We start from the raw sequence: 115,343 nt of genomic DNA, 5'->3' as shown, positions 1-115,343 counted from the left end.
AGATGACACGCCAAGTTGCTCCCTTGCAGAAGCATTGGAAAAACAAGATTTATATATCAATTCCACACTGGCACAAATGGGATGCTCTCTTTTATGGGGTTTGTTCCGTAACGGATTGACACAGTACAGAGGCTTTTTTCTCAATTTACAAGATTTTAAGTCGCAACCCATTCTAGTTAACTAAATCAACCCCGATAATTATCGGGGCGGACTGCAAAAAGACACTCCCTTTCGACGGTCGGGAAAGTCTTTTTGCAGTAAAAAAAGATGCAAGCACTTTGGCAAAATGTGAATCCTCCCATTTTACCAAAAAGCTTGCGGTATTTTTTCGTGAGGATATTCACTATTCTCCTTTTTCGTTTTGCCTGACTTCTTTTCTTTCCACATCAGCGACCAAAGAAAAGATTCTGTGTTATAAACCAAATATATTTTTTAAAAATGATAGAAATTTAATACTATCTCTTCTCTAATTCTCGCTATATATTATTTAAAAATAACAGTTGATGTTCTAATTCTTTATTACTATGTGAAATTGAGCATAAATTTATACATTTGCCAAATGAAAAATTTATCATTCATATTGGCTTTTATGGTGTTGATTCTATCAACAGCACCATCATGCTTAAGGGAAGATAGATGTATTAAACCTAGACAGCAAACAACACAAAACGACAAACAAGGAAAAGACGGTTGTACGAAATGTTGTTCGCCATTTATGAATTGTAATACCTGTATGGGGTTTGTAATGACCTTTTATCATTTTTCAATTATACATCCAGTCATAGAAACTGAAAAAAAAATAGCACTAAGTTTTATAAAACCTATTTCAGATTTCCCCTATTCTGTTTGGCATCCTCCACAACTTACTTAATGTGTAGCTCTTACAGCACAAATTAATTCGTAACGATGCTTCGCGTTGTTATCCTTATCTATTCACATTAAGTATCATCTTTACAATGAAAAAAATACTCATTGTGTCATTTCTTATGGCACTAAACCTTTGTGCATATGCACAAAACACATTAAATATTGTTGTCAAAAGCATTGAAACAAATGAACCATTAAATGGTGTAACAGCATCTATAAAAGGAACGTCAATCGCCGCGACGTCTGACGAAAATGGGCAAATCACATTAGCAAATATTCCTGACGGATTACAGGGAATCAAATTCAATTATATGGGCTTTAATGAACATATTGAAACCTTAGAATTTCCATTAAAGGACAAGAATGTTATTGAAATCTTACTTCAAGAAAGTTCAGAAGAATTGGATCAAGTAGTAATATCGTCTACAAGAAGTACAAGGAGCATACAAAATATTCCTACCCGGATTGAATTTATAGGAAGTGAAGAATTGGTGGAGAAGGGCAATATGAAACCTGGAGATATTCGTATGCTTTTAGCAGAAAGCACAGGTATTCATGTACAGACCACATCGCCAACAAGTGCGAATGCAAGTATTCGTATTCAAGGGCTTGACGGTAGATATACGCAAATCCTTAAGGACGGTTTTCCCATTTATTCTGGTGCATCAAGCGGATTGGGTCTTTTACAGATACCGCCACTTGACCTTAAACAGGTTGAGGTCATCAAAGGTTCGGCATCCACTCTATATGGTGGCGGAGCGATCGCTGGATTGGTAAACCTGATCTCTAAAACGCCAACTGAAGAAAGAGATTTACGTTTTCAAATCAACGGAACATCAGGCAGAGGTTTGGATATTAACGGTTTTTACGGGCAACGGTTCAATAAAATAGGAACTACTATATTTGCTTCGCACAATCGCAACGGAGCTTACGACCCTGCTCAAATTGGCTTTTCTGCCATTCCACAATTTGAACGCTACGTACTGAATCCTAAATTATTTGTTTATTTCAATGATAAAACGAAAATGAATTTTGGCATCAATACAACCATTGAAAACCGTTTAGGAGGAGATATGCTTTACATTAAAGGTAAGGGAGATAACCTCCATCAATATTTTGAGAAAAACAAAACACAACGCTATTCAACACAATTTGTATTAGACCATTTGATTACTCAAAACAGTTCTTTTCAAATCAAAAACAGTGTAAGTTATTTCAATAGAAATATAACCATTCCTGACTATGAGTTTGAGGGATCGCAAATAGCCACTTTTACCGAAGCCAATTATACCAGCAGTACAGAAAAATCGGAATGGGTAGCAGGAATTAATATATGGACAGATAATTTTAAGGAAAAAGAGTTCACTGCTTTTCCGTTAAGAGATTACAACCAAAGTACAATCGGAGCTTTTGTACAAAACTCATGGAAAGCTACAGATTGGCTTAATTTAGAAGCAGGTATCCGTACAGACTACGTTGTGGATTATGGGGCAGTATTCTTACCGAGAATTTCAGCTCTTTTCCAAATTGCCGAGGGTCTAACATCAAGAATTGGAGGCGGATTTGGCTACAAAACACCTACTATATTTACGGAAGAAAGCGAACGTATACAATATCAAAACGTATTGCCTATCGACGATAAAACCAATAAATTGGAAAAAAGCTACGGTGCAAATGCAGATATTAATTATCGCATTCGTATTGGAGAGGAATGGTCATTCAGCATAAACCAATTGTTCTTTTATACATACTTGGATAATCCTTTATTACTTGAAAATCCATCTACAAATCTGTATCAGTTCGTAAATTCACCGGGCTACATTCATACCAAAGGAACAGAAACTAATATTAAAATCGGTTATGATGACCTGAAATTGTTTTTAGGTTACACTTATACAGATGCCCGACTAAAGCAATACGGAACAAATACCGAAAGTCCGCTAACACCTAAACACCGCATTAATTCTGTACTGATGTATGAAATAGAAGATAAGTGGAAAGTTGGTTTGGAAGCCTATTATTTCAGTCCTCAAAAACTAAATGACGGGACTATGGGAAAGGATTATGTTATTTGCGGATTGATGGCTGAAAAGATTTGGGAGAGATTTTCTCTATATGCCAATTTTGAAAACTTCCTTGATACACGACAAACTCGCTTTGACAGTATCTATACCGGAACAATAAGCAATCCCGTTTTTAAAGACATCTATGCCCCATTGGACGGGTTTGTAGTTAACATAGGTATAAAATTAAAACTCTAAGCAGATGAATAAAACCATATTCAATATAACTAAAATGGATTGCCCTAGCGAGGAGCAATTGATTCGTATGAAATTGCAAAATTTAGATACGGTAAAATCATTGGAATTTGATATTCCCAATAGAAAACTGGACGTTTATCACAATGAAAACCCAGGAGCAATTTTATCCGCTTTGGAAGCACTGAACCTAAATACAACATTGATTTCTACTGAAGAAAGCCAAGCAGTCTTTGCAACAGATACAAACAATAAGCAACGGAAACTGCTTTGGACAGTACTGCTTATAAACTTCCTCTTTTTCGGATTCGAAATGTCGTTTGGTATTCTTTCTAATTCAATGGGATTGGTAGCGGATAGCTTGGATATGCTTGCCGATAGTATTGTTTATGCCCTGGCATTATTTGCCGTTGGTGGCACTATAGAAAGAAAAGGCAACATCGCCAAATTTGCGGGTTACTTTCAAATTCTATTAGCTGTTATAGGATTTATTGAAGTTATCAGACGTTTTATAGGAATAGAACAAATGCCCGATTTTAAAACAATGATTATCGTTTCTGTTCTGGCGTTGATAGCAAATGTATTATGTCTTTACCTATTACAAAAGAGCAAAAGCAAGGAAGCGCACATGCAGGCTTCCATGATTTTTACATCGAACGATGTTATTATTAATTCAGGTGTTATCATTGCAGCTATTTTAGTTAAGTTGCTAAATTCAAGTTATCCCGATCTTATTATTGGAGCGCTTGTATTCCTAATTGTGGCAAAAGGTGCGTATCGCATTCTAAAACTTGCAAAATAATAATGAAGGTTAACAGAATTGTTCGTGAGAAAGCATAACACTGCGGATGAATTTCTTATTGAGAATTCATCTTGTTTTGCATATTTATTATTGGGTAGCATATAAAACAGCTACCCTTTTTTCATTTTATTACATGGTTATTGTTTCTGTTGTAGTACTCTGATTGTGATAATTTGAGCAATAAGACGTATTTGATTTCCATAGGATATACGTTAGCTCCAGAAGCTTTCTTTGAATGGCAACAATTGCTTTCATTTTAATGCCATGCCTTGAAGCCAATCTTAAGAAAATACATTTGAAGTTTTCATCGGTTCTGATTGCAGCCAATGCGGGGAAGTGCATTACTTTCCTTAAATTCCGATTACCCCGCTTGGATATTCGGGGTTTAGATTTCACAGAAGTTCCAGATGTTTTTTCCCTTACATCCAATCCAGCATAGCTTACCAACTGTCTTTTATTTTTTATTAATTCAAATCCGTTGGTTTCAGCGATAATGGTGACAGCAGTCAGATTTCCTATTCCTGGTATAGAAGTTATTACTTTCATCTTTTTAGCTATAGCTTCATCTCCTTTGATAAGTGCAGCAATTTCCTCCATTATTTCCTTTTCCTGCTTATCAATCATGGCAATTCTTTTCTTGGTACGTTTTATTGATTTTTCGCTAGATGTTGCAGAAGTACGCTCAGCATGTAGCTGATTTTTTAACATAGTCCGTTCCTGTACCAGTTGTTCTCGTTCTCGACAAAGCTGTCTCAAATCATTGAATATTTTTAATGGAGGTTGCCATACTTCTAATTGCCTTTCCAAGCCAAATCTTGCAATGGCTTGTGAAGCACTCTTGTCTGTAATAGTTTTTATGTCAAGTGTCCTTACATAATTACTGATCTTGTTTGGTAAAACGATACTAACTTGTTTTTGATTAGTGCAAAGGTAATAAGCTAAGGATTCATGGTAAACTCCGGTAGCTTCCATCACATACCGTACCTCTGCATTAGTTAATGTTTGCTTATTTACCCATGATACAAGACTGGAAAATCCTTTTTGTGTGTTGGGAAATACTTTATAGGCATAAACTTCTATGCTTATCTGTTGATCCATTCGACCAAGCGATACAACTAATTCATTTTGTGCGACATCAATTCCTACTGTCTGTTTTAATAATACCTTCATCTTATCTGGTTTAGGTAAGTGATAACCTTTCTACATCTTTTCTCCTGAATGGATATACTGGCTATACAACCCAATGTTTGTGGGTGAATTCCTTACATTCTGTTCAGATTCTAAAAGGTAAAAGAAGAGGAGGCAGTTTCTTTTCTTGAATATACTATTAAGCTATTTAAAGCAAAATCTGCTCTCACTCTTCCTCACTTAGATTATATTATACAAACATAGGAGGTAAAAGAAGAAGAGGCAGTTTCTTCGCTTGAAAATACTATTAAGCTCTTTAAAGCAAAATCTATCTCACTTTTCCTCACTTAGATTATATTATACAAACATAGGAGAAGCAAAAGAACGCCGCTGTATTATTGATAACATTGTTCTTAAAACTTATATCAATTCATTAACTCTGTAATTTATCATGATTAGCAATACAAATCAGCGTAAAAAGACACTCCCTTCCGAAGGTCGGAAAAGTCTTTTTACTATAAAAAAAGAAGCAAGCACTTCGGCAAAATGTGAATGCTCTCATTTTATCAAAAAGCTTGCGGTATTATTGCGTTAGGATATTCGCTATCCTCCTTTTCGTTTTGCCTGACATAGTGTAACTTTACATCAATCTGGTATCCAATCAAAATTAGTCTGTGGTTCAAAAAGAAGAAAATTACGCAAGCAGTTCCAACTATAGATAAATAAGAGCTAATTTTACATACAATATCAAAAATATCTTTAACTTTTGGTTTTAAATTAAATGCCATGCTATTTTTTCTCTAAATTTTAACTGTAAAAACAAAAGAAAATATTAAGAAAAATATTAAAAATTTCAATAAATAACTTCATAAATTTGGGTCACACAAGCATATAATTACCATAAACATTTATAAAGAACTCATGAGGACATTAAATTTGGATGAATTGATAGAAAAAATTAATTCATACTCTAGTGACATAATTTATTCAGATAGAGCTTATGTGCAAGATAAGATTTCACATTTTTTTAGTTTTCTTAATAATCAACCTATTTCAAAAAGGATTTTAGATAGAATTATTGATGATTTTTCTATTTTAAAAAATGAATTACCACCGACTAGAAATAATGTAATACTTGACCCTAGGATAAAAAGATCAATCAAATTAAGTATTAAAAATAGAGAAGAACAAGGGGCTTTTGGCTTTTTCATAATACAAGAATTATCTGATCAAGAAACAAAGTTTGAAAATCATTATTTATATGCACCTGCAAATTGGTATGACGGTATAACTGGTGATTATAATAAAAGACTTGAATGCTTAATTGAAAATTTCTTTAAACCATTCATCGATTTATTAGAATGGTATATTTATGAAAGTCAATCCAAATCTGATAAAGATTATTATTCCAAAAACGAAATAACAATAATTATTGATAGACTTAATGAGATACAATTAAAACAAGATTTATCAAATGAGATAATCTTTAATGAAGTTGATGAATTAAAAGAATTGATTCTATTTTTAAATAAAAAGAATTGGAGTGAAATATTGAAAGGAAAATTTAGAGATTTAATTTTAGGCGAAGTAATAACTTCTGAAAATGCAAAAGCAGTATATAAATATCTTCTAGAAAACAATCCTTTACTTTTAAAATAAACTCGATATAGAAGAATTTATTCCTTGACCTTACAACATAAAAAATGTCTGAAACAACTATAGATATTACGAAAAATGTTCTTGTAAATTACAAGGACATAACAAATTGGTTTCTTCTAATTGTCATAATAGTCATTGGGGGTATTAACTATCGTAAAGATATTTTACTTTCAAAAAAAATTGAATCTTTTAAAGCTGATCTTACCAAAAGAGAAATAAAATTTACCAGGCATACAGAATTGCAAATCGAATGTTTAAAAGCACTGTATGACCAGATTGTTACTTTACATTTTAGTTTTACTAATTTTACTAATCCACCTTACAATACCCATGAACTGTTACAAAAACAGATTGAAACTTTTCACTTTGAATTTGATAAAACCTTAATTTTTACCCATCGCAATAAAATACTTTTGACCGATGAAATAACAAATAAAATGAAGGTTTTACATGAGAAATACAAAAGAATAAATGAAGTTAGTCGAGATGAAATTATCTTGTTAACTTCCATACTAGAATATCCTGATCCTAATAACACACAGTACCATTATATCACCACAGCAGGTGAAGAAAATTTTATCAAACAAAGAATTGAAAAGTTGAGAAAACTTCCAGATGTACAGACTTTTGAGAATGATATCAAAGAGTTAAGAGAAGAAATAGAAATTTACTTTAAAACACTAGTTTCATAAACTCAAACAAGCTTAACACTATTTTATACTAATTACAACTATTGGGTTACACATGTATATTATTACCAAAATTTATTGTAAATAGAAATTAAGAAAAAAGAATATTTGATAATTAACAACTAAAAGCAGAATACTACCAGTAGCAAGTTTTTGTATCAAGCAGGTTGAATTTCAAAATTCAACACACGTTCTTCTATTTATTAAGCCTGTAATTTATCCTGATTAATAATACAAATCAGAGTAAAAAAACAATCCCTCCTTTGGTCGGGAAAGTCTTTTTGCTGTAAAATAGGATACAAGCACTTTGATAAAATATGTATCCTCCTATTTTACCAAAAAGCTTGCGAGTTTTATATGAGGATATCCACTAATCCTCCTTTTTCGTTTTGTTATTTTAGATTTTGCATTTCAATTTGAACTTCCTTTTCTTTTTCTTTCTTTTGTCTTGAATAGCTCCAGTAAAACAAAAGTCCAAAAAGAATCAGGATATAGGCAATCCATTTTCCGGTACGTTCCAAAAAAGTAATGATAACCGATTTTTCATAACTCGAAAAACCTTCCGCTCCCAAAGAACTTCTTCTGTAAAACTTTCTTCTGTTAATCCAATAACGAAGAACAAGACCACTTAGCAAAGCTAGAATACTTAAAACCAATGCTGGATTCATAATTTATATTTTTATGTTTCTCTTTCAAATTTAAAAACGGAATTCAAAGCTAACTTATTGTTTTAAAACAGTTAAGAAATCAAAAACACTAAATACCAAGAGGCTATTTCATGATTTATAAAACAGCCTCTCCTACTCTTCTTAAACTTATTTTCTACTTCATCTTTTTTATAAGTTTTGCCCTTACCAAATCGGAATTTTTTATTTTCAGTATCTGATGCCTGCTTCCACCCTTTTCGTAGAATCCTATCAATAGTAACTTATCATCAGCAATAGTAAATTGATTCAGTAAAAAAATATTCCGTTCTGTCGTATTAGCCCTAATTTCATCCAGCGGTTTGTAGATTCGTAATGGAGTCAACATTCTTTCCTGTATCACGGTTCGTTTGGCGACTTTTTTATCCACCACTTTGAAAGTAACAAAATCAATCTGAAACGGCACATCAGTAAAATTACGAAGTACAGTATGAAAATAAAACTTGTTATCATGGATATAAATTCCTTTCAATTGGAACTGGATACCAAAACTCTTCGCTTCTAAATACTTTGTAAGCGATCGGTCTTTCTTATAAATTCTTCCCATTAAATTTTCAACTACAGAAGGCGTATTCTTTCCTAATTCCTCAAAAAGTACATCATGGGTATTGGCTCTGTTCATCCTCTTTTGCATTTCCAAAAGATTATAATTCATATTGGTAGGACAAGGATTGTACAACACGTTAAAATTGTAAAAATGACCGTCTTCAGTTATCACTGAAAAATTGGTTTCTTCTTCAAAATCACGAACAGCTGCTTTTACCCGTAATACATTTTCTGCATCTTCCGCCTTAGCAGCAACCAGATATTCACTTCCTAAATCCACATAACGAATAGCAGCCGGAAATATAAGGTGTGAAGTTTTATTATACGTTACTGTAATTTGATACGGCATTATCTTTCCCAAATTCAATTTAGTTGTATCTGGAGCTGTATGTTTACTTTGAGAATTAGTAGTGTAGCTTATCACTAAAACCATTACTACTAGTATGTTTTTAATTGTTGTTTTCATCTTTTACTTTATTAAATTTCACAAAATTGAATCATTATTTTTTTGAAATAAGGAACACCTGATGCCCTGCTTTCAATGTTACTTTTGGAGTTCGCATTTTTTTAGAAAAGTAACCCGAAACACCTTGTACCACACCCCGACTTAAATCGCCTGCTATTTGTTGTCCGGCTGATCTGGTCATCATGATACTAGTACCGGAAGTTTGGCTCATATTGGAAGCCATTTCAGTGAGGGCATTCATTTCAAGTGAATAAGGCACCAATAGACCTTCTTGTCCGTCCAATCCATAGACTGTAATAGCAACAGGAAAAATGCTACCTTTCAGTTCTACCGAAGTAATTTTCATTTGAAGTCGTCCCTGTTGAAACTTTGCATTGGCAGTCAATACCGTTCCCTGTGGAATAAGATGATTTGCTGTTTTTGCAGCTTGCAACAAACGCAAACGAACACTACCCTCTCCTATTAGCCGCTGTGTTTCATGAATTACAGCGCGGATACTATTTTGAGGTTGAATTTGCTGTTCGGTTTTCCCTACGGTATAAAATCCATGATTCCGATTTTCACTCCAATTGGCAAATATTGTACTATCTGTAGGTTCTCTATACAAAGCAGAAACAACTTTTTTAAGATTAGGTGTAACACCTATAAAAACTTCCTTTTGGGTTGATGAACTAGAAAATGGTGTTTTTTGTTCCTTTAACTGTTCAGTTGAAGCCATATTTGTCGGTAGGTATTTTGCAGCCATCTGATAGGATTTCTCCATTAATTCCAATTGGCTTTCTACAGGATCAACCGCTTCACTATCCTTTTTTACCAATTGTGCTTTTAATTCATCTAGTTGTTTACGTAGTTGAATTGTCTCCGAATTATCATTCTGATAAAAAGTCCCCAAAGTATTTTGGGCATTGCGATAACTGTCCAAAGAAGGATTCCTATTTCTTACTGCATTATTAGAAGTTTCATCCTCATATTCAGAAACCGTTGAACTTTGACTATCAATATCATCTTCTTTCCAATAGTCAGACAGAGATAACAATACATTTTGCTTTTCCTGATTCATTTGTTCCAGCATTTCCTGCTCATAGGCTTTTTGTTTATCAGACTGTAAATATGTATTAGTAGCTTGTGGAACAGAGTCATTAAAGCCCATGATTTCCGTTATTTTTTTATCTTCAGCTGGTTTGAATATTAAATACATACACCCCAGAAATACAACTCCCATCAGAAAAAAAATGATTGGCTTTTTCAGTTTTTCGAATTTGTTCTCTGTATTTTCCTGAAGCACGTCTGTAGCTTCTTTTGAACTACCATCCCAAACAAAGACCATATCCTTTTTATTTTTATCTTCTTTCATGTTTTTTATTTTTTATGATTTTTAACAATGAATCCTGCAATGTAATAGTGGATTCTTTTTTTCTGACAACAGGGTTTTCAATGTGTTCAATGGCTAGACTACGATTAGATTTTTCAAAGTCGTACCAAACTTTTAGAATAACAGCTATTGTAAGAACCAAATATCCCAAAAAGCAACACATAAGATATCTGTACTGTTGCTGCAAAGGAAGTTCTCGCCAACGGGTATCAAGGGCTTCAAACCAACTATTTATTTTTCCTCGTAGTTCTTTCATCTTAATCATTTTTTACCGTTCAACAACCTCTATATCTCTATTTTCTACTACCGCAAACTTTTCAATATTAAAGCCCTGAGGATTGTTGTCGGATCGAACAGAATTCACCAGATAACATTTTGTCACCAGATTACGTTTAGTGACATTACTGGAGCGAATAATAAATTGTCTAGCATAAGTTCTGACGGCATACGGATAATTATCGAAGTTGCAAACCACACTATCTATTTCAATACGTTGTTGCACATTGCCCGATATGATACGGTTGTAATATCCTTTTTCAGACAAATCTTTGTAATAATCAAATGCACTTTTGTCTGCAAGGTTGAACGCTCTTTTCATATTATTTTCTATAGCATTTTTATCCGGTGCCAGTGTAAAGAAAAGTTCATGAAAACGTCGAACATGCTCACGGGCTTCAACAGGACGATTGATAGAAGCATCCTGTGCAAGTGCCAGCATTAGCGATTTTCCGTTGTCCAACACATAGACCTTTTGACGTTGCAATTCTGCAAAACGGTACGATTGCCAGACACTATATCCTGTTACACCAATACATAATGTGGCAAATACAATGGCATACAATCTGATTTGCCTGAAACTGTTTTCAATATTTCTTAAGGTTTTAAATTCCATTTTACTGCTATTTAATATTATTACTTCATTAATCTGCCTCCAATATTGCCCGCAACTGCTCCTGTCCCGGCACCTAGAATGTTTCCAGTTTTGGTTGTGGTCTGATTTACATTACGCATAAAATTACCCGCTCCCCCAGCCTGAATTATCCAACCCGTTACCGTAGGAATTGTAAAATAGCCAATGATGCCTATAATCATAAAGATGATATACACCGTATTGGAGGAATCAGGAATAAAATTGGGATCAGACAAGCTTTCTATATCCTTTTGTAGAATTAAAGATTGTATCTTGGATAGCATTGCACTGAAAAGATCGGCAACAGGCAGCCAGAGATACACACTTATGTATCGGGTAAGCCATTGTGTGAGTGTGGACTGAAATCCATCCCAAACTGAAATTGCAAAAGCTATCGGTCCTAATATGGACAAGACTATCAAGAAGAAAGTGCGTATCGTATCTATGACAAGTGCAGCAGCCTGAAACAAGATTTCCAAAAACTCTCTAAAGCCATCACGAATTTCCTTTTTGACTCCGTACATTTCTCTTTCCATATACATGCCTGACATAGTGACTAAATCCGCTGGTGTCCACCCTAGTTCATCCAATTTCTTATCAAATTCTTCGTCCGAAACCAAATAGGCTGTTTCTGGATTACGAAGCATGGCTTCTCTTTCCAGTTGGTCTTTCTGCTGCTGTAGCACATTCAAATCCAAAACCTGATTTTCTAAGATACTATGTGTGCCGATAACCACCGGACTAAGCACCGCATTAAGCGTTCCTAATACCATAGTGGGAAAAAACATAATACAAATCCCTAATGCAAAAGGTCTCAAAAGTGGATACACATCTATGGGTTCTGCGCTACTCAGTGCCTGCCAAACTTTCAATGCTACATAAAACAAAGCACCTAATCCTGCCAGACTTTTGGCTACTGCTGCCATATCAGCTGATAGTGGCATCATTTCATCATAGAGCGAGCGTAATACTTCATGAAGATTACTGAATTCCATGATTACCAGTATTTTTGATTAGCCGTACCATAAAGATCCAATACTCTTTTACTATTATTGGCTTTTTTCGATCGCAGATAACTTACAGAAATATTTTTGTTGGTGAAATAGCGAACCAAATTATGGTACTCTTTGACCTCCTTATACACACCGTCAATAATATCCATCCGCTCTTTGTCATTCAGGGACAAAGTAGAAGCAGACACTATTTGCTTTAACTCTTTCAGAAGGTTAGTACTTTCATTTAACAAAATGGAATAACCATTGGCGATAGCCGTTAATTCTTGCTGATTGAAATTGGGATCATTCAACATTTTTCCAAAATTCTTTACATAGATCTCAGAAACATCACCCACAAGCAAAACGGTCTGTTGGACTTTACGAGCATCTTTAACCAGATTATTTACCGCTTTTAGCTTATCATAATATTCTTTCCCTTGATTATAGACTTTTTGAACTTCTTTAAAGTTGTTAATCATATTGGTAGCCGTAGTGGAAGTCTGTACAATCTGCCTGGCAGTATTGACGATACTTTGAGACAGATTGGATGGATCAGTTACCACCCACTGGGCTTTTACTTTCGATGTGACAGTAAATAGCATTACTACACACACTATTGAAATCATTTTTCTCATTTTTATCGAATTTTAAATTAATTACGAATTGTTTTCTTTTCTCTGAAGTGCTATCCGTTTGATAGCCTGTTCCACATTTCCATCGAGTTCTTCCGCAAGACGCATCACTTCCAACTTTTCAGTTTCTTCTGTGGTATAAGCCAAATATTCCTCAACACTGACTTCTGTGGCATAGACTGCTGAATGCGTCCCTCCTAAGCCAATCCAAACTTCTTTATACAGTCGTTTAGAGTCATTGTTCATATTGATGGAAAGCACCTGTGCTTTTTCTTTATCGGTGAGTCCAAGCATGGCTTGAATCTCATCAAATTTGTTCATGTATTTCCGCTGATCCAGCAGTATTTTACAATCCGAATTATTGATGATACTTTCCTTTACAATCGGTGATTGAATGATATCATCTACTTCCTGAGTTACAACAATAGCTTCTCCAAAAAACTTTCTAACTGTTTTAAAAAGGTATTTGATGTATTCCGCCATTCCTTCTTTTGCAATCGCTTTCCAGGCTTCTTCAATCAGGATTAGTTTCCGAACTCCTTTCAGGCGACGCATCTTATTGATAAAAACCTCCATGATGATGATGGTTACAATTGGAAAAAGAATTTTATGATCTTTGATAGCATCAATTTCAAATACAATAAATCGTTTAGAAAGTAAGTCGAGTTGTTTATCAGAATTGAGTAGATAATCGTATTCTCCTCCTTTGTAGTAAGGTTCTAATACGTTGAGAAAATTGGCAAGGTCAAAGTCTTTTTCCCGTACCTGCTTTTCATTCAACACCTTTTTATAGTCCACTCCTACAAATTCATAAAACCCATTAAAAGAAGGAAATTCGTCATTCTGCTTGATTCGTTCAATGTATCCACTCACTGCATTGGACAAGGCCACTTCTTCGGAACGGGTTGGCGGTTCATCATCCCTTTTCCATAAGGTTAATATCAAGGTCTTGATACTTTCTTTTTTCTCAATATCAAATACACCATCATCAGTATAAAAAGGATTAAAAGCGATTGGATTGTCTTCGGTATAGGTAAAATAAACACCGTCTTCTCCTTTGGTTTTATCTTTGATGAGTTCGCACAATCCCTGATAAGAATTACCGGTATCCACCAGCAACACATGTGCTCCTTGTTCATAATACTGACGAACCATGTGATTGGTAAAAAATGACTTTCCTGAACCTGATGGGCCTAGTATAAACTTGTTTCTATTGGTGATAATACCACGCTTCATCGGCAAATCGGAAATATCCAAATGAATGGATTTTCCAGTAAGTCTATCTGCCATTTTGATTCCGAACGGTGACGGCGAACTTTGATAGTTGGTTTCTTCCGTAAAAAAACACAAAGCAGGTTCTATGAAAGTGTAAAAACTTTCTTCACTTGGAAAATCTGCGGCATTGCCTGGCATTGCTGCCCAATAGAGCGTGGCTACATCTGTGGTATTATGTCTGGGTTTGCATTCCATCAGTGCCAAAGCACTCCCTGTATCGTTCTTCAACTGTTTTAGCTCAACCGGATTGTCTGACCAAGCCATTATATTGAAATGCGCCCGAATCGATGAATGTCCAAAAGAATGCGCTTCGTTCAGATAACGTTCTATCCATTCCTTATTAATCTGATTGGCTCTACTGTAACGAGCCAACGAGTGCATGTTCCTTGCTGATTTCTCAAACTTACGCAGGTTGTCTTCACTGTTATCCAGAAACAGATACTGATTGTAAATGTGGTTGCAACTCAACAGTAATCCAACCGGAGCTGCAAAGGACAATAAACAATCACTTCTATCTGTAGAAAGTTTTTCGTAACGGGTTTCAGCCGAAACAGTTCCGGGTAAATCATCCGTATCTGACAACGTATGTAAGCAGAGTCTTTTGTTACCAATACGAACTTCTTCAGCTCCCAGAGCAATATCCTGCATTGGAGTTCCTAATTCCCTTGAAAGCGTCAGGTATTGTTCCAGTAAGCCTTGTTTGTCATTTGTTCCAATGATATCCTCTTCAGTTAATCGTTCCAATTTCACAAAACCAGAATCATTTACTATTCGTTCAAACTGCGTTACAGCTTCCATAAAACGATGAATGGTTTCTTTATCCCTTATTTCTTTTGGAATAAGGATACCTTTGCAAAGCGAAGAGAAATTGCTCTGCATTCGCATACGCTCTTTAGTCGTTTTGGTTAGAAATAAATAGCAATAATGGTTCAGAAACGGGCGTTCATTAAAATGTTGCTGGTAGGATTTTGCTAAAAAGCTCAAATCTTCCTGAGCCATATCAGGAGCATAATTTTCCTTAATGTACCAATCCTGTTTGTGTACAACCGTATAATCGGGCAAAGTCTTGATTGCCTTATGCCATGCGGAATGAATGGCTTCATATTCAGCAGCAGCAACTGTAAAAAGCTCTGGAAGTTGTACCCGAAAACAAGCGGTAATATCCGCATCCTTTGAGATAATACAATTATTTTCTACCGCTAACAATGGAAATTTACTTTCCAGCGTAGTCGCTTTTGATTTATTTCTCATAAGTTTCTGGATTTTAATTTGAAATAGCGGTACACAGGCTTGCGACAGATGATGTATCGAGGGTGTCTTTTACGTGCGCCTATTTTCATCAAGCCGTGTTCTCCATACTTCTGATTAAGGGAAAAAGTTTGCCATATAATCAGAGAACTTCCACCAATCCCGATAAACAAGCAGATATAAGAATTAACTCCTGCCATGTACAATACCATTACTAGAATAAGAATGCCAAGCAATCCTCCTGCAAAAAGGAATAGGTATTGTGCTTTCAATCCTTTAAACTCTACTGTTCTCCCAATACCTTTGTTGATGTTATATGTATTCATCAGCCAAAAGATTAAAGGAAGAAGGAACGCAAGATGGTCGCTGATACGATCAAAAAGATACAAGCTCCAAACCAACTCGCCGCTGTTTTACTGGTATCGGGATCCCCGCTACTGAATTTATTGTACACTTTAACACCTCCTATTAAACCAACTACTGCTCCGATGGCATAAATAAGCTGGGTGGCAGGATCAAAATAAGAGGTTACCATTTGTGTCGCTTCGTTAATTCCTGCTGCACCATTACCCTGGGCAAACGCACTGTAAGCTGACAGCATACTTATGACCGACAGCATTACTTTTTTTCTTTGTTTTTCCATAATTGAATGAGTTAACTTGTTATGTATTCCTGCACTTTGCAAGATTTTGTGACAAAGGTGTTATGAAAGTTTGGGGGCAATAAGAAAGTGGCATTAAGAGAAATTGTTTGGCTTTAAGTGGCAATTATTACCCTCAAAAAATAGTATATTAGCTACTTTAAAATCTTTTTAACATAGAAAATATAAATAATGTCAAATGACTTAGTAGCATATTCAAGAGCGGGAGATGTATTTCACTACAGATGGGCAGCCAGACGTTGTTTAGGATTGGTGTATCCAAACGGTTTAATAGAATCGATTGTGATTGAAGGCTCAAAAGAAAATGAGAAGCAAGGAGAATATGTTGTAGATGTCGCTGAATATTACGATGAGATAATCAACAAAAAACAGATTAAATATTACCAATTAAAACACACAACAGTTCAGAAAGATTCTCCGTTTGTTTTGAGTGACTTGAAGGATACGATTGAGGGGTTTTCAAAAAGATATGGCCAACATTTAATAGAAAATAATCCTCCAGATTTTTCATTTACCATTGTTACTAATAGACCAATAGAAGATTCTTTCAAACAGAATATAATTTTGTTAGCAAATAATGAAACAGTTAATAAAAGGTTTACAAATACTATTGAAAAATATACAGGATTTTCTTCAGATGAACTGAGTAAGTTTTGTAAACTGTTAAACTTCGATGATGGCGAGGGCGATTATAATACTCAAAAAGATGAGCTGAGATTAGAAATAGCACAACTTATTGCTGGAGCTGTTGATAATGCTCAAATTGAAAGTATTGTTGCTCTTGTACAGGAAAGGGTTCTACCAGACTCTAATGGGATAATTTCCCGGCAAGATATTTTAAAACGTTTTGGTATTTCCTCTGAAAGAGATCTTTTTCCGGCTCCCGTTATATGGGAACAAGCAAACAATATTATTAACAGGGAACAACACGAAGAGCTTATAAAAAATATTTTAAGTGCTTCATATCCTGTCATTGTCTATGCGCCAGGCGGTGTTGGAAAATCTGTATTCTGTCGACAGCTAATACATAGATTACCCTCAGATTCAATAGGTATTGCTTATGATTGTTTTGGAGCGGGACGATATAGAAACCGTAGTGAGCCTCGACATAGACATCGTGATGCCTTGGTACAAATTATCAATGAAATTGCCGTAAAAGGTCTATGTGATCCTTTACTTGTACAGGATACATCTAATGATAATGATATTATGAAGAAGTTCTTATGGCGGATTGAAACCGTTGTAAAAACCTTAAAACAAACAAATAATTCTGCCAACTTATTTATTTTGATTGATGCGGCAGATAATGCAGAAATGGCTGCCCAAGAATATAATCATCCCTGTTTTGCTAATGAGTTGCTTCGTGAAAATATACCGGAGGGATGTAAGCTGGTTTTACTATGTAGAACAGAACGAATTGAGTTACTAAAACCTAGCTCTAAAATTGTTCAGTTTGAATTAAAAGAATTTTCAGAAACGGAATCGCTAATAAATTTACAGAAATGGTTCTCCGAAGCTGATGAAAACGATGGAACTGAATTTCATCGGTTAACTAGTGGCAACCCTCGTGTACAGGCAAACGCCTTGAGTGTCAAAGCATCGTCTGTTTCTGAATTATTAAGTAGATTAGGTCCTGCGGGAATGACGGTTGAAGAGCAAATTGAACTGCAATTAAATACAGCTATATCAGCAATAAAAGACTCCTTGTCGGATTCTTTTCAAGAGCAGATACAGGCAATATGTTTAGGACTGGCAAGCTTACCACCTCATATTCCAATAGAAATCTTAGCAAAAGCAGCAAGAGTAACAACCGATACGATTAAGAGCTTTGTAGCAGATATCGGTCGTTCATTGTGGTTGTCAGACGAATCAGTTCAATTCAGAGATGAGCCAACAGAAACTTGGTTCAGAAAGACTTTCTTAGCAAAAAAAGAAATTTTTGAGAACTATATAAACATATTAGAGCCTTTAGCTAAGGATTACACTTATGTGGCTGAGGTTTTACCTCACCTGTATCTTCAAGCAGAAAAATATGAAAACCTAATCGAGATTGCACTTTCTGATAATTATTTGCCAGAAGATAATCCTATTGATGCAAGAAATGTACGTGTTTATAGGTTACAGTTTGCTTTTCGTGCTGCATTGAGAGCAAAGCAATATAATGATGCCATTAAGATAGCTATGAGAGCTGGCGAGGAAGTAGCAGGAAATCAGAGGCAACTGGGGCTTTTTCTTAACAATATTGATTTACTTGTCAATTTACAGGATAAACAGAAGGTTCAGGATATTGCATTCAAGCGTTTATTGAGTGGAGCTTGGAATGGCTCTGAAAATGTATATACTGCTTCATTATTGTCAGGAATTAATGAATATAAGGGAGAAGCCAGAGGCTATTTAAGAGCAGCTGTAAATTGGCTAAAAATACACTTTGAAGAACTTAAAAAAAGTGATGAACGCCATCCACAAAATGAAGTTACAGAAGGTAATGTTGTAGAATTAGCATATGCATTTTTCAATATTTATGGAGTAGAAGATTGTATTAATTTTCTAAATCGATTCACATCCAAAGCATTTGTTTTTGGAATAATAAAAAATCTAATAAAAAGGCTTGTAGATGTTGGAAACTTTGAAGCTATTAATGATTTTTTAAAAACTTGCACCAGACAACAATACTATACAGTGGCTATTGTTAGCGAACTCATGAAAATTGGCATATTTCCGGAAAAACATCTCATAGATACTTGTTTAATGCTCTTAACAGGTTCAAAATCCAGAATTAAAAGACCGCAGCATTCCTATCATAATGACAATATTATACCCGCTATAGTCTCTTTTACAGAGGCTTGTTTACATAGAAACTTACCTTCCCGACAAATTCTAAGGGTATTGAGACACTATATACCTTCAAAAGCGTCACGTATGGTATACAGCGAACATCAATCTGAGGAACGGACCGTCTACCTAAAAACACTCGCTATCCGAAAGCTATTGGAAGATAAATCGGAAGTAGATATTGATGCTATTTTACCTGAAAATCTAGCAGAAAAAAAGAAAAAGAATGACAACGATAGAAATAATGAGATTAAAGAATTCAAAGAAGTAATCAATGGATTGTTTCCCTGGTATTTTCTAAGAGTTAGAATATTGAGCCAACAGGACTTCAATTTTGCAGATGAATTAAAAAATGCAAATGACAAATCAATAAATGCAAGAACCAATAGATATCGATCTTACGATACTTTACCTAATGAAATTGCTGCACTTCAATCATCTATTCTAATATTACATAACAAAGGAAATACTGAAGAAATAAACTGGTTTTATAATACCTACTTCAAAAACAATAAATCTTTGTGGATATCTGATGAACACAATATAGTAAGAGCGGCATTCAGATTATCGCATTTATCCTTGATAAAACAAGAACTTGAGCTAAGTGCTTATGAACGAATAAAAAGCACCACCGAAGATGGGCCGGAAGAAACAGCGGAAAGATATATTGGGCTTGCACGTGCTGTATTGAATACCGCTCCTGATGACGCAAGTGTATATTTTGAAGAAGCCGTAAATATTGTGTCTAAATTTGGCGATGAAATAGTTAGAAGATGGGAAGCAGTTGTATCGCTTGCAAAGCAATCATGCAATGGAGATAGTACCTCCGATGAATTAGCGTATCGATTTATACGCTGTGCTGAAGTAGTGGGAGAATACGTCTCACGCGAAAAGTATTGGAACAGAAGCGAAGCTATTGCAATTTGTGCGAGAATATCAAGCGGAGAAGGAATATCCGCACTAAGTCGATGGCGGGATAGAGACATAGGAAGGTTTGAATACCAATTAGAAGCATTACTGATTGAATTGATACAATCTAGTAAAATATCGTCTTCAACAGGATGGGCAATGTCTAGATTTTTTTCCTATCATCAACATGAAGAATTGCTTTCTCTCTGTCTGGAAAATGAAACTAATATTGGAATAAAGAAAAAGATACTTGCAGATGCCATTCATCTGCTTCAAATAGAAGGTTCTACTCCCGAATATTGGAAAAAGATGGAGTTAATAGCCTCCCGACAAAATATCCAGAATGAGGCATTAGATGGAATCTTAGTTTATAATCAAAAGAATAAAAAGACACTACCAGAGTATAAAAAAAATAAAACTGTTTCAAACACAAATCACACAGAAGATTATGTAAATTGGGAACATATTTTTGGAACTCTGAATATTCTAAATAATGAACAATTTGAAAAATGCATTCATAAATTTAATACAATATCCAAAAAGAGTTCTTACAGGAATATAAACAACTTTTGGAATGAAGCTATAATAAGATTAAGTGAAAACAATCTTTGGAAATTTATCGAAGTATTACTTTCATCTGAATTAAGTCATTATGAATTCACATCATTTTTCAATTCGCTCCCAGAAGAATGGAAAAATAAAGTTAGTTTCAAGAAAAAATGGACTGTTGTAGTAAAGCAATTAGGATTCAAGTACGCACAGGAACTGGTTAGTCCATATTCGTTTAGATATTTTGTGGAACATTTTAGCCTTAATAAAGATGAAATTAATAAACTAAAAGAAGGGATATTTGAAGGGCTCGCAAACGGATATGAGTTCTCTGATGCAGAAATGTTTTTTGGATTTGTAAGTATTACTATTCCAACAATTGATTCTCTAAAGGCAGCAGATTTACTTGATTATACACTGTCTAGATTTGAACTCCATATTGACAATGATTTTGGTGATGGAGAATGGAGAAAAGAGCTCTTTACAGATAAAAATATCAATAATCAAATAGCAGGTTTCATTTGGTCTGCCCTTGGTTCTCCTCGCTCGGTAGATCGGTGGAATGCAGTACATACAGTAAGAGTACTAGCGGAATTTAACTGTACGGATATCATTGATGAATTAATTAATTGGTTAAAGTATAATAAAGTAGGTGCTTATGGTAACCATAAATTTCCTTTTTATAACCTTCATGCACGATTATATTCATTAATAGCTTTAGTAAGAATTTCTTTAGAAAAGCCTGAATTATTGACTCGGTACAATGACATATTCATTCAATATGCCTTTGGAGAGCCTCATGCTCTCATACAAAAATTTTCAGCAGAAATAGCGGTAAATATCTCTATTTCATTGGAGAATATATATAATGAGGAAACTTTGAGGAAACTAAAATCTGTTGGTAAAAATAAAATGCCAATATTGGAAATGAACTACAATGAGAAAGTTGATAGTTACTGGCATATCAATACAGAAATTGCTACTGAATATGATTTTCATTTCGGATGGGATTTTGATAGATACTGGTTTGAACCCTTAGGCAATGTATTTGGCATACCTGGGAAACAAGTAGAAGACATAGCTGCTAATGTTATTATTAAAGAATGGGGTATAAAAGATAAAAATGGATATTACAATGATCCAAGAGTTTCTATATGGAATAGAGATCCCAATGAAAGAGAAACTTCGCATAGCCATGGAAGTTACCCAAAAACTGATAATCTTGATTTTTATTTATCCTATCACTCTATGATGGTAGCAGCAGCAAAGCTTATAGAAAAAATGCCTATAGTTTCAAAACGTGATTGGTATGATAACGAGTGGGATGAGTGGATTTCTGGACATTTATTAACATGCGATGATGGAAAATGGTTAATAGATTATTCTGATCCAGTACCATTAAAAAGACCAGAATGGATTTCAAAAAACAAGGATGGTAATTGGAGAACAGATATATCAGAAAATAATTATATTGAAGCACTATTAACGGATAATTCTAACGGAGAAAAATGGTTTTGTGTAAAAGGTGGATGGGAAGAAGGTGATGGTGAAAGAACAGAAAGTTTTTCAATCACTTCTTCATTGGTTTCTAAAAATACGTCAAAATCATTGATGATAGCATTAGAAACCTGTAGTGATCCATATGATTATAAACTTCCAGACTACGAAGAAGATGATAATGAAATAGATTCCGATTCTTTTATACTTAAAGGATGGATTAAAGATGAATCAATTTCTAAAAGATTAGATAAATATGACCCTTATGCGGATAATGTGGATTATCCTCCTTATATAGTTGGAGCTGATATAATGAGTAGATTAAATTTATCATTGGGGAATGATGGAAAATTTTGGTATTTACCAACATTATCTTTTCCTGCGTTGCAATGCGAAATATGGAGTAGTCATCGAAGTGACAGAGATGAAAATCCAGACCAAGCTGGTAAACAATTAAAAGCATCATTACAATTCTTAAAACACATGTGTTCAACTCTTAATTGTGACATGATATTCGAAGTTAGCATAAAAAGGGAAATTAATTATAAATACCGAAGCCAGAAAGATAAATACGAATATTCGAAACCTATACACAAACTATTTATACTATCATCAGATGGAGAACTTAGAACAACAGGAAAAAATCATAAACTTGGGTAAACTCTTCGTGAAAGAGCTAAAATTAGAGCCAGGCGTTGATACCTTCTCACGCTGGATGGCTCATTATCTTGCAGAAAAAATGTCTGTGGCAGAACAATCAGAAGGTAGTCAAAAAGAGGCTGCTGAAAAAGAATGTTTTGATGTTATATTAAAATTATGGCAACATCGGCATTCACTTCCAACCGGAAGAAGACCTTTCGAAAGTTTCGAGTCTCTCTTGGAAACATTATCTAAGTTAAAACCTGACACAGATGATCCGTATTTTTACAATGCATTTCGTAGTAAAGACTTAACGAGATTAAAAATAGACAATACACCTGTAGAAGAATGGATGGATATTGCCAAAGAAATTGATAAGACGTCCAGAATTTGGATTGAATACGCATTCAATCAAGCTTCAAATAATGCAAAAAATGAAAAAACAAAGGAGTGGATTGAAAATACAATTGAATTATCAGATAATACTGAAACAGATATTATTAATGTTCTACTAGATAATAACACAACTTTTAATATTGATGATGACTTTTCAAAACAATATGATATTGAAAGGTTAACAAAAAGAATCTCTCAACTCCAGAAATATGCAAAGCTTAATGAAACTATATTAAATGCATATAAAACTGATCTTGAAAACCATCAAGCTAAATAAAATATTGGGGAGCTCACACAAACTCCCCAATATCAAAATCCTCTAAATCATTTTTCCGCAAAATGGAAGAACCGGCGTCCGTTTCTGAAGAAAGTGTAGCATCTAACAACTTAGCTATTTTTTGAGAAGCATTTTCTATAGAGTTTTCCAGTAGGTCGAATAATTCGGTCCCCTGTATTTTCTGAACTATAGCAGTAGCTGCTTCCTTTTGAGAGGGCTTCCATTTCTCTTTTTTTAACAACATCTCTACCGAACTCAGTTCTTCAAAAGTAACCCCTTGGGCAAAACCATTATCTCCATCTGATAATCCATAACTATTCCATTCCTCTTCCTCTTCCTCAAAATCAGGCAGCTTCCCAAAAACTTCATCCAGCTCTTCCTGCGGAATTTGCTTATCAATATCTTGATCATCAATTTCAATGTCAAAATTATTCGTTTTCTGCTCCTCATTTTTCTTTTGGCATTCATTGGTATGGTTTGACATTGAAAGGCTTCTTTGAGGTTTGGGCTGTCCCATAACATCGGAGACATTACTAATTGTTTCTTTCTGCTTTGGATTTGGTTTGTTGCCTACTTTGATAATAATTTTTTCCTGTAAAAGCAGGATAATTACAATCAGCAGGCATATTACAATTACTATTTCCATAACTTCAATTATAAAATAGGTTTGTATTTATCATTAAAACTCTTGGTAATCTGCTCACCAAATTCCTGAAAATGGTAATCCAGCAAATTATCTAAATAGGCATAAATAGTGATCTTGTCTTCACCGATCACTTGTACAATTCGGGATAGTTTTTCATGAAAATCAGGTCGGATATACACTGTTTTTCCATCACGGGCATTAGTTTCTGCTCTTTTTAAAAAAATGCTTTCGTAATCTGCTTCGTTGCCCCTTTTGCCCCTACTCTTTTCTTTAATCAAAGATTTTGAAGGTGGGAGTTCTTTAGAAATATTTTTTGCTTTTTCCGGTTCTTCAGTTGGTTCTGTTGGAAGCTGTAAACCTTCCTTTTTTACTCCATCCACCATTAGATTCATCATCAACTCTTCGTTGATTTCAGGAGCTACTTTTCGTTTATTATCTTTCTCCATAAAACTACAATTGAATAATTTTCAAAAATTCTTTTACAAACTGATCTAACTGACAGGCTTTCATCAAACGTTCATCCGGAGGCATTACAGTAGAACGAAAAACAGTTTTGCTATTCTCTTCACTTTCTTTACGAAAACGGGTGCTGATTTTGATTTGGCTTTGCATCAAACTCAATCCTAATTGTTCCATAAGTTGGTTATAAATCTCATATAAAGGGGTGCTTTCCCTCCCATCTACCTGATTCCAAAACAGATTAATAGTTTCGATTGAAGTTTCTCCTTTTTTCATAATTACATCCTGCAATAACTGCGTAAAAATCAGCGTACTCTCCATTACCACTCGGTCAGCCGTGATAGGATTAAAAATGTGGTGCATTCCCGCCAATGCTTTCAAAATCCCAGGAGTGTTCACTGTTCCGGGAAGATCAAAAAATACCACATCAACGGCTACTGGAGAAGTATTTAAAAATTCCTGTGCCGCTTCCAATACACTATCTGCTTTGTGTTGCATAATAGGATAGGCTTTCTTGTTGATGGTGGTAAATTGTTTGTACGCCAGCTTTTTCAAATGTTCATTTTCCATGACCATTGCCAAATCACGGGATTTCATTTTCATCAAACTGTGTTGTGGAAAATCGGCATCAAATACGGCCACATTGTAGCCCAAACGATAATGTAGTGTACTTGCAAGCAATGTGGTAAAGGTACTTTTACCGACACCGCCTTTTTGAGAAGAAAAGGCGATAAATACTGTTTTGTGTTTTGGATTCATCTTTTAACTGTTTTTAATTATTTATGTAAGTACTTAAGTTCCTTTGTGTGTTTGTAGCTCTATACAGAGTTAGGTAACTAAATACGCAGCAATCTATTTATGCACCTGAATACAACCTTATGTCTGTATCTATAGATTTAAAATTCTACCGGCAGACTTACTTCATTATGTAATTGCATTTGTGTGTTCCCAACTACCTATTTAATTATTTCAATAACTATTCTTTTACAACTGTACAGCTGTATTTAGCTAAGTGAGTACTGATGTAATTATGTTGTTACCTACATAGCTACTTATAGCCTTATATCTGTTTCTAAGTACAAAGAAACACAGCTATATAGCCACTTTTACTAACCTGGTAATGTTTGGCATTTACTGGCGATTTTTGGCAATCCTACTCCGTACAATTATTTCTCCTTCAATATTTTACTTTGTAAAAAACAATAACCGAATGAATCAATGGAAGGAGCTAATCAATATTTGAGTAATAACCGAAACGGCCTTAAGTCGTTTTTCCCTGCTATATTCAATCCGGATTCGCCGACAGGCGGACGGATTATCTGTTCGACAGAACAGAGCAAGTTGTGTTTTGAGGCACTCGAAATGAATTCCGTGCCTCAAAACAACTTGCCCTTGCAGGGAGCTTGAAAACCCCTCCGAAGTCGGTGTTTTGTAAATTTATAACTGGATTTATGATGGATGGACAAGAAAACAACAAACAACATAAAGGTGGCAGGAATCCTAAAAAGAATCGGAGCATTCACCGTTATGTTTTTCGTCTTACTGAAGAGGAAAATGCTAAATTCCTTTCGCTCTTTGATGCTTCAGGAGCAGACAATAAAGCTCATTTTATTACTTCTGTTTTGTTTGAAAAACAAATAAAAACTGTAAAAATAGATATGGCTGCCATGGATTACTACATGCGATTAACCACTTTATTTGGTCAGTTTCGTGCCGTTGGTGTGAATTACAATCAGATTGTGAAGCTATTATACCGTAATTTTTCCGAAAAGAAAGCAGCAGCTTATCTCTTTAAACTGGAAAAACAAACAGCAGAACTAGCGAAACTATGCCATGATATTATACAATTGACTGAAGAATTTGAAGCAAAACATTTGATTAAAAATGAGAAAAAATGATAGCAAAGATTGGTCGTGGAGCAAATATTATGGGTGCACTTTCTTATAACCAACTCAAAGTAGATAAAGAAAACGGCGAAGTATTAGCTACCCATAGAATAAGAGAAACAATTAATGGTAGTTATACTGTTGCACAATTGTATCATTCATTTGAACCTTATCTGATTGCAAATAAACGAACAGAAAAACCAGTGTTACATATTTCGCTCAACCCTGATCCGAGGGATAAAGTTAATGATGAAAACTTTAGACAAATAGCTAACGATTATATGAAACTTATGGGCTATGGAGATCAGCCTTATGTGGTTTTCAAACATACCGATATTGAACGCACCCACATTCACATTGTATCAACCTGTGTGGATCGTAACGGTAAAAAAATATCAGACTCTTATGAAAAACTGCGTTCGATGGATACTTGCCGCACATTGGAACAACAATATCAATTACTAGCTGCAACGGAAAAAGAACGCAATCCCAAAGAAGCATTTTTCAGCCCCGTAGATTATAAAGATGCTAATGTAAAAAGCCAAATAGCTTCGGTAGTTCGGCATTTACCAAAATATTATCAGTATCAAAGTTTAGGAGCTTATAATGCGCTACTTTCTCTTTTTAATATTACAGCGGAGGAAGTAAAAGGGGAATTACTAGGGCAACCTAAGCTGGGATTGGTTTATTTTGCCTTGAATAAACAGGGAGAAAAAGCTACTAATCCCTTCAAAGCATCGCTTTTTGGGAAACAGGCAGGATTAGAAACTTTACAAAAACATTTCGAGGAATCGAAAGAAAAAATGAAAGCAACAACTACCAAAGAACTTCTGAAAAAAACGATAGAAATTGCAATCCATATATCTTCCAATGAAACTGACTTCAAAAAACAACTATTAGAACAGGGTATTAATACTGTTGTTCGAAGGAATCCCGAAGGACGTATTTATGGAATGACTTTTATTGACCATGAATCCCGAAGTGTTTGGAACGGATCACAATTGGGCAAAAATCTTTCTGCCAACGTCTTTAATGATTGGTGGAAAAATGAAATTATTGAAGAACGCCAAAAAAGTATTCAAAATAATCCCTATCCTCCATCATTCGCAGAAAAAAATAATACGGAAAAAGAAATTGAACAACCTCATCAACTTTTTAATTTTCTAAACCCAAAACAAACTGCATGCACTAATAACAATTTGGGATTAATTGAAGCGTTTGGAGGACTATTACCCGAAGCAAATGGTGATGATTATGAAGAACAGGCTTTTGCCAACCAAATGAAGAAAAAGAAGAAACGCAGAAGACATGGAGACCAAAAATAAACATTTCTGTTCTCCTTTTATTAGTGTTCATACAGCCAAATAATACCATTAACAGTCATATAATTCCATATTCAGTGGAGGGTTTTGCTGCCATTCTAAATTCACCAAAAATTCAATTTACAAAATATGCAGGGAGAAGACGATTTAAGAGGACTGTCCAAAATAATGGCTTTTATGCGAGCAGTGAGCATCCTACTGTTACTAATGCACTTTTACTGGTTTTGTTATGGTTTCTTTTTAGAACGAGGTTGGACATTAGAAATCATCAATAAGATTTTAGCTAATTTCCAACGGACAGCAAACCTATTCTCCCATACACTATATACCAAGATTTTTTCTTTAGTCTTACTGACATTAAGTTGTTTGGGAACAAAAGGAGTAAAAAACGAAAAGATAACCTGGACCAAAATCTATACAGTCTTAATCATCGGTTTTATTTTTTTCTTTCTCAATACACCTTTATTGCGATTTTCCGCTGAGATTGCAACATCTTTATACATACTAACAACCTCACTGGGTTATATTGCTTTAATGGTTGCCGGTGTATGGATTAGTCGCTTGCTTCGAACTAACCTCATGGACGATGTTTTCAATAACGAAAACGAAAGTTTCATGCAGGAAACAAAACTGATGAAAAATGAATATTCTGTTAATCTTCCTACCAAGTTTTATTATAAAGGCAAATGGAATGAGGGATGGATTAATGTGGTAAACCCTTTCAGAGCCTCTATTGTGTTGGGTACTCCCGGATCAGGTAAAAGTTATGCCATTATAAATAATTACATCAAACAACATATCGAAAAGGGATTTTCAATGTACATCTATGATTTTAAATTCGATGATCTTTCCACCATTGCCTACAATCATCTGCTAAAGCATTCTGATAAATATAAGGTCAAACCAAAATTCTACATTATCAACTTCGATGATCCAAGAAGAAGCCATCGCTGTAATCCCATCAACCCTGATTTTATGACTGATATCTCCGATGCTTACGAATCAGCCTATACCATCATGCTGAACCTTAACAGAAGTTGGATTCAAAAGCAAGGAGACTTCTTTGTGGAATCTCCGATAATTCTGTTAGCTGCTATTATCTGGTTTTTGAAAATCTATGATAATGGAAAGTACTGTACATTTCCTCATGCAATTGAGTTACTCAATAAGAAATATGCAGATGTATTTACCATCCTTACTTCTTATCCTGATCTCGAAAACTACCTATCCCCTTTTATGGATGCCTGGCAAGGTGGAGCTCAAGATCAATTACAAGGACAAATCGCTTCCGCTAAAATTCCTTTGTCCAGAATGATTTCGCCCCAGCTATATTGGGTCATGACTGGAGATGACTTCTCTTTAGATATCAATAATCCGGAAGAGCCAAAAATACTTTGCGTTGGGAATAATCCGGATAGACAGAATATCTATTCTGCCGCACTAGGTTTATACAATTCTAGAATTATAAAACTAATCAATAAGAAAGGACAATTAAAAAGTTCAGTTATTATTGATGAATTACCCACCATTTACTTCAGAGGGTTAGATAATCTCATTGCTACTGCACGAAGTAATAAAGTAGCCGTTTGTTTAGGCTTTCAAGATTATTCTCAATTAATAAGGGACTATGGAGATAAGGAGGCAAAGGTTATCCAAAATACAGTAGGTAATATTTTTAGTGGACAGGTGGTTGGCGAAACAGCAAAAAACTTATCGGAACGCTTTGGCAAAGTGTTGCAGAAAAGGCAAAGTATGACCATAAATAGAAATGATAAATCGACCTCCATCTCTACACAGTTGGACAGTCTTATACCAGCTTCAAAGATTTCCACACTTACTCAAGGAATGTTTGTGGGAGCTGTTTCGGATAATTTCGATGAACGCATCGAGCAGAAAATTTTTCATGCAGAAATTGTAGTCGACAATAACAAAGTAGCTAGTGAAACCAAAGCTTATAAAAAGATACCTGAAGTTCTATCTTTCGTTGATGAAAATGGAGAAGATAAAATGAAAACCGAAATTGAAGCCAATTATAGGCAAATAAAACGGGATATAGTTCTAATTATCGAAAGCGAATTGGAACGCATTAAAAATGATCCTGATTTACAGCATTTAGTACAAGAAAAAAAAGAATAATAAAGGCTGTATTTAGACAGCCTTTATTATTTTCAAAATTATAATTTTAACCAGCATCCGGCAAATTAGCTACCACCTTCCCTTGTAATCTATCGCTAACCAATTGACCTAAAAAGTTTGCGAACGGAACAATATCCTGCTCTGCACTGGCTTTTTCCAATGCCTGCATATAATCATCACGTCTTTCTACAGGTATTACTGTCCAAGGATACCCTCCAGAAACCAGCATAGCATTCATAAGAAAGCGTCCCATACGTCCGTTACCATCCATATAAGGGTGAATGAATACGAATATGAAATGTCCTAATACCGCCCTTACTGATGCTTCGGGTTCTTCTTCTAATAGTTCAAACAATACCGGCATAGCATCACGCATGGCATCTACACTTAAAGGGACGTGTTGGGAATTACCTATATATACCTGATGATTTCGGTATCCTGCCAAATCCGAAGCTTTTAGAATTCCCGCCGCTACACTGGGATCAAACAATTCCCTATACCATTTCGAGTGGTCTTTATCAACTTGTGCACCGGCATTTTTTCCTTGTAGTATCTCTTTAATACTTTCCTTGACAGCTTGAAAAGCCTGAAAATATCCTCTAGCTGCCATAGCATCACGTTGTTTACGGTCTTCCTCGTTTTCCTTAGCGTTCCATTTTCCGGAACATACCTTTTCAATGAGTTCCGGAGTTACACGATAGCGTTCTATAGATAAAGAGTGGTAAGCATCTGTAACGTAAAGTTCATCAATATTCTTTAAAAAAGCTTCTTTATCAATCGGTAAGCCTGGGGCAACTTCAAATCTGTCTATAATCACTTCACGCATTTGTAACCACATTAATCGAATACGATTAGCATAGGGTGATCGCTCACGGACTGGCAATTTCATCTCCAGTTTAGTTGTGAAAGGATCTTCTTCGCGTATATCGTAATCTGCCTGTTTAAATGTATCTATAATCTGATCGGCTATTTTGTCACGTTGAATATTTCGGAATGCTCCTGCAAGTCTTCCTGCTAATGTTGTATGCCCATTTTCTAAAAGGATAGATAATAGTTCTGATGCGTCCCTAACCAATGATAGTGTAGTACGAGCATCTATAGCGTTTCGGGTATATATAGAGACCGAACTATAAATCAATGCCGCCTGTAGATTGTACATTCGGATTCCATTTTTTGTTACCATCAAATGATTTTCTATTGGTAAATTGCTTCGCATATTAAATAATGAAGTATTATGCGGCAAAGCAGTAGGGTTGTTATTACCCTTTGGAGAACGAACGATCAATTGCTGAGGAACCGATTGATTACCGGCATGTAACAATAACGACTGATCTGCTGAAAGACACCAATTATCACCATACTTACGCTCTAAAAAAATTACTATAAAATCCCAATAAGAACTGTACCAAGCAGTGGTTTCTCCATCTCGCTCTTCGGGATTAGTAGCAATATACCACCCCTTTGTTACCTCCTGTATAAAACCGTTCTTCAGAAGTATCTCACGGTATTTACGATTAGGCATATCATCTGTATGAATACCTACAACTCCTTTATTCTGCAATTCATGAAGAAATTTAAGTGCCTCTACAAATCTTTCTCGTGGTGTCGCCATTTCTATATTTTTTTTACTAAATACTTTGTGCTAATTTTATTAAATTATGACGTGACAAAGTTAGTAAATATTGTTGTGTTATTTTTATTAAATTATGTTGTGACAAAACCATTAAACCTTGTTGTGCAATTTTTACTGAATAGTGTTCCGTTTCTAAACTTATTCCATACTAAATCAAAACTAAACAACTTTTAATTTCAGAGGGGTTAAAAAACTCATAATAATACTCCGAAATCTGGTACAGTTTGGCTTTTATTGGCTACAAAATATTCTCCAAAGCAGAATAAAAATTATTGATGAAAATTAATTTTATCTGGATTAGATTTCATTCTAATTTGCTAGCTTTACATCATTACATGAAATAATAAATTACTTATGAAAGAACTAATCGAAAAAATCGCTACCGGGTTTGAGACATTCAAAGCGGATGCTGAATTACAAACAGAAAAAGGAAATAAAGCAGCTGGAACAAGAGCACGTAAAGCTTCTCTAGAGCTAGAAAAGCTTTTAAAAGAATTCAGAAAATCTTCTTTAGATGAATCTAAAAAATAATGAAAAACTCCCGCTAAAACGGGAGTTTTTCATTTACTCTTTTTCTTTTCAGGAAAAACAAAAGTGGTCTCTCCAATATCATTCACAACTATAAATGCGTCGAATTTTTTCCCTGATTTGCTAATCATTCCTTTGAGGAGATTGGTTCGGCCTTTACAAACCAAAGCTTCCAAATCAACTAGGTTTAACCGAATTCCACATATATTTCGAAACTGAACCCAACTACAGCTTTCATCTGAACATTTCATCAATTTATCCCGAATTACTAATTTTTGAATTTTGCATTTTGGACAAATAAGTTCCGGTTGTTTTTCTTTTTCAACAGACAAAGCGAGTATTTCTTGTATGATAGTCTTGGTATAATCTTCCATCCCTTTTTGAAATACTGCAACATCTACTTCATTGTTCTCGATTTTTTGCAAGGCTAGCTCCCACTCGGCTGTCATAGCTACATCGGCAATCTTTTTGTCTTTTACCCATTCGTAAACTCTCAATCCTTTTTCTGTAGGTACTAAGGACTTCTTCTCTCTTTTGACATAATCTCTTTTAAAAAGTGTTTCAATAATTGCTGCTCTAGTAGCCGGTGTTCCAATACCTATTTCCTGCAATGCTTTACGCTCTTGTTCGTTTCCTATTTGTTTTCCTGCATTTTCCATTGCGGCCAGTAAACTCGCTTCGGTATAGAGAACAGGAGGCTTCGTTTTCTTTTCTAAGACTTTTGCTTCTTTAATCTTCAACTCATCCCCTATTTTTAGTTCGGGTAAATCCTGGACGAGATTGTTATCTTCATCGATAAAACTTCCCTTAATGGATCTCCAACCTGCATTAATAATTTTACATCCTTTTAGCTCAAAATCATAATGAAGAAGTTGTAAAGCTATATCTGTTATCTCTTTTGTACAAACAGGAGACACTGCTTCTAGTAAACGATAAGCAATCATTTTATAAATCGCTTTTTCTTTTGCTGGTAAAGCTGACGGTATTTTATCAGTTACCAATAAGCCATGATGATCGGTCACTTTTAGGTCATTAACAATGCGTTTATTCAAACGCCCTCTTTTCATTTTTGTTACCACTCCCCTGAATCTTTCCAATTCTTCCAATATACTTATCAGTTTGGGTATTTCGCTCCACATATCTTCAGGAACATACTTACTCCCAGTACGTGGATAACTAATGAATTTCTTTTCATAAAGACTTTGGGCAATCGCAAGGGTTTCCTCAGCAGATAAATTCAATTTAGTATTAGCTTCTTTCTGTAATGCAGTAAGATCAAACAATAATGGTGGTTGTTCATTGACCATCTTTGTTTCTACAGCAGTCACTGTAGCCGTGCTGTGCCGTTGTATCGATTTCAATGCATTTTCTGCCTGTTTACTATCATTCCACTTCGTTAAAGAAAGACTTTTGAAATTAATGAATTCCTTTTGATGCTCTAATTCAATCTGCCAATATTTCTTAATAGTGAATACTTTGTTTTCCAAGAATCTTTTACAAATGAGAGCCAATGTAGGAGTCTGCACTCTTCCGAGAGAATAAACACCTGCTCCGGAAGCGATAGTCAAAGCTTGTGAGGAATTGATTCCTACCAGCCAATCTGCACGGCTTCTTCCAAGAGCTGCCTGATACAGACTATCAAATTCTTTTCCAGGATTCAAATTGTCAAATCCCTTAAGAATTGCCTTTTCTGTCAGGGAACTAATCCATAAACGTTCAAAAGGTTTTCGGCATTTTAGATACTCATAAATATATCGAAATATCAGCTCCCCTTCCCGTCCGGCATCGGTTGCAACAATAATACTTTCGCTGTTTTTTAAAAGTTGCTTAATGACTTTTAATTGTTTCATTGCTCCTGCATCTGGAATATAGCTATTGTTTTTCTTTAGCTTACGCAGAGTTAGCAAAAATGGATCAGGCAATATGGGCAAAGCTTCTCTTTGAAAGCTTTTAATGCCATATTCTTCAGGCATTGCCAGAGAGACTAAATGTCCAAAAGCCCAGGTAACATAATAGCCATTGCCTGTCAGATAACCATCTTTTTTTTCAATGGCACCTAACAGGCTGGCTATTTCGCGGGCGACGCTCGGTTTTTCTGCAATTACTACTTTCATCTCAATGATCGTTTACAATGCTTAGATTTTTCGAGCTTTCGATTTGGTCGCCACTTTTGGTTTTTCCTGCTTATCCTGTTGTTGTTTACTATCAGGATTTTTCTGAGCTGTTTTCAAAGGTTCCTTGATGTTCTTAGTAGCTTCATTGGTTTTCCCTTCTGAATTAACAGCAACTTGTGTTATATTTTCTTCTTTTGGTTGCGCTTTCTCTTTCATTTTATTCGGGTTGTCAAAAGAAAAGCCTGTTTTTGAAGTTTCTTTATCGAAAGTGATGTAACCTTGGTATTCCTTCCCTTTTTTATCAACCAGACCACTTACATACACCGTTTGCCCTTCTTTTAATTTTTGATATTGTTGTTCGTCAAGTTCTTTCCCTCTGAAGATGCGTGGTGCTTCTTGTCCTTGAGTCTGATTCTGTTGTTGACTTTGAGACTGACTATTTGTATTTCTGTCAAATAGAAATTCCACATATCGTTTATCAGCATTGAATTGAACCGATGCATTGAAAGGTTCTCCTTTTTTAGAAATCATACCTTCTATGTACAAAGATTTTCCTTCTGTCAAAGTCAGCTTTTGTTGTTCATCCAACTTTACTCCTTTTATCTCATCAGGAATTTTGATAAATTCACTACGAAGAGCAACCAGTTCATTGGTCAGTCTATCTACACTCACGATAGATGGTATTGTTTCTCCTGTTTTAGGATTAATTAGATCAACCACTCGTCCCATGTTTCCTGTTTTGAGCAAATTGTCCTTATCTTCTTTGGTAAACTCATGACCAAAGAATGGGAAATTTAACTGCGGTTCTTTACGGATACCATGAATGGCTACAACTACTTGTCCATCCTCATTAGATTGTAGGGAGAGCCTGGCATCCATCCGAGTGATTGCTGATCCTAAATTTAGACTTATGGGAACTAGCTCATTGGTCTTATAGCCTTTTAATAAAGGATCAAGTAGATTCATCTTTTCGAGACGTTCTTTATTTAATCCTAGATTAGACAAAGCTTTCCAATCGATTTGTTCTAATTTGAAGCGATATTCACCTGCTTCCGTTGTTGACTGTGTTGTTTCCATAGTATTTTGATTTTCTTGTTTATATTCAACTTTTATCTCATGTTTTTCAAATAGTTTTTTTCCAGCCTCGGTTGGGTTTTCAATTTCTTTTTGCATTGCATGGGCTACACTAATTGCCTCTTGAGCAGATACTCTAAAAAAATTAAAACGAGTAGGATCTTTCAATTGATTAAAAAAATTGCTAAAAAAATTGCTAAACAGATCGCCATGTTTATCTACACGCATAAACTGGCTTTCATTCTTTTTTTCAGGTGTTACGGTTTGCAATTCTTTATTCTTTCCAATATTCTTAACTACCTCAATTTTCTTTTTTTCTTTATCAAGTACCAATAAAATATCCGACAATTGCTCTTGAAGTTGTGGTCTGTCTATAGGTTGCTCACTCATTATAACTATATTTAAAATTTACATCCCCGAAAATAATGAGTTAAAAAGCCTAATATTTACTATTGACTTGCTGTGGCATTAGTTGTCACATTTTGTCGATTTTTTAATTGGATTATTAAAACTATCGCGTATAAACTGATGCACATCCGAAAGTTTATAATATATTTTTCCGCTTATAGTATAATAAGGTAGTTTCCCCGATGAACGATATCGTTGAAGTGAACGGTTACTGATTTTTAACATCTGAAGAAGATCCTGATTGTCCAGCAGTTCTTCTCCATCGATATTATTTCGTTTCGTTTGAACGTCATGTATATGTCCGTCCAAAATATCAAAGCGATCCATAATACGCTCCATCCATGCTATAAATTCCATTCTATCGATATTCATACGCTATTACTTTATATTGTTACTTATTCGATATTCAAATGAAAATAACGGCTAAAACTAAGCTTCATTTTTACATCAAATCAAATCAATTTCAGTATGTAACAAAGGAACTATTAGAAACTACTTTGGACAAGTACAACTTAAATGTTGTACCCCTGTACCCCAGCACATTATTTACTTGATATATTGATGATTACTTATTTTAGGAAGTATTAAAAACAAGCCGGGGTACTACCTCCTAAAAGGAAGTAGTACCCCGGTCGTTGTCCGACAAGCTTGTTTAGCTGTTATATGTTATATGATTTATTCCTCTTTTCTTTCGCTTCATAAGATTTTGCGAATATCAAAGAAGAATGAGAATTTATTTAATTTTGTAATATACTCAAGAAAAAAACTCATCTATTTTTATCCTTTTAATAAACCTTTTTTCTCATTCAGTACTAATCCTTTTTTAATTTCAAAAGGAATAACAACCTCTTCTTCTATTTGCTTTTTCATCGTTATTTTCCCATCTGGAGTTTCTTCATAAATAACTCCGTCTTTTATATACATAACAGAGAGACCTAACGCTCTAGAAGCTCTATTAGCGGTATCCGAAGCAATTTTTCCTGCTTTCACAAGTGCTTTTGTTTGAATAATATCCTTTCTGAAATTGATTTTGATTTCATGATATAAACTGGTCGCCGATTTTATACTACAAATATAATCAATTCATACTTTAGTATAAATCTAAAATAAATCAGTAAAAATTAAACAGTTACTATTAATATATCGATTAAAAAAAAGATGCCTAAGCATCTTTTTCCAGTGGTATTAGGATTAAATTTATTATTCTTTATCTATCTCTTATCCTCCAGCTATCTAGGACATCTATTTTTATGAAGATCTTGCGCTTTTACACTATTTTATAGAGTGGTTCGTTCAACACTGGCTTCATTGTTCGTGCTACTCACGCAACGAATCCATTAGCTTTTAGAGGTAGTTCTTATTTAAAATTGTCCACTGATTTAATCTCTTTTGGTAATTCGTTTAGTTTCAATTTGGCATTCTCTATCAAAAGTTTTTCCTTATTATTAAATTCAAACGGTCTTGAAACATCATTCAGAAATTTATCAGGATTATTTTGAAATTCAACAATTTCTTCAAATGTTGGCTCTCTTTTAAGTATAAATGTTAAAATTTGTTCAGGTGAATACTTTTTTGATTGATTAATAATATTTGTTTCTGACGAAGTATTAATCAAAGCGTTTAATTCATTATTTACTACAGCTCGTGTTTTATTTACAGGTTTATTTAATTGGGTTAGTTGTCGTGCAACAAAATATTCAGTATTCTCTTCACTTGATTCAGCATAAAATTCTCCACCAATGTTTACTACAGGGGAAGTGATTTTTGCATTGCCGTCACTTTTTGAATATTTAGCAGAATGATATTTAATTACGTGCATACCCGTGCAGATATACACACCCTTGTTGCCATTTACATCAAATAAATGGCTCGCCAAAATTGCAATTTTCTGTAAGTCGGGCATTTGTATTTTGATAGTTGACGTCCCTTCAATGTTAATTGTAAACCTTGAGTATTGATTGTTTTGTATCGAAGCTGCCAACTTCGCAAATGGTGCCCCACCATCGCCTTCTAATTTTGATCCACTTGAAACAAAACTTTTATAAATAACATCCTTATCACGATTTGTTAATGTTGGGTCTATTTTATAGTCGGATAATATTATAGCACCTTGTGGTTGTAGTAATCCATTACTATCAACAACCCAAATTGTACCTAATTGACCTATTAAGTCGCTTTTGTATTTAAAGGCATTTAATTCTATTCTCCAACCGCCTTCACCAATAACAATGTCCTTCGGAAGTTTGTCAGCCGTAATTACTTCATCTACCTTAATATCGGAAATTCTATCAAGTCGTGCTTTAACAGTTTCTTTCTCTTTTTCAGTTTGAGAAATTTGACTTTTTAAGTCGTCAATTTGTTTTCGAAGTTCTTTTTTTGACTGTCCGAATGCAATACTGCTACTTGATACCGTCAGAACTACAATTACTAGAAGTTTTGAAATTGTTTTCATATCATTTGTTTATTGGTTGTCATTTTAAAATTTTTATTACTTATCAAATATATTTATTTTTTCTTACAAATTATCTAGAATTGACAAGTTCACAAACAAAAAAAGATGACTAAGCATCTATTCCTTCCTATTTCTCAAACTATCATTTCCTTTATACCCATTCTTATGCTCATAAATTTTCCCTCTCAAATAAAGACCTAAAAACCAAGCTACAACAAAACCTAAAATCTCATACCATTCCATACTTCAAATATAGATAGTAAATAAAATTACTCTTTTATCATAAGGTCAGTTAATCCCAATTTGACAAGTAGTAATCCCGGATAAACAAGTATAAAAAAAGAGGCGCGATAGCCTCTTGAAATTCTTCTAAATCATTTATCGAAAACCCCATAGTGAAGGAATCTTAGCGGTTCCGTTCAACAGGAATTTACCTCAATTGGTTCATATCTATTTTAGTATTCGGTGATTTTCAATTCATTGTTCGTGCTACGAACGCAACGAAACTCTAGCTGTTAGGTACTGTGCCTCTTGCTTTTAGTTTAATTTTTCCCAATCTTTTGGTATTAATTTCAATCCGTCTCTCCAAATTTCAGTTACGGCATCCTTAAATCTATTGTTATTTAAATATGCGTGGTCTGTAATGATGACTTGAAGATTAGGAGTCAGTGATTCAACTACCTCAAAAATGAAATCAAACATTTTATTTACAGCTAGTTCATCAGCACTGACTTCAATCAAAGCATCGGTTTTTTCTGGTGGATAATAAACTTGAGTCGGTTGGTCAAAAATTATAAAACGCGGTATTGGTCTTTTATTTTGGATGAAATGTTGATGAAGTGCTAATGTTATTAGAAGGTGGTAAGCAACCCAGTTTGCACCACTTCCAATTTGCGGAAGTGCAACTGGTTTAGTTTCAGTATCAATAAACATGGTTAATTTTCCCAAATCAAATCTTATTGGAGAATCTTGATATTCGACATCGAGATTTTCAACCCATTTACTCATTTGTAGATTTATCTTATTTAAAATCGATAAAAGCTTTTCTTTTTCATTATCACTATCTACTTTATTCTCTAATTCTTTTATTCTAAATTTTAAATCTTCTATTTTTGATACAATGTCTTCAGTTTCGATATCTGTATCTATACTCTCTAGAAACAAGCTAATCCGCCCAATTACTTTTCCTCTTCTGATATTTAAATCTCTTAATGTTCTAGCTTTTTCATCCTCAATATATAATGCAGTAATGCTTTTTTCAATTTTCTTTAATTCACTTTCAATTTCGTGATAACTTCCTTCTACAGATTCAATATATGCTTGAATTCTAGGACTTTCAACCTTTGTAAATTTCAAGTCATTTTTTATATTATCTAATGATTGGTTTATATTTACAATTGTAGGGATTGCAACATCTAAAGTGCTATCACAGAGCGGGCAGGCATTTGGATTAAATCCTGAATTCTCCGAATATAAATTTATAGATTCTAGTCTAATTTCTTGTTGTTTTGCTTCTTTCGAATATCCAAATGAATTTTTCAAATAATCAGTAGCAGCTTTTCTATTGTCTGAAATTTTTCCCAATTCAACTTTTAGTTCACTTCTTCTGTCTACTAGTTCTTTTAAAGCTGAATTTTCACCTTTAACTTCCAAAGGTCGATATTCCCATTTTGAAACCTGCTCTAAATATTTATATGCTTCAGATTGAGAGTTTGGCGAAACAGTTTTTTCTAAAATTCCAATTTCTTTTGCCTCTTCAATTAGAGAATATGCTTGACTTATTCCTTCTGATTTAATTTTTTCGGCTTCTCTTTGCTCTCTGTTTAATCTATTTAATTGCTTCTTTAATTGAGTAATCTCGCTTTCAATTAATAGAGAATCTTCATTTACCGCACCTAAGAAATAAGGTAGCGTATCCTTGATAGATTGAGGTACAAATTCTTTATTTTGATTATAAAACAGTTGATGTGGATCAGCAACTAAATATTGAGGTTGATAGCTATAAAATCGAGAATGTTTGAAATTTGCTTTCAATGGTTCTCTTGTTAACGAGTCGGGAATATGAAGGTTTTCTGAAATGCCAATTTTTCTAGTTAGAAATTCTTTAAGAGTGTCAATATTCAGATTTGAATTTATATCGTTAAACTCAGGAATTGTGTCACCAATATTACGAATTAGTTGAACTGTTGTAGAGGCAATTATTCCTTTGATATTTGGATTTTCTCTTGCAATGAAAACAGATTCATTATCCTCAAAAGTTACAATTACAGAAAAATAAGAAACTGTATCTCTAATAATACCTTCTGGAATATCACATCCTGAAGAAGCTAAACAATAATTAACGATTTCAATTAATGCCGATTTTCCTGATTTAGATTCACCTGTGATAATATTTAATTTACCCAATTTGAAAGGCAATATCCTTTTTTCACCATTTAGGCTATATAAGATTACTTTATTAATTTGCATAATTAAGGAGTTATTCTAAGAAAGGAATAGGTAGATTTTACGTCACTAGTAAAAGAAAGCCATTTTCCTAACAATTGGGCTTTCTTCAAAATATCGTTATATTCATCATACTCTTCTCCATTATATTTTTTCACTTTACTCATATCAGTTTCAATTTCGCCTTTTTCATTTATATGTATTTTATTATAGGCAATCGAAAAACTAAGTGCCTCTTTAGTATATTTAACCAAATTCTTAGCTCTTTTAGAAAAATCGAAAAATAGATTATCATTATTTTCCACCCAAACAAAAAAATAAGTTCTTGTACTTCGAGGCAATCTTTCTCTAGTTTCTTTATGCAATAAAATGGGTAATACAATGAAAGAAAAAGCAAATGGAAATTTAGTTTTAGTATGTTTGTTGTATTCCATTGCAGCAACCCTAATTATCTCACCACAAAATGCAGGATTAAATAAGTTTGCTACAATCGTATTTCTATCTGTCCAATTTGTTCTCATATTTCCGTATCAAAGTTTGGATGCCAGCCAATTTTTTTTCTGTCTGATAAAATTTGGTAGCTTCCTCTAGTTAAATAATCTTCATTAAATTTTTCTCTTATTTTTATTTGTGGACAACTAGTGGCAAATTGATTTATGTAGAAATCTTTTCCAAGCTTTTTTAATTCATCATCCGCCTTTCCGTCTGCCTCATCACCCATTATCTCAAAAATATTTTGCCAGTAGTCTTTGAGTTTTTTATCATAATCTTCTTCCTCTTCAGGATTCAAAAGGTTTAATCTAAGCCATTTCGATCTTTGCTCAAAGGCTCTTCTAAAATCACTAATTGCACGTTTAACCGTTCTTGAATTGATTCCAATTGAAATAAGTTCTAATTGCTTTAAAAAGTTCTTTTCTTTTAAACTCTCTACATCATCATCGGACACCTCCATTTGTTCAGGAAAATGATTTGGCAAATTGTCAGCTTGAAAGGAGTCTCTGATGTTGGATATTTTAAGTTGTAATTCTTCAAACTTGATTGAATCTAATTTTCCGGTTAAATTGTCAATTGCTTTTCCCAACCACCAACCATCAAGCAGTTCAAGAAATGCATCTAAATGGTTGGGATAAGAAGAAAGGATAAGTTGTTTTTTTAATTTGGCATCAACTTCTGATATATCAACAGAATTATCTAAAATCCTGATTCTCTGAATTAATTTTTTCTTATTTTCAAAACTTAGTTTTTGATATTCTTCTCTCCCTTTTTTTGTTGTATCATTTGTTGAAGAAATAGCAATTGAGTCCAATTTATCCATAATTTCCTGCAATTCATTATCCCTAAACACATTATCTCTTAATTTATATAGTATACTCGTAGTTGGAATACTTTCTGTAGTAATTAAATTTAAAGCCGTTTGCTCAATGTCTATGGTTCCATTTAGTATATATTCCGACCAAATTCTAATAGTTTTCCAAAAGTCGGCACTTGCATCAGTTAAATTTGCCTTGCCCTTAATATGAAGTTTTGTTTGATAAAGATTGGTTGAATTAACATCAGTTATATCAATATCATCGAGACACTCAATTCTTAAAACCGGATTATCAAGATTTCGACTATTTGTCAAAAGCAATAGTAAAGCATATTTAATTTGATAAATGTAACCTAACGAAGGTTCTTTTGCGGAAAAGTCTGTCATATTCTATGATGTTGTTTCTTTTAGCATTGTACCTAACTTTTATATACTCGCTACCAAGTAGCGTCAATCTACCCAAAATCGGGTAGATTGGCGAAGGTTTGCTTCGCTTTTTCTTTTTTCAAATATATTTATTTTTTCTTACAAAATATACTGAATTGACAACTTCATAAATAAAAAATAGATGCCTAAACATCTTTTTCCTGTGTTATTAGGATTAAATTTATTATTATTTATCTATCTCTTCTCCTCCAGCTATCTAGGATAGCTATTTATAAAAATACAAACCTATATACTTATGATATAAAACGGTTCCGTTCAACTGGAGTTTAGCTCATTGGTCCATATCTATTTTAGTATTCGGTGATTTTCAATTTATTGTTCGTGCTACGCACGCAACGAAACTCTAGCTGTTAGTGGCTGGCTTAATTGTATTAAATACTAATTATAGAATTTGCAACTCTTTTTTCGCCACCAATTTGTGTTGTGTAAAATCTTTGTTCAATTCCCCATAGAACAAATTTTAAATCATCATCATTTTCAATTTTGAATTTACCATTCTCATATGTAACTTGTCCGTAAGCATTTGTGTAATCGTAAATAGCTATTTTTTCGTCATCTGATAGATTGTTTAATGTTTCATTCACTAAAGCTATACGTTTTCTATTTGGTACGGTAACTTGGATTGCGCCATAATCTTGTGATACTTCAAGGAAATCGCTTTCTAAAAAGGTTTGAGTTTCAACTTCTGTTGCTTCTTTATATAATTGATCCATTCCTTTAAAAATTTTTTGAGCTGCGGTCAATTTTTTAAAGTACAAAGTGTCATTTTGTTTGTTGTAAATGGCATCTGCAAATGGATTTATTGTAATAATTGGTTTTTCAGTTTCTAAAGTTAATTCCTCAATTGAAAACCATTTTTTACTAATGAAGAAACTTGAATTAATAATTTGAAAAAAATATAGATTATCTTGAACAGTGCAAATAAACGATAGTTTCTTTAAATCTGCTTTCAATATTTGATCGTGTTCGACGGTGTTTAATTCATTTACTAAAAAATCTAAACAATATCCTGACTCTGAAAAATTTGTCAATTGATAAATTTCTTCATTTTCGATTAAAGTTGCTGGATTATAATCTATACCATTTAGTATAAGTTCAGCAGTGTTATAAACTTCAGTTTCTGTTTCAATAACTCGAAACATTTTTTGTTTTCTTTTTACTTTTCCAAATATGTAGTTTGCCATAATAATGATTATAAGTCTATAAATGTATAATTGTTTATTCTTTTAAGATTTTCGAACCCATCTTCACCGGGAACTTTAAGTTTTTTTTTTGTGATTAAAAATATTTTTACATTACTAGCTGTTTTTATAAAATAAAAATGATACCCAAAAAATAAAAATATTGGATTAAAATAAAGTGTCTGCGATAAATATGTAAAAACATAAATGATAGCAAAAACAACTATTAATGTCGGAATATCACTAATCCCTAGTGAAACAAAAAAATAGCCCAAATAGGTAGGTAAAAAATTGTTATTAGCTAATTCTATTTCAGTAACAGAATTACTTCTTAAAATATCATTTGGTAATTTTAAAGCAACCAAAAAGCTTAAAGCAGTTAAAAATATTGGAATGAATATAAAAATTGCCCAAGAATAATAGATCGAATAATTGTCTAGGATATTGAATCCATATTTTTCTTTGATTAGATAAACTACAACAATTAACCAAGTAGAATTAAATGCTAGGAAAAGTTGATAAAGGTATTTCATCTTCAAACATTTAATAGTTTATTAGTTTTTTCCATGTATTGTGAGTTCTTCCGCTTGGTTGCCGCTAACTTGTGTATACTTGCAACAAAACAGCGCCAATCTAACCAATATCGGGTAGATTGGCGAAGGTTTGTTTCGCTTTTTCTTCATCAAATATATTTATTTTTTCTTACAAATTATTCTGAATTGACAACTTCGTAAATAAAAAAAAGATGCTTAAGCATCTCTATCTCTCTTCCTCCAACTATCATTTCGTTTATAGCCGTTCTTATGCTCATAAATCCTACCCCTTAGATAAAGACCCACAACCCAGACAACGATTAAACCTACTATTTCATACCATTCCATAACTCAAATATAATAAATTTCTGAAACAATATAACTTTAGAAAGAGATAAAAACGAAACATTAATAAACAAAAAAAGATGCCTAAGCATCCTTTTTTATTTCTAATTTAATATCTATATCTTCTACTTTTTTAAAAAATTCTGAAATTGGCAATTTATAATACTCACATAATTCATAAAGTGTACTTAAAGTCATATCTTGATTTCCTGTTTCATTACGACCTATATGAATAGATAAATCTTTGTGTACTTTTATATTGTTAGCTACTTGCTCTTGAGTTAGTCCTGTTTTCGCTCTAAGCTCTTTCAGAACTTGCTTAACAGCAACCAATAATTGTTCATTTTTAACCTGTTTCATAATATTTCAAATAGAATCAGAAAAAAAATCCCACACAATGACATATTTGTCATTTTATTTTTTATCTTTATCTCATTCTAATTTTATTAGAAATAATTATATTTTTGCGGTACTTCAAATTAATAATAAGAAGCTATTGCTTAGAGTCTCGATTCGAAAACTGGTAATTTTTAACATGCGAGAGGATAAGTAAAAAGCTCACGACCTAGGCGTGGGCTCTCTTATCTGCATGTAAGGTATACCAGTACCCCGAATCGGATATTGTAGAGTCTCATGCCTTTATTATTTTGGCAAGAAATCTATTCTTCGCATTACTCTTCTACAAGAATAAACGCAAACTTTTACAAAAAACAATGGGAAGAACACTGTGGAAGCTAGGCTGCAACTAGCCAAACAGTGTGAATCCCTATTTTAATCCATTAAACTATTTGCCTATGTAACAGTAAAGCACATCACATAAAAAAAGCCCTCTAGGCTGCGACCAAACATACTAGAGAGCCAGAACTAACAAAACCAAAGTTTCATTAAAACCATTTCAAAAGTATGAATAATTATTCAATCTTTAGGACTTGGTCAGTCGCTGTACTGCCCAAAATCCAACTTCTTTTTCTACTGGGGTGCTTTGCAACTACTTATGCCCAGCATAAAATTATTACAGGTACGATTAGCGATTCTAAAGGCGCGCTACCCGGAGTCACTATTCAAATAAAAAACAAAAGCGCTGCTACACTCTCGGATTATAAAGGTAACTACCAGATTGCTGCCGCTTCCAATGATACCTTGGTATTTTCCTTCATTGGATATCGAAGTCTTAGCATTGCTGTGGCACAGCAAACTATCCTCAATGTACTATTGAAAGAAGATGCTACCACACTAAAAGAAGTCCTCATCAACGCCGGTTATTATTCGGTTAAAGAAAGCGAACGCAGCGGTAGTATCGCCAAAGTGGCTTCGAAAGATATTGAGCAACTCCCTATAAGTAATCCCATAGCGGCCATGCAGGGTCGAATGGCTGGTGTCAACATTACACAGGCCTCTGGGATGCCGGGGGGTAATTTTAGCATTCAAATTAGAGGGATTAACTCCATTCGTGCAGAAGGAAACGAACCCTTCTATATTGTCGATGGAGTTCCTTTTTCTTCCCAGTCCTTGGGTAACGATGCCTTAACTGGTGGTATCATGCCCGGTACTACCAGCCCACTAAACAGTATCAATCCGGCTGACATTGCAAGCATCGAAGTATTAAAAGATGCCGATGCTACCGCCATTTACGGCTCCCGTGGTGCTAATGGTGTGGTTCTAATTACCACCAAAAAAGGAAAATCCTCAGAGACCCGCTACAACATCCAGTCTGCAGCTACAATAGGTCAGGTGGCTCAAAAAATGAAGCTGCTCAATACTAGTCAATACCTGGACATGCGTCGGGAAGCTTTCGCAAATGATGGTATCTCTACTTATCCTGTAAATGCCTACGACCTTAACGGAACTTGGGATCCTAACCGATATACGGATTGGCAAAAAGTACTCATCGGTGGTACTGCTCATATCCAAACGGTTCAGGCCTCTGTTTCAGGAGGGAGTGCGAACACTCAATTTTTACTCAGTGGAAACTATCGTAAAGAAACTACGGTTTTCCCCGGTGAGGCTGACTTTCAAAGAGGTGCCTTGCATCATACGGTTTCTCATCAGTCAACAGATGGAAAATTCAATTTGTCCTTAACGACCAACTATGTTGCCGACCGTAATAGTCTGCCGGGCAAAGACCTGACTGGTTCGGCCTATACCCTTGCCCCTAATGCACCTGCACTATACGACGCAGAAGCTAAGCTCAACTGGGAAGAGGGCTCTTTCAGCAATCCACTGGCTTTTTTAAATGGAAGCTACCTGACTAAAACCAACAATCTCATCAGTAATGCACAAATCGGATACAAATTGGGGGCTGGTTTTGAACTAAAAAGCAGCCTTGGATTTAATAGTTTGAACCTTTCCGAAATCAAAACCCTTCCTTCGACCATCTATAATCCTACTTATGGAATTGGACCGGAAGCTTCTACCTTATATGTCAACGAATCTAAAGTAAATTCCTGGATCATCGAGCCTCAATTGAGCTGGACAAGAAATACAGACCACTGGAAATGGAATGCCTTGATAGGAACTACTTTCCAAAGTCAAAAATCCCAGCAATTAGTGCAATCAGGTACTGGATTTTCGAGAAATAACCTTATCAATAATTTAGCGGCAGCCTCATTTATCGAAGTGCTCAGCCATGGTGAAACGACCTATAATTATAACGCCATCTTTGCTCGTCTCAATAGTATCTTTCATGAGAAATACATTCTGAACCTCACCGGACGCCGTGATGGTTCGAGCCGATTTGGTCCGGGGAATCGTTTTGCCAACTTTGGTGCTATTGGTACTGCCTGGTTGTTCGCTAAAGAAGCGCTCTTTGAGGATACTTTCCTAAGCTTTGGTAAACTCAGAGCCAGCTATGGCACGTCGGGAAATGACCAGATTGGAGATTATCAGTATCTGGATAACTACACCATCACCGGTGGACAGTACAACGGAACGGTGGGTATCAGCCCCACACGCCTCTACAATCCTGATTTTGGTTGGGAAACCAATAGAAAACTGGAAACGGCTCTGGAGCTGGGATTCTTTCAGGACAGAATCAATCTGACTGCTGCCTGGTATCGCAACCGCTCTTCCAATCAATTGGTAGGTATACCTTTCCCCGGTACTACAGGGTTTACATCGCTGAATTCAAATCTAAATGCAACGGTTCAAAATACAGGTTTTGAATTGGAATTGCATACTCAAAATTTCCAATCTAAAAATTTTAAATGGTCGACTAACTTCAACATCAATCTTGCCCAAAACAAACTAATTTCCTTTCCTGATTTAGAAAGTTCTACTTATAGCAACTCCTTAGTCATTGGACGTTCTCTACGCATCAAAAAAGCCTATGAGTATACCGGAATTGATCCGCAAACGGGAGCTTATACCTATAAGGATTTTAATAATGACGGATTGCTTACAGCCACTGATGACAGGGAGCTGGTACTGGATTTGACGCCTAAATACTATGGTGGTCTCAATAATCAGTTGAGCTATAAAAACTGGACAGTAGATTTTCTTTTTCAATTTGTAAAACAACAGGCTTATAATTATTTATATACCAATGCAATGGCCGGCACCATGGTAAACCAGCCTGTTGATGTACTGAATCATTTTCCTGATAATGGCAGCACAGCTGAAATTCAACAATACACCACGGGACAAAATGCTACACTCACACAGGCTTATTACAGGTATTATGACAGTAATGCTGCCGTTAGTGATGCTTCTTTTATCCGACTTAAATCAGCAGGAATAGCCTATAGCATTCCTACTGCATGGGCGAAATACTTTAGTGCGAAACTGTACCTTCAGGGACAAAATTTACTGACCTTCACCCATTACAAAGGGGCTGATCCAGAGAATCATTCCGCTTTCTTTCTACCTCCATTGCGCCAATTTACACTGGGCATGCAATTGAGTTTTTAATCACTAAATCATCAAACATGAAAAACTTAGCACTATTTAAAATCATCAGTCTCATCGTAGTCTGCTTGCCACTGAGCCACTGCGAATCCTTCATCGAAGTGGCTCCTCCTCAATCTCAATTAACAGGTGCCAATACCTTCGATGAATTACCGACAGCCACTGCCGCCCTATCTGATATTTATATTCAAATGAGAGAAAACGGCATTGTCAGCGGGGTGAGTAACGGAGGCACTAACCTGATGGGAAACTATGCTGACGAACTTGATTTTTACGGTACCAATGCACAGCTTATGGCCTTTAATAATCATACTATTGTACCATCCAGTACCCTCATTTCAGGTTTATGGAATAGCACTTATAATCAAATTTACGCTGCTAATGCCGTATACACGGGCGTTACCAATTCGGACTTAATAGCCTCTGAAGATAAAAACCGATTGCTGGGCGAAGCGCTGTTCCTTAGAGCCTATCTGCACTTCTACCTGATGAATACTTTTGGTGCTATTCCTTATATCACCAGCACCGATTACAATGTAAATAAAAGTATTAGCAAACTTACTAAGGAGGAACTTTATCAAAATATCATCGCAGATCTGCAACAGGCTGAAGTATTAATCCCGAACAGCTATCCTACGGCAGAGCACGTGCGCCCCAACAAAGCGACCGTTAGCGCATTATTGGCCAGAGTATCGCTCTATGCCGAAGACTGGGAAGCCGCGGAAAGCTATGCCACGACGGTAATTGAAAATTCCTTGTACAGCTGGGAAGATGATGTAACAGCTGTCTTTTTAAAAGACAGTCCCTCCATCATTTGGGCTTTACATCCCGGAATTGCAGGTCTAAACACCAAAGAAGCCAGAACCTTTGTTTTTACCTCAGGTCCTCCTACCCGCCCGGCACTTTCCTTAAATCTGATGAATGCTTTTGAAACTAACGATTTGCGAAAAACAAATTGGACCAGAACCATCGTTAAAGCCTCTTCTTCCTGGGCACACGCTTATAAATACAAGAAAAACTCCAATACCGGTACTTCTGTAGAATACACCATCTTGTTTCGATTAGCAGAACAATATCTTATTCGGGCGGAAGCCAGAGTGCATAATAACGACTTAATAGGGGCTCAGGAGGATTTGAATAAAATACGCAACCGAGCCGGATTACTAAATACTACAGCAACTACTCCTGAAGCTTTACTGGAAGCCATTCTAAAAGAGCGAAGAGTGGAATTGTTTCTGGAACAGGGACATCGATGGTATGATCTTAAAAGGGCCGGCGAGGCGGATGCCGTACTTAGTCCCGTAAAACCGGCTTGGGAAAATACCCAAATCCTATTGCCGCTGCCGGAAGCAGAACTTCTATTAAACAAAAATCTATTACCTCAAAATACAGGTTACTAATCCTATGAACAAATCAATCTCAAAAACAAATAGCTTAATAATATTCCTATTTCTCATTTTTAATGGCTATGCACAAGAAAAGAAGCTACCATTAACAGCAGCTGAATTTCATAAATGGCCAGGGTTGATCAGAGAAAAGATAAGTGACAATGGGCAATGGATCAGCTTCGTGCTATCCTACAGAAACGATCAGGATAGCCTTTTTATTCAAAATACAGCGAATAATCAAAGACTCTCCTTCCCCAAAGGAAAGGACATGCAATTTAGTCCGGATGGCAATTGGGCAATGGTCAGCAGCCCACAACAAATGGCTTTGGTCAATTTAAAAAATAATCAGACTGAAACAATTAGCGATGTAGTTAAAAATGAATTTTCAGCTAATTCCCGCTTCTGCTCTTTTTTACAAAAGGGAAATAGATTGCAAATTGTCGATTTAAAAAAAGGCAAGAAACAGTATTTTTCAGCTGTATCTTCTTTTGCCTTTAATCCAAAAAACAAATTAGCTGTCATAGATTCGCTTGGAGTCTCCATTATTGAACCGGATGCTGATTTTAGCAGGAAACGAATCTTTGAAAAAGAACCATCATCCATTAGCAACCTGTTATGGAACAATGCAGGAACGGGATTAATTTTCATAGAGGAAATACCAAAGAAAGCCTCTCCTGCATCTTATGCGTTGCTATACTATGATCTACAATTACAGCAACGCTTTATTTTGGATACGGGCAATAAACCGGAACTCGACGACCTACTGCTTGTAAAACCAGGCCCCTTAACTAAAATCGTTTTTTCAGCAGATGACCAATTGATATTCTTTTATATGGCTCCACAATCAGAATTGGAGACCAATACGGAACCAATAGAAGTTTGGGATACCAGTCTCCCTTTAGAATTTCCACGTCAACGATATTCTGGAGATACTAAAAAGCTGCCTAAAAGAGTCTATTGGAATCCTAAAACAAATGAGATACAAAAGATTAGTACTAACGAATTGCCTGATTTGATGCTCAGCTTAAGCAGAAATATGGGAATTGCCTTCAACCCACTTCAGTATGAACCCAGTTTCAAAATTGATGCACCTATCGACCTCTATGTAGTCGATATTAAAAAACAAACTCAAAAACTATTTCTGAAAAAATATGAATATTATCGGCAGTTCCTGGGAATCTCACCAGATGAACGCTACATTAGCTATTTTAAAGATAAAAACTGGTGGATTTACGATTGCCAAACGGATAACCACCGCAATCTGACCGCAAAATTAAAGCTGCCCTTTCATGAAATTGACTATGACAGACCTGCTCCTGCAATGCCCTACGGAAATCCCTGCTGGACTGATGATGGAAAAATCATCTTATATGATCAATACGATATCTGGTTATTGGGTGTGGATGGTAGTGCAGAGCGAATAACCCATGGCAGAGAAAACAAGACTACCTATAGAATTCCATTTTCTGAAATTCCACAATTCAGACCCTATTCGCACTTTAATATCGGAAGACCGCCCCTGTCCCTTGCCAAAGGTCTAGTACTTAGTACTATCGGAGCCAACAAAAATAGCGGCTATAGTCTGTACTATCCAAACAAAAAGTTACAACGTCTCAGCTATGATGCCGTATTGGCTTCTTCATTTCATAAAGCAGTACGGAACAATAGCTATCTCTTTGTGGAACAAGCCTCCAATATCCCGCCACGAATTAAAGTAGGGAATTCCTTTTCTAAAGCACCTATAACCCTTTTTCAATCCAGCCCGCAATATGTCAACTATGAACTGCCTAAAGCCGAATTGCTTTCGTACACCTCCAAAAACAATTCTCCTCTACAAGCTACTTTATATTACCCTAAAGACTATGACCCAAACAAGAAATACCCAATGATTGTGTTTATTTATGAGAAATTGTCTGGTGATTTTCATGTTTTCCTTGGGAATAATTATTTTGATGGCCTTGGTTTTCATCCTATAAATTACAATCTGGACGGCTATTTGGTATTATTTCCGGACATCGAATATGAAATTGGTAAGCCGGCACAATCCACATGGGATTGTGTAGAGTCAGGTATTAATGCTGTTGCCGCAAAAGGAATAGTGGATATGAATCATTTGGGAATCATCGGGCATTCCTTTGGTGGATATGAGGTCAATTGTATTCTTACCATGACTTCCCTTTTTAAAGCGGCTGTTTCCGGAGCTGGAATCAGTGATTTGATTAGCACTTATTTTCATTTTCATCCTGATACGGAAATTTCCAATATGTGGCGCATAGAGGCCCAACAATTTCGAATGGGAAAATCTTTCTTTGAAGACCAACAAAGATACTTGAAGAATTCACCAATCTTTCAATCAGAAAACATTACAACACCTTTACTGCTCTGGAGTGGGAAAGCGGATGGTAATGTAGTACCTTCCCAAAGCATGGAACTCTATATGTCACTGAGAAGGCAGAATAAAAAAGCCTTACTGCTTTTATATCCAAATGAACCGCATAAACTGACCAATCCCGATAATCAATCGGATCTTAAAAATCGCATTAAGAATTGGTTTGATCATTATTTGAAAAAGGAGCCTATAGAATAAATGTAAATTATTACACAACTTTACAAAGCCAGATTGGAGTTCCAATCTGGCTTTTTCAATACCAAAAAACAATACTCCTTATTGTTTTCTGTACAAATGATTTGGACAGGCTGTTCCTGCCGCATTCAATTCATACAATTCATTGGCAGAAGCATCAGTACAAAATATTCCATTATTTTGTGTCTGACAAACCACTTCTGTTTCTTCACAGGATGCTCCCGGAATGTAGCCATTGACATCTACGAAGGTACTTTTCTCTGGTTTCGCATTGAAAGCGAAAGCACTTCCGACGGCAAACACTATAGCCATCATTGGAATAACGAAATTGAATTTCTTTGTTTTCATAATCTTAAAAAATTAAATGAATGATCTACTCTGTTACAGGTTTTCAATCGTTCCCCTGATACTGCGCAGTATATTGTAGAAGCTAATGCTTGATATTGTTATATTATAGCAGATGTTTCTTTATTCGGTAAACAAAAAGGGTATTCCCTGCAATACCTATTAAATGATGATTCCATATCACAAAATCACTCATCTTTATGGCTTTGAAGTCACTGATGTAAAAGCTATATTGATAGCTACGGTCCTTTAAATCATAAACATCTACGATCGATGCAGTGTCCCACATTTCCTCCGGTTCGTACTTGCCCATCAGTGCGGCATTTACATACAGGTAGTTTCCATAACTACTGGTGTTTTTAGTGACCATTAGCGGTGGTGCTGATAGTTTACTCATTTTATGATTCTCAATATAGCTGACCTTAATTCTTGCCTTGGTGGTGGTATCAATGGTATGTCCTCTGTACCGAATTTTTAACAGGGAGTCTGTTGCGATATATTCATTACGATAGAAATAGCTATAAATCACTTGATCGAGTTGCTCATTATAGAGGAGCTTGCCATCGGTATCAAAGACTCCGTCAATTTGTTTTTCCAAAAGATTCTTTTGAAGCTGAACCGCTATTTTTCCGTTTTCCTTACTAATAGTCCCTAAGACATTTTCCCTGGAAGTACTACTCAATGCCCGAATAATCATGCGGTCTTTGCTAATAGCTCTGATTGAACTAAAATAAGCAGCTCCTTTCATCCAAATCCCTGCCTTCCAGTCAGTCATCGAACCTCTGAAAATAACTGGAACAGTCCCGTCTGACAAATAAAAATACGGTGGTCTGATTTGTACACTCACCGAATGAAATTCAAAAGAATTTTCAGGTAGTTCTATCCGGAACGAATGCTTTTGCTTCAGGCTGCTATCCAGAACAGTAATAGCTAAAGGAGCTACATGATTGGCCAGATATATATTTCCATTAGCTACTCCTGCAATGTAGTAACTGGGCTGTTTCAAATCATATTTATATTGGAATACTGCCGCATGATGTGGAAAACGACGAACAAAATTATTACGATGGTGGATAATGTCTTCTGATAACTGGAATAGTACTCCTACGATGCTAATGGCTCCAATACAAACAAGCGATACGTATAGCATTGTTTTCTTTGTTTCTTGTTGCTTGGACGATGCCCTTGGATACCATAAAATAGCTAATAGTGCTAAAAAGACAAATCCTATATTAAAGACCAAATGGCTGCTCCATCCCATCTTTTCTAAAATTCCACCACAGGAACAGGGAATAAAAGGACTGAAGTTTAAAATAATGACAATATAAGTACTAAACATCAGCATCAATCCAAATGCTCCATACAAACCCAGTAAACGGAAGCCGGAAAATAAAAGCAAAATTGAAATACTTATTTCTAATAGGGGCACACCCCATGATACCCATCCGGCAAAGGCACTTAACAAAGGCGACTGTCCTAACTGCACTTGAAAATTTTCAAAATCCAAAAGTTTACTTACCGCTGCATATACAAACAGCACTACATAAAGCAAACAAATGCTTTCAATACCTACTTTTCGCAACTTGTTTTCCGAGTTCATAGCTTCCCATTTTTTTAATAATGTAAATTTCTGAACTTCAAATCAATAACAGTTGTTTAATATGGAGTAACATTTGGTTAAAAAGGATAAACTAAATAAGAGGAAATCCCGGTAAACAATCAGAGCTGCTGCAAGGAAACAGCCTATAAATTTCCATCATCAACTCGGACTACTTCGAAGGGTGATATCCCAAATCGCTTTTTGAACGCTTTTGAAAAATTGGGATAGTTATTAAATCCATTCATTACCGAAATATTCTTTAATGGAATTTGGGTATGCTCAATCATAAAGAAAGCTCTTTTCAATCGCTCTTCATTGTAAAACTGATATATACTGGTTTTAAAAAAATACCGAAATCCGGATTTCAGTTTGTACTCATTAGTACCAAATTGCCGCGACAATTCTTTAATAGACGGAAGCGGTTCTTCCAAATGTGCCATTATGTAGTCGTACAATTTTTGAATCAAAATGGCATCTGCTTTCATGATCTTTGTGATACTATGCTGCCCTTTCGTATTGACCTCCGGATCATAAGGCTGTTGCCTAATTATACGGTTAAACTGTAATAGGATGTCTTCCTGATCAATTAGTCGAACAATACTACAATTAACTGTGACTAGCATTTGCTCTTTCGTTATGAAATCCAAAAGCATGCTCGTAGGTGTATCTGACAATTCCTGAATGACTTTCTCTAATTTTTTGAAGCTTGATCCAATTAAAATACCTTCGATGGAATTTCCCAATAATCGGGATCCCTCAAATCCGGAACAGAAACTTATTTCAGCTGTAAAACTTTTTATAAATAGCCTTTTATCTAAAATAAAAGCGATGTGATTCACCTCTTTGTTCTCATGATGTGTGCTAACATAACCCTCATGAAAAATGGATTCCCTCATTTCCTCAGCTACCATATTTAACAAAACCGCCAGGGTTTCTAATTCATCATTAATAGCGGCTAACGGGATACTGGTATTGAAATTTCCTCTGGCCATCTCAAACAGCATCTTATAAATCGGTACAATTCTTTCTTGTTTAAATGACATTTCCATAGTACTTTGTTAACTGCATTTATACTACTTTGGTACTATTATCTTATGGGAACAACCAAGGAAAAGGCGAGAATAAGACCAATCCAGAGCTACAACACTCCAGTCATAAGATAAAAATGGAAGCTTTCGGACTTTTAAAAAAGATGCTATTCAATTAAAAAAAAATCAGTTTTTTTGAAGCTGTATACGCTTCCTGACAAATAGAGTCCTGCTTCTGTTGTTAAATTTAAATAGCGATTTAACAAAAATAAAAACATTTTATAACAATAGAATTGTTAATTCAGGATTATTAGTTGTAAAATAAATACTTTGTTGTCAATTCAGGAATATAAGTTGTCAATTTGGGAGTAATAAAAATTGAACTAAAGTTCTCTCGGTTTTTATCGTGAATTTTAATCTCATTTCATCACGTATACTAAATCGAAACAAAATGGCAAAAATCAAACACAACAATTTTATTGACACTGTCGATGATGTTCTATCTGCCGCTAAAAAAGTGGGCGTTTTACATCTATACGCAGAAGACCAATCCTTTACAGGTAGAACCATACAAATCAAAGGAAAAAAGATGTTTCATTTTGGTACCACCGGCTATTTGGGACTGGAACAGGACATCCGATTAAAGCAGGCTGCCATTCGGGCTATAGAAGCTTATGGTACGCAATTCCCGCTTTCCAAATCCTATATTTCTCATCCATTATATACTGAATTGGAAGAAAAAATTGAAAAAATGTATGGCATTCCTCCTATCATTACTAAGAATAGTACCTTAGGGCATCTGGCCGTGATTCCCACATTGATCAGAGATGAAGATGGGGTAATTTTGGACCATCAGGTGCATTGGAGTGTGCAAAATGCCTGCCAATTGCTCAAATTAAGAGGCATTCCGGTGGAAATGATTCGACACAACAATCTCCAAATGCTGGAAGATAAAATCAAAAACCTGAGTAATCGCTGTAACAAGATTTGGTATATGGCAGACGGTGTCTATTCGATGTATGGTGATTATGCACCTATTGCAGAACTGTTGCTACTAAGCCAAAAATACAGCCAATTTCACCTCTATTTTGATGATGTGCATGGCATGAGTTGGAAAGGTAAAAACGGAACAGGCTTCGTATTTGACAACATTAAATCGCTTCCCGAAAATATTGTGGTGGTTGGCACTCTAAGTAAAACCTTTGGTGCCAGTGGGGCAACAGTATTCTGCTCCAATGAAAAGCTGAGAGACAAAATAAAAAATTTTGGTGGTCCCCTTACCTTCTCTGCTCAATTGGAACCGGCTTCCGTAGGTGCTGCAATAGCCTCAGCCTCTATCCATTTATCAGATGAAATAAATAGCCTGCAGCAAGATCTGGCTCACAAAATTCATTATTTTAATGATTTACTCCAAAATGCCAAACTTCCTATCTTGTCCCAAAATGACTCCCCAGTTTTTTTCTTAGGTATGGCAACTCCAATCACTGCCTACAATTTTGTACAACGCCTTTTTAAGGAAGGTTTTTTTCTGAATCTCGGCATTTATCCCGCCGTTCCCATAAAAAATACCGGTATCCGCATTACCTTATCTTCTCACAATAAGGAAGAGGACATCAAAGCCTTAGCCGATGCCATTAGCTATCATTTCCCTAAAGCTTTGGAAGAAACTAATAACAGTTTGATTAAAATCCATCAGGCTTTTGGTATCCAAACTAAAAACAAAATCAAGATCAAAGCAAACAAAGATCCCGAACTTTATTGTGAAGAAAGAAATACGATCAAAGCTATTGATGCAAAGCTGTGGAATAAGCTAATGGGAACACAAAACCTATTGGATTATGAAGGCATGCTTTATTTGGAATCCTGCTTTTCTACTCACAAAGATATCACCAACCAATTTGACTTTTACTACTACACGATCCGGGATCAGAACGATGAAGTCATTTTAATGACCTTCTTTACCTTTGGAATTTGGAAAGATGATATGTTGGCTACTGAATCCGTTTCCAGACAGCTGGAAGAAATTCGCAAATCCAATCCCATGTATCTTACATCCAAAATATTAAGTATGGGCTGCCTATTTACCGAAGGAAAACATTATTATGATCAACCGGCGCATCCGCTGGCTGAAAAAGCCCTGCAACTCCTACTGGATGTCGTTGAAGAAAAATACAATAGCTTACAAGCCGATCGCTTGATACTGCGTGATTTTAAAGAAGATAATCATTGGAATAAAAGCATTCAAAATCAAGGCTATTTTAAAATCAATATGCCTGACTCCTGCATATTACAAAATAAGCCGTGGTCTACCTATGAAGAATTTGCAGACAGCCTGAGTAGTCGTTCCAAAAAACATTTTAAAAAGGAAATACTGGCCTATGAAAACCATTATCATGTGCTTGTAAAACAACAACTTTCAGATGAGGAAATAAAAAGAGCACACCAGCTCTACAAAAATGTACAAGCTCAAAATTTGGCCATCAATACCTTTCCTTATACGATCGAAATTTTCGAAAACATGAATAACTGCAAAAACTGGGAGTTCATTGTGCTATCTTTAAAAGAACAGCAAGAACCCTCTTTCATAGGTATTATGTTTTGTTATAAAAATGCAACAAATGCCTATGTTCCCGAATTAATTGGAATGGATTATAATTGGGCCAAAGAGTACCACCTCTACAGACAATTGTTGTTCCAAACCATCAAGAGAGCCAATCAACTCGGAATTTCCAATATTGACTTTGGTCTTTCTGCGACTTTTGAAAAAAGAAAACTTGGTGCTAGTATCATACCTAAAGTAGCTTATATTCAAGCCAGAGATAATTATGTTTTAGAATTACTTAATACCTTACAGAATGAGCATAAATTGAGGTAATCATCATTCTTTGCTCCTTCATAATTAGAACTAAAAACTAATTCTCATCCTTTAAAGTAATCAGCTGTTCCGAAATCGGAATAGCAATTGTCCTGAAATCTAAGATAAAAATAGTTCTACTAAGTTTCATTTCAGTAGAACTATTTTCTTTAGTAAAGAGTCTCTTCCTACTCACCATCAAATAAATGATTTTAAATATAGTATAGCCTCTTCTTCTTTAGTAAATATTTTTGTCGGGACACTCGGTTTGCTTATCTGGAGATAAAAACTACTGATCATGTGTAAAACATTTTCATGAACTAAAAGAGCTACCGCCTTTGTTAAAACAGAACCTCTATGCGCTAGGTAATCCCTTCCCGCCTTCTTGGTGCCAACCACTCCCCGCACATCACATAATACCGGAAATGAAATTTCGTTTTGAAAATGAATCCTGTCAGCAACTACCCGCTGTGCAACCTTTAAATCAATAGTAGTATTTTCTTTGTATTTAAAATAGAGAATAGAGTCTGCTATCCAAAATTGTGCATATTCATTCTCATAAAAGTCATGAGCTGCAATCATCTTTTATGAATTATCAATTATTCTTACAAAAATAGGAACAATATAATATAGTAAGCTTGTCAAAATTGGATTTTTTATTGTCTATTACAAATTTTTGATGTCATAAAGGGAATTTGACTTGTCAATTTGGGAATAATAAAGAATAAGATGAAAATACTTTCAATTTTTATTTTGAATTTTATAATCGATAAAGAATTTCTCCATAACTCAGTAAAAGAAAAAAAGAACCTGTAAAACTATTATGAATTAGGCAACACCTACAAATCTTCTGTAACTGCCTAACTATTCACCAGATATATTAACCAATTACCACAAGTAATGCTAATGGAAACAGCTGAAACATATCCTTTGGAATGGTTAGATTCATTGATTTCAATCACACTGAATCCAGGAAAAGATTATCTGTGCCATATTACCTCCGAAGAACTAGAAATAATTACAGAAAAAATTCTAAAGGAAATTCTCTGTATACAGATTCAGTTAAACAAACAAATATTTCTGTTCCGTAAAGAAAGTGAAATAAAGCTCTTGGTACAAAAGTACCATAGCTCACTCATAGCACTCCAGGATATGGTAATCTCCAATCAAAATAAGGCGGTTTTCAAAAGTGAACATTTATCAAAAATAATGGATACTTTAATTGGTTGTCTGGATGAATTACTTGCCTTTATTGAAAGCCGATTTACTAATTATCTCAATATTGATGAAAGAATTCCGATTTCATACCTCATAGTTACCAAAAAAGAACTCCAACAAAAATTTAAGCAATTAAAACCTCTACTTGAAAAAGAAGTTGCGAATAAGAATATAACAGCAATTATTTTTGACATCTATGATTTTTCAAAATACAACACCTCATTAACTTACAGAGCGATATTCTATAGGAAAAAACTAATTCAGGAATTGCAATTGTTTTGCGAAAATCCCAAAAAGACCAACAGCTTTTCTGCTATAGATGAACTACTTATTTATCTGAATTTTAATAACCTTAAATACATGAATTATTTTAAGGGTTCCATAATAAAAAAAATAGAACTCTTCCAAAATGATGCCGACCGATTAGATAAGCTTTGGTTCTTCTTCAAAGAATTTAACCAGTTATACACCAACAAAAATTTTCGTTTTAACCTTAAAAATAAAAGTCTCAAAAAAATAATTGCTCATTGGTTTGAACAGGAAATTAATTATCTTGAAAAAAGAATTGAAAAATCTCTGATACCGCCAATAGAACTAGAAAAAAACACCAACAATCTAAAAGTAAAGTATACTGATCATAAAATTAGCTGCGTACTTTCCGCAGATCAACTTGCTTTAATCTTACGAGCAGGAGACGAATCACGAATCATCAGTGCAAAATCCTTGAGTACTGTTTTTAAAACCATTGTCCCCTATCTTTCCACTCCTTACAAAACGGAACTATCCTATCATTCTGTCCGTTCTAAGTCTTATAGTGCTGAGGCAAAGGACAAAGAAATAGCTATTGCAACTCTGGAAAAAATAATCCATAAAATCAAATCCTACTAATTCTAAAATATTTTGCGGTCAATTCAGGAAACTTACTATTCTTACATTCAAATTTTTAAAACAAAATCTATAAATAAAAACGTTGTTTTATTGGTTTGTATTTTTTACCAACATTAAAACTTACTAGCTTTTTAGAATCCCTTTCCAAAGCATAAACCAGCCAGATAAGATTATGCTTGTATCCAACAAAAGTACGCATTTCATCCACTTCATAAATTTTTCCTTTACTGATAACTGGCTGAATAATATTTTTTGCAATTGAAACAATCCTTTTCAATAATGTTGTGATAGATATTTTCAGTACTCTTGCAGTGCTTCTTATTCCAAAATCTTCTTTTGTAAACTGAATAATGTTTTCATTGACATCTAGCTTATAAATATAACTTCCACCCCTTGTCCTTTTACAATGTTTACAAATGTATCTTTGATTGTCCGACTTTGTTTTTTCATTTTTTATCACCCCTTCAAAACTAACAACACATCTGCAATACGAGGTATTATTTGAAGCCATTTTTTTTGATTTAAGACATTATAAAACAAAAAACAACCCGAAGGTTGTTTTAATTTTAACTACTGTAAAATTATAAATAACTGATTATCTGCATATGTTATTTGAAATTATAAACCTTCAATACAACTAGCACATTACCCATTTTACTTGCATAAAAGCTAATTTAGTATATCAATAAACTAATGTTTGAATTCCATGCGCAGGTATTACAACAACCGTTTTTTCTGAAGCTACAAATAAATTATAAGTAATCTCTTTGCCGGATTGATTCATTACTACAGTCACTATTTTTCCATCTGAATTTATAAATGAAGTACTTAATAAAACACTTCTGCTAACAGCAGTCCCTACTCTTCTAGCCTCTGGACGAATAAATTTCGAAAAATGACCAATGTAATAATACGAAGGCGTATAAATTAATTCTCCTGAATTGATATCGGCATGAACCGGTGCAAAGCAAAAATTCCCGACATGATTAGGACCTCCGTTTTGATCTAAAAGAATATTCCAATCCGTCCAGCCCACGGTTCCATTATTAAAATCATTAATCATAGAAATTCCATATCTTTCTCCATTAGGCCAAAATTGGTACTTTTGAGCGTCAAATTTTTCTATACACCCTTCAGTAAACAATAATTTTTTGGATGGATATGATTCGTATATATTCCGAATATTTTCGAACATTTGATTGCCTCCAGACCAATTCTCGTACCAATGAAATCCAATTCCCCAAGCATATTTTGATGCTTCTGGGTCAGAAAAAATAACATTTGACCTATGTCCAATCAAATCACGATTATGATCCCAAACAATTATTTTTTTATCAGCTAAACCTTCTTTTTCCATTGTTGGACCAAGAAAATTTTTCAAAAAATCTCTTTCTGATTCAGCTGTATAGACACATGATTCCCATCTTTGTATTGCCATTGGTTCATTTTGAATTGTAAGTCCCCAAATAGGAATTCCTTCTTTCTCATAAGCTTTAATAAATTTTGAATAATAATTAGCCCAAGATTGGTAATATTCCGGTAACAATGTACCTCCTTTTAACATGTTACCATTACTCTTCATAAAAGCAGGAGGGCTCCATGGTGAAACATAAATACAGACACCGCCGCCTGCTGTTTTTAAAGCTTGTTTAATCAACGGGATACGATATTGTCTATCATGATTAATATTAAAAGTTTTTAAAGACAGGTCACCTTCTTTGACATATGTATAACTTTCACTACTAAAATCAGAACTATGTATTGTAGTTCTTAGTAACGAATAACCTATTCCTGTACTTTTATCATAATAAGCCTTTAAAAGTTCCTGTTGTTTTGATTTTGATAATTTTGCAAAAACCTCAGCACTTGCATCGGTTATAGCTCCTCCAATCCCAATGAAAGTCTGGTATGTTTTATTTACATCAACAAAAACTGAAATTTCATTTTCTAATGGTTGTTTTGCCTCTGTAAATTCTAATTCATCTGTTTCAGTCAGTCTTAATTCAGTATTCTCTGCAGTCGTATAAACTGTAATTTTATCTCCAGTTTTTGAAATTCCGTTTTGATTTTGTTGAGCAAAAGCATGCAAAATCATAAACATGCAAAAAAAAATTATACTGTTATTCTTCATTATTTTTTTAATCATTTACATCTACCAAAAGAAATAGCTATTCTCTAATTTAAAAACCCATAATTTAAAATCACAAACTTCTTTCTATTCCCATTTCTAACCCTCTCAATTCGGCAAGTCCTCGTAAACGGCCTATTCCCGAATAACCAGGATTTGTTTTTTTATTTAAATCATCCAACATTTGATGACCATGATCAGGACGCATAGGAATGATCCTATTAGTTTGCTTTTCCACTTTAACAATAGATTTAACCACTTCATACATATCTACATTTCCCTCAAGATGGTTCGCTTCAAAGAAATTACCTTCTTCATCTCTTTGTGTGCTTCTTAAATGTATAAAATTCATTTTCTCTCCGTGACGATCAATCATCCCTGAAAGATCATTTTCGGCAATCACTCCATAAGATCCAGTACACATACAAAATCCATTAGAAGGAGAATCAATAGCATTTAGTAATTGTTTTAAATCAGCCTCAGTACTTACCACTCTCGGTAAACCCAAAATTGGATAAGGAGGATCATCTGGATGAATCGCCATTTTCACCCCTACACTCTCAGCTACTGGAATAATTTCACGTAGAAAATAATATAAATTCTCTTTTAATTTATTCGCATCAATTCCGTCATAACCTTGAAGTACTTTCAAGAAATCTTCAACTGTATAAGATTCCTCTGCTCCTGGTAAACCTGCAATAATGTTTTGTTGTAATTTTATTTTGTCAGCATCCGTCAACTTTTCAAAAGTGGCTTTTGCTTTTATTTTTTGCACTTCTGTATAAGTGTTTTCTGCACCTGGCCTTTTTAAAATAAATAATTCAAAAGCAGCAAATTCATTGATATCAAAACGCAAAGCCTTAGAACCATCTGGCATTTCATAAGATAAATCAGTTCTTGACCAATCTAAAACAGGCATGAAATTATAACAAACGGTATAAATACCACAGCTTGCTAGATTTTTAATACTTTGTTTATAGTTTTCGATATAATTTAAATAATCACCAGATTGCTTTTTTATATCCTCATGAACTGGAATACTTTCTACCACCGAAAAATTCAATCCAGCCGCTTCAACCTCCCTTTTTCTCTTCATGATTTCATCCACTTCCCACACCTGTCCATTTTTTATATGGTGCAAAGCAGTCACAATCCCAGTTGCTCCAGCTTGCCTTGCATCAGCTAATTGTACAGGATCATTTGGTCCATACCATCTCCATGTTTGTTCCATTTCTTTCTCTTTTAAATTTTTAAATTAGATACTTGTAGCCGCAAAACCACCATCAATATTAAGAACAGTACCTGTCACAAATTGGGACATATTACTGCATAAGAATAATAATGCTCCATCTAAATCTTCAGGTACACCAAATCTCCCCATTGGTGTATGATCAATAATTTTTTCTCCTCTTTTTGTTAAGGTACCATCAGGATTCAATAACAAAACTCTGTTTTGTTCTCCAATAAAAAAACCTGGTGCAATTGCATTAACTCGAATACCATCTCCATATTTACCTGCTAATTCAACCGCTAACCATTTTGTAAAATTATCGATAGCTGCTTTAGATGCAGAATAGCCCACAACTCTGGATAAAGGTCTTTGAGCTGAGGCAGAAGAAATATTAATCACAATTCCAGACTTTTGCTTTGCAAAAACTTCTGAAAAAACCTGAGAAGGCAAAATAGTACCAATGATATTCAAATCCAAAACCTTCTGTAAATGTGGTAACTGCATATCATAAATAGCCTGATCAGGCCCAATCGTAGCACCAGGCATATTTCCTCCCGCCGCATTAATTAAAATATCCAACCTCCCATATTTTTCAATAATAAAATCACGAACTTCCTGAAGTTCTTCTTTGTCCAATACATTGGCCTTAACTGCAAAAGCTTCACCTCCATTTTTTTTAATAACATCTACTGCAGTTTCAGCACCTTCAATTGTTAAATCCATTATTCCTACAATCGCTCCATAATGCGCCAAAACATTAGCCATTCCACAACCCAAAACACCCGCACCTCCAGTTATTAATGCCACTCTTCCCTTCAATTCTGCAAATTCATTTGTCTTCATCTAATTTTTTTTATGATTTTTAATAATTTCTAATGTTGATTTGATTTTCATTTCCAAAGCAAGAAACTCTCTTTGCTCTAAAATATTTTTGGTTATCAGTTGTGAGCCAATCCCCACACAAACTACCCCTGCTTTATACCATGAAGAAAGATTGTCTTCGCTCAGTTCAACACCTCCTGTTGGCATTAATTTCAACCAAGGCATTGGAGCTTTTACGGCCGAAACAAAATCTGGCCCCAACACTGCCCCAGGAAATATCTTTATGATTTCAGCTCCTAATTTTTCAGCTTTTGAAATTTCCGTTAAAGTAGCACAACCAGGAATCCAATACAACTCTTCTTCATTGGCGTAAATTGCGATTTTTCTATTTAATATTGGAGAAACTAAAAAATCAGCCCCTGCCTCAACAAAATCCTTAGCAGTAGCTACACTAAGAATTGTACCTGCTCCTAATAAAATATCCAAATTATTCTCGTCAATATATCTTCTTAAAGATTTGAAAACCTCCAAAGCATTTGAGCCTCTATTGGTAAATTCAAAAGCTGTAACTCCCCCGTTGTAACAAGCTTGTACAACCTCTTTCGCTAAAAAAGTATCCTTGTTGTAAAAAACAGGAATCATTCCCGCTTCGAGCAAAATTTCGGATACTTTACTTTTCGTTTTTTGAATCATTCTATTTTAATTTAAAAACAACAAAACATTATTTATTTTTATCGTATCACTCTGCCACCACTGGCACCATTCATCAAAGCTTCAACTTCTTGAGCCGTAGATAAATTAAAATCACCTGGAATAGAATGTTTTAAGCAACTGGCAGCAAGAGCAAAATCAAGTGCTTTTTGATTATCATTCGGCCAATTGATTAAGCCATGAATAATACCTGCCATAAAAGCATCACCTGCTCCTATTCTGTCAACAATATGAGAAACTTTATATTTTTTTGATTGTAGAAATGTATACCCATCCCACAAAACAGCACCTATCATATTTGATGAAGCATTAGCATCATATCTTTGTGTTGAAACTATTCTTTTTATTTTGGGATATTTCTTCATCCATTTATCAAAAACTACTTCCATTGTGTCTGTCTGGGTAACATCGATCCCCATACAAATAAGAGAATCATCCATTCCTCCTAAAACCAGATCAGAGTATTTCACCAAATCAGGCATTACTTCAACAGGATTTTTACCATAGTTCCATAAAGTAGGTCTGTAATTTAGATCAACTGAAATGGTTAGTCCTAAATTCGAAGCCGCAACCAATGCTTCTTCACATAAATCAGCTAAATCTTGAGACAAAGAAGGTGTGATTCCTGACCAATGAAACCAGTCTGCATCTTTAAAAATTAATTGCCAATCAATTGTTCCTCTACTTAATTTAGAAAAGGAAGAACTTTCCCTATCATAAACTACTTTCCCCGGTTTTTCTGAAGCTCCTTCTTGAAAATAATAAACACCTAATCTATTTCCTTCCCTTTTAACTACAGGATTTACTCCGTGAAATCTTAATTCACCTAATGCCCCTTCTCCTAGTTCATTTAAAGGCACAGCACTTACAAAAATGCTCTCATGTCCAAAAATGGATAAAGATGCAGCAACATTAGCTTCTGCGCCACCATAATAAGCATGAAAAAAATTTGTTTTTGAAAGATTTGAATAATTTGGAGGAGAGAGTCTCAATAGTATTTCACCAAAATTGATAATTCTTTTTTTTTTCATTTAAAAAAATTTTTTAAGGTAAAATAGTAATACATTCTTTTAATCTAATATCTTCAGAAGAAGATCCAATTTTTATTTCAAAATTTCCTGGTTCAACAGTCCATTTCATATTTTTATCTAATAACATTAGATCCGAAGGTTGCAATATAAAGTTCACTGTTTTTGTTTCTCCTGGTTTCAAATGCACTCTTTCAAAGCCTCTCAAAACAGAATCGTATGTAACAACGCTAGCATTTTTATCACTTAAGTACAATTGCACCACTTCATCTCCTTCTCGTTTTCCAGTATTTGTTACTTTTAGAGTAACTTTAATTTCTGCCTGAGAATTTAATTTAGTAGGAGACACTTTTAAATCAGCATAGCTAAAACTAGTATAACTTAATCCGTACCCAAATGGATATAGTGCACCATTAACTCTAGTATTCCCAAAACCATTAGGTCCTTCTTTACCTTGAGATGCATGAGATCCTAATTTATAAGGGAAATTAAATTCAATTTGCCCTATAGTTTTAGGAAAAGTCACTGATAATTTTCCTCCTGGATTATATTCTCCAAACAAGGTTTCAGCTATAGCCTGACCTCCAGAATGACTTGGAAACCAAGCTTCTAAAATAGAAGAAACATATTTATTTGCCCAATTAATAGTTAATGGTTGCCCATTGATTAACACCAAAACGACAGGTTTACCAGTAGCATATAGTGCTTCTAATAATTGTTGCTGACGACCAGGTAAATCGAGTCCACTCCTTGATTTACTCTCTCCAGTAGTTTTTTCATCTTCACCTAATACTACAACAATTACATCATTTTCATTAGCCAGACGCACTGCTTCATCAATATCACTTTGTTCCTTTGTTGATAATGGAAAATGGATTAATTCACTTTCTGGAAAATTAGCATCAACTACATCACAACCTTTTGCATAATCTACTATAACATCTTTTCCTAAAAATTGTTTTATGCCCTCTAGAACAGTCGTGTTTTCAAGTTCTTGCGGACCATAACGGCTTACCATATAATTTTCTTCGTTAGCAAGCGGTCCTGTTACCAGTATTTTTTTTATTTTATTTTTATCTAATGGAAGTAGATTCCCTTCATTTTTTAATAAAACCAGAGATTGTCTTTGAATATCAAGAATAAAATCTTCGTTTTTATCTGCACCTACAACTTTGTCTGCAACTTTAGTATCAACAACATAGGGCGAATCAAAAAGTCCCAATCTAAATTTGACTCTCAAAACTTCAGCTACTCTTTCATCAATTAATTTCATTGATAATTTACCTTGATTTACCAAATTCCGAATAGGAAGAATATAATCACTTGGTGGTGTAAAATGAGTTCTCACATTTAATCCTGCCTCAATTGTCTGTCTTACCGCATCCTCATAAGTTGTAGCAACTTGATGTTTAGTATATATAAATTCAACAGCTTCACTATCACTAACTACATAACCGTTAAATCCAAATTCCCAGCGTAATAACTCAGTTAAGAAATAATGACTAGCAGTTATTGGTTCTCCATTCCAATCATTATAACTACTCATAACCCCCATGGGCTGAGCATCATGTATTACTTTTTTAAAAGGATAAAGATGTATTTCCTGCAATTCACGTGGGTTAATATGCGGGTCCGTTCGAACATTTCCATCACGTCCGCCTTTAGGCACACTGTATGCTGCATAATGTTTAAGTGTTGAGGCTACTCCTTGACTCTGGATTCCATTTACCATCTGAGTCCCTAATGCTGCAACTAAAAAAGGATCTTCACCATAAGTTTCCAAAACACGCCCCCATCTTGGATCTCTAGCTAAATCTAGAATTGGAGCATAAACATTCGTATACCCTAATGCCTTGGCTTCTCTCCCCACAATTTGGCCTGCTTTCAAAACTAAATCTTTATTCCAAGTAGAACCAATTCCTATGGGGGCAGGAAGAGGTGTTGCTTTTGTGTGATTTAAACCATGAATTCCTTCATTTGTAAAATCAACTGGAATACCTAATCTAGTTTCTTCCACAAACCATTTTTGTGTTTTATTTATAGCTTCAGCATGGTTACTAAAAGGATAAATAAGATTTTTAGAAACAACCGTGTTCCTTCCTTTTGAAGTCAAAAGCCCTACCCCATTTAATTGCTCATCAATATTTGCAATACCATCTTTCCAAATTTCATTTTTCCAATTTGGAGTTGGTAAAGAATCTTTTAATACTCTTTTAAATCCGTAAAGAGTAGCCATTTGACATGATTTCTCATTCAAATTCATTTGAGACAGTAAATCCTTTACTCGCTTTTCAATTGGCTCTTTTGGATTTTCATATACATCCATGATTCCATTTTTATTAAAATCTATCCAGCCTTTTTTGTATATAGCGTCTTTATGTTGTGCATTAGAAAAATGACTTATAAAAACAATTAGTAGCGAGACATAACTTATCTTTTTCATAAAACAATTGTTATCTTATATTTTTTTTTAAATGTTATGTGATCTTTTTAAAACAAATAAGTCATTGTACAAACTTGTTCACAAGAAATTTGATTTGACTTCTGAGGTTTATAAATCAATAATCCTCCAACTATTGAATTAGAAATTTAGTTTGTTGATTTCCTATCTTAACGAAATAAATCCCTGGCTTAAATTCACCGTTTGAACTTATTTTAAACGGACTGACAGAAAAAGCTTTTTTAGAATATACCTTCCTTCCTAAAGCATCAAAAATCATAACTTCCTGAGTACCCCTATTGGAATCATAGTTAATATAAAAATCACTATTGAATTGTACAGGATTAGGGTAAACTCCTATTTTTGAATCTGGCATATCATTATTTACCTCTGATTTACCGGAACTGGATAATACTAATTTATTAGCAGTTATAACTTTAACAGGACCTGTATTGGCATCGCTTTGAGTTTTACAATACCTCCAGTTTTCTACAAGATTTCCGTATTGATCAAAAACTAATAATCGCGTACCATATGGTTCTACATAGGTTACAAATTCTTTTGCTAATGTTCCGTTCAAAAGTTTAACCACCACAGTACTATTAGTAGTAACCGCTGTATTACTCAGTCTTACAGTAGTATTGTACTGTGTAGCAGTGTTATTCATCAGAAGCACTTGATATCCAAAAGTAGTAGTACTATAAGTTGAAACAACTTTAATATTTCCATTATTAGTAGATGTCGGCATATAATTGTATTTTATAAACTTTCCCAACATCATTGTATGATAATAATTGGATCTGCCTGCATAGTTAGGTTCAGCGTCAAATAGTCCCAAATCAGTACCTGTTCTTGCTCCACTTTGTTCATGGGTAGCCCAGGCATCAACAGTAAATGCTCCATATTTCATTCCAAGTCCGTAGACTTGCGCAAAAAACTGACCCGCATACATACTCCAAACTTTAAAGTCTGCCGGGACTGCTGTTTGACTATTATTAGAAGTAGTATTGAATTCTGTAAGTGCCCAGCCTAAAGGTTTATCTGTTCTCGTTGTATTAATGCTTGTTAACAACGATTTTAAAGCTATAATTCTATCTTCCATCTCGGTAATACTATACCTATCATAAGAATGATATGTGATAATATCTAAATAATAGCGGCCTTTAGAATCTTTACCAGCTACATTCTGAGACCCTCCTAACAAATCATTTAACATATTTCCATAAATACCGCCATTCATCCAGGCACATTCCGGTCCCATAATGATGGCACTGGCAGTAATATCCCTGATAGCCGGAGCTAAAGTCGTAATATAGGTTTTAACAGCCGCCGAACTCACACCTTCTAAATCTGGTTCATTACCAATACAGAAATATTTAATATTATAATTTTTAGTAACATTTAAATAATAGACTAAATTTTTAGCTGACTGATACGTTAAAAAATGGCTAATTTGTACAATAGGCTCTGCACCAGTACTTTTTACAGAATTAATAAGAATATCATATTGCGAATAAGTAAGTCCATCATTTCCGGATGGTACTTTATTATAATTAGTACCTCCTATCCGTATCATCTTGATGGCTGCATCCGTAAGTTTTGGTGCTACTACTTCAAATTTACCATTGTATTTAAAAGAGGGCATCCATGCATTTTGCCCCATAAAATATGAGCTTATAACTTGTGCCTTTAAATCATTAGCGGACATTAAAAAAAGAACTAAAAACGATATAATAAATGTTATTTTTTTCATTGGTTGGGTTGGTTAATTATGATAGAATTGGTTAATAACAGTATATGCATTTATAACTGAAGTCTAATCAGACATCTTCCTGAAGAGTTGTATTATCATACATTAATACGGACTATTTATATTCTTCTTTCTTCTTATCATACCAATCTTTCATAACATAAAAAGCTTTCTTTTTAATTCCTGAATCAGAAATCAATCCTTTACGATTAAAGAAATCTTGAATTCCTGGCAATTGACGTCTTGGCGATCTAAAATCAACCAGTATCCAAGGAGAAACCCCTGCTAAACCGTCAATTCTAGCAAACATTTCAGTATTTTGTTTATACAATTCTTCTTGATATTCCTCAGTCCAACGTTCCGTTTTATCACCATGTAAACCTTGTAATGCTCCTCCTCCAAACTCACTTATTATTACAGGTTTATTATAAGGAATATCCCATTGCATTAATTTACACGATTCATTGGTCCCTCTATACCAACCTAAATACTGATTGAAACTAACGATATCAACATATTGATTCATATTATCTTCAAGTCTGTTAACATTATTCGGACTTTTAGTAACCTCCATCGCCATGCTTATCAAACGAGTATTATCCTGTTCACGAGCATATTTAGCTAATTTACTCAAGAACATATCTCTATCATTTCCATGTGGAGTTTCATTAGCAATTGACCAAATAACAACAGCACAGCGATTTTTATCTCTATAAATCATATCATGTAATTGTCTTTCTGCATTCTTATATGTATCGGTATTTGTCCAAGAAATAGTCCAATACACAGGTACTTCTGACCATACCATTAATCCCATCCTTTCTGCTTCACGAACCATTGTTTCATTATGAGGATAATGAGCAAGACGAACATAATTACAACCTAACTCTTTTGCCCAAGTTAATAAAGTAACTGCATCTTCTTTAGACCAAGCCCTACCTTGACGAAATGGAGCCTCTTCATGTATACTAATCCCCCTTAAAAAAACCTTCTTCCCATTTAACCAAATTTCTTTTCCTTTAGTTTCAATAGTTCGAAAACCAATTTTATCTGTAACATTTTCATCGGACTTACTGAATGTAACATCATATAATTTTGGCGATTGTGGCATCCATAAAATCGGCTTAGCCTTTACTTTAAAATATGCCATTCCGTTTGAATCAGTAATTACTTCTTTCTTTATTTTTAACTCTGGTATTTGTAAAGTTAACTTTTGATTTGCAACAGTAGAATTCAATTTAATCCAACCAGAGACAATACCTTTTTCATTCTTATCAATTTGAACCAGGTAATCCTCAATATAAGTTTCAGGAACTTGAGAAAGAACAACATCACGAGTTATACCACCATAATTCCACCAATCCATATTAACTGTTGGGACATTATCTTTATGACGTTTATTGTCTACTTTAACAACGACAAAATTGTTTCCATCTACCAAAACATCCGTAACATCAAAATTGAAAGGAGTATAACCTCCAACATGGCTACCTACAAATTTACCGTTAACATATACTTTTGCATCATAATTAATCGCTCCAAAATATAGAATCCCTTTTGTATTATTTGATTTTGTGTACTTAAAATCCTTTTTGAACCAAACTGTACCTTCATAGAAAAACAACTTTTCATCCTTAGTATTCCAGTCTGATGGAATATTCATAGTTGCTGAAGTTGCAAAATTATATTCTTGTAATTCAGAAGCCTTAAACGTTTTATTTTCAAAAAAACCATTTGTTTCAAATGGCATCAATCTGTAATCAAAATATCCATTTTCTAAAGGGTCCACGATATAATTCCATTTTCCATTCAAACTAATGTTATTTCTAGATGAAATATTAGACAGCAGAGGAACTTCTTGCGCTATTGAACTCCAAGTTAACATAAGACCAAAAAACAGCATTATTATTTTTTTCATTTTTTTAAATTTATTTTATACAACAAAATTCATAATTATCATGATAGCAAAATTCGTAAAACCCACCTGTAATTTGGGCTTCTATAGTTTTTCTTTAGGGGGTTAGATGTACCACTTTTGAATTTATTCAAAAAAAACAGCTTTAACTCGCCGAAACGAATTCCCCCTATGCAGCATACACCCCTTCCTGATAGTCATGCAAACAAAATACTACCGTAATATTCGAAATCAATTTATTAGATTTTTTTTAAAATCAATTCTATTTCTAAAACACGACGAGAAAACATCTTTTTACAGCTCCTTTTTTTGGACAAAGTCGAAAAAGGACATTCCGACAAAATCACGAATACTACAAACGTACTTATTTGATACACCAAATGTTCTTATCTAAATAGAAGTGTCCGATAAATTTAAAAAACAAAATAACTTTGGAATAGCTCTTAAAAAAGCGCACGGATTTATAGTTACCCTCAAACCTATTTATTACAAAAAAAATCCTGACTACTGAATTTTCGATAATTCATTCCATTTTAATTGGAATAAGCATGAAAATTACTATTCAAAATTTCTACGAGGAGTGGATCTAAATTAATTAAAACAATGTTATTTTAAAATGAAAAAATCATGAAAAAAATCTCTTATTTATTGTTAGGCTTCGTAGCCTTACTCTTATCATGCAGTAAAGACGACTCTGGGGACATTCCGAGTTCAGCACCTTCCGATTTAAAAATCACGAGTGAAATTATAGGAACCTCTACCGATAAGCCAAATGGAAATGGTAGCGGGATGGTAAAATTCAAAGCCACTGCAACAAACGCCACAACTTATCAAATCCAAGTTGACGGGAAAACACAAACAATGCCAAATGGTGAATTAACCTATACTTTTACAACTGCCGGAACAAATACTTACAATGTAACAGTAACAGCCTATAATAATGGTAAAAACACAAAAACAACTACCTCTGTATCTGTTTATGTAATAGTGGGCGAATATGCAACCAATATCATCAAGGCTATGGGCCCCGGTTTTAATTTAGGAAACACTTTTGAAAATGGTATTAATGCCACTTCCATTGCGTCTATTAAATCCATTATCGACCTTTATGTAGGTGCAGGAATGAAACACATCAGAATACCTGTAAGCTGGGCACAAAGTGTGAGTGGATCCACACTTGCTAATACTTCTACGGGAAGAGTGGATTATACCCATTCCCGTTTTCTAGAATTAAAAGCAGCCATTGATTATGCGCTAAGTAAAAATTTATATGTAGTCATAAATACCCATCACGAACATTGGCTAAAAGATAATTACGACGGATCTGCGGCTTACGACACTAAATTTTCTAATATCTGGACTGACATTGCAAATTATTTTAAAAACTATTCTAATAAATTGATTTTTGAAGTTTTAAATGAACCTGAAGGTGCTTTGGGACAATGGGGGACAAATGTACTACCAACAAATACTCAAGCAATCACTTATACAAGAAAAGTCAACCTAGTAGGTTATAATGCAATCCGTGCTACTGGTGGAGCGAACACCACTCGTGTTATAATGGTATCACCAAATGGACAAGGAAACCAAGGAATGATTGATGAAGTATACCCTAATAAATCAAGTCTACCTGGATTAGGAGCTGATAAATATCTTGCCATACAAGTTCACACCTATGACCCATGGGCATTTTGTGGTCAAACAGGATCTGATTCAGCATATCCTGGAGCTAGTTCAATAGCAGCAGCAATTAATAAAGTTGCCGCTCACGCTGCACTTATCGAGATACCCATTAATTATGGAGAATTTGGCGTAGGAAGGACTTCTGCTGATAGAAATACATCTGTAGTTCATGAATACTATCGTACTATTAAAACTACTACATTAGCTAATAATATGTCGTTTACCGTTTGGGATGATCGTGGCTGGTTTGGGCTTATCTATTCTGCTGATAAAATATCTTACACTTTTTCATCAAATAATATTTTAACAAAAATGATGGCTCCATAGAATAACATTCAATTGATTAATAGGATTCTACTATTTTAGATGAAGTACATTATTTAATGTTACCAATTTAAAATAGTAGATTTTTTTTTTGGGGTTTATTTGATTAATAAACCCGTTTGGTACAATTAAATATTAATATCAATAATCGTATTTTTTGCAATGAGAAACGGAACAAAAAAATACCTGTCTTTCGAGAAGAAAGCATCTAGAACTTTTTATAATGATATTTGTCTTGGTCTTAATGAAAATTCGACGTTGCAAATCAATACATTGACATTTAACATTAAAAAAATTGCATAAAAAATATAAATAAAAAAACCTGCCGTAATACGAACAACTGTACTACAGCAGATTTTAAAAAAATGTAATTATTACGAACACCAAAGAGATGTAATACTTAAAAAAACACAATCAATTAATTCAACTACAAATTTATTTAATATTCAAAATACGGTAGGATGTAATCGTTTCTCCATTATATTTTAAAGAGACTCTCAATTGATATATACCGTTAGTTTTTGGTAAATCAATTGCCGTTTTTTCGATTTTTACTTTATAATTTTCACTTTCAGAAGAAATGACTAAGTCGTTTATTTTTTCATCCTCTTTATAAATAGAAATGGCCACATCTCCTTTCCATATACTATCCGAATCATTAATTAAATAAATAGGAAGTTCTAGTTTTTGACCTACTTGATATTCCTTTTCCCAGATATCAACCATAATCCCTACTTTACTAAATGCAGGTTTTACATATTTTACAAAGGCATCTTGGAACTCTAAACTTTCTACATCTTTAAAAGCATCACTAGTTTCTCCTCGTGGTTCTGTGGGACGTGAATAAGTAAGTCCCGCAAAATGATGAATACCGGCCACTTTTTTATGAGCTCGCCAATATTCAGTTAAAGCTGCTAATGTTTGTGCATACACAGTAAATCGTGCCTCTGGTGTTTTAGCTTCACTAAACAATAAGGAATACACATTATCTGACAGGGTAGTTGGTGATCCATCTCTGTTAAGCCACAACCAACAGTATTCATTTAACATGACTGTATTTTCATAATGTTTTCCGTCTTCAGATGGATCTTGCTCATTGGGATCGTTTGATGGTAATCTCACCTGACCAAGTAATTTTTTTAATATTCCCTCATCTGGTACTTTAGCCTCCTTAAGATGATAAGGATATAATAGATACGGATGCGCTTCTATAATATCTGTTTTTTGCATGGGTCTTGAGTAACCATTATCCCATGGACGATTCGATTTATCCAAACCTCTAACCATCTCTAATGCTGGACCTGTAATTTTGGATACTGTTTCATTTTGTGCATCCCAAATTACAATGGAGGGATGGTTCCAACGATCACGCATCCAATGTTCATATTCAATGGCTAATTGTTTTGGAGTAATCTTTTTATCAAGGGAATTTACTCCTCCTTTGCCATACCAAACAGCATATTCATCTTGAATTAACAGCCCCATTTCATCCGCTAAATCATACCAAAAATCCGGTGCAGGTCCTACATGAAAACGAAAGGAATTCCAATTCATGGATTTAAATTGAGTAAATAATTTACGTACCCATTGCTCATCCCAAGGCTTTGAACCTCTGTTTGCATCTTCAAAGAAACGAAACATTGGCACATTAGTACCTAACAAAAAATAAGGCTTGTTATTCAGTACAAATTGTTTCTTTTCTTGGTCAATTGTAAAACTACGCATACCAAATCGAGTCGTTTTGGTGTCTGTGTCTGTAGTCAATTTTAATTCGTATAAAAAGGGACTTTCAGGACTCCAAAGTTGATAATTCTCCAAAGGAATATCTAATTGAATTGAATCTGATAAAAACTCTTTTTTACCCTTTGCAATAACTTGTTTACTTACATGCTCTATTATTTCATAAGAAACATTAAAAGGGTCTTTTTTTTCCAATCTTCCAATTTCAACATAAGCTTCAACTTGATTTTTATCAATATTGGGAACAATTTGCAAGTGCTCTATAAATGGTGCTTTTTTCAGTAACAGATTTACATCATCATAGATCCCGGGAAAAAAAGTTTTCTTCTCAAAATCGGCACCACTAATCAAAGTATCTGTAAAATTTTCTTTGGTTCCTATTCTAATGAGTAATTCGTTTGGAGTATCACTTTTATTTAAAAAATCTTTAATATTGAATTTACCTGATGAAAATGCAATATTTTGCTGTCCTGCCTTTTTTCCATTAATATAAATATGTGCTTCATATTTAACTTTCCTTAATTCCAATTCTACAAGATCTACATTGTCGTGATTAACAGTAAAGGTTTTATGATACCAAAAATAACGGGTTTTATCATTCGGATAATTTAATTTTGCTAATGCTGGTTTTGCCAAATCAACAAAAGACGGAACTTGAATATTACTAGTAAATGAACTAGGAACACTGTCTGGACGACTTGTTTCAGCGATTTGCCAATCTCCATTTAATGAAATTGAACTATTAACATTGTTTTTATGTATCTCGCAGGAAAAAAAAGTTACAATAGTACTTACTAGCACTAAATAGGATATGTATTTCATATTTTAATTTATTTTACTGGATCAATAGCTACCCAAAATGCAGGCATTGGATTTAACGCACAATTTTCAAATTTTATATTATTGAATAAAGTACCGTTTTCCCATTGTGCCAAATCGTCCCATATATCATTTCCACCAACATCTAATGGAAATCTATTGCTATCATAGCTCGGATTATTACGGTCTGTATGTGATTTAAGGGACCATAAAGCCCATCCAAAACCTAATTCGCTCATGTTTTTTAGATTCTCGGTAAGCCTGGTATAATCTTTATCCAAACCAGTTTCTCCACAAAACAAGGGTACGTTATGGGTATTACTAAAGCTTACTGCGGAGCCAAGTAGGACTAAATTATCAGTATCACTATTTATAGCTGCCTTAGAATTGTCTGCTCTATACCTATGAAGATTAAAAACCAAATTAGAAGGGTTATCAAAATTAGAAGGGTATATGGATACACCACTTGACAAATAATCATTTCCATAATCACCACCTTCTAATAGAATCAAAGTATTATCATTATTTGCTCTAATTGAGTTAATAATGGTATTGTAGCTATTTTTCAAAGTTGTCATTTCAGAACTGCTAAGATCAACCAAAGTACCAGATGGCTTGTTATGCGGTTCATTTATCAAATCATACATACAAATGGTATTTTCATTTGCATAACGTTCCGATATTTTATCCCAAATTCTATAAAGTGCTTCTCTATTTTTAGAATCTTTAAAATAATCTCGACCGCCATATTCAAAATCAACCATCATTTCATCTGTAATAACTCCCTGATCACCTACCGTCCCCGGTACTACATGCATATCTAGAATAATATAAATATTATTAGATTTACACCATGAAACAAGATTATCAATAATCTTAAATCCATCAACATCAGAAGAAGTTGCTAAGCTATTATTGTCAACCCATGCTTTCAGATTGTTTTTATAAGCAGTATAGGCCATTTCTTTAGCAGAACCATTTGCATATATAACATCCAAACGTTTCTCTCTTTGTGTACGAGTCAAAAACAATTCATAATGCAAAGGCACACGAATACAATTAAAGCCTTTTGAAGCAATAAAATCGATATCTGCCTTTGTTATAAAGTTGGCTCGGTATTGTTCAAAATAGGTTTCAATTTGTTCCCTTGTTTTTCCTGAAGTGTATAATTTTCTTTTCATGTCTGATTGGCTCATATTACCATTGCTTCCAGACATAAATCCTTCCATAACTAACCATTGACCAAGATTAACCCCTTTTAACAGTACGGTTTGATTTGAACTATTTACAATTCTTTTACCGTAGGCTCTAAGACCTGTATTTGCTGTTGAAACAGAATTTTTATTTGACTGACTATTAGAATCACTACATGAAAAAAAAATTGCTATTAAAACAATCGTTATTATTTTATTCATTTTTTTGTTTTTAAAATTAATTTGATGCTGAATAAGAAAGTTCAGAAGCATTTAAAATATTTGCTAAAAAAAACCACCTACACTCTGCTACATTATTTAGAAAATAAATCCACAGTAATAAAAATTATGCTAGCCAAGACTAGTTAAAATAACTTGAAGACTACTAAAATATCGAAATAAAACAATCTATTTCAAACTAATAAAGGTCTTAGACAATTAATTGTTGTTACATTAAACACGTTTTAATTATCTTTAACCTTTATTTTTTTAGTTTCAATAGTCTATTCTACTAAGGCAATTGAAGTTTGTCAATACTAGAATAGACTATTACAAATGTTTTAACGTAAGCGATTAATTTGTAGTTAAATAAATATCATCTACATAAAAATCCCATGAATTCGCAGTTGTCGAATAATCACCATCATCTGTTCTCATTGTAAATTGATTAACAGATTGTAGTGCAGCAGGAGTAGCTGAAAGTGCAGCGCCGATTCCATCTTTTAAAAGAGCTGAAAAAGGGATTTTAAGTTCATGCCAAACGCCATCCCAAAGCATTCCATATAAAGGAGCAGATGGTTTTAAAACTACCCAATAATTTCCAGAATTGGTATTCAAACGAACTCTAACATTTCTTGAAGTTGAAGACTTTAATGAAATATTTAAATATGAATATGCTGAAACGTTAAAAGGTTTTGTTGAAAGATCCATGTGAGACAAACCAAATCCAGACGTAAGGCTCGTAGGAACATAGTGATAAAACAAAGTTTTGTTACCATGATGCGTATTAATATCTACTTCTGTAACTTCGCAATTACCATTATTTGTAGGTGCAAGCCCAGGATTAGATTCAGTAGTAGTACGTTCGGTATAAATACCTAATCCAGTTATAGTCGGCATAGGTGGTATAGGTGGAGCTGATACCGTAATAGAAAATGTTTGTATCTCAATTGTATTGTCAATGTGTTTTACTTCTAACGTAGCAACGAAAGTACCTCCACTATTATATTGTACAGTAACATCTTCGCTAGATGATGTTGAAGGTGTACCTCCTGGGAATTTCCAGGATAATGATTGAACCTTAGTAGCATTACTAGAAAAATCAATCGTTTGATGATTCAATATAGCCGTTTTTGAAGCAGTTGGATTTATTGTCCCCGGTTCAAATAGAACCAATTCATCTTTAGTTTCTCCTTCACAAGAAAGCAAAGTAACAGAAGCAAAAAGTAATGCAAAAAAATAATGCATTTTACATTTAGTTAGTTTTTTTAAAATCATGATTAATTAATTTTTAATGGTTAATAGTATAAATTCCAAACAAAGATCAAAATTTCCCATTGTCTAATAGGGCGTTTTTTATCTCTTTTGGGGGGGAGATTCGTTCGTAATCAACACTATTGCAGACTATTTCCCTAATAAACATTCATTATAAAAACTAAAATCATAAAATTATAATGGTAAAACCATAACCCTATCAATCATTGTCCTGCATATTAAAATACAAGCAAATACTACCCAACAAATAGTGTTTATTCTATTGTGATATACAGACTACTTTCTTTTAAATAAAAATCAACTAAAATTATACTCATTACCACTGAAATTAAGAAAGAAACGACTTCTATATATATAACTATTGTAATAATTAGTTCCAATAAAAAACCATCGCAATTGACCACAACCAAAAAATACACTAATTGGTTGCGGATCAAAAAAAAATGCGATGGTCTATTTAAATATTAATGTAAAAAGATTACTTCAATAAAAATTCTTGTTTTAAATCTGAAATTTGTATTCTAAAAATTCCTTTTTCAGCAACCCATTTCAATTCGTTATTTACAAATTGCAAATCCTTTGGATGCAAAACAAAGCTAACCGTTTTGGTTTCGTTTGGCATTAAACTAATCTTTTCAAATCGTTTCAAAGCCTTTACTTCTGGAGTAATGCTAGCATAAAGATCCGTCAAATAAAGTAAAACAGCTTCTTTACCTGCTTTTGTCCCCGTATTTTTAACATCAACTGTAACTCTTATTGAATCACTATCATTTATTTCCAGTTTATCAATTTTAAGGTTGGAATACGTAAAAGTAGTGTACGAAAGTCCAGTTCCAAACTCGAACTGAGGATTGTAACTTTTCTCATATTTTGCATCGTCATTTTGCTCCTCTTCACCTAAACTCTCTGTATATTTTCTATTGTATTTTTCTAAAGAATTAGAATATCTAGGATAATTATAAGGCAATCTTCCACTAGGATTTACATCCCCGTAAAGAATATCTACTAATGCCCTTCCTCCTTCATTTCCTGGCAAATAACATTGTACAATTGCATCCATTTTGTCTTCAAAATCACTAATTAATCTAGGTCTTCCCTCATTCAAAACCAAAACTATAGGTTTACCTAATTTAGAAAGGGCTAATGCTAATTTTATTTGCGAACTACTGATATACAAGCTACTAATATCTCCAGGAGTTTCTGTATAATTTTTCTCTCCTAAACATAAAACAATTTTCGAAGCATCTTTAGCTAATGCAACTGCTTTTTGAATTTCGTTCTCATCTTCTTTTTCAAGATCTGTACCCGCAGTATACAATACTTTTTCTTTACCTACTTTATCCTGAATGGCTTCTAGAATGGTCATTTTGTTTGAAGCAAAGCGATCTGATAAATCTCCTTGCCAATTGTAAGTCCAACCACCATTCAAATATTTCATGCTGTTAGCCGTAGGACCTGTAACTAATATTTTTTCTGACTTATCCAGTGGAAGAATATTATATTTATTCTTCAACAAAGTGATTGATTCCGATGCAGCATTATATGCTTCATCTATAAATTCTTGAGAAGCAAATTTGGGATAATCTTTAGGATCAGCAACGTTATTATTGAATAAATTCAATTGCATTTTCATTCTTAGAACACGACTAACAGCATCGTCAATTCTTGACATTGGTACTTCTCCTTTTTTTACTAAATCTAGTAAATCATCATAAAAAGTATAGTTGTCAGGGACCATACTAACATCTATGCCTGCAATTACTGCCATTTTAACGGCTTCTCTATTGGTCTCAGCTACTTTGTGACGCGTGTGTAGGTATATAATATCTTTCCAATCCGTAATTACAACACCTTTAAAACCTAATTCGTTTTTTAACAAGTCAGTAAGTAATTCTTTGCTAGCATGAACTGGAGTTCCATTAATTTCCCCAGAGCTTACCATTATACTTTTAGCACCAGCTTTAATAGCGGCTTCATAAATAGGTAAGTCATATTGTCTTAAAACACGCTCGGGAATTATACTAGGAGTTCTATCCTTACCAGTTGTTGTACTTCCATATCCTATAAAATGTTTCAAACAAGTTCCTACTTGATATTTTGAACCTACATCGTTTCCTTCAAATCCTTCAACCATTGCTAATCCCATTTGAGTAGTCAAATAAGAATCCTCGCCAAAAGATTCCCAAATCCTAGACCAAGAAGGACTACGAGGTAAATCTAAATCTGGCGAAAAAACCCAAGGAATAGAAGATGCTCTAGTTTCATAAGCTGAGATTTGCGCTCCTTTTTTAGTAATTGCCGTATTAAAAGTTGCCGCTAATCCTATTTCTTGAGGAAACAAAGTTCCTTCCGCAGTATAATTAGCTCCATGAATCGCATCAATTCCATATAAAATTGGGATTTTTAGTCGTGTTTTATTGGTTTCATTGTTGATGCTGGTCATTATTTCTCTCCATTTCATCTGGGTAGGCGCACCTGAATTTGGAATATTTTGTAATGACCCAACATGATACTTTTGAATAGCTTCTCTCAGTTTAGCCTTATCAAAAACTCCTGGCTGACCTTTTATTTCAAAAAGAGTCACCGCGATATTAGTCATCTGACCTATTTTTTCTTCAATAGTCATTTTAGAAAGCAACTCGGTAACTTTCTTTTCTATTTCTTTTTCATTTGGAGTTGCTTTTTGACTCCAACCAATTGAGTAAAAAAGACTAAAAACAATTAAAAATGTGATTGTTTTGTTCATTTAAATTAAATTTGAATAAAATTTTATACATAAGAATACTAAGAAAACCATACAAAAAGGCATTTTTTCTCAGGAAACTTTAATCATAAATTATATTAATAAATATAAGCTACAGTTTAGACTCAACAGGAGCTTGTTCGTTAATGAAATGTTGATTGGTATATACCGTTCTAATTATTTCATTATTTTTAAAAACATAGGTATGTGTAGCCAGTCCTTCGATAGCCCCAGTATAAACAATAGGACTATTAGCATCAATATTTAACTGGACATTTCCATTAGCTGTGGTAGCTGTTTTATTTAAATGCAATGTAAATGTGGTAGCTGTATTAGACCGATTCATAATCATAACACTTATCGTAGAACCATCAACAGAACCAAAAGTAATGAAGTCATATTTAGATGATTTTCCTCCAGCATAGATACCTTTAAAGTTTTTGGCTATCATTTGCATATGACGATAACTTGGCCTTGGTGTCATATTTGCGCCATCAATAAAACTAAAATCTGTACCTGCTCTACTACCACCATTTTCAAACATACTCCATGTAGTAGCATAAGTTGCTCCATATTTCATACATAAATCTAATACTCCGCCAAACATTTGTCCGTTTTTCCAAGAATGCACAAGAGTACCATCTTTAGCATTATATTCTCCAAGAGCCCACCCTAAAGCATCATCTCCAGTACGTCCTAATTGTTTATTAACCGCATCAATTTTGGTTTTACATTTAACAATAGAAGCTTTAAAATCTTCAATACCCTGATATGCTAAATCAATACTCGCATCTTGTGGGTATCTATGCCAAGACAAACCATCACAATAGTAATAATTTTTACCCGGTACTTTTCCTGCTATATTATTTTTACCTCCAAACAAATCATTCATTTCGTCTTCCATATAATAACATTCGTCTGGTCCGTATATTTTAATTGTTGGGTCCACTTCTTTCATTGCTGCCGCTATTGGTTTAAAATATGCTTCAACAGAAGCCCCCATAGTTGAAGTGGCAGGTTGATTTAACTTTAACCAAGGTTCATTTCCTATGTTCCAATACTTAATCGCCTTCCCACTAGCCAAATCTACATTAAAATATTTTACATAATCAGCAGCAGTAGCAGGTGAACCTAATTGTGATACTTGAAAAATTGGTTCAGCCCCCATAGTTTGAATTCTTTTTACCCAGTCCAATAACTCAGCTTTGGTAGGCATTGTACCATTATAATTATTTCCTCCAATACGCATTGATTTAACACCACAAGCAGCTGTCAAATCCCAAACTTGATTCGTTGGATTCTTATACCAAACATTGTTTCCTACCAACATAGGTGATATTTTAATCCCTGTAACTGTATTAGGAGGAGTATTTTCATTATCATTTGACGAATCTTTGCTACAAGAAATATTTATCAAAATAATAAACATGGCAAAAAAGATATTTTTTTTATTCATTTTTTTAAATTTAAAAAGATTAATACTTATTTTAATACATTGCATTCATTTCCTAAATGCAAAATGCATATTGTAGAAACATCTCACTATAATTTAAATTTGTCGGGAGATTGCCCTTTTACGAAATGTTGATTGGTATACACTTGTCTAACAATTTCATTATTTTTAAAGACATAGGTATGTGTAGCTAATGGCTCTATAGTCCCATCATAAACTTTTGCACTATTGGCATCAATATTTAAGTTGACTTTTCCTTTTGTTATGTCTGTTTTATTTAAATGTAATTTAAATGAGATAGGAACATTAGCCCTATTCATAATCATCACATTTATTGTAGTTCCATCTACTGAACCAAATGTGATTATATCTGACAATGAAGACTTACCATCTACATAGATTCCTTTAAAGTTTTGGGCAATCATTTGCATATGGCGATAGCTAGGTCTAGGAATCATATTTTCTCCATCAATAGAACTAAAATCGGTTCCTTTTCTATTACCGTCATTTTCAAACATACTCCATGTGGTGGCATAAGTTGCTCCATATTTCATACATAAATCCAATACTCCACCAAACATTTGTCCATTTTCCCATGTATGAACTTGAGGACCTCCCTTTCCATTAAACTCACCAATTCCCCAACCTAATACATTATCTCCGGTCCGACTGTGTAATTTATTTACAAAATCAACTCTAGATTTGCATTTAATAATCGCGTTTTTAAAATCTTCTATCCCTTCGTAAGCTAGATTTATACTTGTATCTTGTGGATAACGATGCCATGAAATTCCATCACAATAATAATAAGACTGACCTGGAACTTTATCTGAGATATCATTTTTTCCACCAAATAAATCATCTACAGCCTCTTCTATATAATAACAAAAATCAGGTCCAAAAATTTTAATTGTAGAATCTATTGATTTCATAGCAGCAGCTCGCGGTTTGAAATAATTCATTACCATAGCCCCTACAGTAGATAGATCTGGTTTTTTATTCTGCAACCAAGGCTCATTACCTATATTCCAGTATTTAATGGCTTTACCACTAGCTAATTCTACATTAAAATATCGGACTAATTCTGCTGCTACTTCTGGAGATGCATATTGTGAAACTTGCATAATCGGTTCAGCTCCTATCGCTTGGATATGTCTCACCCAGTTTAACAACTCTGATTTAGATGGTAAAGTATTATCATATGCATGCCCTCCTATACGAATGGAGGTAACACCTGATTGAGCTGTTAAGTCCCAAACTTGGTCAGTAATTTTATTATACCAAAGATTATTCCCCACAAGAATAGGGCTAATTTTTATTCCTTGTACATTAGGTATGTCAACTTTTTCTTTGAAAGAAAAATCTTTTTTTTCAATACTAAAAGGCACAACAGGTTTTATGGAGCATGAAATATTCATAATAAGAATAATCACTCCATAAAATAAATTCTTACTAATCATAAGACGTTTATTTAAAATAAAACTTTGAAAAACTCAAACGAAGTATAAAAGTTTAAGTGTATAGTAGAAATAAATATTAATTGATTCGTAAATAAGATAAAAGAGGTTAGAAAAAAATCTAACCTCAATTACAAAACTAACTACAAACCAAACATAATTAATCATTAATACCTCAACCTAAATCATGCAGTTTTCCCTACAAACCTACCTAGCTTATTGTTCATAACCAGGATTTTGAGGAAATGTTTTCATCAAATCAATTTGGCTTTGTGGTATTGGACATCTTACCATGTAATCCTTCATTGGGTATGCATTTGTTTTAACTTGAGCAGCAGTTGCCCCAAATCTGTAATGTAAATTTTGTCTTTCTACTAATATTCCCAATCTTTTTAATAAGAACCAACGATTTCTTTCTAAGTTAAGCTCACGTGCAGATTCGTCTAAATAAGTATCTAAAGTCCAAGATGTAAAATCTACAGTAGCGTTAGGCGTATTGTAAGGCAATCCGTACGCTCTACGTCTTACTTTGTTCATATACTCTAAAGCTAAAGCAGTATGCCCAAGATTACTATGTGCTTCAGCACCTAATAAAAAGGTTTCAGCCAGACGGTACATTGGGTAATCTTTCCAGCTATCATTTGATCTTTCTCCTTTTTCTGCATCGAAAAATTTCTTAGAACTAAAATGGTATCTCCTTATTTGATCATCATAGTCAGTAACCGGTATTACTTGTCCAAATTTTGCTGATGTTGGATTATTAGCAACATACGTTTCTGGGTAAAAATAGTTAGTATATCTTAAATCATTAGTAATAATATGTCTACCCCAAGGTTTCGCTGGATCTGGAATTACAAGAGTACCATACAATTCTTGTAAGTAATCATTTGGATAAGCCCAACCTAAGGCTTCACCACCATCCTCTACAGCATGTATAAAATATTTGTGACTATCTTCATATAATCTATTGGTAAAAACGGCACCAATCCAAGTTCCAGCTCCACCAGGTAAATTATCACCTGCACCTGTAGAACCTAAAAGTTCGTCTCTGACTATTGTAAATAACATCTCACTATGATTTAAGTCTTGTCCGAAAACTTGAGAAATAGGAACCAAAGTTCTACCACTTTCAGTGATTACTTTATCAAACTGATCCGCTGCTTCTTGGTATTTAGCAGAGACATTAATAGAAGTAATACCTGTACGAGGCAAATACTGAGCTTGCCACATAGCACTCTTCCCTTTAAGGTGTCTTGCAACTGATCTATTATATCTACCATAATCTTCAGAATAATTTAAGTTTGCTATCGCAAAATCTAAATCTGCATCAATTACTGCAAACACCGCAACAGGATCTGCAACTGAATAATCAATTGGGTCATTAGCATTTTCTGGAGTGGTCGCTGTAGTATCTAAAAGAATGTTATCATACATCCTGATAAGGTCTAGATAAATTTCAGCACGCATCACTCTAGCTTGAGCAACTATACGATTCATACGGGTTAAATCAGCCCCATTAACAGCAATATTTTCAGAGCCTTGGATAATAGCGTTACATTTCTCTATTAATTTATAACCCTCTACCCATTTAAAATCTGGAAAAGCTGCTGGTGTATGACTTGAGAGCTGATAAGGTGTTTGATAGGTTCTAAACTGTCCTAAATCATCTGCTGCCATAAAAAACAACTGTGCTCTTAAAGGATTATTTTCTCCTGCAGGTGCATTATAGTTACGATATCTATTATATAAACCATTAACACCTACTTCTAAACCATCAATTGTTGAATAAATAGCATCTTCAGATACTTTATCTAAAATTTTATCCTCCAAAAAATCCTGGCAAGACACACTTATTATTGAAACAAGTAGTGTCAATACATATATTTTAAATGAACTTTTTTTCATCATATTTAATTTAAAACGATTAATATATTATTAAAAACCTAATTGTAATCCCATAACAAAATTCACTGCTTCTGGGTAATCAGTAGGGTTTTTCTCAGGACTAAAAGATTGAAAATCTGTCCATGTATACAAGTTATTACCTGTTACATAAATCCTAAATTTATTAAGTCCAATTGCTTCTAATGCAGTTTTGGGCAAAGAATAACCCAAAGAAACATTTTGTAAACGCACATAAGAAGCGTCTTGTAAAGCTAGAGTATACAAATTTTGTGGATCATTAGCTTCAGATGGTCTAGGAAAATTACCGCCTGGGTTCTCAGGAGTCCAATAATCTTGTTTAATACCATTCTTTATACCTCTTAAAGAACCACCTTCACTATATCCTACAAGAAAATTATTATATCTAGTACGACCTTCAACAATGTTTAAATCAGTAGAGAAATCAAACCCTTTATAATCCATATTTAAACTTACCGTTCCGTACCAATTTTCTACACCCGGTGTAAATACACGATCAAAAGTATCATTAATAATACCATCACCATTAACATCTAATTGCTTAATATCTCCTGGCAAAGCATTAGGCTGAGCTGAATTTACAATATCTTCCCCTATTTGATAAATACCAATTCCCATTCGTTGGTAATAACCACCCAGTGATTTTCCAACAAACCACTTCTGATTTAAATTATCACTTACTGGTGTTCCATCAGGATTTAAACCTAAACTAAGTAATTTATTGGTGTTTTTGGTAAATATCAAACCTAAATCCATTTTAAAATCTTTAGATCTCACTAGGCCTAAATTTAAACTTGCCTCAATACCTGTATTTTGTAATTCTCCTTTATTAACTAATTTATATGTATAACCTAAACCTGTAGGTAAAGCTTCGCTTTGTAATAAATCTCTAGTTCTACCATCATACCATTCAACAGTACCATTGATTCTGTTAGATAGAAATCCAAAATCCATTTTAACATTCAATGTAGTAGTCGTTTCCCATTTTAAATCTGGATTAGCTAATTGATCACCAGGTATAATACCTGATACTTGCTGACCTCCTAAAATATAATCTCTTGAAAAACCAGAAGTTAAAGTACCTCCTGCATCAATCGTTTGGTTACCAATACTTCCATAACTAGAACTGAATTTTAATTTATTAATAAACGATAAATTCTTCAAAAAGCTCTCGTTATGTGCATTCCAGCTTAGCCCAACCGCAGGAAAATAACCCCACTTATTATTCACGCCAAATTTTGTTGATCCATCAGCTCTAGCCGAAAGTGACATATAATATCTAGAATCATAACCATATTCAGCTCTAGCTGCAAACGAAACTAATCCAGTTCTTGATTCAGAAATAGTAGGTACATTAATAAGAGCAGATGCTAGACCATTAATTCCAAGAATATCATTAGGTATTTGAGATGCTGAATTTCTAAAATTTGAATACTTATTTTCAGATGAAGACTGTACTGCAGTAAAATCTAAATTATGCTTATTCGAATCAAATTGAGGCTTGTAAGTAATAATATTTTCTAATTGCCATTCTTCATTATCTTGGAAATAAATAAAACCACTTCCTGTACCTCCATTTATAATCCCTGAAATAGAATTTGCTGTATTGTAACTTCTTTGTTTATTATTCCAAGATCTTCTACTCGCATTTACTCTAAAATTAAAACCTTTAAAAAGTGTAAGATCAGCAAAAATATTAACAATATCATTTCTACTATCACCTCTTGTATTGGTCTCTTGCAGGTCAATTAAAGGATTTTTGTTTTCCGAAAAACCACCTGGTAAATAACGTAAACTACCATCATCATTATATACTTTTCCTAAAGGTGAAGTTGTGATTGCAGTAAGTAAAATACCTCCTACATTAGGACCGTCAGTTCTGGAAAATTGCATAGAAGTATTAACACCAACTTTTAACCATTTATTTATCTTTTGATCGATATTAAATCTTCCAGAAACTCTAGTTCCTGCAGAATTTGGAATCAATCCCTCGTTTTGATAAAAACCAAAACTAGTAAAGACTTTTGTGTTCTCAGTACCTGATGAAATACTTAATTGATGATCATGAGTTATACCTGTACGTAAAATTAATTTTTCCCAATCAATATATTTACCTGTTTGTATACTTTCTAATTCTAAATCAGAAAAAACTTGATCATCTGGTAAATATACACCTCCATTATTAGTTCTTACAGCTTCCCTTTTTAATTGAGCAAACTCATCACCACTATAAATATCAAAGTTTCTATTATAGTTTTGAACTCCTAATGCACCACTGTAAGAAATAGTAGGTACTCCTGTTTTTCCTCTTTTTGTAGTAATTAAAATAACTCCATTAGCACCTCTTGCACCATAAATAGCTAAAGCTGCAGCATCTTTTAAAACCTCTAGAGACTCAATATCATTTGGGTTAATATCATTAATTGCGCCAGCAGGAACCCCATCCACAATTACATATGCAGCCGTTTTATCACCATTTAAAGAGTTTTGACCTCTTAATACTATCTTAGAATCCCCTAGTGGACCACCATTGTTTAAAGTAACTGTTACCCCTGCTGCTTTACCTCTTAACATTTCGGCGACATTTGATGTGGCCACTTTAAGCATATTTTTTGGATCTACAGAAGTGACAGAAGCTATAAGATCACTTTTTTTTCTGGTTCCATAACCTACTATTACAACCTCTTCTAATTCTTTAGAACTTGGTTTAAGTACTACATCCAAATTCTTTTTATCCCCTACTGCAATTGTAATGTCATTCATTCCAATATAAGAGATAACTAATATGCTTTTTGGTGTTGCCTCGATCTTAAACCTACCATCAAAATCTGTCTGAACTCCTTTAGCAGTTCCTTTAATAAGGACATTTACACCAGGCAAAGGAAAACCGGTATCGTCTGTCACCTTTCCCGAAATAATGCTGCTTTGCGCACTAAGATTCTGAAAACAGATAAACAGAAATAAAATTAGGCTTACTCTTAAAAAGTTACCTCTAAGAAAAAGCATGGTTGCATTTTTGTTGTTTTTCATTGTTAAAATTTTTAGTTAATATTTTTTGGGTTAGTTCAATAAACCAGTAAATGATTTACTTCACAAAATTCATTTATTATAAATAATAGTACGGGAGTAATATATCCGTTTTAAGGGGTGCTAATGTTTTTAAAGCTGTAACCCCCTTATTTAACAGTTGAAAAATAACCAATTAAAGAAAAAAACACATTTTAAATTATATTAAATAGAATAAAAAAATAATTTATTTGACGAATTATCATTTTCTCTTATTTGGGTGAAATTACAAAACATTTGATACAATTATTATTTGTTAATGAAACAATAAATAAATGTCTGAAACAGCAGAATATTAACCGTTCCGTTTATTGAAATTTGGCGTGAAATAATGCTCAAAATAAAAACCACCTCCAAAATATAAGTTTATACTCCAGAGATGGTTTAAATGTGTTTTCGAACAATGTGTGTTTTTGTAAAAAAGCTTTACACATTTACAAGCCCCATTTTAGCTATAATTCTTTAATCTTAATATTTTTAAAAATAACTTCATTACCATGATCCTGTAACAAAATATTACCTTCTTCCAATTCTCCAAAATTAGGATATTTTGCGTATTTACTGTAGGCTACCAAAGCCCTCCACATTTGGGTACCTCGCTCATATTGTACGACAATTTTATCATTTAAATAGTGTGTCACTTTACTGCCGTTTACAACTATGCGAGCGGTATTAAAATCTGATTTTCGGAAAAATTTATCCGATGATGCTGTAATTAAATCATAAAGAGATCCTAAAGTTCGGTTTCCGTTTACCCCCATTTTGGCATCAGGATGTTTTTTATCATCTAAAATTTGAAATTCACAACCAATTGATGAGCCTTCACCCTTATTTATATTAGTGTCTACAAAATATTTGATACCGCTATTAGCTCCATCAGTTATTTTAAAATCAACCGTAAGTTCAAAGTTTTTATATTTTTTAATGGTAACAATATCACCACCATTAGCAGATTCAGCTCCAGCAGCATTCAAAACCTTTAGCATGCCATTTTCTATAGCCCAACCGCCAGAGGGGAAAGTTGTTCCTTTGGCCGCTCTCCAACCAGCAGTGGTTTTACCGTCCCATAACAACTTCCAACCTTGTTTTTCTTCCATTGGGGAAATCGTATTATCAATGCAATTAGCTTGATAAACGGTTTCCTCTGCAGGAGTTTTAACTGATTCCAAATGAGTGGTACAGATTTTAATATCCTTCCATTGTACCGTCTTACCCTCATCCTCTGCCTTATATATTTCATGAACTTGTAAAGCAATAAATCCATTTGAAGCTTCGGGTAAATTATCTAAAATACTGGCACATAGAATTCCATTTAACCAAGTTCTTACAGATGTTCCAATAGCTTCAATACGAACATGATTCCATTGCGATGGTTTATAAGCAACCTTAGCTTGAGGATTTTTTTCCATTGGATATATCCATCCACGACGCGCTTCATCATATATCCCTCCGCTCCATGCCCTAGATGAAGGATCAATCTCAAATTGATAGCCGTGAACTCGACCGTCTTTATATTCTTTTCTAGATTGGCTACGAAATTGAATTCCTGAATTCAAACCTTCTTCTACTTTGTATTCCAATTCTAAAATAAAATCCCCATATTTTTTATTCGTAGCTAAAAAAGTGTTTGGAGTTCCTGCTTTAGAGATTCCTATGATAGCTCCATCTTTAATAACATATTCAGCTTTACCACCTATTTTAGACCATCCCTTAAAGTCTTTCCCATTGAATAACATTTCCCATTTTTCCTGAGAAAAAGCGGAAGACATAACTATCAAAAGGAACAAACTAAACCAGACTATTTTTTTTGTTTTCATTATATTTATAAATACATTATTAATTCAATTACAATCCATGGAATTTTTCAGAACTTTATTTTAATATACTATTACTATTTATTATTCGATTAACTCAAATTTTACACGCTGGTCGTTAATCGTTAAATAAAAATCACCTGTTTCTAAATGCATCTTTCCGTTTGTATCAGGAAAACTTAAATCACGTTCAGGATTAATTTCAAATTTAAACACCTTTTTTTCACCAGCCTTTAATTCTAATTTTTCAAAAAACTTTAATTCTTTCATTGGTCTTGAAATAGAGGCAACAGGATCAGAAATATACCAAAAAACTGTTTCTTTTCCTGAACGATTACTAGTATTGGTTACTTCAACTTCGGCAATCAAATTAGATTTTTTATCTATTTTATCTGAAGATATTTTTACAGTTCCATAAGAGAAATTAGCATAACTCAAACCGTGACCAAACCAATATTTAGGCTCATTAGAAATATCTTTATACCCACCTATTTTAGGTCTTGCAGGTTGACGCATACTATAATAAATAGGTATCTGACCAGTCGCTAAAGGAAAAGTAATGGCTAATTTTCCAGAGGGGTTTAAACGTCCTGAAACAATTCCTGCCAATGGGGTTCCACCAGCAATTCCAGGTTGCCAAATTTCAATAATAGCATCCGAAAGAGATTCTAAATCACCTAATTCAAGAGGTCTTCCATTAGACAAAACAAGAATAATTTTTTTTCCTGTTTTTTTCAATTCGGCTAATAATTTATGTTGGATCATTGGTAAACCTATTGAAGAACGTGAAGTGTTTTCTCCACTCCATTTTTTCATTTCTCCCATACATAAAACAACCACATCCGATTTTTGTGCCATGGCTACTGCCTCTGCAAAACCTTTTTCATCAGTTCCATCAAACTCACAGCCCTTTGCATAATTAATAACAGCTTTTGACGAAAATTCTTTTGTAAAACCTTCAAAAATAGTTTCTACTGAACTTTCAATTCCTTGACCTTCCCAAGAACCCATCATATTGATTTGATCTTTCACCATGGGGCCAATTAATGCAATTTGTTTAACATCACTCGATAATGGTAATATCTGATTACTGTTTTTTAACAAAACCATTGACTCTTCTGCTAATTGTTGAGCTACAGCCATACTTTCAGGTTGGTAGTATCTATCTTTTTCCGAAAGTTCTTGAACGTATGGATTATCAAACAATCCTAATCTGAATTTTAAGCGTAATATTCTTCGTACTGCATCGTCAATTTTGCTTTCAGGGATTTTTTTCTCTTTTACCAATTGAGCTAAATTCTCTACATAAACATTGTCAACCATATCCATTTCAACACCAGCCAAAAAGGATTTTAGAGTGGCTTCTTTTCTATCTTTTGCAACTCCCTGTGGAATCAAATTTTCAATAGACCCCCAATCTGAAACTACAAAACCATCGTGTTTCCAACGTTCTTTTAAAACTTCCGTAAGTGTATAATGATTTGCCGATGCTGGAACACCACTAATATCATTAAAAGCACTCATCAAAGTTGCTGCACCTGCTTTTACACCAGCATGAAATGGTGGCATAAAGGTTTCCCAAAGTGTTTGTGCAGACACGTCACTAGAATGATAATCACGTCCTCCTTCAGATAAACTATATCCAATATAATGCTTCAAACAAGCTGCAATCGAAAAAGGATCTGATAAATTTTTACCCTGGTAACCATTAACAGTCGCTACACAAAAAACAGAATTAGCATAAGGATCTTCTCCATACCCCTCAGCAACTCTTCCCCAACGAGGATCACGAGCTACATCAACCATAGGTGAGAAAGTCCAATCAACTCCTGATAATCTCGACTCTTTGGCTGCAACGGCTGCAGCTTTTTTAACTAATTCTTGATTCCATGAACAAGCTTGTGCCAATGGTATAGGATAAATTGTGCGATAACCATGAATTACGTCAAAGCCCATCAATATTGGAATTCCCAAGCGAGAATCTTCCATGGCTTTACGCATTATCTGATTGCGATATACCGGACTAATACTTCTATAAATCAGTGATCCAATTTCAGGTCGGACTCCTTTTTGAATGGATTCAATATTATTTTCATTGGCATTTTTCCCATAAGTCCATTGATTGGTTTGAAGAATTTTTTCTTCTAAAGTCATTCTTTGTAACAAATCCTCAACTCTTTTTTCTAAAGGAGCTTTATTGTCCTTATATAACGGCTTTGTTTTTTGTGCCATAATTAATAATGGTGTTAGTACCACCATCAATCCTAATTGTATTCTATTCATAATCATATATTTTTATGTAACTAAAATCTAGTAAATGCTATTTTATGTTAACTGTAGCACAGCTAATTTGTATTTATTCAACTAATTTAAAATTTAGATAATCATAGTTCATATTACCGTTGTAAATAGTTTTTAGAGTTAGAACATGCTTGCCTTTTTTTAGTTTAAATGTAGCCAATGAATCTAAACGATTCCAATGATGCCATTGCCTCCAATCAATTTTCTCTTTATCATGTTTAGTAGAAGGTATTATTATCTCAGCAACGAATTCTTTACCATCTAACATTAATGAAATTCCTCCAACTCCACTTGCGGTATACATTAATCCTACAGTATAAAATCCTGTTTTATTTACATTTATGGTATAATTAATCCATTCTCCTGGTATCAACCATCCTGCATATAATTCCCCCATAGTAGGCTCCACCAAATTATACGGACTATTATCTATTGCTCCAGATTTAGTATAAGAAATATCTACTGCTTCATGTATTCTAAATTCGTTCAAAAAGGTACCGTCAGCTGGATTCAAATTCCCGCTTCCACTATTTATAGTATCACTATCATGAAATGCAATTCCCTCACCGCCCAAATCATACGATTCACATTGTACTTTACCCGGTATTTGTTGTGGTTTATTATTCCATGGTTTTCCAGTATAATTTTTGAAGAAATTTTGATCACTTATTAAAGAAGTCGCTGTAAAAACTACCCTAAAACCAACACTGTTACTAAAATGCATCGGCGTATTGCCATAGTGGGCCGCAATTGATGAGGGCTGCTCTCCTGCAAACCAACTTCCCCCCATATGAATACAAAAATCACTAGCTGATTTTAGGCTATCATTTCTACACCATTCCCAGGCATTACCACTCATATCATAAATACCTAAAGCATTTGGTTTCTTTTCTCCCACAGGATGGGAATGCTTGTTACTATTTACTTTATACCAGCCAACTTTATCTAAATCATTGGCACCTGCATAAACAAAATCTTTGTTTTTAATTCCGCCTTTTGCAGCATAAATCCATTCTGATTCCGATGGCAAAATACCCCCTATCCATTTACAAAATTGAGATGCTCCATAATAATTAACCATAACCATCGGATAATTTTCAAAGCCTAGTTTAGGTTCCCATTTTCCATTTATGAATTCTAATTGCAAGTCTATAGAACCCACATTTATTAATTGCATTTCTTTGAAAACACCATTAGCTCCTACCTCTATTCCGTTTAAGAAAAAGGAATATTGTTCATTGGTGATTTCATATTTTGAAATTTCAAAACTATTAACAGAAATCTGTTTTTTATTGTAAAGCATAGTTCCTCCTTTCACCCAAACTTTTTGAATTGGTAAAGCATTTATTTTTGTAATTCCAAAAAACAAAATACTAATAAGGAAAGTAATACTTTTTTTGTGCATCATAATTCGGTTGTTAATACCTTTAAAATACTATTTATCAAAATAATCAATCAAGTTGTACACCTTCAAATTAAGTTCTTTCATTTGATTTACCAATGGAATGTATGGCTCATAATCAATTTTCATAATTCCTTTGTTACCATCAATATTTGATGGTTCTCCAGGCATCGAAGGATCATTATCCATATATTTAAACCAGTGCCATCCTACGCAATACTTTGATTCTAGTAAAGCCAAAGTATAATTCTGATATTCATATCCTCGCTCTAATTGCGTCTTTACAATCCAACCAGCTCCAGAAGTATTTGCTAAACCAGAATCTTCTCCTTTAGTATAAAACTCTGTAACCATGAAAGGCTTATTTAAGTTGGTTCCCCAAGTAGTCATAAAATCACTTTTTGGTGTCCACTCTCTATAATAATTTATCGCAAGTATATCTACATAAGGACCAATGGCTTTCATAAAATAATCATTGGCACGAGCATCTTCTTTATCTACCCTTGGACCAAGACTCATGTGATTGGGGTCGTATTTTTTTAAAGCTTTGTATACGATTGAAAAATAAGTTTTTCCAACATAGCCCAGAAACCTTTTTTGCACATCAATATTTGCAGCGTCAGCTTCGGTATAGTTATTATCTTTTAACCATTTCTTTGCGGCCAAATAATTTTCATTTTTAGGTTCTAAATCCCCTAACTTTAAGTAACCCGTTAAAACATAATCTTTAAAAGGCAATTCGTTATCCGTAAAATACCCAAAAAGGTTTTTATCATTTTTGTTGACAGCCAAAGCTTTCGCTTTAGTGTCACAATATTCGGCAAATCCTTTTTCAAAGACAAAAATACAATCGTTTGGATACCCCATATGACCAGAAAGTTGTACAATACGACCTTTACCATATCCACTCATCCAATTCAAGATAATAGTATATGCTAATGGATTCGTTTTTTGTCTTGGATTCGAAATAATTTCTTCATTTACGGACCAAGAACCCGCGCCATAAAAACCAATTTCATTTAAATATTCCATTGTTTTGGTCATCCAAAGCTTAGAACTATTTCCAAATTTTGAAGCCATTGCATTCTTAGAAACAATTCCTCTACCTTGTTGAATATTGTTCACTGCTCTACAAATATTCAGATATCCTTCTGGATCAACAACCCACCAACGACCATCAATAAACTCAGTCCTAAAAAAACCAGTTGCTGTTACTTTTTTATCTAATCTACTACCATAAATATTTGTAGCAATTTCTTTATTTACATTGAAATTAGGTAGCTGACTGATTGTTCTAGTTTCATAAGCGATGTATGGAGATGTTGGATTCTTCTTGGCTTCAACTTTAAAACTATTCTCTTGTGCTTTTACCAAAAACGGTAAAAGAATCAATAAAAATGAGAGACATAAGCGTCTTAATTGTATATTCATTAAATAATTATTTTGTTGTTAATATTTCGTTTTTTAAATCTGTTTTCATTGCTTAACTACTTCAAATACATCTGATACATATTCCTTTGAACTTTTTCCTATCTGAATTTCAAATTCTCCAGGTTCAACAATACGCTTCATGTCAAGACCGTAAAACTGTAATTTATCTGGTGTTATCACAAATGAAATTGTTTTTGTCTCTCCTTTTTTGATAGCTACACGAGCAAAGTCTTTTAATTCATGAATAGGTCGAGTAACGGAACTCACTTTATCTCGAATATAAAGTTGAACAATCTCGTCACCATCTCTATCACCTATATTAGTCACTTCAATAGTTGCCGTAACCGGTTGATTCGGATTTATTTTTTTGGTATCCAATTTCAAGTTGGCATATTTATACTCAGTGTAGCTTAATCCAAATCCAAAAGGATACAATGGCGAATAATCACCATCAATATAAGGGCTTTCATGTACGTATGGTTTGCTATTGTAATAGACTGGCAATTGTCCTACATGACGCGGAATAGTTACAGCAAGTTTCCCCGATGGATTGACTTTTCCAAACACAACATTGGCCACAGCAGTACCTTGTTCCTGCCCTAAATACCAACCTTCAATAAGTGCTGGTGCATTTTCGGCCAAATAATTTACCGCCAAAGGTCTTCCGTTGATTAACAAAACCGCAGTTTGTTTGTTGAGTGCAAAAATAGCTTTGGCTAAATCGTCTTGTCTTCCCATAGGATTTAAATCATAATAATCACCAGAATGATTTTTCCAATCTTCACGACAAGTCAATTCGTTGCCTCCCATTACCATTAATACGGCGTCACAAGTACTGGCTAATGCTACAGCGTCTTGAATACGCTTGTTCTCTGCTTCTAGAGTTTTTTCGACCGCCGTGATGGTACTATCGTTTTCGTAAATTTTATAGCCTTCGGAGAAAACTACTTCGAATTTTCCTTTTCCAAATTCAGACAATCCCTTTAATATCGATGTTCCTGGAGTTTTATCGTTAGCATAAGTTCCGTAATGTACCTCATCAGCATTCGGTCCTATTATTGCCAATCGTTTGATTTTATTTTCGTTAAACGGCAAGGTTTTATTGTTGTTCTTCAACAAAATCATTCCTTGTTCTGCAGCTTGTAAAGCAATTTTTCTGTGTTTAATCTGGTCTTCCAATTTTATTTTTTCGGAAACAGTTTTTATGTAAGGCTGCTCAAACAAGCCCATCATAAATTTATTTCTCAAGACACGAGTTACTGATGAATCTAGGTCAGCCACTTTTACTTCGCCTGATTTAATTAATGCTGGCAAAGCACTAAAGCAGTAGTTTTTCCAGTTGCTTGGACATTCAAAATCCATTCCAGCAGAAATGGCTCTTTTTCCTGCTTCGGCTTTGTCTAAACATGTATGTTGACGCGTTACCATTCTATTTACAGCATCATAATCAGAAATCACATATCCAGTAAAACCCCATTCGCCACGAAGTACATCTTGGAGCAACCATTTATTGGCGTGATTAGGAATCCCGTCTATTTCATTATAAGAAGCCATTACGGTGCGAACATTTGCTTTTTTTACCGCCATTTCAAAAGGATAGAAATGATTTTCGCGAAGAATTCTTTCGGAGAAATTGGCTGGAGCCAAATTGGTTCCTGCTTCCGGCTGCCCATGTCCAGAAAAATGTTTGGCGCAAGCTATTACGTGGTTTTCGTCAATAAATGGAGTATGACCTTGCAAACCAAATACAGCCCCAATGCCCATCTGGGCTACGTGGTACGGGTCTTCACCCAACATTTCGTCAGCTCTTCCAAAACGAGGATCACGCATTAAATCTATTACAGGTGTTGCAGCGTGTGTGATGCCGTAACTACGCATTTCTTTGGCTACAGCCCCAAATACAGATTCTATTAATTCTGTATTCCAAGTGCTCCCCAATGATGCTGAAACCGGAAAAACAGTTGATTTATTCTCATTCCCTACAAAACCGTGACAGCCTTCGCCATTAGAAATTGCTGGAATTCCGAGCCTAGTTTCTTCCACAAAATATTTTTGAATGGCATTAAACCGTCCTCGATAGTCCTCATTGTTCATTTCAACTTTAAATTGTAAAAATCCTATTCCGTTTTTTATGGTATCTCCTAAACTACTAACTGCTTTTTTTAATTCTGTAGCTTTACTTAGATCAACCTTAGGATGCCAAACATCAATTTGTCTGCATTTATCTTCTAAGGTCATTCGTGACAATAAATCTTTAATACGATCTTCAATAGGTGCTTTGGGATTTTTGTACAATGGTCTCACTGATTGCTGGGCATTTGATGACAGACCGGCAAGGATAAAAGATAAAAGGATAAAATACTGTTTCATGTAACTTTTCGATTCTTGGTTATTGTATAAATTTTGAAATTTCTGTTGGAATCACTTTACCGTTAGGAATACTTAATTGTCCTTCACAGCTATTGTTTTCTTTGATAAGATCTTTGCTTTTTGGCACTTCAACCTTGGCTGTAATAGTATATTTTCCTGCAGTGGCTATCCAATTCTTGTTATCTAACCCTTGGGCGCAAGTTTGTTCCATTCCACCAACAGGTATTGAGATTGATTTTGAATAATAATTTGCTACCTCCTTGCCATCAACATAAAAATGAACAATATGATCATCACCTATTTTTGTTTCTCCTGTTCCGTTATTAATCAATGAAGCCATAAATACAACAGGTTCTCCCTCTTTAGGAAAAACTGGCATAGTACGAATATTGACCACTTGCAAGTCTGGTTTTGGGCTTGCTGCAGCCAAAGTAAACGAAGCTTTAAGGGGTAATTGATCTGATGCTCCACCCACTTGGACAATGTAGTCTCCTTGTGGCACTTGGTACGAATTGGTTTTTTCATTATAGACATACAATTCTTCTGGAGTTAACTTTAAAGTAATTCTTTTTGTCTCGCCAGGGTTTAAAGCAGCTTTTTGGAACCCACGCAACTGTTTAGTTGGCATGGCCAAAGCAGGAAGAATAGTTCCTGTGGAAAGATAAAGTTGAGCCACTTCTTCCCCAACTGTTTTTCCGGCATTTTTTAAATCGAAAGAAACTTCAATTAACTCACCAACTTTAGCTTTTGGTTTATTGATTTTAATATTAGAATACTCAAAAGTGGTATAACTGATTCCTGCTCCAAATGCAAATTCAGGAGTTAATTTCTGGCTATCGAACCAACGATACCCCACTCCTTTGTAAACCATATTTTTAAAATCGGTACTGATTGGGATAATTTGGCTGTCGTCTTTTGGAATCGTGGCTGGTAGTTTTCCAGAAGGATTATAATTACCAAATAACACATCAGCAATAGCCCTTCCTCCTTCTTGTCCTGGATAAAACGCATACAACAATCCTTTTACATTTTTAAGGACAGGAGTAACACTGCATGTTCCTCCCGAAACTACCACTAAAATAACATTAGAATTTACTTTTGCTATCGCGTTAATTAATTCATTTTGCATTCCTGGCAATAATACCGTTTGCGAAGGTCTGTCTGGACGACTTAAAACTCCACCTCCGTTTTCGTCGGCTTCTTTATTGATGAAATAGCCTTCTCCTTCAATTGTTTTGTCCAATCCAGCTACAAATACTACATATTCTGCTTCTTTTGCCGCTTTGATAGCTGCATCAAATTGCGATTTATCTGTATCATTGATGTTACACCCTTTGGCATAAACTACTTTATCGTCACCTAATATCGTTTTAATGCCATTTTCTACTGATATCTGATAGGAAGGAAGTACTTTAGAACTACTATTTCCGTCTAATGGTAATTCAGTAACATTAGGGCCAATAAGCGCCACTGATTTGACTTTATTTTTATCTAAAGGCAAAATATTCTTTTCATTTTTAAGAAGAACCAAACCTTTTAAACCACTTTCATAAACTAATTCTCTATGTTCCTTGCTGTCTATCATTGAAGCTGGCGTAACTGGAACACCATCCATCATTCCAGAAATAATTTTAGTTCTCAAAACATTTCTTACTGCACGATTGACTAAACTAATGTCATAAATCCCATTTTTAACACCATCCGGAAGTTCTTTGATATACAAATCATTGCCCTCACAAAAATCGAGTTCTGCGTTAAGGGCTTTTCCCGTTTCTTTAAAACCGCCCCAATCACTCATCGTATAATAGTCAAATCCCCAAAGATCACGTAAAAGGTTTTTTATCATGTATTTGTTTTCGGCACATTTGTCTCCATTGACCCAATTGTACGCACACATTACAGATAGGGCGCCTCCAAATTGAATGGATCTTTTCCAATGAAAACCCCAAAATTCAACTAAACTTCTTTGATCACTTAGGTAATCATTAGTACGACGATTGATTTCGTATGTATTCAAATTATAATGCTTAACCGAACCAAAAACCGAAGTCGTATTCTGTCCTAAAATAAAAGCTGAAGAAATTCTTCCTCCCAAAAATGGATCTTCACCAATAGTTTCAGGAGCACGACCTATTCTAGGATCTATAAGCATATCCAATGTTGGCCCCGCAATTCTATCTTTTCCACGAGCTGCCTGTTCTTCACTTATGGCTCTACCAACTCTTGTAATTAAATTAGGATCCCAAGTGGCTGCCATAGCAATGGTAACAGGAAACGAAGAATAGCCTTTTGCATTATTTCCTATTCCATGTGGTCCATCACTTCCGGTAAACTGAGGAATATTTAGTCTTTTATTTCCATCAGTTAGATAATATAATTGTTCTATCTTTTCTTGAGTACTCATTTTAGCTAACAAGCCATCCAATCTTTTTTCTAATGGATTGATCGTTTCAACTAATTGTGCAAAAGCACTATTTGTGAAAACTAATCCAGTAAAAAGAACATAAGTGTAAAGAGAATTTAATTTCATTTTTTTTATTTTATAAACTATTATAAATTGACAATTAAATATTTGCTCTGGTCATTTTTGGAACCAAAAGACTAAAGACGAACCAGGCAACCAAATAGGAAAGAGCACAAATAATAAACATTATATAATAGCCTGTTTCAATATTTCCTATCCCCGAATAATAATCCAAGATTAACCCTGCTGATTTTGCAATAATTACTCCTCCTGCAGCTCCAATCATACCTCCAATTCCAACGACTGAAGCAACCGCTTTTTTAGGAAACATATCTGAAACTGTAGTGAAAATATTGGCAGACCATGCTTGATGCGCAGATGCTGCCAAACCAATAATAACAACTGCATACCAGTAGTTATATGTTCCCAACCATTGAGCTATCAACATGGGTAACGCACAAAAAGCAAAAATTAATAATGCGGTTCTACGGGCTTTATAAATAGGCCAACCGCGACCTATAAAATACCCTGAAAGCCAACCTCCACCAATACTCCCAAACATAGCCATCGTATAGACAACAGCAATTGGCAAGGCTAATTCCATTTTCGTCATTCCGTATTGTTTGTTTAAAAAAGAAGGCAACCAAAACAATAAAAACCACCAAACAGGATCACTAAAAAATTTCAATGAAGCAAAAGCCCATGTTTGCTTATAACCCAATAATTTCACCCATTTAACTTTTTCCTGTTTTTCTGAAATTGTTAAATCATCAATATCATCGGCATGTATATAATCATATTCTGCTTTTGATATTTTTTTGTGCTTATGAGGGCTCTCATAAAATAGCCACCAAAAAAGCAACCAGATAAGTCCAATGACTCCTGTAATGATAAACGCCCATTCCCATCCCCATACCTCTGCGATAAAAGGAACCGTAAGCGGCGCCAAAATAGCACCAATATTTGTCCCTGAATTAAATATTCCAGCCGCCAAAGCGCGTTCTTTTTTAGGAAACCATTCGGCTACAGTTTTAATCGCTGCCGGAAAATTACCGGCTTCACTTACTCCCAAAACACCTCTAGCGATCATAAAACCAAAAGTCGATTTTGCTAATGCATGACCAATGGAAGCAATACTCCAAATCGTTAATGAAAGTGCATAACCCCATTTCGTCCCGATCTTATCAATAATAAATCCGGATCCCACCATTCCTATAGCATATGTAACTTGAAAAACTACTACTATGTTTGCATAATCGGACTCATTCCAATTAAATAATGGGGTTAAATAATCGTCTTTTAACAGACTGATGACTTGACGGTCTAAATAGTTGATTGTTGTGGCAAAAAAGACAAGTGAAAGAATGGTCCATCTGTACTTTTTCCCTTCAAACACTTGATTTTCATTATTTAAATTCATTATATAGTATTTTTTTTTGAATTAGATGTATTCATCAATAAAATGAACTTGAACTAATTATTTAATTAATTATAAAATTGTTATTGGCATTTCGACACCATTTTGTTCGGCAGACAAATAGGCCGTATAAATCGTTACAATTACGTCAGCGGCTAATTTGCTGTTGCTTTCATTTGGTTCACCAAAAACCAAGGATCTGTAAAATGCATCCATTTCGTGTTGGTACCCATTAAACCAAGCCTCGTCAGGAGACACAAAAGACCAACCCTGTTTGGTTTCTGTCTTTTCAACAACATAAATATCATTGAAGTTTTCTTCTTTTGGATTATAAGTTATCATCGCATCATTAGGCGCTATATTACAAAGTGTCCTATGATTATTTGCATGCACTTCGACATAGTTTTTTACTCCGCCCTGCAACAATTCGCTTGCCACAATATCGGCGATGGTTCCGTCCTCAAAAACAAGATGAATGGAAGCATAATCTTCTACGTCAGTATAGGTATCTCGCAAATGTCCTCCTTCGTTTTTAAAGCTTGCCATTCTTGTAATTTTATGTGTTCTTGCCGAAATACTTTTAGGGCGAATTGGTATTCCTGTTCGAGCTCTCCCTTCTACATGCTTCAAATAAATCGAAGCGGCCAAAGGATGACTTCCCTTTCCCATTAATGAGCCTCCGCCTGAAAGATGCCATTTTCCGTAATCCATGGAATGCGAACCAGAGTGGGATTGTTGTGCTTGAATCCAAAGGATTTGTGCCTTCGTTTTTTCAATAATTTCACGTTCTTTCTGAATAGCTGGTGCATAAACCCAATTTTCTGCGTAGAAAATGGATCCTTCGCTTTCCTCTTCCGCCTTTAGCATCCGCTGAATGCTTTCCTTAGCCTGTTTTAATCCAATTTCTCTTGAAAAGGTATCACCATTAAATACTGAGGATCCGTCTCCAAAATATCCTGTAAATGGTTTTTCAACGATAACATGTTTCCCGCGTTTCAATACAGCTATAACTAATTCTTCATGAGTTGATGGCGGTGTGCAGACATGCAGCATATCCGAAGCATCAATTAATTCCTCCAGACTGTCAAGATTTTTGATATTTCGAGGAGCAGTAAAATTTATTGCATTACGGGTAGAAAATGCTCCCGCTATTTTTACCTTGGTACTGTATATCCTTTTGATTGCTTCATAATGGAAATTTGCGGCAAAACCGGATCCAATAATTCCAGCCCTTACAATTTTTTCATTCATTTTAATTTTTCTTTTTCTTGGATGGAATTAAAGCATTCAAAAGGTCTGTTTTCCATTCGTCCTTGTCCATATCATAAACAATGAAATCGGAATCAAACTGCCAATAACTCCAACTCCATTTTCTTAATTCGGCCTGTCTAGCAACATAATTGGTCCAACGAAGACGAGACGGCATATCCGCTTTTTCATACGCTCCAAATTCCCCAAGTGTTAACGGTACATTATGTATTTTTGACCAATCTTGAGCCATATCAAAATCAAGACGAACAGCGTCTTTTTCACTTTTAGACTCTAGCCATTCAATACCACTCAAATCTTTATTGTTCTTGGACCATGGAGCCCCTTGATGTGTAAACTGAATCGGACTGTAATAATGAATGGCTACAATTATATTTTTATCCTTTTCGGGTAAATCAAGGTCTTTTAAAAACTTTATCTGATTGCCATTAATTGCTCCTATAAGAAGAGTTCTGTCTGGATTGGACTCTCTTAAAATCTTGTAGGCTTCTTTTTGGATTTCATTCCATATTTCAGGCTTCATATTGGGTTCATTGCATATTTCAAACAGAACATCATTTGAATACTCTTTGCAATGAATGGCTATTTGTTTCCACATAGACAACAACTTCGCTTTATTACCTAAAGGATCTTTTCCCATTGCACCATGCTCATGAAAATCTACTATTACCATCAATTTATTTTTCAATGATTCCTTAATAGCATAATCCAAGGTGGTATAAAAGTTGGGATTTATAGTGTAGGTGGAATCATCCATGGCGAACTTAAACGGACTCATCACCAATCGGACATTACTAAAACCAGCCTCTTTGATTAGTTTAAAATGTTTGTCTTTCATCCGGGCTTTGGACGCATCCTTCCAAATAGGGTCATACCCAATAATATTAACCCCTCTTCCTAAACGGGTATTTTGCTCAAATGCAAAACCTGTACCCCATTTATTTTGGGCAGACAAGATGAACGAACCGGTTAGAAAAAATAATACAACAAGGATTATACTACTTCTTTTAATACTGCTTTTCATTATTTTAAATTTTAAAAGACTATTTATAAACTTTATCTCTTGCGATATTTAATTCATTAATCAAATCAGGAACAAGCACAAATGGATCGTATTGAATTCCTTTTAGCAATATGGTCTCTATCGGAAAATAACCTTTAACACCTGTTCTCTTAAAAATTTCCATCAAACGCTCCAAATCAGTTCGGATTGGACTTCCAATACCAAAAGCGCTCTCTTTAATCTGCCAGTTTACTGCATAAGGAGCTGTAATTTCGATATCCACATAAGGATCGGTGGTTTTAAAATTACCTGTATCTACAATTAAACCCGCCCATTTACTATCAACACCTTTCAAAACTTTCAAACACTGTTCAGCGCTTTGAAGCATATCCCCATGATTTTGTATACCAATCTTAACACCGTATTTTTCGCCTTCAACAGCACATTGTTTGTAGGCATCAATCATCCATTCTGCTACTTCGTCCCACTTATCTTCATAACCTTTTGGGATTTCACCAGCAAAAACTCTCAAAACCGGAGCTCCTAATTTTGAAGCTACCACTACCCATTTTTTGGCTAATTCTACATCGGCCGCTCTGACAGCTGGATCAGGTGAAGCAAAATTGTTTCGAATCCCAGTTCCTGTGATAACAATACCTAATTGTTTTGCTTTATTTCGAAGTTGTGCTATATATTCGTCAGAAGGAACCTCTGGATATCCCGGAAAATAATACCCGGTTAAATCAATTGCCTCAATTTTTTGAGAAGCACACCAGTCCATTAAATTAAATAAAGTATACAATGGCTGTTTATCTTTTTGATGTTTAGCGGATAACAAATCATTAAAAGAATAAGCATTTAAAGACACTTTGACCTCTGGTTGTTTTTGTTTTGACTTTTGGGCAAAAGAGGAACAATTCGTTAGAGCAAAAATTGCAACAGCAAAAATTACGACTAACTGAAAGATGTTATTTTTCTTCATTTTTTTGGTTTTTATTTTTTTTGATTAATAAATTGGTTTATCTAAATCACTATAGCAAATATTACCATTACTTCTTTTTAAGCAGTGTCTGAGAATTTTTTTTTAGGGGTACATACGTATCATATGCCTAAATAATAAATAAACTAACTGAGCTTTTCCTCTCTGAAAAACCAAAATCGCAATCAGAGACTTTTCAGCCTTAAAAAAACGGCAGAACATTTTTTAGGATAGTATTGAGACTAAATTCAAGAGGAAGTAAAGTGACTATTGATTTTACTAAAGAATTTTAATCAAAAGCCTATATCATAAAAAAAGGGGATTTGAGATCAGTATTCCATATATCCTTTTATCTGGGTAACCCAATAAATTTTATGATAACGTATCATTTACTTTTCTTATAAATAAACAAAACCGCAATAGTTAAGACTCATTAAAATCTTAATACTGCGGTTTGTATTTGGGTTAATTTAAAAGAAAAGTTATCTATTCTAATTCTTTTTAAAAAGGATGTAGTTCCTTATATTTTAAGAATTGCCTTGACTTCTTCAACGGTCACCATTTTATTTTGCTTATTGGACCAAGAATTCATTATATAATTCATTACATCAGCCACTTCCTGATTTTCAAGACCTAATCCCGGCATAATGTTGTTGAACTTTTTACCCTTAACTATAATAACACCTGTTTGCCCGTATTTTATTGCATGTATACTTTGTTTTCGCTTCTTGAAAAGCCAATCTGAGCCATCAAGAGGAGGAAAATTAACCAAATCTCCTTTTCCGTTTGCCAAATGACATTGGACACAGAAATCAGAATAAATTTCTTTACCCCTGTTTATACTTTTTTGTAAATTAGTTTTATCCTGATTCTCGTCAGAAATTAAGTGTTTTTTACTATCGACTTCTTTTAAAACGGAACTCGACAAACCAAAATAGGCTAAACTGAGCAAAAGAGTACTTGTCAAAAAATAAAGTTTATTAACTATCATTGTTTAATTAGGTATAATTCTAAAGATTCCTTTTTGTTCTACAGCAAAATAGATATAGCCATCATGTCCTTGGATTACATTTCTCACACGCCCTATATCAGTAGCAATTTTTTGTCTACTGATTACTTTGTTGTCTTTCATTTTAAGCAGTTCTAAATATTTAAATTTCATGGCTCCCACAAGTAAACATCCTTTCCAATCTGGATAACGGTCACCGGAAACAAAAACCATTCCTCCAGGAGCAATAGAAGGAACCCAATAATATAAAGGTTGTTCCATTCCTTCCTTTTCTGTTATATCACTTATAATTTTTCCATCATAATTAATACCATAAGTAATTACAGGCCAACCATAATTAGCTCCTTTTTTGACAATATTAATTTCATCACCACCTTGCGGACCGTGTTCATGTGTCCAAATTTCGCCTGTAATTGGATTTTTGGTCATTCCTTGGGGATTACGATGACCAAATGAAAAAATAGCTTCCTTTGCACCAGGCTTCCCTACAAATGGATTATCTTCAGGTATTCTTCCATCCTCTTGCAATCGATAAATTTTCCCTCCATCTCGAGTAACATCTTGGGGATTTTCAAATTTTTTATCTCTCTCGCCAATACTGAAATAAACATAACCTTGATTATCAAATGCTATTCGAGAACCAAAATGATTAGGACCTGTGGTATTTGGGGTTGCCTTGTATAATTCTTCCATTTGCACCAAACTGTCATCAACTAACTTTGCACGAATTAGTTTAGTGTTACCTCCTTCTCCCTCCACATCTTCTGAAGAAAAAGTCATATAAATCCACCCATTAATTTCAAAATTTGGATGTAACGCTATATCCAATAAACCTCCTTGACCACGCTTATAGACCTTAGGAACATTTTTGACTTCTGTATTTACACCGTTTTTTACATGAAAAAGCGAGCCGCTTTTTTCCGTTACCAACAATGTATTATCTGGCAACAGAACCATTCCCCAAGGAATAACAATTCCACTAGCCACTTGTTCGAATGTATAACTTATAACTTCGTCTTCAATAGGAATGTCATTTTGTTTTACTTGTGCATTACAATTCAAAATAAAAAATAAAAATAATATAGGACTGATTTTAACCATGGATTTACATTTTTTGTTTACAGTTTGATTGCTTAATCAATTTGGCAAATATCCTCATTCCCTCTTTCTCAATAGTGTCTAAAGATTTTTAAATAGGGGGGTATATGTATTGTTTATGATTCTGAGCTGCTAATTATAATTTGTCTTAGTAATTCTGCTCTTTTCAATTATCTGTAAACCACTTTAGAAACATTTCTACCCCCAAAGAAAAACTCTTGTGACCACCCTACTCTTTTTTTATAAATATATTTGAACACTTATTAATTCCTTTGTTTAAACCCATTTATACTTGATGAATGAAACAATACTCTTAAAAATCGATAATCAAAACCTATATTTTTCGCAAACGGAAAAGAAATAAATCTAATTTTATAAAGTCCGATTAAAAAATCAAATAATAACGACACAGATGAACAACAATGAAATGTTAGAAATTACAAATAAAATATTCAATGCCATTGAAAAACTAATCCCTTTGTATATGGGCAATCCAGAAGACAAAAGCATTTCAAATGGAAATTTGGCTGTTTGTATAATTGATGAGAATCAAAATGTCTATGGGAAAATGTTTGGAAGCAATACACCAAGATTAAGACAATCTTATACAGTAGCGTGGACAAAAGCTAGTCAGGTTTGGTTAACAGGTGTTAAAACAGGTGAATACGAAAGAATGGTTTTTACAAAAGTAGTAGATGAAAATGCTAATGGAATTGAAGCTCCAGACCTTATTGGTTGGGAAGGAGGACAACCTATTACACTAAATACTGGATTAAAACTGGCAGTAGGTTTTAGTGGACTTAGAGGAACAAGTGACCTTGAAATCATGAAAAAAGCACTTGCCAAATATGAATCTTTGTAAAAAAAAGAATGTCTTTATTTCAATTTATAACTTTTAAAATTATTTTTATGCAATACAAACCTAATCCCGAACGATACCAAAAAATGGAATATCGAAGATGTGGTAATAGCGGATTAAAATTACCTGCAATTTCACTAGGCTTATGGCATAACTTTGGTGATATAGATACTCTTGAAAATGCTCGTAATATATTACGTGTAGCTTTTGATAACGGTATCACTCATTTTGATCTTGCCAATAATTATGGGCCTCCTCCAGGTTCGGCAGAAGCAAATTTTGGAAAAATATTTAAGGAGGATTTTATCCCGTATCGAGATGAATTAATAATTTCTACCAAAGCTGGCTGGGGCATGTGGGATGGCCCTTATGGAGATTGGGGTTCTAAAAAATATCTAGTTGCTAGCCTTGATCAAAGTTTAAAAAGAATGGGGTTAGAATATGTAGATATTTTTTATCACCACCGTCCAGATCCAGAAACCCCTTTAGAAGAAACTATGGCTGCATTAGATTTAATGGTCAGGCAAGGAAAAGCATTGTATGTAGGCATATCTAGTTATGAACCTGAAGAGGCGGCAAAAGCTTTTGATATATTAAAACAATTAGGAACTCCTTGCCTAATTCATCAACCCAGATATTCTATGTTTGATCGCTGGGTTGAAAATGGACTTTTGGATGTTTTAAAACAATTCCAAGTGGGATGTATTCCTTTTTCTCCACTCGCTCAAGGATTGTTAACCAATAAATATTTAAAAGGAATACCCGCTGGTTCAAGAGCATCAAGTCAACGTGGTAATGGTGCAATTGATGAAAATCAAGTATCGGATGAGAAAATAAAAAAAGTAATTCAATTGAATACTCTTGCTGAAGAACGTGGCCAAAACCTAGCTCAAATGGCATTAGCATGGATATTAAAAGACAACCAAATTAGTTCGGTTCTTGTAGGTGTCAGTAAACCTGAACAACTATTAGATTCTATAAATTGTCTTCAAAATTATTTCTTTTCAGAAGAAGAATTAAATAGAATTAACCTAATTTTAGAATAATTCTGTTTTTAAATTAATTGTCAAAGGCCCTTAATTGGGCCTTTTTTTACTCTTTTCCTGTTTGTGAACTCTTATATTCAGTAGGAGATAATTTGTAAAGTTTTTTGAATTCTTTACTAAAATGTTTTCTATCATTAAATCCAACCATATATGTAATCTCAGATACTGGAAAATTAGTATGGATTAACAAATTTGCGGCTTTTTTCAATCTCATATCTTTAATAAACCCAGCTACTGATTGATTAGTTATTGTTTGAACTTTTTTATACAAAACAGTTCTACTCATTCCTATTTCTTTTACTAAATCATTTACATCAAAATTAGAATTGTCAATATTATCATTAATTATTTGAGTCAATTTCTTAAGAAAAATTCCTTCAGGTGTTTCTAAATTTTCAATTTCTAAACCTCCAATAAATTTTTCACTATATTTTTGACGTATTATCTCTTTAGCAGATAATAAATTTATAATATTTAGTTTTAAAACTTCAATACTAAAAGGTTTGGAAATATAAGAATCGGCTCCCGTGGAAAGGCCTTCTATCCTATTCAAGGTAGATGATTTTGCCGTCAATAAAATAACAGGTATATGATTTGTATTTTGATTTGTTTTTAATATTTTGCACAATTCAAAACCATCCATTTCAGGCATCATAACATCACTAATAATTAAATCCGGAATCTCTTTTTCCATAAAATCTAATGCATCTTGAGCATTGAAAAATTTCAAAATCCGATAATCTTCTCTTAAAACATCATAAACAAATGATAAGACCTCTTCATTATCATCTATAATTAAAAGTGTTTTTTTATCATCTTGATATTCTTCTATATATTCTTCTACCTTCTGCATTATAATTTCAGCTTTTTGATCTACAATCAAACTTTCAAAGTCAGGTTTAGAAAATTGATTTTCTACTATTTGAGACTTCTTCAAATGCTCCTTTCCTTTCTTTAAAGTAATTGTAAAAATAGTTGTAAAATTAGAGTCCTTTTCCGTTTGAACTTTAAGTTCTCCTTTATGTAACTCAACAATGCTTTTACTTAATGCCAATCCAATTCCACTACCCAAATTATTACTACCTCTATCGTCTAATTGAAAAAAGTTTTTAAATATTTTCTGCTTTCTGTTTTCAGGAATACCAATACCATTATCTTTTACTTTTATCTCTAATATATCTGAATCCTTTCCTTTTTGTTCTACGGCCAAAGTAATGCGACCATTTTTATTAGTAAACTTAAATGCATTTGAAAGTAAATTATAAATAACTTTTTCCATTTGATTTTTATCAAAATACACCAAAATAGAATTAATATTCAAAACAAATTTATAATCAATGTTCTTTTCAACAGCAATTCCTCTAAATGATTCATAAATTTCAAAGCAAAACGGTACAATATCTTGTTGTTCACAATAAATTTTCATGCTCCCCTTCTCTGCTTTTCGAAAATCCATTAATTCATTTACCAATTTCAATAATCGATCTGAATTATTTTTAATAATTTTCAATTTATTCTCTAGAGTACTATCTTTCTCAGCACTATTTAAAAGTTGTTCAACAGGTCCGCTAATAAGTGTCAATGGTGTTCTAATTTCGTGCGAAACATTGGTAAAAAAATCCAGCTTCATTTTATACATTTCCTGCTGTCTTTCTTTCTCAACCTGCTCATAGTATAGGGCTCGCTTTAATATTTCTCGATTTCTAAAAAAACGAAAAAGAAATATTGAAGAAATAATAATCAGACAAAAATAAATCATGTAAGCCCACCAAGTTCTCCACCATGGTGGAAGTATAATTATTTTTATAGTTTTAATGGAGGGGTTCCACAATCCCTTTTCATTTGATGTCTTAATACTTAAAACATAACTACCTGATTGTAGGTCTACTAAATTTATATTATGTTGTGATCCTATATCATGCCAATCATCTTTATTAAACAACCTTTCTAACTTATAAGAATACATATTATTCTCTGTATTTACAAAGTTCATTGCACTAAACTCAATCCCTATAAAAGACTGACTATGTTTCAAAGTTATTTCAGATGTTTCTGTTATTGTTTTTTCAAGAGGAACCTCCTTATTTCCAGGCAATATCTCTTTATTATTAACAATAAGTTTAGTTAAAACAATTTCACTTTCATTTTGAGTTTTAACTACTTTTAATGGATTAAAAACTATAAGACCTTTTGATGATCCAAAAACAAGTTGATTTTCATTTAAATTTAAACCAGAATTAGTCGAAAATTGTTTTACTTTCAAACCATCTTTAGATGAGAAAGTAGTTATTTCAAAATTAGAGGCTTTGAATGGTAAGTTAAAATTTTTTATTTTTATTCTATACAACAAATCATTAGCCGTTACCCATAGATTACCTTCTGCATCTTCCACAATACTTTTTATTGTTTCATCAGTGAAGCCCATCGATTTATTAATGACATAAAATTTCTCAGTTTTTTCGTCAAAATAATTAAGCCCATCGTAATCAGCTCCTATCCAAAGTCTTTTTTTTGAATCTGTAAATAATACTGTCAAGCTATTATTAGCAATAGAATTAGTAGAACCCGTTCTATATACTTTTATAACTTTATTTGTTTTTTTATCAAACAAATCCAATCCATCTTGAGTAGCTAACCATAAAAAATTATTTCGATTTTCAATGTCTGTTACAAAATTATCACTTAATGAATTGCGGTTACCATCAGCTAAATATATCTCAAGTTTTCCAGTTGATGTAACTTTCTTTAATCCGCTCCCATTACTACCAACCCATAAATCACCATGATCCATTAACAAGGAATTTATAGGCCTTTCATCATTATTAAATCCATTTAAAGACAATGGTATGTTTCTAAATATTTTATTTTTCTTATTAAATTCAAAAAGACCATTATATGTTCCGCATAATAAAACATCTGGATTTTTATTAACTAATGCCGAAATTGTATTGAGTCGTTTTTCTGTATCATAAGGATCTATAAGATAAGAGGAACTCCTATTATTTTTAAAATCAAGACAATTTAATCCTCCACCATAAGTACCGATCCACAATACTCCATTATCATCTTTTTCAATTGCATTTACTAAAGAATTATTCAATCCAAAATTTGATATAGTAGTTTCACTAATATCAATAAAATTGGTATTAGTGGTATGAAAAAAGTTCACTCCACCTCCAACTGTACCCAACCATACACTCCCATATCGATCTTTTAATAAACATTTTACATCATTATCTGAAAGGCTATAACTTATTAAAGGATCATGTTTATAATTAAAAAATTTATTTTTATCTTTTTTAAAAATACACAAACCATTTTTAGTTGCAAACCAAAGGGTATTATCATCAATAGATATTATATCATTAACCCAATTAGATGCTAAACTATTTTTATTTTTAAAATTTTGTAAATAATTGATTAGTTTGTTATTTTTTTTAGAAAACAAAAACGCACCATTAGTTTCTGTTGCAAACCATAAATCACCATTTTTTTCTTTAACAATCTTGATAATCTTGGCTTTCGAAAACGATATATTATTTTCGAAAATTTCAGGTAATTTCTTTTCATTCCCATTTTTAATATCAAAACATTTTAAGCCCTTGGCTGTACCTACAAAAACACCATACTGATTATCATAAAATAAAGTAAGTGCCCTACATTCCCGAAAGACTGAATTAGGGTCAGACGAAATTTCTTTTAGTAATTTATTTTTGAAATCTAACCTTTTAACACCTCCAAAAGTCCCTATCCACAAATTTTCAAATGGATCTTGGATAATAGAAGAAATATAATTTCTACCTCCTTTAATTGGAGGGATATCAATATTTATAAAGCTATTCTTTTTTCTATTAAATAGATTTAAACCATTATTAGTACCAATCCATAGGTTGCTTGCTTTATCTTCTAATATTACATTAATATGATTGTTGCTTATGGTTCCTAAATCTTTTTTGTTTCTAGAGAATTTTAAATAATTGTATCCATCATATCTGATTAATCCATTAGCAGTGCCTATCCATATAAAACCTTTCTTAGTTTGGTGTATACTAGATATCATACTTTGTGAAAAATTCACATCATAGTTTATATGGTCAAAATACAAATTTGTCCCCTGTGACCTAACAAAATTGGGATGAAAAAAAGATAATATAAAACAAACAAAAAAGGTTGTTATTTTCTTCATATTAAAAGATTAAAAATTAAGATATAAAATCACTTAATAATAACATGCAAGGTAAAGGTATAATAAAATTACAAAAGGGGGTATGTGTACTATTAAAGGGGTGTATATATGCAACAAAGATACTTTAATGCCTAGTTCTCTAGCTAACTCTGAGAAATTGCTTCTTTCATTACTTAATTCCTCAACTTTGATTTTGAAAGCTGGATCGTAAATTTTTCTTTCTTGTTTCATGTGTTAAAATTAAGATTTTACTCTTAACTTAAATTGTATGCTAAATTAGTATTTCCATAAAAGTGTTTATCTAATTTTCAGAAGGAAATGAAGGTAGTCTAATCCAAATTTAATTGTACTTTTCTATTATTGTCGCTGCTGAATACGAATTAGCATGAATATACTTTTGTTTCAAACATGTATAAAAAACAAAAAATCCTCAACAGGACATCCAAACCACCAAAATCAAAAATCATCTTACAGATTCTTCCAAATAATAGGCTAATTTCTTCAAATCCTCTACAAAATGTTTCGACATTTGTTCGTTTGTGGTCACTTGACAGGAGAAGGGATTAAAACAATCACTTTTCCTGTTTTTTTTTAAACATAACTCACTGTCTATCTGGGATCAAGTTCAAAAGTTGGGGACTAAGCAAAAAGATTGGATAATCTGAATAGAAAAAAATCAATTTTTCTGACTCCTCTAAATTGACTTCTGAAAGCTTTTATTTTCGCATTAAAAGATTC

The 115,343-nt window shown here is 34.0% G+C and carries 79 protein-coding genes and 1 pseudogene (1 of these 80 running past the window's edge); 20 read left to right on the top strand and 60 right to left on the bottom strand.

Going from position 1 to position 115,343, the window contains the following annotated elements; all coding sequences use genetic code 11:
* From AAEO59_RS04990 to AAEO59_RS04975, 4 genes are all read left to right on the top strand, one after another.
* Nucleotides 1-184 carry the 3' portion of a PRTRC system ThiF family protein gene (locus AAEO59_RS04990; protein WP_341699639.1) on the top strand. The gene continues 623 nt to the left of window position 1, outside the view, so the window shows 184 of its 807 coding nt (coding positions 624-807); its start codon lies off the left edge, out of view; its stop codon occupies nt 182-184.
* A 375-nt stretch (nt 185-559) separates the two neighbouring features.
* Complete coding sequence (locus AAEO59_RS04985) at nt 560-871, top strand: hypothetical protein (RefSeq protein WP_154339473.1); 312 nt, start codon at nt 560-562, stop codon at nt 869-871.
* An 85-nt stretch (nt 872-956) separates the two neighbouring features.
* Complete coding sequence (locus AAEO59_RS04980; RefSeq protein ID WP_341699638.1) at nt 957-3,128, top strand: TonB-dependent receptor; 2,172 nt, start codon at nt 957-959, stop codon at nt 3,126-3,128.
* Between the two features lie 4 nt (nt 3,129-3,132).
* On the top strand, nt 3,133-3,927 hold the full coding sequence (locus AAEO59_RS04975; RefSeq protein ID WP_341699637.1) for a cation transporter: 795 nt from the start codon (nt 3,133-3,135) through the stop codon (nt 3,925-3,927).
* 129 nt (nt 3,928-4,056) lie between these two features.
* Here AAEO59_RS04975 and AAEO59_RS04970 read toward each other — a convergent pair whose 3' ends face one another.
* On the bottom strand, nt 4,057-5,097 hold the full coding sequence (locus AAEO59_RS04970) for an IS110 family RNA-guided transposase (protein WP_341699636.1): 1,041 nt from the start codon (nt 5,095-5,097) through the stop codon (nt 4,057-4,059).
* Between the two features lie 903 nt (nt 5,098-6,000).
* On the opposite strand from AAEO59_RS04970, the gene AAEO59_RS04965 reads away from it, so the two are divergent.
* Nucleotides 6,001-6,714: a hypothetical protein gene (locus tag AAEO59_RS04965; RefSeq protein ID WP_341699635.1), complete on the top strand. Its 714-nt coding sequence runs from the start codon at nt 6,001-6,003 to the stop codon at nt 6,712-6,714.
* A gap of 44 nt (nt 6,715-6,758) precedes the next feature.
* On the top strand, nt 6,759-7,406 hold the full coding sequence (locus AAEO59_RS04960; protein WP_341699634.1) for a hypothetical protein: 648 nt from the start codon (nt 6,759-6,761) through the stop codon (nt 7,404-7,406).
* A gap of 389 nt (nt 7,407-7,795) precedes the next feature.
* On the opposite strand, the gene AAEO59_RS04955 is transcribed toward AAEO59_RS04960, so the two are convergent.
* The 10 genes from AAEO59_RS04955 to AAEO59_RS04910 all read right to left on the bottom strand — a co-directional run bounded on the left by AAEO59_RS04955 (nt 7,796) and on the right by AAEO59_RS04910 (nt 16,194).
* Nucleotides 7,796-8,071 (bottom strand): molybdenum ABC transporter permease, encoded by a 276-nt coding sequence (locus tag AAEO59_RS04955; protein ID WP_341699633.1) that lies wholly within the window; start codon nt 8,069-8,071, stop codon nt 7,796-7,798.
* A gap of 154 nt (nt 8,072-8,225) precedes the next feature.
* Nucleotides 8,226-9,119, bottom strand: coding sequence for a conjugative transposon protein TraN (gene traN / locus AAEO59_RS04950; RefSeq protein ID WP_341699632.1), 894 nt, complete (start codon nt 9,117-9,119; stop codon nt 8,226-8,228).
* A gap of 34 nt (nt 9,120-9,153) precedes the next feature.
* Nucleotides 9,154-10,473, bottom strand: a complete 1,320-nt coding sequence (gene traM / locus AAEO59_RS04945) for a conjugative transposon protein TraM (protein WP_341699631.1) — start codon at nt 10,471-10,473, stop codon at nt 9,154-9,156.
* Nucleotides 10,460-10,747 carry a nitrogen regulatory IIA protein gene (locus AAEO59_RS04940; protein WP_341699630.1) on the bottom strand — a complete coding sequence of 96 codons (288 nt, stop codon included), beginning with the start codon at nt 10,745-10,747 and terminating at the stop codon, nt 10,460-10,462. Before AAEO59_RS04940 ends, traM begins: the two co-directional genes overlap by 14 nt.
* Nucleotides 10,748-10,759: 12 nt before the next feature.
* Nucleotides 10,760-11,383, bottom strand: coding sequence for a conjugative transposon protein TraK (gene traK, locus AAEO59_RS04935; protein WP_341699629.1), 624 nt, complete (start codon nt 11,381-11,383; stop codon nt 10,760-10,762).
* 20 nt (nt 11,384-11,403) lie between these two features.
* A complete protein-coding gene (gene traJ / locus AAEO59_RS04930) occupies nt 11,404-12,396 on the bottom strand; it encodes a conjugative transposon protein TraJ (protein WP_341699628.1) in 993 nt (330 codons plus the stop codon).
* A gap of 2 nt (nt 12,397-12,398) precedes the next feature.
* Nucleotides 12,399-13,031 carry a DUF4141 domain-containing protein gene (locus AAEO59_RS04925; protein ID WP_341699627.1) on the bottom strand — a complete coding sequence of 211 codons (633 nt, stop codon included), beginning with the start codon at nt 13,029-13,031 and terminating at the stop codon, nt 12,399-12,401.
* Between the two features lie 21 nt (nt 13,032-13,052).
* Nucleotides 13,053-15,554 (bottom strand): TraG family conjugative transposon ATPase, encoded by a 2,502-nt coding sequence (locus AAEO59_RS04920; RefSeq protein ID WP_341699626.1) that lies wholly within the window; start codon nt 15,552-15,554, stop codon nt 13,053-13,055.
* The gene (locus AAEO59_RS04915) at nt 15,551-15,877 is read right to left on the bottom strand and encodes a DUF4133 domain-containing protein (RefSeq protein ID WP_341699625.1); all 327 of its coding nucleotides are present in this window, start codon (nt 15,875-15,877) and stop codon (nt 15,551-15,553) included. The genes AAEO59_RS04920 and AAEO59_RS04915 overlap by 4 nt, the downstream gene beginning before the upstream one ends.
* Nucleotides 15,878-15,888: 11 nt before the next feature.
* The gene (locus AAEO59_RS04910) at nt 15,889-16,194 is read right to left on the bottom strand and encodes a DUF4134 domain-containing protein (protein ID WP_341699624.1); all 306 of its coding nucleotides are present in this window, start codon (nt 16,192-16,194) and stop codon (nt 15,889-15,891) included.
* 189 nt (nt 16,195-16,383) lie between these two features.
* Here AAEO59_RS04910 and AAEO59_RS04905 point away from each other — a divergent pair, with 189 nt between their 5' ends.
* On the top strand, nt 16,384-22,659 hold the full coding sequence (locus AAEO59_RS04905) for a P-loop domain-containing protein (RefSeq protein WP_341699623.1): 6,276 nt from the start codon (nt 16,384-16,386) through the stop codon (nt 22,657-22,659).
* Entirely contained in the window at nt 22,616-23,311 is a 696-nt protein-coding gene (locus tag AAEO59_RS04900; protein ID WP_341699622.1) for a hypothetical protein, read from the top strand. The genes AAEO59_RS04905 and AAEO59_RS04900 overlap by 44 nt, the downstream gene beginning before the upstream one ends.
* Before the next feature lie 13 nt (nt 23,312-23,324).
* On the opposite strand, the gene AAEO59_RS04895 is transcribed toward AAEO59_RS04900, so the two are convergent.
* From AAEO59_RS04895 to AAEO59_RS04885, 3 genes are read right to left on the bottom strand one after another with little or no spacing between them, the layout of a single operon-like run.
* Entirely contained in the window at nt 23,325-23,957 is a 633-nt protein-coding gene (locus AAEO59_RS04895; protein WP_341699621.1) for a conjugal transfer protein TraD, read from the bottom strand.
* An 8-nt stretch (nt 23,958-23,965) separates the two neighbouring features.
* Nucleotides 23,966-24,403, bottom strand: a complete 438-nt coding sequence (locus AAEO59_RS04890) for a DUF3408 domain-containing protein (RefSeq protein ID WP_341699620.1) — start codon at nt 24,401-24,403, stop codon at nt 23,966-23,968.
* Between the two features lie 4 nt (nt 24,404-24,407).
* A complete protein-coding gene (locus tag AAEO59_RS04885) occupies nt 24,408-25,175 on the bottom strand; it encodes a ParA family protein (protein WP_341699619.1) in 768 nt (255 codons plus the stop codon).
* A 695-nt stretch (nt 25,176-25,870) separates the two neighbouring features.
* Between AAEO59_RS04885 and mobA the strand changes: the two genes are divergently transcribed.
* From mobA to mobC, 3 genes are all read left to right on the top strand, one after another.
* Nucleotides 25,871-26,314: a conjugal transfer protein MobA gene (gene mobA, locus AAEO59_RS04880; RefSeq protein WP_341699683.1), complete on the top strand. Its 444-nt coding sequence runs from the start codon at nt 25,871-25,873 to the stop codon at nt 26,312-26,314.
* A complete protein-coding gene (gene mobB, locus AAEO59_RS04875) occupies nt 26,311-27,627 on the top strand; it encodes a conjugal transfer protein MobB (protein ID WP_341699618.1) in 1,317 nt (438 codons plus the stop codon). Before mobA ends, mobB begins: the two co-directional genes overlap by 4 nt.
* A 126-nt stretch (nt 27,628-27,753) precedes the next feature.
* Nucleotides 27,754-29,760: a conjugal transfer protein MobC gene (gene mobC, locus AAEO59_RS04870; protein ID WP_341699617.1), complete on the top strand. Its 2,007-nt coding sequence runs from the start codon at nt 27,754-27,756 to the stop codon at nt 29,758-29,760.
* A gap of 46 nt (nt 29,761-29,806) precedes the next feature.
* On the opposite strand, the gene AAEO59_RS04865 is transcribed toward mobC, so the two are convergent.
* Nucleotides 29,807-31,372, bottom strand: a complete 1,566-nt coding sequence (locus tag AAEO59_RS04865) for a Fic family protein (RefSeq protein ID WP_341699616.1) — start codon at nt 31,370-31,372, stop codon at nt 29,807-29,809.
* Nucleotides 31,373-31,747: 375 nt separating this feature from the next.
* Here AAEO59_RS04865 and AAEO59_RS04860 point away from each other — a divergent pair, with 375 nt between their 5' ends.
* Nucleotides 31,748-31,924 (top strand): histone H1, encoded by a 177-nt coding sequence (locus AAEO59_RS04860; protein ID WP_341699615.1) that lies wholly within the window; start codon nt 31,748-31,750, stop codon nt 31,922-31,924.
* 29 nt (nt 31,925-31,953) lie between these two features.
* On the opposite strand, the gene AAEO59_RS04855 is transcribed toward AAEO59_RS04860, so the two are convergent.
* From AAEO59_RS04855 to AAEO59_RS04805, 11 genes are all read right to left on the bottom strand, one after another.
* Complete coding sequence (locus AAEO59_RS04855) at nt 31,954-34,035, bottom strand: type IA DNA topoisomerase (protein WP_341699614.1); 2,082 nt, start codon at nt 34,033-34,035, stop codon at nt 31,954-31,956.
* Nucleotides 34,036-34,056: 21 nt separating this feature from the next.
* Nucleotides 34,057-35,499: a DUF3945 domain-containing protein gene (locus AAEO59_RS04850; RefSeq protein WP_341699613.1), complete on the bottom strand. Its 1,443-nt coding sequence runs from the start codon at nt 35,497-35,499 to the stop codon at nt 34,057-34,059.
* Between the two features lie 78 nt (nt 35,500-35,577).
* Nucleotides 35,578-35,889, bottom strand: a complete 312-nt coding sequence (locus AAEO59_RS04845) for a helix-turn-helix domain-containing protein (protein WP_341699612.1) — start codon at nt 35,887-35,889, stop codon at nt 35,578-35,580.
* 405 nt (nt 35,890-36,294) lie between these two features.
* Nucleotides 36,295-36,507 carry a hypothetical protein gene (locus tag AAEO59_RS04840; RefSeq protein ID WP_341699611.1) on the bottom strand — a complete coding sequence of 71 codons (213 nt, stop codon included), beginning with the start codon at nt 36,505-36,507 and terminating at the stop codon, nt 36,295-36,297.
* 367 nt (nt 36,508-36,874) lie between these two features.
* Nucleotides 36,875-37,969 carry a hypothetical protein gene (locus AAEO59_RS04835; RefSeq protein ID WP_341699610.1) on the bottom strand — a complete coding sequence of 365 codons (1,095 nt, stop codon included), beginning with the start codon at nt 37,967-37,969 and terminating at the stop codon, nt 36,875-36,877.
* A gap of 537 nt (nt 37,970-38,506) precedes the next feature.
* Nucleotides 38,507-40,438: a DUF3732 domain-containing protein gene (locus tag AAEO59_RS04830; RefSeq protein WP_341699609.1), complete on the bottom strand. Its 1,932-nt coding sequence runs from the start codon at nt 40,436-40,438 to the stop codon at nt 38,507-38,509.
* Nucleotides 40,439-40,440: 2 nt separating this feature from the next.
* On the bottom strand, nt 40,441-40,935 hold the full coding sequence (locus AAEO59_RS04825; RefSeq protein WP_341699608.1) for a three component ABC system middle component: 495 nt from the start codon (nt 40,933-40,935) through the stop codon (nt 40,441-40,443).
* Nucleotides 40,932-42,110, bottom strand: coding sequence for an ABC-three component system protein (locus AAEO59_RS04820; protein WP_341699607.1), 1,179 nt, complete (start codon nt 42,108-42,110; stop codon nt 40,932-40,934). Before AAEO59_RS04820 ends, AAEO59_RS04825 begins: the two co-directional genes overlap by 4 nt.
* A gap of 431 nt (nt 42,111-42,541) precedes the next feature.
* Nucleotides 42,542-43,354 carry a hypothetical protein gene (locus AAEO59_RS04815; RefSeq protein ID WP_341699606.1) on the bottom strand — a complete coding sequence of 271 codons (813 nt, stop codon included), beginning with the start codon at nt 43,352-43,354 and terminating at the stop codon, nt 42,542-42,544.
* A gap of 8 nt (nt 43,355-43,362) precedes the next feature.
* On the bottom strand, nt 43,363-43,884 hold the full coding sequence (locus AAEO59_RS04810; protein ID WP_341699605.1) for a hypothetical protein: 522 nt from the start codon (nt 43,882-43,884) through the stop codon (nt 43,363-43,365).
* 429 nt (nt 43,885-44,313) lie between these two features.
* On the bottom strand, nt 44,314-44,589 hold the full coding sequence (locus AAEO59_RS04805; RefSeq protein ID WP_341699604.1) for a helix-turn-helix domain-containing protein: 276 nt from the start codon (nt 44,587-44,589) through the stop codon (nt 44,314-44,316).
* Between the two features lie 585 nt (nt 44,590-45,174).
* Between AAEO59_RS04805 and AAEO59_RS04800 the strand changes: the two genes are divergently transcribed.
* From AAEO59_RS04800 to AAEO59_RS04790, 3 genes are read left to right on the top strand one after another with little or no spacing between them, the layout of a single operon-like run.
* The gene (locus AAEO59_RS04800) at nt 45,175-48,135 is read left to right on the top strand and encodes a SusC/RagA family TonB-linked outer membrane protein (RefSeq protein WP_407934921.1); all 2,961 of its coding nucleotides are present in this window, start codon (nt 45,175-45,177) and stop codon (nt 48,133-48,135) included.
* Nucleotides 48,136-48,152: 17 nt separating this feature from the next.
* Nucleotides 48,153-49,532, top strand: coding sequence for a RagB/SusD family nutrient uptake outer membrane protein (locus AAEO59_RS04795; protein ID WP_341699603.1), 1,380 nt, complete (start codon nt 48,153-48,155; stop codon nt 49,530-49,532).
* Between the two features lie 4 nt (nt 49,533-49,536).
* Complete coding sequence (locus AAEO59_RS04790; protein WP_341699602.1) at nt 49,537-52,107, top strand: S9 family peptidase; 2,571 nt, start codon at nt 49,537-49,539, stop codon at nt 52,105-52,107.
* Between the two features lie 78 nt (nt 52,108-52,185).
* Here AAEO59_RS04790 and AAEO59_RS04785 read toward each other — a convergent pair whose 3' ends face one another.
* The 3 genes from AAEO59_RS04785 to AAEO59_RS04775 all read right to left on the bottom strand — a co-directional run bounded on the left by AAEO59_RS04785 (nt 52,186) and on the right by AAEO59_RS04775 (nt 55,092).
* Nucleotides 52,186-52,452 (bottom strand): DUF6520 family protein, encoded by a 267-nt coding sequence (locus AAEO59_RS04785; RefSeq protein ID WP_341699601.1) that lies wholly within the window; start codon nt 52,450-52,452, stop codon nt 52,186-52,188.
* A gap of 103 nt (nt 52,453-52,555) precedes the next feature.
* Nucleotides 52,556-54,049 carry a DoxX family protein gene (locus AAEO59_RS04780; RefSeq protein WP_341699600.1) on the bottom strand — a complete coding sequence of 498 codons (1,494 nt, stop codon included), beginning with the start codon at nt 54,047-54,049 and terminating at the stop codon, nt 52,556-52,558.
* A 143-nt stretch (nt 54,050-54,192) separates the two neighbouring features.
* A complete protein-coding gene (locus AAEO59_RS04775; RefSeq protein ID WP_341699599.1) occupies nt 54,193-55,092 on the bottom strand; it encodes a helix-turn-helix transcriptional regulator in 900 nt (299 codons plus the stop codon).
* Nucleotides 55,093-55,528: 436 nt separating this feature from the next.
* On the opposite strand from AAEO59_RS04775, the gene AAEO59_RS04770 reads away from it, so the two are divergent.
* A complete protein-coding gene (locus tag AAEO59_RS04770; protein WP_341699598.1) occupies nt 55,529-57,952 on the top strand; it encodes a bifunctional aminotransferase class I/II-fold pyridoxal phosphate-dependent enzyme/GNAT family N-acetyltransferase in 2,424 nt (807 codons plus the stop codon).
* Nucleotides 57,953-58,129: 177 nt separating this feature from the next.
* Here AAEO59_RS04770 and AAEO59_RS04765 read toward each other — a convergent pair whose 3' ends face one another.
* Nucleotides 58,130-58,513: a DUF7793 family protein gene (locus tag AAEO59_RS04765; protein WP_341699597.1), complete on the bottom strand. Its 384-nt coding sequence runs from the start codon at nt 58,511-58,513 to the stop codon at nt 58,130-58,132.
* A 324-nt stretch (nt 58,514-58,837) separates the two neighbouring features.
* Between AAEO59_RS04765 and AAEO59_RS04760 the strand changes: the two genes are divergently transcribed.
* On the top strand, nt 58,838-60,037 hold the full coding sequence (locus AAEO59_RS04760) for a hypothetical protein (protein WP_341699596.1): 1,200 nt from the start codon (nt 58,838-58,840) through the stop codon (nt 60,035-60,037).
* Between the two features lie 100 nt (nt 60,038-60,137).
* On the opposite strand, the pseudogene AAEO59_RS04755 reads toward AAEO59_RS04760, so the two are convergent.
* The 9 genes and pseudogenes from AAEO59_RS04755 to AAEO59_RS04715 all read right to left on the bottom strand — a co-directional run.
* Nucleotides 60,138-60,548: pseudogene (locus AAEO59_RS04755) on the bottom strand (IS1 family transposase); the annotation flags it as partial.
* 171 nt (nt 60,549-60,719) lie between these two features.
* Complete coding sequence (locus tag AAEO59_RS04750; RefSeq protein WP_407934919.1) at nt 60,720-62,138, bottom strand: glycoside hydrolase family 30 protein; 1,419 nt, start codon at nt 62,136-62,138, stop codon at nt 60,720-60,722.
* Nucleotides 62,139-62,238: 100 nt separating this feature from the next.
* Nucleotides 62,239-63,396, bottom strand: a complete 1,158-nt coding sequence (gene uxuA / locus AAEO59_RS04745) for a mannonate dehydratase (RefSeq protein WP_341699594.1) — start codon at nt 63,394-63,396, stop codon at nt 62,239-62,241.
* 24 nt (nt 63,397-63,420) lie between these two features.
* Complete coding sequence (locus AAEO59_RS04740) at nt 63,421-64,239, bottom strand: SDR family oxidoreductase (RefSeq protein ID WP_341699593.1); 819 nt, start codon at nt 64,237-64,239, stop codon at nt 63,421-63,423.
* Nucleotides 64,240-64,911 carry a bifunctional 4-hydroxy-2-oxoglutarate aldolase/2-dehydro-3-deoxy-phosphogluconate aldolase gene (locus AAEO59_RS04735; protein ID WP_341699592.1) on the bottom strand — a complete coding sequence of 224 codons (672 nt, stop codon included), beginning with the start codon at nt 64,909-64,911 and terminating at the stop codon, nt 64,240-64,242.
* A 38-nt stretch (nt 64,912-64,949) separates the two neighbouring features.
* Nucleotides 64,950-65,960 carry a sugar kinase gene (locus AAEO59_RS04730; protein WP_341699591.1) on the bottom strand — a complete coding sequence of 337 codons (1,011 nt, stop codon included), beginning with the start codon at nt 65,958-65,960 and terminating at the stop codon, nt 64,950-64,952.
* Between the two features lie 13 nt (nt 65,961-65,973).
* The gene (locus AAEO59_RS04725; RefSeq protein ID WP_341699590.1) at nt 65,974-68,400 is read right to left on the bottom strand and encodes a glycoside hydrolase family 3 N-terminal domain-containing protein; all 2,427 of its coding nucleotides are present in this window, start codon (nt 68,398-68,400) and stop codon (nt 65,974-65,976) included.
* Between the two features lie 130 nt (nt 68,401-68,530).
* Entirely contained in the window at nt 68,531-70,060 is a 1,530-nt protein-coding gene (locus AAEO59_RS04720) for a T9SS type A sorting domain-containing protein (RefSeq protein ID WP_341699589.1), read from the bottom strand.
* 202 nt (nt 70,061-70,262) lie between these two features.
* Nucleotides 70,263-72,032 (bottom strand): glycoside hydrolase family 2 protein, encoded by a 1,770-nt coding sequence (locus AAEO59_RS04715; protein ID WP_341699588.1) that lies wholly within the window; start codon nt 72,030-72,032, stop codon nt 70,263-70,265.
* 657 nt (nt 72,033-72,689) lie between these two features.
* Between AAEO59_RS04715 and AAEO59_RS04710 the strand changes: the two genes are divergently transcribed.
* Complete coding sequence (locus AAEO59_RS04710; RefSeq protein WP_341699587.1) at nt 72,690-74,072, top strand: glycoside hydrolase family 5 protein; 1,383 nt, start codon at nt 72,690-72,692, stop codon at nt 74,070-74,072.
* 432 nt (nt 74,073-74,504) lie between these two features.
* On the opposite strand, the gene AAEO59_RS04705 is transcribed toward AAEO59_RS04710, so the two are convergent.
* The 20 genes from AAEO59_RS04705 to AAEO59_RS04610 form a co-directional block, all read right to left on the bottom strand.
* Entirely contained in the window at nt 74,505-76,631 is a 2,127-nt protein-coding gene (locus tag AAEO59_RS04705; RefSeq protein ID WP_341699586.1) for a glycoside hydrolase family 2 TIM barrel-domain containing protein, read from the bottom strand.
* An 8-nt stretch (nt 76,632-76,639) separates the two neighbouring features.
* Nucleotides 76,640-78,043 (bottom strand): glycoside hydrolase family 5 protein, encoded by a 1,404-nt coding sequence (locus AAEO59_RS04700; protein ID WP_341699585.1) that lies wholly within the window; start codon nt 78,041-78,043, stop codon nt 76,640-76,642.
* 351 nt (nt 78,044-78,394) lie between these two features.
* Nucleotides 78,395-79,318 (bottom strand): PKD domain-containing protein, encoded by a 924-nt coding sequence (locus tag AAEO59_RS04695; protein ID WP_341699584.1) that lies wholly within the window; start codon nt 79,316-79,318, stop codon nt 78,395-78,397.
* Nucleotides 79,319-79,793: 475 nt separating this feature from the next.
* On the bottom strand, nt 79,794-82,061 hold the full coding sequence (locus AAEO59_RS04690; protein WP_341699583.1) for a glycoside hydrolase family 3 N-terminal domain-containing protein: 2,268 nt from the start codon (nt 82,059-82,061) through the stop codon (nt 79,794-79,796).
* A gap of 109 nt (nt 82,062-82,170) precedes the next feature.
* Nucleotides 82,171-83,514, bottom strand: coding sequence for a hypothetical protein (locus AAEO59_RS04685; protein ID WP_341699582.1), 1,344 nt, complete (start codon nt 83,512-83,514; stop codon nt 82,171-82,173).
* 86 nt (nt 83,515-83,600) lie between these two features.
* Complete coding sequence (locus AAEO59_RS04680) at nt 83,601-84,971, bottom strand: hypothetical protein (protein WP_341699581.1); 1,371 nt, start codon at nt 84,969-84,971, stop codon at nt 83,601-83,603.
* A 213-nt stretch (nt 84,972-85,184) separates the two neighbouring features.
* A complete protein-coding gene (locus AAEO59_RS04675; protein WP_341699580.1) occupies nt 85,185-86,873 on the bottom strand; it encodes a RagB/SusD family nutrient uptake outer membrane protein in 1,689 nt (562 codons plus the stop codon).
* Between the two features lie 30 nt (nt 86,874-86,903).
* On the bottom strand, nt 86,904-89,921 hold the full coding sequence (locus AAEO59_RS04670; protein ID WP_341699579.1) for a SusC/RagA family TonB-linked outer membrane protein: 3,018 nt from the start codon (nt 89,919-89,921) through the stop codon (nt 86,904-86,906).
* Between the two features lie 488 nt (nt 89,922-90,409).
* The gene (locus AAEO59_RS04665) at nt 90,410-91,774 is read right to left on the bottom strand and encodes a 3-keto-disaccharide hydrolase (protein ID WP_341699578.1); all 1,365 of its coding nucleotides are present in this window, start codon (nt 91,772-91,774) and stop codon (nt 90,410-90,412) included.
* A gap of 81 nt (nt 91,775-91,855) precedes the next feature.
* Nucleotides 91,856-94,054, bottom strand: coding sequence for a glycoside hydrolase family 3 N-terminal domain-containing protein (locus tag AAEO59_RS04660; RefSeq protein WP_341699577.1), 2,199 nt, complete (start codon nt 94,052-94,054; stop codon nt 91,856-91,858).
* A 73-nt stretch (nt 94,055-94,127) separates the two neighbouring features.
* Nucleotides 94,128-95,480 carry an SUMF1/EgtB/PvdO family nonheme iron enzyme gene (locus tag AAEO59_RS04655; RefSeq protein WP_341699576.1) on the bottom strand — a complete coding sequence of 451 codons (1,353 nt, stop codon included), beginning with the start codon at nt 95,478-95,480 and terminating at the stop codon, nt 94,128-94,130.
* A gap of 27 nt (nt 95,481-95,507) precedes the next feature.
* Nucleotides 95,508-96,905 carry a hypothetical protein gene (locus AAEO59_RS04650; protein ID WP_341699575.1) on the bottom strand — a complete coding sequence of 466 codons (1,398 nt, stop codon included), beginning with the start codon at nt 96,903-96,905 and terminating at the stop codon, nt 95,508-95,510.
* 45 nt (nt 96,906-96,950) lie between these two features.
* Nucleotides 96,951-99,275, bottom strand: coding sequence for a glycoside hydrolase family 3 N-terminal domain-containing protein (locus tag AAEO59_RS04645; RefSeq protein WP_341699574.1), 2,325 nt, complete (start codon nt 99,273-99,275; stop codon nt 96,951-96,953).
* A 19-nt stretch (nt 99,276-99,294) separates the two neighbouring features.
* Nucleotides 99,295-101,805 carry a glycoside hydrolase family 3 C-terminal domain-containing protein gene (locus tag AAEO59_RS04640; RefSeq protein ID WP_341699573.1) on the bottom strand — a complete coding sequence of 837 codons (2,511 nt, stop codon included), beginning with the start codon at nt 101,803-101,805 and terminating at the stop codon, nt 99,295-99,297.
* Between the two features lie 34 nt (nt 101,806-101,839).
* Nucleotides 101,840-103,159: an MFS transporter gene (locus AAEO59_RS04635; protein ID WP_341699572.1), complete on the bottom strand. Its 1,320-nt coding sequence runs from the start codon at nt 103,157-103,159 to the stop codon at nt 101,840-101,842.
* A gap of 69 nt (nt 103,160-103,228) precedes the next feature.
* Nucleotides 103,229-104,407 carry a Gfo/Idh/MocA family protein gene (locus AAEO59_RS04630; RefSeq protein ID WP_341699571.1) on the bottom strand — a complete coding sequence of 393 codons (1,179 nt, stop codon included), beginning with the start codon at nt 104,405-104,407 and terminating at the stop codon, nt 103,229-103,231.
* Between the two features lies 1 nt (nt 104,408).
* The gene (locus tag AAEO59_RS04625; protein ID WP_341699570.1) at nt 104,409-105,449 is read right to left on the bottom strand and encodes a glycoside hydrolase family 5 protein; all 1,041 of its coding nucleotides are present in this window, start codon (nt 105,447-105,449) and stop codon (nt 104,409-104,411) included.
* Nucleotides 105,450-105,468: 19 nt separating this feature from the next.
* A complete protein-coding gene (locus AAEO59_RS04620; RefSeq protein ID WP_341699569.1) occupies nt 105,469-106,410 on the bottom strand; it encodes a sugar phosphate isomerase/epimerase family protein in 942 nt (313 codons plus the stop codon).
* 517 nt (nt 106,411-106,927) lie between these two features.
* Nucleotides 106,928-107,398 (bottom strand): c-type cytochrome, encoded by a 471-nt coding sequence (locus AAEO59_RS04615; RefSeq protein ID WP_341699568.1) that lies wholly within the window; start codon nt 107,396-107,398, stop codon nt 106,928-106,930.
* Between the two features lie 3 nt (nt 107,399-107,401).
* A complete protein-coding gene (locus AAEO59_RS04610) occupies nt 107,402-108,517 on the bottom strand; it encodes a PQQ-dependent sugar dehydrogenase (RefSeq protein ID WP_341699567.1) in 1,116 nt (371 codons plus the stop codon).
* A 409-nt stretch (nt 108,518-108,926) separates the two neighbouring features.
* On the opposite strand from AAEO59_RS04610, the gene AAEO59_RS04605 reads away from it, so the two are divergent.
* On the top strand, nt 108,927-109,376 hold the full coding sequence (locus tag AAEO59_RS04605) for a GlcG/HbpS family heme-binding protein (RefSeq protein ID WP_341699566.1): 450 nt from the start codon (nt 108,927-108,929) through the stop codon (nt 109,374-109,376).
* A 47-nt stretch (nt 109,377-109,423) separates the two neighbouring features.
* Nucleotides 109,424-110,419 (top strand): L-glyceraldehyde 3-phosphate reductase, encoded by a 996-nt coding sequence (gene mgrA, locus AAEO59_RS04600; protein WP_341699565.1) that lies wholly within the window; start codon nt 109,424-109,426, stop codon nt 110,417-110,419.
* Nucleotides 110,420-110,465: 46 nt separating this feature from the next.
* On the opposite strand, the gene AAEO59_RS04595 is transcribed toward mgrA, so the two are convergent.
* On the bottom strand, nt 110,466-114,605 hold the full coding sequence (locus AAEO59_RS04595) for a two-component regulator propeller domain-containing protein (RefSeq protein ID WP_341699564.1): 4,140 nt from the start codon (nt 114,603-114,605) through the stop codon (nt 110,466-110,468).
* Nucleotides 114,606-115,343: the final 738 nt, after the last annotated feature.

The organism is Flavobacterium flavipallidum, assembly GCF_038289905.1.
Taxonomy (GTDB): Bacteria; Bacteroidota; Bacteroidia; order Flavobacteriales; family Flavobacteriaceae; genus Flavobacterium; species Flavobacterium flavipallidum.
Note: the sequence above shows the minus strand (reverse complement) of the source record. Positions and strands in the feature narration are given on the sequence as shown.

Bases quoted from the DNA above. Each gene is read 5' to 3' on its own strand.
- AAEO59_RS04675 (WP_341699580.1), bottom strand. From the start codon at position 86,873: ATGAAAAAAAGTTCATTTAAAATATATGTATTGACACTACTTGTTTCA.
- AAEO59_RS04790 (WP_341699602.1), top strand. From the start codon at position 49,537: ATGAACAAATCAATCTCAAAAACAAATAGCTTAATAATATTCCTATTT.
- AAEO59_RS04770 (WP_341699598.1), top strand. From the start codon at position 55,529: ATGGCAAAAATCAAACACAACAATTTTATTGACACTGTCGATGATGTT.
- AAEO59_RS04910 (WP_341699624.1), bottom strand. From the start codon at position 16,194: ATGGAAAAACAAAGAAAAAAAGTAATGCTGTCGGTCATAAGTATGCTG.
- AAEO59_RS04615 (WP_341699568.1), bottom strand. From the start codon at position 107,398: ATGATAGTTAATAAACTTTATTTTTTGACAAGTACTCTTTTGCTCAGT.
- AAEO59_RS04650 (WP_341699575.1), bottom strand. From the start codon at position 96,905: ATGAATATACAATTAAGACGCTTATGTCTCTCATTTTTATTGATTCTT.
- traN (WP_341699632.1), bottom strand. From the start codon at position 9,119: ATGAAAACAACAATTAAAAACATACTAGTAGTAATGGTTTTAGTGATA.
- AAEO59_RS04835 (WP_341699610.1), bottom strand. From the start codon at position 37,969: ATGAAAACAATTTCAAAACTTCTAGTAATTGTAGTTCTGACGGTATCA.
- AAEO59_RS04660 (WP_341699577.1), bottom strand. From the start codon at position 94,054: ATGAATAGAATACAATTAGGATTGATGGTGGTACTAACACCATTATTA.
- AAEO59_RS04825 (WP_341699608.1), bottom strand. From the start codon at position 40,935: ATGAGAACAAATTGGACAGATAGAAATACGATTGTAGCAAACTTATTT.
- AAEO59_RS04940 (WP_341699630.1), bottom strand. From the start codon at position 10,747: ATGAAAGAACTACGAGGAAAAATAAATAGTTGGTTTGAAGCCCTTGAT.
- AAEO59_RS04975 (WP_341699637.1), top strand. From the start codon at position 3,133: ATGAATAAAACCATATTCAATATAACTAAAATGGATTGCCCTAGCGAG.
- AAEO59_RS04905 (WP_341699623.1), top strand. From the start codon at position 16,384: ATGTCAAATGACTTAGTAGCATATTCAAGAGCGGGAGATGTATTTCAC.
- AAEO59_RS04805 (WP_341699604.1), bottom strand. From the start codon at position 44,589: ATGAAACAGGTTAAAAATGAACAATTATTGGTTGCTGTTAAGCAAGTT.
- AAEO59_RS04665 (WP_341699578.1), bottom strand. From the start codon at position 91,774: ATGAAAACAAAAAAAATAGTCTGGTTTAGTTTGTTCCTTTTGATAGTT.
- AAEO59_RS04955 (WP_341699633.1), bottom strand. From the start codon at position 8,071: ATGAATCCAGCATTGGTTTTAAGTATTCTAGCTTTGCTAAGTGGTCTT.
- AAEO59_RS04700 (WP_341699585.1), bottom strand. From the start codon at position 78,043: ATGAATAAAATAATAACGATTGTTTTAATAGCAATTTTTTTTTCATGT.
- AAEO59_RS04850 (WP_341699613.1), bottom strand. From the start codon at position 35,499: ATGAGTGAGCAACCTATAGACAGACCACAACTTCAAGAGCAATTGTCG.
- AAEO59_RS04715 (WP_341699588.1), bottom strand. From the start codon at position 72,032: ATGTTAACTTGGAGTTCAATAGCGCAAGAAGTTCCTCTGCTGTCTAAT.
- AAEO59_RS04630 (WP_341699571.1), bottom strand. From the start codon at position 104,407: ATGAATGAAAAAATTGTAAGGGCTGGAATTATTGGATCCGGTTTTGCC.
- AAEO59_RS04890 (WP_341699620.1), bottom strand. From the start codon at position 24,403: ATGGAGAAAGATAATAAACGAAAAGTAGCTCCTGAAATCAACGAAGAG.
- AAEO59_RS04845 (WP_341699612.1), bottom strand. From the start codon at position 35,889: ATGAATATCGATAGAATGGAATTTATAGCATGGATGGAGCGTATTATG.
- mobA (WP_341699683.1), top strand. From the start codon at position 25,871: ATGGATGGACAAGAAAACAACAAACAACATAAAGGTGGCAGGAATCCT.
- AAEO59_RS04915 (WP_341699625.1), bottom strand. From the start codon at position 15,877: ATGAATACATATAACATCAACAAAGGTATTGGGAGAACAGTAGAGTTT.
- AAEO59_RS04830 (WP_341699609.1), bottom strand. From the start codon at position 40,438: ATGCAAATTAATAAAGTAATCTTATATAGCCTAAATGGTGAAAAAAGG.
- traM (WP_341699631.1), bottom strand. From the start codon at position 10,473: ATGAAAGAAGATAAAAATAAAAAGGATATGGTCTTTGTTTGGGATGGT.
- AAEO59_RS04760 (WP_341699596.1), top strand. From the start codon at position 58,838: ATGGAAACAGCTGAAACATATCCTTTGGAATGGTTAGATTCATTGATT.
- AAEO59_RS04635 (WP_341699572.1), bottom strand. From the start codon at position 103,159: ATGAATTTAAATAATGAAAATCAAGTGTTTGAAGGGAAAAAGTACAGA.
- AAEO59_RS04740 (WP_341699593.1), bottom strand. From the start codon at position 64,239: ATGAAGACAAATGAATTTGCAGAATTGAAGGGAAGAGTGGCATTAATA.
- AAEO59_RS04640 (WP_341699573.1), bottom strand. From the start codon at position 101,805: ATGAAATTAAATTCTCTTTACACTTATGTTCTTTTTACTGGATTAGTT.
- AAEO59_RS04750 (WP_407934919.1), bottom strand. From the start codon at position 62,138: ATGTTTATGATTTTGCATGCTTTTGCTCAACAAAATCAAAACGGAATT.
- AAEO59_RS04815 (WP_341699606.1), bottom strand. From the start codon at position 43,354: ATGGCAAACTACATATTTGGAAAAGTAAAAAGAAAACAAAAAATGTTT.
- AAEO59_RS04885 (WP_341699619.1), bottom strand. From the start codon at position 25,175: ATGAATCCAAAACACAAAACAGTATTTATCGCCTTTTCTTCTCAAAAA.
- AAEO59_RS04710 (WP_341699587.1), top strand. From the start codon at position 72,690: ATGAAAAAAATCTCTTATTTATTGTTAGGCTTCGTAGCCTTACTCTTA.
- AAEO59_RS04730 (WP_341699591.1), bottom strand. From the start codon at position 65,960: ATGAAAAAAAAAAGAATTATCAATTTTGGTGAAATACTATTGAGACTC.
- AAEO59_RS04980 (WP_341699638.1), top strand. From the start codon at position 957: ATGAAAAAAATACTCATTGTGTCATTTCTTATGGCACTAAACCTTTGT.
- mobB (WP_341699618.1), top strand. From the start codon at position 26,311: ATGATAGCAAAGATTGGTCGTGGAGCAAATATTATGGGTGCACTTTCT.
- AAEO59_RS04725 (WP_341699590.1), bottom strand. From the start codon at position 68,400: ATGAAAAAGATAAGTTATGTCTCGCTACTAATTGTTTTTATAAGTCAT.
- AAEO59_RS04685 (WP_341699582.1), bottom strand. From the start codon at position 83,514: ATGAATAAAAAAAATATCTTTTTTGCCATGTTTATTATTTTGATAAAT.
- AAEO59_RS04595 (WP_341699564.1), bottom strand. From the start codon at position 114,605: ATGAAGAAAATAACAACCTTTTTTGTTTGTTTTATATTATCTTTTTTT.
- AAEO59_RS04860 (WP_341699615.1), top strand. From the start codon at position 31,748: ATGAAAGAACTAATCGAAAAAATCGCTACCGGGTTTGAGACATTCAAA.
- AAEO59_RS04895 (WP_341699621.1), bottom strand. From the start codon at position 23,957: ATGGAAATAGTAATTGTAATATGCCTGCTGATTGTAATTATCCTGCTT.
- AAEO59_RS04645 (WP_341699574.1), bottom strand. From the start codon at position 99,275: ATGAAACAGTATTTTATCCTTTTATCTTTTATCCTTGCCGGTCTGTCA.
- AAEO59_RS04690 (WP_341699583.1), bottom strand. From the start codon at position 82,061: ATGAACAAAACAATCACATTTTTAATTGTTTTTAGTCTTTTTTACTCA.
- AAEO59_RS04820 (WP_341699607.1), bottom strand. From the start codon at position 42,110: ATGACAGACTTTTCCGCAAAAGAACCTTCGTTAGGTTACATTTATCAA.
- AAEO59_RS04735 (WP_341699592.1), bottom strand. From the start codon at position 64,911: ATGATTCAAAAAACGAAAAGTAAAGTATCCGAAATTTTGCTCGAAGCG.
- traK (WP_341699629.1), bottom strand. From the start codon at position 11,383: ATGGAATTTAAAACCTTAAGAAATATTGAAAACAGTTTCAGGCAAATC.
- AAEO59_RS04960 (WP_341699634.1), top strand. From the start codon at position 6,759: ATGTCTGAAACAACTATAGATATTACGAAAAATGTTCTTGTAAATTAC.
- AAEO59_RS04780 (WP_341699600.1), bottom strand. From the start codon at position 54,049: ATGAACTCGGAAAACAAGTTGCGAAAAGTAGGTATTGAAAGCATTTGT.
- AAEO59_RS04795 (WP_341699603.1), top strand. From the start codon at position 48,153: ATGAAAAACTTAGCACTATTTAAAATCATCAGTCTCATCGTAGTCTGC.
- AAEO59_RS04970 (WP_341699636.1), bottom strand. From the start codon at position 5,097: ATGAAGGTATTATTAAAACAGACAGTAGGAATTGATGTCGCACAAAAT.
- AAEO59_RS04680 (WP_341699581.1), bottom strand. From the start codon at position 84,971: ATGATTAGTAAGAATTTATTTTATGGAGTGATTATTCTTATTATGAAT.
- mobC (WP_341699617.1), top strand. From the start codon at position 27,754: ATGCAGGGAGAAGACGATTTAAGAGGACTGTCCAAAATAATGGCTTTT.
- AAEO59_RS04920 (WP_341699626.1), bottom strand. From the start codon at position 15,554: ATGAGAAATAAATCAAAAGCGACTACGCTGGAAAGTAAATTTCCATTG.
- AAEO59_RS04605 (WP_341699566.1), top strand. From the start codon at position 108,927: ATGAACAACAATGAAATGTTAGAAATTACAAATAAAATATTCAATGCC.
- AAEO59_RS04765 (WP_341699597.1), bottom strand. From the start codon at position 58,513: ATGATTGCAGCTCATGACTTTTATGAGAATGAATATGCACAATTTTGG.
- mgrA (WP_341699565.1), top strand. From the start codon at position 109,424: ATGCAATACAAACCTAATCCCGAACGATACCAAAAAATGGAATATCGA.
- AAEO59_RS04610 (WP_341699567.1), bottom strand. From the start codon at position 108,517: ATGGTTAAAATCAGTCCTATATTATTTTTATTTTTTATTTTGAATTGT.
- AAEO59_RS04900 (WP_341699622.1), top strand. From the start codon at position 22,616: ATGGAGAACTTAGAACAACAGGAAAAAATCATAAACTTGGGTAAACTC.
- AAEO59_RS04695 (WP_341699584.1), bottom strand. From the start codon at position 79,318: ATGATTTTAAAAAAACTAACTAAATGTAAAATGCATTATTTTTTTGCA.
- AAEO59_RS04670 (WP_341699579.1), bottom strand. From the start codon at position 89,921: ATGAAAAACAACAAAAATGCAACCATGCTTTTTCTTAGAGGTAACTTT.
- AAEO59_RS04775 (WP_341699599.1), bottom strand. From the start codon at position 55,092: ATGTCATTTAAACAAGAAAGAATTGTACCGATTTATAAGATGCTGTTT.
- traJ (WP_341699628.1), bottom strand. From the start codon at position 12,396: ATGGAATTCAGTAATCTTCATGAAGTATTACGCTCGCTCTATGATGAA.
- AAEO59_RS04855 (WP_341699614.1), bottom strand. From the start codon at position 34,035: ATGAAAGTAGTAATTGCAGAAAAACCGAGCGTCGCCCGCGAAATAGCC.
- AAEO59_RS04925 (WP_341699627.1), bottom strand. From the start codon at position 13,031: ATGAGAAAAATGATTTCAATAGTGTGTGTAGTAATGCTATTTACTGTC.
- AAEO59_RS04785 (WP_341699601.1), bottom strand. From the start codon at position 52,452: ATGAAAACAAAGAAATTCAATTTCGTTATTCCAATGATGGCTATAGTG.
- AAEO59_RS04865 (WP_341699616.1), bottom strand. From the start codon at position 31,372: ATGGCGACACCACGAGAAAGATTTGTAGAGGCACTTAAATTTCTTCAT.
- AAEO59_RS04985 (WP_154339473.1), top strand. From the start codon at position 560: ATGAAAAATTTATCATTCATATTGGCTTTTATGGTGTTGATTCTATCA.
- AAEO59_RS04655 (WP_341699576.1), bottom strand. From the start codon at position 95,480: ATGATGCACAAAAAAAGTATTACTTTCCTTATTAGTATTTTGTTTTTT.
- AAEO59_RS04810 (WP_341699605.1), bottom strand. From the start codon at position 43,884: ATGAAATACCTTTATCAACTTTTCCTAGCATTTAATTCTACTTGGTTA.
- AAEO59_RS04720 (WP_341699589.1), bottom strand. From the start codon at position 70,060: ATGGGGCAAAATGCATGGATGCCCTCTTTTAAATACAATGGTAAATTT.
- AAEO59_RS04620 (WP_341699569.1), bottom strand. From the start codon at position 106,410: ATGAAGAAAAATAACATCTTTCAGTTAGTCGTAATTTTTGCTGTTGCA.
- AAEO59_RS04625 (WP_341699570.1), bottom strand. From the start codon at position 105,449: ATGAAAAGCAGTATTAAAAGAAGTAGTATAATCCTTGTTGTATTATTT.
- AAEO59_RS04705 (WP_341699586.1), bottom strand. From the start codon at position 76,631: ATGAAATACATATCCTATTTAGTGCTAGTAAGTACTATTGTAACTTTT.
- uxuA (WP_341699594.1), bottom strand. From the start codon at position 63,396: ATGGAACAAACATGGAGATGGTATGGACCAAATGATCCTGTACAATTA.